The organism is Hymenobacter sp. CRA2 (assembly GCF_002007105.1).
Lineage (GTDB): Bacteria > Bacteroidota > Bacteroidia > Cytophagales > Hymenobacteraceae > Solirubrum.
This window is the reverse complement of the sequence record NZ_MVBC01000001.1, coordinates 575822-689343: the sequence shown is the minus strand read 5'-3', so window position 1 is coordinate 689343 and position 113522 is coordinate 575822. Positions and strand designations below refer to the sequence as shown.

At 63.1% G+C, this 113522-nt stretch carries 103 protein-coding genes and 5 tRNA genes (2 of these 108 running past the window's edge); 59 read left to right on the top strand and 49 right to left on the bottom strand.

Annotated features, from left to right (window positions below; genetic code table 11):
• The 6 genes from B0919_RS02785 to recJ all read left to right on the top strand — a co-directional run.
• Nucleotides 1-673, top strand: the 3' portion of a protein-coding gene (locus tag B0919_RS02785; RefSeq protein ID WP_139361858.1) for a hypothetical protein. Its footprint begins 644 nt before the window's first position; only the last 673 of its 1317 coding nucleotides appear in the window; the start codon falls outside the window, past its left edge; its stop codon occupies nt 671-673.
• Nucleotides 666-1244 (top strand): LPS export ABC transporter periplasmic protein LptC, encoded by a 579-nt coding sequence (gene lptC, locus B0919_RS02780; RefSeq protein WP_254846455.1) that lies wholly within the window; start codon nt 666-668, stop codon nt 1242-1244. Before B0919_RS02785 ends, lptC begins: the two co-directional genes overlap by 8 nt.
• Nucleotides 1245-1250: 6 nt before the next feature.
• Nucleotides 1251-1505 carry a hypothetical protein gene (locus tag B0919_RS02775; RefSeq protein WP_078010660.1) on the top strand — a complete coding sequence of 85 codons (255 nt, stop codon included), beginning with the start codon at nt 1251-1253 and terminating at the stop codon, nt 1503-1505.
• 82 nt (nt 1506-1587) lie between these two features.
• A complete protein-coding gene (locus B0919_RS02770; protein WP_078010659.1) occupies nt 1588-3696 on the top strand; it encodes a peptidylprolyl isomerase in 2109 nt (702 codons plus the stop codon).
• 124 nt (nt 3697-3820) lie between these two features.
• On the top strand, nt 3821-5719 hold the full coding sequence (locus tag B0919_RS02765) for a tetratricopeptide repeat protein (protein WP_254846454.1): 1899 nt from the start codon (nt 3821-3823) through the stop codon (nt 5717-5719).
• A 237-nt stretch (nt 5720-5956) separates the two neighbouring features.
• Nucleotides 5957-7684, top strand: coding sequence for a single-stranded-DNA-specific exonuclease RecJ (recJ, locus tag B0919_RS02760; RefSeq protein WP_078010658.1), 1728 nt, complete (start codon nt 5957-5959; stop codon nt 7682-7684).
• 145 nt (nt 7685-7829) lie between these two features.
• Here the strand turns inward: recJ and B0919_RS02755 are convergent, their stop codons facing one another.
• From B0919_RS02755 to B0919_RS24545, 4 genes are all read right to left on the bottom strand, one after another.
• Complete coding sequence (locus tag B0919_RS02755; protein ID WP_078010657.1) at nt 7830-8249, bottom strand: DoxX family protein; 420 nt, start codon at nt 8247-8249, stop codon at nt 7830-7832.
• A gap of 93 nt (nt 8250-8342) precedes the next feature.
• Nucleotides 8343-9923: an MFS transporter gene (locus B0919_RS02750; RefSeq protein WP_078010656.1), complete on the bottom strand. Its 1581-nt coding sequence runs from the start codon at nt 9921-9923 to the stop codon at nt 8343-8345.
• 10 nt (nt 9924-9933) lie between these two features.
• A complete protein-coding gene (locus B0919_RS02745; RefSeq protein WP_078010655.1) occupies nt 9934-10989 on the bottom strand; it encodes an HlyD family secretion protein in 1056 nt (351 codons plus the stop codon).
• A gap of 15 nt (nt 10990-11004) precedes the next feature.
• Entirely contained in the window at nt 11005-12318 is a 1314-nt protein-coding gene (locus B0919_RS24545) for a TolC family protein (RefSeq protein ID WP_176132821.1), read from the bottom strand.
• A 130-nt stretch (nt 12319-12448) separates the two neighbouring features.
• Between B0919_RS24545 and B0919_RS02735 the strand changes: the two genes are divergently transcribed.
• Together B0919_RS02735 and B0919_RS02730 are read left to right on the top strand one after the other, a co-directional pair.
• On the top strand, nt 12449-13285 hold the full coding sequence (locus tag B0919_RS02735; RefSeq protein ID WP_078010654.1) for an AraC family transcriptional regulator: 837 nt from the start codon (nt 12449-12451) through the stop codon (nt 13283-13285).
• 188 nt (nt 13286-13473) lie between these two features.
• Nucleotides 13474-15342 (top strand): PDZ domain-containing protein, encoded by a 1869-nt coding sequence (locus B0919_RS02730; RefSeq protein ID WP_078010653.1) that lies wholly within the window; start codon nt 13474-13476, stop codon nt 15340-15342.
• Nucleotides 15343-15416: 74 nt separating this feature from the next.
• Here B0919_RS02730 and B0919_RS02725 read toward each other — a convergent pair whose 3' ends face one another.
• Nucleotides 15417-15938 (bottom strand): hypothetical protein, encoded by a 522-nt coding sequence (locus B0919_RS02725; RefSeq protein WP_176132820.1) that lies wholly within the window; start codon nt 15936-15938, stop codon nt 15417-15419.
• 107 nt (nt 15939-16045) lie between these two features.
• On the opposite strand from B0919_RS02725, the gene lptB reads away from it, so the two are divergent.
• From lptB to B0919_RS25110, 4 genes are all read left to right on the top strand, one after another.
• Entirely contained in the window at nt 16046-16777 is a 732-nt protein-coding gene (gene lptB, locus B0919_RS02720; RefSeq protein ID WP_078010651.1) for an LPS export ABC transporter ATP-binding protein, read from the top strand.
• 228 nt (nt 16778-17005) lie between these two features.
• Nucleotides 17006-18493 carry a GH3 auxin-responsive promoter family protein gene (locus B0919_RS02715; protein WP_078010650.1) on the top strand — a complete coding sequence of 496 codons (1488 nt, stop codon included), beginning with the start codon at nt 17006-17008 and terminating at the stop codon, nt 18491-18493.
• 63 nt (nt 18494-18556) lie between these two features.
• Nucleotides 18557-19024: a toxin-antitoxin system YwqK family antitoxin gene (locus B0919_RS02710; RefSeq protein WP_139361855.1), complete on the top strand. Its 468-nt coding sequence runs from the start codon at nt 18557-18559 to the stop codon at nt 19022-19024.
• A gap of 180 nt (nt 19025-19204) precedes the next feature.
• Entirely contained in the window at nt 19205-19351 is a 147-nt protein-coding gene (locus tag B0919_RS25110) for a hypothetical protein (protein ID WP_176132819.1), read from the top strand.
• A gap of 75 nt (nt 19352-19426) precedes the next feature.
• Here B0919_RS25110 and B0919_RS02705 read toward each other — a convergent pair whose 3' ends face one another.
• The 6 genes from B0919_RS02705 to B0919_RS02680 all read right to left on the bottom strand — a co-directional run bounded on the left by B0919_RS02705 (nt 19427) and on the right by B0919_RS02680 (nt 25125).
• On the bottom strand, nt 19427-20209 hold the full coding sequence (locus B0919_RS02705; RefSeq protein ID WP_078010648.1) for a TIGR00266 family protein: 783 nt from the start codon (nt 20207-20209) through the stop codon (nt 19427-19429).
• A gap of 120 nt (nt 20210-20329) precedes the next feature.
• A complete protein-coding gene (locus B0919_RS25105; RefSeq protein ID WP_078010647.1) occupies nt 20330-20701 on the bottom strand; it encodes a hypothetical protein in 372 nt (123 codons plus the stop codon).
• 117 nt (nt 20702-20818) lie between these two features.
• The gene (locus tag B0919_RS02695) at nt 20819-22519 is read right to left on the bottom strand and encodes an SBBP repeat-containing protein (protein WP_139361854.1); all 1701 of its coding nucleotides are present in this window, start codon (nt 22517-22519) and stop codon (nt 20819-20821) included.
• A gap of 215 nt (nt 22520-22734) precedes the next feature.
• The gene (gltX, locus tag B0919_RS02690; protein WP_078010645.1) at nt 22735-24291 is read right to left on the bottom strand and encodes a glutamate--tRNA ligase; all 1557 of its coding nucleotides are present in this window, start codon (nt 24289-24291) and stop codon (nt 22735-22737) included.
• Between the two features lie 163 nt (nt 24292-24454).
• Nucleotides 24455-24640, bottom strand: coding sequence for a hypothetical protein (locus tag B0919_RS02685; RefSeq protein ID WP_078010644.1), 186 nt, complete (start codon nt 24638-24640; stop codon nt 24455-24457).
• A gap of 98 nt (nt 24641-24738) precedes the next feature.
• Entirely contained in the window at nt 24739-25125 is a 387-nt protein-coding gene (locus B0919_RS02680) for a RidA family protein (RefSeq protein ID WP_078010643.1), read from the bottom strand.
• Between the two features lie 58 nt (nt 25126-25183).
• Between B0919_RS02680 and B0919_RS02675 the strand changes: the two genes are divergently transcribed.
• Entirely contained in the window at nt 25184-25870 is a 687-nt protein-coding gene (locus B0919_RS02675) for a hypothetical protein (RefSeq protein WP_078010642.1), read from the top strand.
• An 84-nt stretch (nt 25871-25954) separates the two neighbouring features.
• Here the strand turns inward: B0919_RS02675 and glmS are convergent, their stop codons facing one another.
• From glmS to B0919_RS02660, 3 genes are all read right to left on the bottom strand, one after another.
• Nucleotides 25955-27790, bottom strand: a complete 1836-nt coding sequence (glmS, locus tag B0919_RS02670; protein WP_078010641.1) for a glutamine--fructose-6-phosphate transaminase (isomerizing) — start codon at nt 27788-27790, stop codon at nt 25955-25957.
• Between the two features lie 85 nt (nt 27791-27875).
• Entirely contained in the window at nt 27876-29321 is a 1446-nt protein-coding gene (locus B0919_RS02665) for a DUF4270 family protein (protein ID WP_176132818.1), read from the bottom strand.
• A gap of 34 nt (nt 29322-29355) precedes the next feature.
• Nucleotides 29356-30168: a glycogen/starch synthase gene (locus B0919_RS02660; RefSeq protein ID WP_078010639.1), complete on the bottom strand. Its 813-nt coding sequence runs from the start codon at nt 30166-30168 to the stop codon at nt 29356-29358.
• 117 nt (nt 30169-30285) lie between these two features.
• Here B0919_RS02660 and panC point away from each other — a divergent pair, with 117 nt between their 5' ends.
• From panC to B0919_RS02625, 7 genes are all read left to right on the top strand, one after another.
• Nucleotides 30286-31134, top strand: coding sequence for a pantoate--beta-alanine ligase (gene panC / locus B0919_RS02655; protein ID WP_078010638.1), 849 nt, complete (start codon nt 30286-30288; stop codon nt 31132-31134).
• Nucleotides 31135-31321: 187 nt separating this feature from the next.
• Nucleotides 31322-31669, top strand: a complete 348-nt coding sequence (gene panD / locus B0919_RS02650) for an aspartate 1-decarboxylase (protein WP_078010637.1) — start codon at nt 31322-31324, stop codon at nt 31667-31669.
• An 81-nt stretch (nt 31670-31750) separates the two neighbouring features.
• Nucleotides 31751-32821 carry a lysylphosphatidylglycerol synthase transmembrane domain-containing protein gene (locus tag B0919_RS02645; protein ID WP_078010636.1) on the top strand — a complete coding sequence of 357 codons (1071 nt, stop codon included), beginning with the start codon at nt 31751-31753 and terminating at the stop codon, nt 32819-32821.
• A complete protein-coding gene (rfaE2, locus tag B0919_RS02640; RefSeq protein WP_078010635.1) occupies nt 32805-33290 on the top strand; it encodes a D-glycero-beta-D-manno-heptose 1-phosphate adenylyltransferase in 486 nt (161 codons plus the stop codon). The genes B0919_RS02645 and rfaE2 overlap by 17 nt, the downstream gene beginning before the upstream one ends.
• Before the next feature lie 100 nt (nt 33291-33390).
• The gene (locus B0919_RS02635; protein ID WP_254846453.1) at nt 33391-34077 is read left to right on the top strand and encodes a zinc metallopeptidase; all 687 of its coding nucleotides are present in this window, start codon (nt 33391-33393) and stop codon (nt 34075-34077) included.
• A 245-nt stretch (nt 34078-34322) separates the two neighbouring features.
• A complete protein-coding gene (locus tag B0919_RS02630) occupies nt 34323-35462 on the top strand; it encodes an acyl-CoA dehydrogenase (RefSeq protein ID WP_078010634.1) in 1140 nt (379 codons plus the stop codon).
• Between the two features lie 159 nt (nt 35463-35621).
• On the top strand, nt 35622-36545 hold the full coding sequence (locus tag B0919_RS02625) for a helix-turn-helix domain-containing protein (RefSeq protein WP_078010633.1): 924 nt from the start codon (nt 35622-35624) through the stop codon (nt 36543-36545).
• Nucleotides 36546-36686: 141 nt separating this feature from the next.
• Here the strand turns inward: B0919_RS02625 and B0919_RS02620 are convergent, their stop codons facing one another.
• From B0919_RS02620 to B0919_RS02610, 3 genes are read right to left on the bottom strand one after another with little or no spacing between them, the layout of a single operon-like run.
• Nucleotides 36687-37460, bottom strand: a complete 774-nt coding sequence (locus tag B0919_RS02620) for a geranylgeranylglyceryl/heptaprenylglyceryl phosphate synthase (protein WP_078010632.1) — start codon at nt 37458-37460, stop codon at nt 36687-36689.
• Nucleotides 37435-38166, bottom strand: coding sequence for a hypothetical protein (locus B0919_RS02615; protein ID WP_078010631.1), 732 nt, complete (start codon nt 38164-38166; stop codon nt 37435-37437). The genes B0919_RS02620 and B0919_RS02615 overlap by 26 nt, the downstream gene beginning before the upstream one ends.
• 20 nt (nt 38167-38186) lie before the next feature.
• Nucleotides 38187-38552, bottom strand: coding sequence for a phage holin family protein (locus B0919_RS02610; RefSeq protein WP_078010630.1), 366 nt, complete (start codon nt 38550-38552; stop codon nt 38187-38189).
• Between the two features lie 164 nt (nt 38553-38716).
• On the opposite strand from B0919_RS02610, the gene B0919_RS02605 reads away from it, so the two are divergent.
• Complete coding sequence (locus B0919_RS02605) at nt 38717-39859, top strand: DnaJ domain-containing protein (RefSeq protein ID WP_176132817.1); 1143 nt, start codon at nt 38717-38719, stop codon at nt 39857-39859.
• Nucleotides 39860-39902: 43 nt separating this feature from the next.
• Here the strand turns inward: B0919_RS02605 and B0919_RS02600 are convergent, their stop codons facing one another.
• The 15 genes from B0919_RS02600 to B0919_RS02525 form a co-directional block, all read right to left on the bottom strand.
• Nucleotides 39903-41366 carry a phytoene desaturase family protein gene (locus tag B0919_RS02600; RefSeq protein ID WP_078010628.1) on the bottom strand — a complete coding sequence of 488 codons (1464 nt, stop codon included), beginning with the start codon at nt 41364-41366 and terminating at the stop codon, nt 39903-39905.
• Between the two features lie 130 nt (nt 41367-41496).
• Nucleotides 41497-43641 (bottom strand): PAS domain-containing protein, encoded by a 2145-nt coding sequence (locus B0919_RS02595; protein ID WP_078010627.1) that lies wholly within the window; start codon nt 43639-43641, stop codon nt 41497-41499.
• Between the two features lie 122 nt (nt 43642-43763).
• Nucleotides 43764-45590, bottom strand: coding sequence for an ATP-binding protein (locus B0919_RS02590; protein ID WP_078010626.1), 1827 nt, complete (start codon nt 45588-45590; stop codon nt 43764-43766).
• Between the two features lie 2 nt (nt 45591-45592).
• Nucleotides 45593-46756 (bottom strand): histidine kinase, encoded by a 1164-nt coding sequence (locus B0919_RS02585; RefSeq protein ID WP_078010625.1) that lies wholly within the window; start codon nt 46754-46756, stop codon nt 45593-45595.
• Nucleotides 46757-46817: 61 nt separating this feature from the next.
• Nucleotides 46818-47945, bottom strand: a complete 1128-nt coding sequence (locus tag B0919_RS02580; protein ID WP_217700986.1) for a porin — start codon at nt 47943-47945, stop codon at nt 46818-46820.
• A gap of 205 nt (nt 47946-48150) precedes the next feature.
• The gene (kdpC, locus tag B0919_RS02575; RefSeq protein ID WP_078010623.1) at nt 48151-48723 is read right to left on the bottom strand and encodes a potassium-transporting ATPase subunit KdpC; all 573 of its coding nucleotides are present in this window, start codon (nt 48721-48723) and stop codon (nt 48151-48153) included.
• Between the two features lie 74 nt (nt 48724-48797).
• A complete protein-coding gene (gene kdpB / locus B0919_RS02570) occupies nt 48798-50861 on the bottom strand; it encodes a potassium-transporting ATPase subunit KdpB (protein ID WP_078010622.1) in 2064 nt (687 codons plus the stop codon).
• Nucleotides 50862-51030: 169 nt separating this feature from the next.
• The gene (gene kdpA / locus B0919_RS02565; RefSeq protein ID WP_078010621.1) at nt 51031-52728 is read right to left on the bottom strand and encodes a potassium-transporting ATPase subunit KdpA; all 1698 of its coding nucleotides are present in this window, start codon (nt 52726-52728) and stop codon (nt 51031-51033) included.
• 18 nt (nt 52729-52746) lie between these two features.
• Nucleotides 52747-52824 carry a K(+)-transporting ATPase subunit F gene (kdpF, locus tag B0919_RS26020; RefSeq protein ID WP_139361891.1) on the bottom strand — a complete coding sequence of 26 codons (78 nt, stop codon included), beginning with the start codon at nt 52822-52824 and terminating at the stop codon, nt 52747-52749.
• A gap of 21 nt (nt 52825-52845) precedes the next feature.
• Complete coding sequence (locus tag B0919_RS02555) at nt 52846-53220, bottom strand: hypothetical protein (RefSeq protein ID WP_078010619.1); 375 nt, start codon at nt 53218-53220, stop codon at nt 52846-52848.
• Between the two features lie 296 nt (nt 53221-53516).
• Nucleotides 53517-54875 carry a sigma-54-dependent transcriptional regulator gene (locus B0919_RS02545; RefSeq protein WP_078010617.1) on the bottom strand — a complete coding sequence of 453 codons (1359 nt, stop codon included), beginning with the start codon at nt 54873-54875 and terminating at the stop codon, nt 53517-53519.
• A gap of 102 nt (nt 54876-54977) precedes the next feature.
• Nucleotides 54978-56027, bottom strand: a complete 1050-nt coding sequence (locus tag B0919_RS02540; protein ID WP_078010616.1) for an ArsO family NAD(P)H-dependent flavin-containing monooxygenase — start codon at nt 56025-56027, stop codon at nt 54978-54980.
• 57 nt (nt 56028-56084) lie between these two features.
• Nucleotides 56085-56603, bottom strand: coding sequence for a GNAT family N-acetyltransferase (locus tag B0919_RS25835; RefSeq protein WP_262490525.1), 519 nt, complete (start codon nt 56601-56603; stop codon nt 56085-56087).
• Nucleotides 56507-57475, bottom strand: a complete 969-nt coding sequence (gene arsM, locus B0919_RS02530; protein ID WP_078010615.1) for an arsenosugar biosynthesis arsenite methyltransferase ArsM — start codon at nt 57473-57475, stop codon at nt 56507-56509. Before arsM ends, B0919_RS25835 begins: the two co-directional genes overlap by 97 nt.
• 19 nt (nt 57476-57494) lie before the next feature.
• Nucleotides 57495-58277, bottom strand: a complete 783-nt coding sequence (locus tag B0919_RS02525) for a DUF547 domain-containing protein (RefSeq protein WP_078010614.1) — start codon at nt 58275-58277, stop codon at nt 57495-57497.
• 250 nt (nt 58278-58527) lie between these two features.
• On the opposite strand from B0919_RS02525, the gene arsS reads away from it, so the two are divergent.
• Both arsS and B0919_RS02515 read left to right on the top strand, forming a co-directional pair.
• Nucleotides 58528-59574: an arsenosugar biosynthesis radical SAM (seleno)protein ArsS gene (arsS, locus tag B0919_RS02520; RefSeq protein ID WP_078010613.1), complete on the top strand. Its 1047-nt coding sequence runs from the start codon at nt 58528-58530 to the stop codon at nt 59572-59574.
• Between the two features lie 153 nt (nt 59575-59727).
• Nucleotides 59728-60408 carry an MIP/aquaporin family protein gene (locus B0919_RS02515; RefSeq protein WP_217700985.1) on the top strand — a complete coding sequence of 227 codons (681 nt, stop codon included), beginning with the start codon at nt 59728-59730 and terminating at the stop codon, nt 60406-60408.
• 25 nt (nt 60409-60433) lie between these two features.
• On the opposite strand, the gene B0919_RS02510 is transcribed toward B0919_RS02515, so the two are convergent.
• Together B0919_RS02510 and B0919_RS02505 are read right to left on the bottom strand one after the other, a co-directional pair.
• On the bottom strand, nt 60434-61246 hold the full coding sequence (locus B0919_RS02510) for a hypothetical protein (RefSeq protein WP_139361853.1): 813 nt from the start codon (nt 61244-61246) through the stop codon (nt 60434-60436).
• Nucleotides 61247-61438: 192 nt separating this feature from the next.
• The gene (locus B0919_RS02505) at nt 61439-62047 is read right to left on the bottom strand and encodes a hypothetical protein (RefSeq protein ID WP_078010611.1); all 609 of its coding nucleotides are present in this window, start codon (nt 62045-62047) and stop codon (nt 61439-61441) included.
• Nucleotides 62048-62299: 252 nt separating this feature from the next.
• Between B0919_RS02505 and B0919_RS02500 the strand changes: the two genes are divergently transcribed.
• Together B0919_RS02500 and B0919_RS02495 are read left to right on the top strand one after the other, a co-directional pair.
• Nucleotides 62300-62890, top strand: a complete 591-nt coding sequence (locus B0919_RS02500; protein ID WP_078010610.1) for a hypothetical protein — start codon at nt 62300-62302, stop codon at nt 62888-62890.
• Nucleotides 62891-62942: 52 nt separating this feature from the next.
• Nucleotides 62943-63740 carry a hypothetical protein gene (locus tag B0919_RS02495; protein WP_078010609.1) on the top strand — a complete coding sequence of 266 codons (798 nt, stop codon included), beginning with the start codon at nt 62943-62945 and terminating at the stop codon, nt 63738-63740.
• Here the strand turns inward: B0919_RS02495 and B0919_RS02490 are convergent.
• The 3 genes from B0919_RS02490 to B0919_RS02480 form a co-directional block, all read right to left on the bottom strand.
• Nucleotides 63726-64229, bottom strand: a complete 504-nt coding sequence (locus tag B0919_RS02490; RefSeq protein ID WP_078010608.1) for a hypothetical protein — start codon at nt 64227-64229, stop codon at nt 63726-63728. The two genes, B0919_RS02495 and B0919_RS02490, sit on opposite strands and share 15 nt — an antisense overlap.
• Nucleotides 64226-65329: a hypothetical protein gene (locus tag B0919_RS02485; protein ID WP_078010607.1), complete on the bottom strand. Its 1104-nt coding sequence runs from the start codon at nt 65327-65329 to the stop codon at nt 64226-64228. The genes B0919_RS02490 and B0919_RS02485 overlap by 4 nt, the downstream gene beginning before the upstream one ends.
• A 131-nt stretch (nt 65330-65460) precedes the next feature.
• Nucleotides 65461-65910, bottom strand: coding sequence for a hypothetical protein (locus B0919_RS02480; protein WP_078010606.1), 450 nt, complete (start codon nt 65908-65910; stop codon nt 65461-65463).
• A gap of 258 nt (nt 65911-66168) precedes the next feature.
• Between B0919_RS02480 and B0919_RS02475 the strand changes: the two genes are divergently transcribed.
• The 3 genes from B0919_RS02475 (at nt 66169) to B0919_RS02465 (ending at nt 70682) form a co-directional block, all read left to right on the top strand.
• A complete protein-coding gene (locus B0919_RS02475; RefSeq protein ID WP_078010605.1) occupies nt 66169-66582 on the top strand; it encodes a BlaI/MecI/CopY family transcriptional regulator in 414 nt (137 codons plus the stop codon).
• Entirely contained in the window at nt 66569-67936 is a 1368-nt protein-coding gene (locus B0919_RS02470) for a M56 family metallopeptidase (protein ID WP_078010604.1), read from the top strand. The genes B0919_RS02475 and B0919_RS02470 overlap by 14 nt, the downstream gene beginning before the upstream one ends.
• Before the next feature lie 337 nt (nt 67937-68273).
• Complete coding sequence (locus B0919_RS02465) at nt 68274-70682, top strand: TonB-dependent receptor (RefSeq protein WP_078010603.1); 2409 nt, start codon at nt 68274-68276, stop codon at nt 70680-70682.
• Nucleotides 70683-70863: 181 nt separating this feature from the next.
• Here B0919_RS02465 and B0919_RS02460 read toward each other — a convergent pair.
• Nucleotides 70864-70936, bottom strand: a tRNA-Phe gene (locus tag B0919_RS02460).
• 124 nt (nt 70937-71060) lie between these two features.
• Between B0919_RS02460 and B0919_RS02455 the strand changes: the two genes are divergently transcribed.
• From B0919_RS02455 to B0919_RS02430, 6 genes are all read left to right on the top strand, one after another.
• Nucleotides 71061-72449 (top strand): 4Fe-4S dicluster domain-containing protein, encoded by a 1389-nt coding sequence (locus B0919_RS02455; RefSeq protein ID WP_078010602.1) that lies wholly within the window; start codon nt 71061-71063, stop codon nt 72447-72449.
• 148 nt (nt 72450-72597) lie between these two features.
• Nucleotides 72598-73455 (top strand): (Fe-S)-binding protein, encoded by an 858-nt coding sequence (locus tag B0919_RS02450; RefSeq protein ID WP_078010881.1) that lies wholly within the window; start codon nt 72598-72600, stop codon nt 73453-73455.
• A gap of 143 nt (nt 73456-73598) precedes the next feature.
• Nucleotides 73599-74093 (top strand): hypothetical protein, encoded by a 495-nt coding sequence (locus B0919_RS02445; protein ID WP_078010601.1) that lies wholly within the window; start codon nt 73599-73601, stop codon nt 74091-74093.
• Nucleotides 74094-74221: 128 nt separating this feature from the next.
• On the top strand, nt 74222-76258 hold the full coding sequence (locus B0919_RS02440; RefSeq protein WP_139361852.1) for an OmpA family protein: 2037 nt from the start codon (nt 74222-74224) through the stop codon (nt 76256-76258).
• A 157-nt stretch (nt 76259-76415) separates the two neighbouring features.
• Nucleotides 76416-77069 carry a hypothetical protein gene (locus B0919_RS02435; RefSeq protein WP_078010600.1) on the top strand — a complete coding sequence of 218 codons (654 nt, stop codon included), beginning with the start codon at nt 76416-76418 and terminating at the stop codon, nt 77067-77069.
• A gap of 9 nt (nt 77070-77078) precedes the next feature.
• A complete protein-coding gene (locus tag B0919_RS02430) occupies nt 77079-77345 on the top strand; it encodes a DUF4476 domain-containing protein (protein WP_078010599.1) in 267 nt (88 codons plus the stop codon).
• A gap of 80 nt (nt 77346-77425) precedes the next feature.
• Here B0919_RS02430 and B0919_RS02425 read toward each other — a convergent pair whose 3' ends face one another.
• Nucleotides 77426-77893, bottom strand: a complete 468-nt coding sequence (locus tag B0919_RS02425) for a DUF4293 domain-containing protein (protein ID WP_078010598.1) — start codon at nt 77891-77893, stop codon at nt 77426-77428.
• A gap of 79 nt (nt 77894-77972) precedes the next feature.
• Here B0919_RS02425 and B0919_RS02420 point away from each other — a divergent pair, with 79 nt between their 5' ends.
• The 3 genes from B0919_RS02420 (at nt 77973) to truA (ending at nt 80667) form a co-directional block, all read left to right on the top strand.
• The gene (locus B0919_RS02420; protein ID WP_078010597.1) at nt 77973-79172 is read left to right on the top strand and encodes a thiolase family protein; all 1200 of its coding nucleotides are present in this window, start codon (nt 77973-77975) and stop codon (nt 79170-79172) included.
• Nucleotides 79172-79729: a GNAT family N-acetyltransferase gene (locus B0919_RS02415; RefSeq protein ID WP_078010596.1), complete on the top strand. Its 558-nt coding sequence runs from the start codon at nt 79172-79174 to the stop codon at nt 79727-79729. The genes B0919_RS02420 and B0919_RS02415 overlap by 1 nt, the downstream gene beginning before the upstream one ends.
• Before the next feature lie 116 nt (nt 79730-79845).
• The gene (gene truA / locus B0919_RS02410) at nt 79846-80667 is read left to right on the top strand and encodes a tRNA pseudouridine(38-40) synthase TruA (RefSeq protein ID WP_078010595.1); all 822 of its coding nucleotides are present in this window, start codon (nt 79846-79848) and stop codon (nt 80665-80667) included.
• Between the two features lie 23 nt (nt 80668-80690).
• Here the strand turns inward: truA and B0919_RS02405 are convergent, their stop codons facing one another.
• The gene (locus B0919_RS02405) at nt 80691-81218 is read right to left on the bottom strand and encodes a hypothetical protein (RefSeq protein WP_078010594.1); all 528 of its coding nucleotides are present in this window, start codon (nt 81216-81218) and stop codon (nt 80691-80693) included.
• 216 nt (nt 81219-81434) lie between these two features.
• Here B0919_RS02405 and B0919_RS02400 point away from each other — a divergent pair, with 216 nt between their 5' ends.
• Together B0919_RS02400 and B0919_RS02395 are read left to right on the top strand one after the other, a co-directional pair.
• A complete protein-coding gene (locus B0919_RS02400) occupies nt 81435-83135 on the top strand; it encodes an ABC transporter ATP-binding protein (protein WP_078010879.1) in 1701 nt (566 codons plus the stop codon).
• 62 nt (nt 83136-83197) lie between these two features.
• Entirely contained in the window at nt 83198-83722 is a 525-nt protein-coding gene (locus B0919_RS02395; RefSeq protein WP_139361851.1) for a hypothetical protein, read from the top strand.
• A gap of 55 nt (nt 83723-83777) precedes the next feature.
• Here the strand turns inward: B0919_RS02395 and B0919_RS02390 are convergent, their stop codons facing one another.
• A complete protein-coding gene (locus tag B0919_RS02390) occupies nt 83778-84485 on the bottom strand; it encodes an outer membrane beta-barrel protein (protein ID WP_078010592.1) in 708 nt (235 codons plus the stop codon).
• 386 nt (nt 84486-84871) lie between these two features.
• Here B0919_RS02390 and thrA point away from each other — a divergent pair, with 386 nt between their 5' ends.
• The 3 genes from thrA (at nt 84872) to thrC (ending at nt 89672) form a co-directional block, all read left to right on the top strand.
• On the top strand, nt 84872-87325 hold the full coding sequence (thrA, locus tag B0919_RS02385; protein WP_078010591.1) for a bifunctional aspartate kinase/homoserine dehydrogenase I: 2454 nt from the start codon (nt 84872-84874) through the stop codon (nt 87323-87325).
• Between the two features lie 93 nt (nt 87326-87418).
• Nucleotides 87419-88366, top strand: a complete 948-nt coding sequence (locus B0919_RS02380) for a homoserine kinase (RefSeq protein WP_078010590.1) — start codon at nt 87419-87421, stop codon at nt 88364-88366.
• A complete protein-coding gene (thrC, locus tag B0919_RS02375) occupies nt 88353-89672 on the top strand; it encodes a threonine synthase (RefSeq protein ID WP_078010589.1) in 1320 nt (439 codons plus the stop codon). The genes B0919_RS02380 and thrC overlap by 14 nt, the downstream gene beginning before the upstream one ends.
• 62 nt (nt 89673-89734) lie before the next feature.
• Here the strand turns inward: thrC and B0919_RS02370 are convergent, their stop codons facing one another.
• From B0919_RS02370 to B0919_RS02360, 3 genes are all read right to left on the bottom strand, one after another.
• Complete coding sequence (locus tag B0919_RS02370) at nt 89735-90418, bottom strand: outer membrane beta-barrel protein (RefSeq protein ID WP_078010588.1); 684 nt, start codon at nt 90416-90418, stop codon at nt 89735-89737.
• Between the two features lie 150 nt (nt 90419-90568).
• Nucleotides 90569-90642: transfer RNA gene (locus B0919_RS02365), tRNA-Pro, on the bottom strand.
• A 79-nt stretch (nt 90643-90721) separates the two neighbouring features.
• Nucleotides 90722-90795: transfer RNA gene (locus B0919_RS02360), tRNA-Pro, on the bottom strand.
• 217 nt (nt 90796-91012) lie between these two features.
• On the opposite strand from B0919_RS02360, the gene B0919_RS02355 reads away from it, so the two are divergent.
• The gene (locus B0919_RS02355) at nt 91013-91381 is read left to right on the top strand and encodes a T9SS type A sorting domain-containing protein (RefSeq protein WP_139361850.1); all 369 of its coding nucleotides are present in this window, start codon (nt 91013-91015) and stop codon (nt 91379-91381) included.
• A 282-nt stretch (nt 91382-91663) separates the two neighbouring features.
• Here B0919_RS02355 and B0919_RS02350 read toward each other — a convergent pair whose 3' ends face one another.
• Nucleotides 91664-93448: an ABC transporter ATP-binding protein gene (locus B0919_RS02350; protein ID WP_078010586.1), complete on the bottom strand. Its 1785-nt coding sequence runs from the start codon at nt 93446-93448 to the stop codon at nt 91664-91666.
• Between the two features lie 237 nt (nt 93449-93685).
• Here B0919_RS02350 and B0919_RS02345 point away from each other — a divergent pair, with 237 nt between their 5' ends.
• From B0919_RS02345 to coaE, 9 genes are all read left to right on the top strand, one after another.
• Complete coding sequence (locus B0919_RS02345) at nt 93686-94777, top strand: Glu/Leu/Phe/Val dehydrogenase dimerization domain-containing protein (protein WP_078010585.1); 1092 nt, start codon at nt 93686-93688, stop codon at nt 94775-94777.
• Nucleotides 94778-94897: 120 nt separating this feature from the next.
• Nucleotides 94898-95254 carry a four helix bundle protein gene (locus B0919_RS02340; RefSeq protein WP_078010583.1) on the top strand — a complete coding sequence of 119 codons (357 nt, stop codon included), beginning with the start codon at nt 94898-94900 and terminating at the stop codon, nt 95252-95254.
• A 97-nt stretch (nt 95255-95351) separates the two neighbouring features.
• Complete coding sequence (gene nusB / locus B0919_RS02335) at nt 95352-96524, top strand: transcription antitermination factor NusB (RefSeq protein ID WP_254846450.1); 1173 nt, start codon at nt 95352-95354, stop codon at nt 96522-96524.
• 126 nt (nt 96525-96650) lie between these two features.
• Nucleotides 96651-96965 carry a YtxH domain-containing protein gene (locus tag B0919_RS02330; protein WP_078010581.1) on the top strand — a complete coding sequence of 105 codons (315 nt, stop codon included), beginning with the start codon at nt 96651-96653 and terminating at the stop codon, nt 96963-96965.
• A gap of 109 nt (nt 96966-97074) precedes the next feature.
• Nucleotides 97075-98076, top strand: a complete 1002-nt coding sequence (locus B0919_RS02325) for an isocitrate/isopropylmalate dehydrogenase family protein (RefSeq protein WP_078010580.1) — start codon at nt 97075-97077, stop codon at nt 98074-98076.
• A 238-nt stretch (nt 98077-98314) separates the two neighbouring features.
• Nucleotides 98315-98839, top strand: coding sequence for a DUF1573 domain-containing protein (locus B0919_RS02320; RefSeq protein WP_078010579.1), 525 nt, complete (start codon nt 98315-98317; stop codon nt 98837-98839).
• 93 nt (nt 98840-98932) lie between these two features.
• Entirely contained in the window at nt 98933-99253 is a 321-nt protein-coding gene (gene yajC, locus B0919_RS02315) for a preprotein translocase subunit YajC (protein ID WP_078010578.1), read from the top strand.
• A 31-nt stretch (nt 99254-99284) separates the two neighbouring features.
• Nucleotides 99285-100268: a hypothetical protein gene (locus B0919_RS02310; protein ID WP_078010576.1), complete on the top strand. Its 984-nt coding sequence runs from the start codon at nt 99285-99287 to the stop codon at nt 100266-100268.
• 3 nt (nt 100269-100271) lie between these two features.
• Nucleotides 100272-100907: a dephospho-CoA kinase gene (gene coaE, locus B0919_RS02305; protein WP_078010575.1), complete on the top strand. Its 636-nt coding sequence runs from the start codon at nt 100272-100274 to the stop codon at nt 100905-100907.
• Here coaE and B0919_RS02300 read toward each other — a convergent pair.
• Entirely contained in the window at nt 100867-102480 is a 1614-nt protein-coding gene (locus B0919_RS02300; RefSeq protein WP_139361849.1) for a glycosyltransferase family 39 protein, read from the bottom strand. The genes coaE and B0919_RS02300 overlap by 41 nt on opposite strands.
• Before the next feature lie 70 nt (nt 102481-102550).
• On the opposite strand from B0919_RS02300, the gene B0919_RS02295 reads away from it, so the two are divergent.
• The 4 genes from B0919_RS02295 to B0919_RS02280 all read left to right on the top strand — a co-directional run bounded on the left by B0919_RS02295 (nt 102551) and on the right by B0919_RS02280 (nt 107100).
• Nucleotides 102551-103837: a hypothetical protein gene (locus tag B0919_RS02295; protein WP_078010573.1), complete on the top strand. Its 1287-nt coding sequence runs from the start codon at nt 102551-102553 to the stop codon at nt 103835-103837.
• Between the two features lie 301 nt (nt 103838-104138).
• Nucleotides 104139-105770 carry a tyrosinase family protein gene (locus B0919_RS02290; protein ID WP_078010572.1) on the top strand — a complete coding sequence of 544 codons (1632 nt, stop codon included), beginning with the start codon at nt 104139-104141 and terminating at the stop codon, nt 105768-105770.
• An 83-nt stretch (nt 105771-105853) separates the two neighbouring features.
• Entirely contained in the window at nt 105854-106621 is a 768-nt protein-coding gene (locus B0919_RS02285; protein ID WP_176132815.1) for a DUF2182 domain-containing protein, read from the top strand.
• Nucleotides 106622-106686: 65 nt separating this feature from the next.
• Nucleotides 106687-107100 (top strand): hypothetical protein, encoded by a 414-nt coding sequence (locus tag B0919_RS02280; protein WP_139361848.1) that lies wholly within the window; start codon nt 106687-106689, stop codon nt 107098-107100.
• A gap of 83 nt (nt 107101-107183) precedes the next feature.
• Here B0919_RS02280 and B0919_RS02275 read toward each other — a convergent pair.
• Nucleotides 107184-107258: transfer RNA gene (locus B0919_RS02275), tRNA-Val, on the bottom strand.
• A gap of 86 nt (nt 107259-107344) precedes the next feature.
• Nucleotides 107345-107419, bottom strand: a tRNA-Val gene (locus B0919_RS02270).
• A 196-nt stretch (nt 107420-107615) separates the two neighbouring features.
• Between B0919_RS02270 and B0919_RS02265 the strand changes: the two genes are divergently transcribed.
• The 3 genes from B0919_RS02265 (at nt 107616) to B0919_RS02255 (ending at nt 112814) form a co-directional block, all read left to right on the top strand.
• Nucleotides 107616-110117 carry an AsmA-like C-terminal region-containing protein gene (locus tag B0919_RS02265; protein ID WP_176132814.1) on the top strand — a complete coding sequence of 834 codons (2502 nt, stop codon included), beginning with the start codon at nt 107616-107618 and terminating at the stop codon, nt 110115-110117.
• A 97-nt stretch (nt 110118-110214) separates the two neighbouring features.
• Nucleotides 110215-111111: a TerB family tellurite resistance protein gene (locus B0919_RS25830; protein WP_176132813.1), complete on the top strand. Its 897-nt coding sequence runs from the start codon at nt 110215-110217 to the stop codon at nt 111109-111111.
• Nucleotides 111112-111329: 218 nt separating this feature from the next.
• Entirely contained in the window at nt 111330-112814 is a 1485-nt protein-coding gene (locus B0919_RS02255; protein WP_254846470.1) for a mucoidy inhibitor MuiA family protein, read from the top strand.
• Between the two features lie 9 nt (nt 112815-112823).
• Here B0919_RS02255 and B0919_RS02250 read toward each other — a convergent pair whose 3' ends face one another.
• Nucleotides 112824-113522, bottom strand: partial view of a mechanosensitive ion channel family protein gene (locus B0919_RS02250; RefSeq protein ID WP_078010566.1) — the 3' portion only. It continues 459 nt past the right edge of the window; only the last 699 of its 1158 coding nucleotides appear in the window; its start codon lies off the right edge, out of view — the gene reads right to left on this strand; its stop codon occupies nt 112824-112826.

Genomic DNA, 113522 nt, shown 5'->3' with positions numbered 1-113522 from the left:
AGCCGGTCATTACCGCCACTCGCTGGGCAAGAAGCTGAACGCCAATGTGGCTGGGGTATATTCCTTCGAAACCAAGCTCGACGGTACCCGCAGCCAGCAGCAGGACGAGCAGGACGCCAACGGGGTATCGGTACTGGCTACGGGCCCGGTAGAACTGGCCACGGTATCGGGCACTACCACGCTGCCGAGCAGCTGGCAGGCTGGTTTCAGCCTCGACAACAACAAGAACTGGAGCCTGAACGCCGACGTGTCCGCGCAGCAGTGGTCGAAGTTTCGCGACTTCGGCACCACCGGTACCACCGCCGTGCCGCTGTACAACACGTGGCGCGTGGGCGTGGGCGGCGAAATAGCGCCCGATCCGAGCGCGGTGGATGGCTACTTCAAGCGCGTAGCCTACCGCGCCGGTGTGGGCTTGGCCACACTGCCCTACCGCCCCGGCGGGCAAACGCTCTATGACCGGTCGGTGAGCTGGGGCTTCAGCTTCCCGTTCCCGACAGCCAGTCCGCTGGATGCCACCACGCTGAACCTGGGCTTTACCTACGGGCAGCGCGGCAACACCGACAAGGTCACGTTCGGTGGTGTGGATCAAACCAACATCAAGGAATCGTATCTGAAGCTGAACATAGGCGTGTCGTTGAACAACCGTTGGTTCCTCAAGCGCCGCATTGAATAGCGTCACCGTGAAAGGCTCGATGGGTTTGCGTACCGCGGCAGGGGCCGCACTGCTGAGCGCCGCACTGCTGAGCGGTTGCAAGGACAAAGCCGAGGAAGCACCGACGAAAAAAGTCGAGTACAAGGGCCCCACGCTGGAAACGACCAACGTGATGACCCTGTACAGCGACTCGGCCCGCCTGCAGGTACGCCTGAAAGCCAAGCTGGAGCAGGACTTCGAAAACGGCGACCTGCTGTTTCCCAAGGGCATTGAAATGACGTTCTACTCCAAGGACGGCACGACGGTGGTCAACACCCTGCGCGGCAACTACGGCAAGTACACGCGCGCCGATAGCCGCTACCTGGTGCGCGGCGACGTGCGCGTGCGCAACGAGGAAAAACAACAGGGCATGCGCACGGAAGAGCTGTACTACGACCGGCCGCACGCCCGCATTTACACCGACAAGTTTGTGCGCGTGGAAACGCCCACGGAGGTGCTGACGGGCGAAGGGCTGGAAGCCAACGAGGACTTCTCGCGCTACAAAATCCTGAAGCCCCAGGGTGTCTTTACCGTCGAGCAACCCGCGCAATAATTTCCGATGAAGTTTCCGGCTTTCGACCGTGATTTGGCCCGCACGGTACTCTTCTCCGTAGCCGTGGTGCTGATGGTAATTGGAATTTACCAGAGCATCGTGTGGAACAGCGTTCTGCGCAACTACGAGCTGTTTATGCTGGCCTGCATCTGCCTGCTGCTGTACCGCCTGCTGAAGCTACCCGAGAAGGCCGCGCCCGCCGCGCCGGCCAAAACTCCGCCCGCCAACAAACCCCAGAACAAGTCCAAGAAGCGCCGCTAGCCGCGGCGCTTTTGTCAGTTGGGCCAAAATGGGTTATTTTGCGAGACTTACTGCGTTTTCTTTGCTGCTTACTTTCAACTAAATGGCTTTAATCAACACCATCCGCGAAAAATCAGGCTGGGCCGTTGGCACGGTAGCCGTCGGGATGTTGCTCTTCATCGTGGGCGGTGACCTGATCGGGGGGAATAACCGCCTGTTCAACCGCCAGGATAACTCCGTGGGCGAAGTCAACGGCGACGATATCAGCGTCGATGAATTCAACGATGCGGTGGAGCAGGCCAAGGAAGGCTTTGCAGCGCAGAACGGCCGCCAGCCCAGCGAGCAGGAGCTGCAGGGCATCCGCGACCAGGCCTGGAACCAAATCGTGTTCAAGCGCGCCTTCCAGCCGCAGTTCGACAAGCTGGGCCTGAAGGTGACCGACGAGGAGCTGACCGACATGGTGCAGGGCCGGAACATTCACCCCACCATCAAGCAGGCCTTCACCGACCCGCAGACCGGCCAGTTCGACCGCGCCAAGGTTATCGAATACCTGCGCAACCTCGACAAGATGCCCCCCCAGCAGCAGGCTGCCTGGTACAACTTCGAGCAGAACCTGCCCCAGGACCGCCTCGGCAACAAGTACTACGCCCTGCTCAAGAACTCCGAGTACGTGACCACCGCCGAGGCCCAGCGCTTTGACGTGGCGCAGCAGGCCAAGGCGAACCTGCGTTACCTGTTCGTGCCCTACTTCAGCATCTCCGATTCGGCCGTGAAAGTGTCGGACGCGCAGCTGCAGGAGTACATCCAGCGCAACCAAGCCCGCTATAAGGTGCAGGACGGCCGTGACCTGGAGTACGTGGTGGTGCCCGTAACTCCTTCGAAGGAGGACTCGGCCGCCGTGCGCCAGACCGTGGATCAGCTGGCCCAGCAGTTCCGCTCGGCTCCGAACGACTCGCTGTTCGTGCGCCTGAACTCGGACCAGCCCTACAACGGCCAGTACCTGACTCCCGCCGACCTGCCCGAAAAGCTGCGCCAGCAGGCGCCGTTGCAGGTAGGGCAGGTGTACGGCCCGTACGCCGAAAACGGCACCTTCTCGCTCTTCAAGGTGACGGGTGCCAAAGCTGGTACGGCCCAGGCGGCTCGCGCCAGTCACATTCTGATCAAGCCCGAAGGCGCCACGCCGGAGGCCGATGCCGCCGCCAAAGCCAAGGCTCAGGACATCCTGAACAAAATCAAAGGCGGGGCTGACTTCGCTGCCATGGCCAAGCAGTACGGCACCGACGGCACCGCCCCGCAGGGCGGCGACCTGGGCTGGTTCACCAGCGGCCGTATGGTACCCGAGTTCGAGAAGGCCGTGTTCGGTGCCTCGGCGGCCGGCCTGCTGCCCACGCTGACCAAGACTTCCTTCGGCTACCACATCATCAAGGTGACGGCGCCGAAGACCAGCCAGACCTACCAGGTAGCGGCCGTGACGAAGAACATCACGCCTTCGGACGCCACCAACGAAGCTGCGTACCAGCGCGCTCAGGAGCTGAAAGGCAAAGCCACCGACCTGGAATCGTTCCGCAAGGCCGTGGCCGCCGACAAGTCGCTGCAGAAGCAGGAAGCCAAGGGCGTGGGTACTTCCGACGCGAGCCTGGGCAACGTGCCCAACGCCCGCGAAGCCGTGCGCTGGGCTTTCAACAAGGAAACCAACGTGGGCGACGTGTCGGAGGTGTTCAACATCAACGACCAGTACGTGGTGGCCGTGGTGACCGGCACGCGTAAGGAAGGCGTGGCCGACGTAGCCGCTGTAAAGCCGGAAGTATCGGCCGTGGTGCGCAACGAGGAAAAGGCCAAGCAGATCATGGCCAAGCTGAAAGGTTCGACGCTGGAGCAGATGGCCGCCGCCTACGGCGCCAATGCCCAGGTGCGCACCGCCAACGACGTGGTGCTCAGTCAGGGTGCTATTCCGGGCCTCGGCAACGAGCCGGTGGCCGTGGGTACGGCTTTCGGCCTGAAGAACGGCCAGCGCTCCGCCCCGATTCAGGGCGAACAGGGCGTACTAGTGGTGGAGCTGGTAAGCAAGACCGAGCCGACCGCTCCCTCGCAGGACCTGAAGAACGTGCGCGCCCAGCTGCAGAACATGCGCGGGTCCCGTTCGTCGGGCGCCATTTACGAGGCCGTGCGCAAGCAGGCTGACGTGAAGGACGAGCGTGTGAAGTTCTTCTAAGCTGCCGCATTACCGCAAGAGCCAAAGGGCCGTATCTTTCACCGGATACGGCCCTTTGCTTTTGGCGCAACGCCGGCAGCGGGTTACAGTCCTTGGCTGAGCACCACCGTTGCTGCCGGCGTGAATGAAACGCCGCCCGGCGGTGTTCTGCCCCTACACTTGCCTACGTCTGCCCGACGCTTACCCCGATAGCCGCATGAACCTGTTGCCTGAGTTGTGGAAGAAGAGCCGAATTAGCCTCCTGGGGCTGCTGCTAGCGGCGGGCCCGGCACTGGGGCAGGAGGGTGGCCCGGTGAGCGTAGCGCGCGAGTACGCCCGCAAGGGCGAGTGGCTGAAAGCCGAGGCCATTTACGACGATTTGCCCTCCGACGTGCAGTTGGCCGCTAATGTGCTGCCCGACTACCTGCGCACGCTGGTGCAGCTGAAGAAGTACAAGGACGCCGAAAAGCTGGCCCGCAAGGCTGTGAAGCGCAACCCCACCGAGCCCACGTTCGGCGTGGCCCTAGGTGGCGTGTATACATCGGCTGGCGACACCACGGCGGCGCGCAAGCAGTACGAGAAGGTGGTAACGGCCCTGACGGCGGAGCAGGTGCAGCCCGCGGCTCAGGAATTTCAGCAGCGCGAACTGCCGCGCTGGGCCGAGCGCGCCTACCTGCGCGGCCGTACGCTGGCCAAGAACGACTCGGAGTACAGCCCCCAGCTGATCCAGCTCTATACCCGCACCGGGCAGAAGGAAGCTCTGCTGGGCGAAACGCTGCGCCTGGCTGGCCAAGACGCGCAGCAATTGCCCTTCGTGCGCAACATGCTGCAGAACAGCCTGCAGACCGATGCCGACTTCGATACGCTCGAGAAGCTACTGCTGACGCGCGCCCAGCAGCAGCCCGAGCAGGCCGCCTGGAGCGAACTGCTGCTGTGGCTGTACCTGCAGCGCCGGGACTTTGCCGGGGCCTTGGTGCAGGCCCGCGCCCTCGACCGGCGCCAGCGCACCGAGGGCAGCCGCGTCATGGACCTGGCCGCCATTGCGCAGCGCAATCAGGACTACGAAACGGCCATCGAAGGCTACGAGTACATTGCCCGTGAGTACCGCGGCGGGCAGTACTACCAGCAAGCCCGGCAACGGCTGATTGCGGCCCGTGAGGAGCAGGTGCGCAATACTTTCCCCGTGGACCAGACTAAGCTGCGTGCCCTGCTGGGCGAGTACCAGCAGCTGCTGACGGAAATGGGCCGCACGGCCCAGACGGCCGACGTGCTGCGTAATATGGCTTTGCTCTATGCCTTTCAGCTCGACGAGAAGGACAAGGGCATGAAGTTGCTGCAGGAAGTCATCGAGTTGCCTCGCGCCGAGCCCCAGCTCGTCAACGAGGCCAAGATTGCGCTGGGCGACATTTACTTGCTGCGCGCCGAGCCCTGGGAGGCTACCTTGCTGTATTCGCAGGTGGAAAAGGCTAGCAAGGATACGCCGCTGGGCTACGAGGCCAAGCTGCGCAACGCCCGCCTGAGCTACTTCGCCGGCGACTTCAAGCTGGCCCAGTCGCACCTGGATATTCTCAAGCTGGCCACCAGCCGCGAAATTGCCAACGACGCCATGCAGCTCAGCCTGCTCATCGGCGACAACACGGCCATGGACACGGCCGGCGTGGCCCTGAAGGACTACGCCGCGGCCGAGCTACTGGTGTTTCAGAACAAGCTGCCGCAGGCCATGCAGGCGCTAGACCAGCTGCTCACCAAGTACCCTGGCCACGCCCTCACCGACGAAACTTGGTTCCTGAAGGGCCAGTTGCAGCGCCGCACCGGCGACTACGCCGGCGCCGTGCAGACGCTGGCGCGCATCACCGAAAACCCGAAGTACGATATCCTCTCCGATGACGCGCTGTTCCTGACGGCCGAAATCGAGGAGCAGAACCGCAAAGACAAGGTGAAGGCCCAGGAGCTCTACACCCGCCTGCTCACCAAGTACTCGGGCAGCATTTACGCGGCGGAGGCCCGCAAGCGGGTGCGCCGGCTGCGCGGCGAAGCCATCTAAGCCGGGCCGTTAGCTGAAGAAGATGAACATCAGCGCCAGCGCCACGATAAACACCAGGTACATCAGCCCGTCGGAGAGGATGTACTGCCGGTAGCGGCGGTAAAAGTCGCGGAGGCGCTGCATGGGCGAAGGGCGTGGTGCGCCGGTAAAGTTACGGCCTTTGGCCTGCGGGCAGGCCGGCAAGGGGTGGAATCACGCGGTTTTCTTCTTACTTTTGAAGATACTGCCCGCCCCACCATGCTGAAACGTTGGATTCGCAAGCCCGCGCCTGACCCCGCCCAGGTCCGGCACCTCTCGGAAGCCCTGCGCGTCAACGAAGCCATTATCAGCCTGCTGTGCCAGCGCGGTATCTGCACCTTCGACGCGGCCAAATCCTACTTCCGTCCCGACCTGACGGAGCTGCCCGACCCCATGCTCATGCGCGACATGGACAAGGCCGTGCAGCGCCTCACCAACGCCCTTTTTCACGAGGAAAAAGTGCTGGTGTACGGCGACTACGACGTGGACGGCACCACCTCCGTGGCGCTGGTGTACTCCTACCTGCGCACGCTCTTCGGCCCGGCCCGCATCGATTATTACATCCCGGACCGCTACGTGGAAGGTTACGGCATTTCCACGCAGGGCATCGACTGGGCGGCCAAAAACGGCTTCAAGCTCATCGTGGCGCTGGACTGCGGCGTGAAGTCCGTGGACAAAATCACCTACGCCGTGGAGCAGGGCGTGGACTTCATCGTGTGTGACCACCACTTGCCCGGTGACGAGCTGCCGCCGGCCGTGGCTGTGCTCGACCCCAAGCGCCCCGACTGCCCGTACCCCTACAAGGAGCTGTCGGGCTGCGGCGTGGGCTTCAAGCTGATGCAGGCACTGTGCCAGAGCCAGGGCTTTGATGAGGAGCCGCTGCTGGAGCTGATGGACCTGCTGGCCGTCAGCATCGCAGCGGATATCGTGCCCATCACCGGCGAAAACCGCCTGCTGATGTACCACGGCCTGAAGCGCCTGAACGACCCAGCCATTGAGACGCGGCCGGGCCTGTACGCGCTGCGGCAGCTGGCTGGCCTGCGCGAGGGGCCGCTGACGGTGAGCAGCCTGGTGTTCGGCTTCGCGCCGCGCATTAACGCCGCCGGCCGCCTCGGCGACGCCAAACGCTCGGTGGCCATGCTGCTGAGCGAAACCGCCGAGCAGGCTTTGGCCACCGCCTCGGTGGTGGATCAGACCAACACCGAGCGCCGCGGCTTCGATACGCGCATCACGGAAGAGGCGCTGCAGATGATCGAGACGGATGAGCTGCTGCGTAACTCCCGCTCCACGGTGCTCTTCAAGCAGGACTGGCACAAGGGCGTCATCGGCATCGTGGCCTCGCGCTGCCTCGATAAGTACTACCGGCCCACTGTCATTCTGACCGAATCCAACGGCAAGGCCACCGGCTCGGCCCGCTCGGTGGTGGGCTTCGACGTGCACCAGGCCATTCTGGAGTGCTCCGATCTGCTGGATCAGTTCGGCGGGCACATGTACGCTGCGGGCCTGACGCTGCCGCTGGAAAACGTGCCCGAGTTCCGCCGCCGCTTCGAAGCCGTGGTGTCCTCCCGCCTCACCGACGAGCAGATGATTCCGCCCGTCGACATTGACCTGCCACTGCGCCTGCGCGAGGTGACGTGGAGCTTCTTCAACCTGCTGCGGCAGATGGAGCCCTTCGGCCCGGGCAACAGCAGCCCCGTGTTCGTGTCGGAGCAGGTGTACGCGGTGCCGGGCTCGGCCAAAATCGTGGGCAACTCCCACCTCAAGCTCACCCTCATGCAGGAGGATTCCAGCCCCATCGAGGCCATCGGCTTCGGGCTGGCCGAGCATTTTGCGCGCATTGCCAAGGGCCAGCCCTTCAGCGTGTGCTATAATGTGGACGTGAACGAGTGGCGCGGGCAAAAGTCCCTGCAATTGCGGCTGAAAGACATCGGCTGGGAAAACCAGTAATACTTTTCGGGTTGCCTTGATCCGTAGATATGGGTTGTTAACCAGCAGGTTGGCTTAAAATACAACGGGCCTACGACGTCAAAGTCGTAGGCCCGTTGTCGTAGGCCGCAGGGCAAACAGATGGCGAAGGCTGCGCTAAGTCAGGCTACCTGCGGATGGCCCGTTGCCGCCAGGCGTCGAGGCTCCAGGGGCCGGGGCCGGCTACCGACAGGTAAAGGAAGATAAAGCAGAAGAGCACGGTATGGTCGCCGCCGTTCTGCACGGGCAGCGGACCCTTGGGAAAGTGGGCCATGAAGTAGGCCACGGCCATTTCGCCGGCCAGCAGGAAGGCCACGGGGCGCGTAACCAGACCGAAGAGAATCAGCAGGCCGCCGGCAAACTCTAGGATGCCCGCAAAGCCCATCAGGGACAGCAGCTCCACGGTGCCGCCGTTGTCGCCGGGCGGAAAGTTGAACAGCTTCTGCGCGCCGTGCAGCATGAACAGAAAACCGGCGACGATGCGCAGCACGCTGAGCATCCGCGGCGCCCAGCCGGCCAGGGGAGAAGAGGTATCGGGGTAAGCCATAGCAGGAGCGAGGTTGGTTGGTGCTCCTGCTACGCGTAGTCGGTGGCAATGTTGGTCCGGCTGGCAGCAGCCACCATGCTGGCGAGGCCGCCGTTACAGGGGCCGCTGCCGGAACGACAACATGCCCTGGCGCAGGTGAGGCATGAGCAATAGCAGTACCAGCAGGCCCATCAGTGCCACGCTGACCATGCCGTAATAGCTCATGGCGTAGCGCAGCTGCGCCTGTACCTCCGTGGCGCCGGCCAGCAGCTTGACGGCCGCGTGCTGAGCCGTTTCCAGCGCCAGCCCTTTGCCTTGCAAGGTCTGCTGGTAGCCCTGCAGGCGTGTGGTGAGCAGGCCGTTGGTGGCAGTGGCTTCCTGGGCGAAGCGGTTCTGGTTGTCGGCGCGCCACAGCAGCTGGAAGAAGCTGACCAGCGCCATGGACGTGCTAAAGGCCAGAAAACGGGTGATGACGGCCATAAATGAGCCCGACACGCTGATGTTGGCCGGCAGCGACGAGAGGGTAAAGACGGTAATCGGGACCATGAGCGCGCCGGTGCCCAGGCCCTGCACAAACATCGGGACGAAGAACGCCTCCACGCTCTGGCCGGGACCGAAAAGGAAGTACATCCAGCCGTGGTAGAGCAGCAGCAGACCGAAGCCCGTGAGCCAGATGCGGCGCATGGGCGTGCCCACCAGCACGAAGCGCACCGCCAGGCTCATGGCCAGCACCAGGCCCAGCAGCGTAGCCAGCTGCAGCAGGGCCAAGTGGGCCGCATCCAGGCGCAGCACCGTCACGAAGTAGCTGGTGGCAATGCTGCTGGTGCCGCGGCAGAGGTAGAACACGAAGAACACCCCCAGGCCCAGGCGGAAGTTGCGGTAGCGGAATACGCTGAGGTTGATGTAGGGCCGCTTCTGGTGCCGCTGCCGCAGCACAAACAGCCCGCCGAACACCCCGGCCCCGAGCACGGCCAGCCCGATGCCGGTATCCTGCAGCCAGTACAGCTGCTGCCCGTAGGCGGCGCAGTAGGCGAGGAGTTCCAGGGCCAGAGCCAGCAGCACGAAGCTGGGCCAGTCGAGTTGGTAGAGCGGCACGCGCTTTTTCAGCCGCACGTTGTTGAGCAGCAGCACCAGCAGCAGGCCGCCCGGCAGCTCCAGCAGCATGTACAGGCTGTAGAGCATCTGGAAGTTGAAGTGCTCCAGCGCCAGCCCCGACAACGCCGTGGTCAGCGGCCCGGCCGCGAGGAAGATGCCGTAGAACACCGTGTAGCCCATGGCCCGTGCCCGCGCCGAATCGAGGCGGGCGAAGATGAGCGTGAGGCAGGGGCTGCCGATGGCCCCGGCCACCAGGCCCTGACAGAAGCGGATGAATAGGAACAGGGGCAGCTGGTGCACGAAGGTGCAGAGCCACACGCTGCCGATGAGCAGCAGCAGGCAGACGAGGAAATACTGCCGCGGGGCGAAGTAGCTGGAGAAGCGCGGGTCGAGGGGGAAGAAAGCCGCCAGCCCGGCGTAGTACACCAGCACCGAGAACTGCACGTCGGCCGGCTCGATGCCGTAGTAGCCGGCCGCGTCGGCGGGGCTGCCCATGTAGAGGCCCAGCAGCGCCACCGAGGGCAGCAGGGCCGCAAACAACGCCGTGCGCACCAGCCACTCCGGCGCCCAGGACTTAAAGACGGATTGCGAAGCGTCCATGCCAGCGGGCTTACTTGGCGACGGTAACCAGCGCGTTCATGCCCGCCGCCAGCCGGGCCGTCAGCGGGGCTGCGTCGGTGAGCTGAATGCGGACTGGAATGCGCTGCGTGACCTTGATGAAGTTGCCGGTGGCGTTGTCGGGCGGGAGCAGGGCAAAGCGCGCCCCGGTGGCCGGCGCCAGGGACTCGATGCGGCCGTGAAACTGCTGGCCGGGGTAGGCGTCGGTTTCGATGCTCACCGGCTGGCCCACGTGCATGTGGCGCAGCTGGGTTTCCTTGAAGTTGGCCGTCACCCACTTGCCGGCTTCCTCATTCACGATGTACGCCAGGGGCGCGCCAGGCTGCACCAGCTGGCCTTCCTGAATGCTCAGGCGGCCCATTTTGCCGCTGTAGGGCGCCGTCACCACCGTGTAGGAGAGGTCGAGGCGGGCTTTCTGCAGCATGGCCTGGCGGCGCTTCACTTCGGCCAGCAGCACCGGCCGCTGGCTTTGCACTTCGCTCACCTTCGACAAGGATGAGGCGTAGCCGTTCTGCAGCGCTTCGTACTCGGAGCGGGCCACGGCCAGGGCCGTTTGCACGCGCTCAAACTGCTGGGCCGTCACGGCCTCGTCGGCGAGCAGCTGGTGGTACCGCTCGTACTCCTGCTGCTGCTGGGCCAGGCGGGCCCGGGCGGCCCCGATCTGGGCCTGGCAGACCTGGGAGCTGCGCTCCGAGGTCTGCACGTTCGAGCCCAGCACTTGCAGCTGCGCCTGGGCATTGGCCAGGGCGGCTTCGGCCTCGGCCACCGGCACCAGGTAGTCGCGGTTGTCGAGCACGACCAGCGTGTCGCCGGCGTGCACGGCCTGGTTTTCGCGGTAGCGCACCTGCCGGATAAAGCCGCCGACCTTGGCGTTGATGGGGTTGATGTACTCTTCCACCTGCGCGTCGTTGGTTTCTTCGTACTGCAGCAGGCGCCAGCCCAGAGTGCTGCCCCAGCCAATGAGGCCCAGCAGCAGCAGGCCGGCAATCCAGGTGGTAAAACGGGTGATGATGCGGTCGGCCCGCACCTCGGTATTCTTCGGTTTCATGTCGGGATAAGGCGGTTACAGCTGGCCCAGGGCCTTTTGTAGCTGATAGTAGTGGGCGGCGGCCTGCGTTTGGGCCGTCACCAGGTCGATGCGTGCCTGCAGCAGCTGGTTGTCGGCGTCGAGCAGGTCGGTGAGCAGGGCCAGCTGGTTGAAGTAGGTGCTATTGACGATGCGGTAGTTTTCCGCGGCCTGCCGGATGCTCTGCTCGGCCACGCGAATGCGTTCCTGCGTTTCCTGGTAGCGCACGTAAGCCGTGTTGACTTCCTCCTTCTTGCGGTCCAGGGCGGCCTGCTCGGCTACTTGCTGCCGCTGCACGGTGAGGGCGGCGGCTTTCTCGGCGTGGCGGTCGATGTAGTGCGCCGAGAGGTCGTAACCCACGCGCACGCCCACCTGTCCGATGCTGTATATCTGGGCCACGTTGGGGAAGACCAGCCGGTTGGGGTAGGTGTAGCCGTACTCGGCGAATGCCCCGACGTGCGGTTTCTTGGCCGCCTCGGTCTGCTCCAGCTTGTTTTCGCTGATTTTGGTTTGCAGCCCGGCAATCTTCAGCTCGGGGGCCTGCTGGGCCTGGGCGGCGGAGGCTGCGTAATCGGTGGGCACGGCGGGGCCGCCCGTGGGCAAAATTTCCGGCGCGGGCTGGTTCAGCTGCTCCTCGGGCGCGCCCAGCAGCAGGTTCAGGCGCTGGTTGGCCAAGGTGATGTTGTTCTTGATTTCGGTGAGCAAAAGCTGCTGCCGGGAGTGCTGCAGCTCGGCGCGCAGCACGTCGCTGCGCAGCACCACGCCGCGCCGAAACAGCGCCTGGATCTGCCGCAGCCGCTTCTCCGACTCCCGGATGGAGTTGTCGGCCAGCTGCTGGTTGGCCAGGTTGCGCTGCAGGTCGAGGTAGGCCAGGGCCACGCGCAGGCGCACGTCGTTCTGCGTGAGGTGCAGCCGCTCGGTCTCGACTTCGGCCGAGAGGTGCTGCTCCTCGATCTGCTTTTTCACCCGGCCGCCGCTGTACAGGTTCAGCGAGGCGTCGAGGTGCACGTTGTAGGCGTGCGGGCCCGGCGGCACCGGCACGGCCTCGCCGTGGTGCAGGCCGGCGTTGGGCTCGAAGGCGTAAAGGCCGGCCAGGTAAGCGTATTCGCCGCCAGCTTCCACCTTGGGCAGGCGCTGGGCAGCGCGGTCCTGCACCAGCTCCTCGCTGATGCCCACCTGCCGGCGTTGCAGCTCGATGTCGTGGTTGTGGACTTCGGCCTGTTGCCAGGCCTGCTGCAGCGTGAGTGGCTGAGCGGTAGGCGGCGTCTGGGCGGATAGGGGGTAAGTGGCAAACAGTAAGAGGCTTACCAAACCGCGGCAAGCCCAACTACGGTAGTTCATCGTTGGTGTTTTTTGACGACGCAAAGGTACCCTACCCCCAAAGCATAGGCTTTTTATAATCTGCCATAGATTTGCTCGATTCAGCCAACGTATACGGCCCATGCCCGCCTCCCCCGAAGCCTTCCTGCAGCAGAACGCCGACATCGACAGCCGGCCCGAAACCATGTTCGTGCAGCACGAGCGCACCGAGCACAACTACCCCCTGCACCACCACCAAAAGGGGCAGCTGCTGTACGTAGAGGAGGGGCTGGCCTTCCTGAACACCACCGACAAGACCTACTTCCTGCCGGCCCGGCACTACGTCTGGATTCCACCCCGGCTCGACCACTTCATCCAGGTGCGCACGCCGCGCGGGCTGCTGCACAACCTCTGCTTCGCCGATACCCACGACGACCTGAGCCACCCGTTTTTCAGCCGGTTGGGCATCTACCCCGTCACCACGCTGCTCTACGAAATGCTCATTTACACCGAGCGGTGGGACGGCCACATCGGCCCCAATGATGAGGACAAGTTTCTCTTTCTGAAGTCCTTGAAGCTGGTGCTGCCCGAAATCAGCCGCCACCCGCTGCCCATCGTGCTACCCACCACCGACGACCCGCGCCTGCGCCCGGTGCTCACCTACCTGTTTCAGCACCTGGCCGAGCCGCTGAGCCTGCCCGGGGTGGCGCGGCAGTTCGGCTTCAGCACCCGCAACCTCTCGCGGCTGTTTCAGCAGACCATGAGCCTGACCTTCGTGCAGTACCTGAAGCTGCGGCGCGTGGTAGCGGCCATGGAAATGCTGCTCCAAACCAAGATGAGCATCAGCGAAATAGCCTACGCCGTGGGCTACAACAGCCTCTCGGCCTTCAGCAACACTTTCTACCAGCTCACCAGCCGCCGCCCCACCGACTTCATCCCGCAGGAGCGCAAGCAGAGCCGCCACATGCAGCGGCGCTGAGCCCCTGCGCCGGTTTATACCCGGACAACAGGATGTCCGCGCCCGGACAACGGTATGTCCGCGCCCGGACATACCGTTGTCCGGTATCAGGCCCAGGAGTCCCGCTGGCAGTTCGCGCGGCTTTTCCGCGTGGGTAGCACGCTGAAGGCTACCTTCGCCGTTAGCATATTTTTTCATTGCTGTTTTCGATGAGACACCCGCTATTCGGCGCCGCAGTCGGCGCGCTATTCACCCTCACCGCCCAGGCCCAGACGGCTGCTCCGGCCGGCGCTTACCGCATCAACGTGGCTACCCAGCCCGCCGCCAGTTCCGATCAGCTGCGCATCGTCGTCAATACCCCACCGGTGCGCGAAGACCAGGTGACGTACGTGATGCCGAGCGTGGTGCCGGGCTCCTACTCGAAAAAGGATTACGGCCGCTTCGTGCAGGACTTCGTGGCCTACGACGACAAGGGCAAGAAGCTGAAAGTGAAGCGCGAAGGCGACAATCTGTTCGTCATCGACAAGGCTAAAAAGCTGGCCCGGCTGGAGTACAGCGTGGACGACACCTGGGACGCCAAGCAGGATGATAGCTACATATTTCAGCCCGGCGGGACCAACTTCGATGGGGGCACGGCCCACCCGAATTTTGTGCTGAACCACTACGGCCTCTACGGCTACCTCGAAGGCTACAAAATGCTGCCCTACGAGGTGAAAGTGCAGCACGCCCCCGAGTTGTACGCCGCTACCGGGTTGCCCGCCCGCCGTACGAGCACGGAGGACACCTTCACCGCCGATAGCTACGTGAGCCTGGCCGATGGCCCTATTCTCTACAGCAAGCCCGATACCACCAGCTTCGTGGCCGGCGGCGCCCGCATCGGCGTGGCCGTAGTATCGGAAATGGGTAAGGTAAAGGCCCGGCAGGTCGCCGAAACCATGCGGCCGATGGCCGAGGCGCTGGGCCAGTTTTTCGGCAAGATGCCGGTGCCGCGCTACGAGTTCCTGATGTACTTCCCCGACTTCCAGACTTCGACCGTCATCAACCGCAAAACCGGCGGCTTTGGGGCCATGGAACACTCGTATTCCTCGGTGTACTTCTTGCCCGAGCGCGACGACACGGCGGCCCTCAACGACATGGTGCGCGAGGTGGCCTCGCATGAGTTTCTGCACATGCTGGCCCCGCTCAACATCCACTCTCGCGAAATCGGCGAGTTTGACTTCCGCGACCCGAAAATGTCGCAGCACCTGTGGCTGTACGAAGGTGTGACGGAGTACTTCGCCCACCTGGTGCAGGTGCGCGCTGGCCTCACCACCGAGGAGCAGTTCCGCGAAACGATGCAGGAGAAAATCCGCGACGCCGACAAGTACCCGGCCGGCGTGTCGTTCACCGAAATGAGCCGCCGCATCCTGGAGTCGCCCTACGACAAGATGTACGAGAACGTGTACAAGAAGGGCGCCCTCATCGGCCTGCTGCTCGACATCCGCATTCAGGAGCTGACCAGCGGCAAAAAGACCCTGCGCGACGTGATGCTGGCGCTGCGTGATAAGTACGGCCCCTCGCGCTCCTTCGAGGACGCGCAGCTCATCCCGGAGGTGGTAGCCCTCACGCACCCCGACGTGCAGCAGTTTTTCGACCGCTACGTGGTGGGCACCGAGCCGCTGCCGCTGGCCGAGTACCTGAGCAAAATCGGCTGGAACTACGCCGACCGCGCCCCGGCCAAGGTGCTGGCTTTCGGCCAGCTGGGCTTCCGCTACGATGAGAAAAAGCAGGAATTCCAGGCCGCCGAAGTGACACCGCAAACCAACGCCTTCGGGCTGCAGAACGGCGACGTCATCGTGGCCGTGGATGGCCAGCCGGTGACGCTGCAAAACGCCGAGCGGCAGCTGCGCCCTCTGGTGGAAGAGCCCGATGCCAAAACGCCCGTGCGCCTGACGGTGCGCCGCGGCACCACCACCACCGAGGCCAAGGCCGTGCCGCGCGAGTACGAAGTGGAAATCCGCTACTACCTCAAGCCCAGTGCTGCGGCCACGCCGGCCCAGCAGGCCCTGCGTCAGCAATTGCTGAACACGAAGGGCTAAAGCAAAAAAGCAGCACCCCGCCGAGGCCTCTGCACGAGGAAACACCGGCGGGGTGCTGCTTTTTACCAGCGTCGTTAAATGCTGGGGGCGGGGAGGATAAATTGCTCCCGGTTCCAGTGCACGTAGCTGCCATTCAGCACCCCGTACCCTCCCTTATTAGAAGTCGGGGTGTTGCCTTTGAGCTGGAGTAGCCGCTGGTATGTTACACGCCCGTTGTGCCGGGTTTCCCACAGCACCGGCTGCCTGTTGCTGAAGCCGCGAAACGTTTCGACGGTGCTGCCCCCGCGGCGGTGTACGACCGTCTGCTTCCACAGCAGCACCCGCTTGCTGAGGCGGCCTTCGCCCATAGACGTGTTGGAGGCTTGGCTGAGGGCTGCGTAGCCCCGGGTGATGGTGCGGCGGGTACCCAGCCGCCGGGCTTGCATCCGAAAGGATGAGGTGTGGCTTTCCAGGTTCTGGCGGATAGCAGTAGCCTGGTGCAGCACTGAATCGCGGGCGGCAGCGGCGCGGGTAGCATCGGTAATAACCTGGGCCGGGGCCAGCAGCGGGAGCAGACACGTGGCAAGTACCAAGCCGTAACGAGTAATCAAGTGCATAAATAATGCGTTAGGGTGAAGCCGCCCGCAGCGCAAATACGTTGCCAAGTCCCCAGGGCCCCCGCGCCCGGCCTCATCCCCGCCGAGGTCTTACCTTTGTTACCAGCATGATTCTGCGCGCCGAACACCTCGTCAAGAAATACAAGCAACGCACCGTCGTCAACGACATGTCCCTGCACGTGGAGCAGGGCGAAATCGTGGGCCTGCTCGGGCCCAATGGTGCGGGCAAAACCACCTCGTTCTACATGACGGTGGGCATGGTCAAGCCCAACGAGGGCCGCATCTTCCTCGACGACGAGGACATCACCACGCTGCCCATTTACCAGCGCGCCCGCCGCGGCATCGGCTACCTGGCCCAGGAAGCCTCCGTGTTCCGCGACCTGACGGTGGAGGAGAACATCCTCTCGGTGCTGGAGATGACCACGCTGCCCAAGAAAGCCCAGCACGACAAAGTGGAGGAGCTGCTCAACGAGTTCAGCCTCACGCACGTGCGCAAAAACCTCGGGCGGGTATTGTCGGGCGGGGAGCGGCGGCGCACCGAAATTGCGCGCGCTCTGGCCGTCGACCCCAAGTTTGTGCTTCTCGACGAGCCCTTCGCCGGCGTCGACCCCATTGCCGTGGAGGAAATCCAGGGCATCGTGGCCAAGCTCAAGCACAAAAACATCGGCATCCTCATCACCGACCACAACGTGAACGAGACGCTCAGCATCGTCGACCGCGCCTACCTGCTCTTCGAGGGCAAGCTTCTCAAGGCTGGCACCGCCGAAGAGCTGGCCGCCGACGAAATGGTGCGCCGCGTGTATCTGGGCAAGCACTTCGAGCTGAAGCGCAAAATTTAGCCGGCCGGGCGCCGCAGTAGCCTTATTGGCTGGTTTTTCGGAGCCGGTATCGGGTGCCTGCCGGGCCTGGTGATGGTCCGGGCCCGGCAATGTAGCCTTGGGCCCGCGGTAGCCGTATGGGGATGCGGCGCGCCGTGGCCTATCTTTCCGTTCTGGCCGCCCTCCTGATCCGAATCACCTCCAACACCCGCCCGAATATCCGTGATTGTTGACACGTTGCTCACCTGGATGGTCAAGCCGCGCCTGGCCCGGCTGGAGCGCATCCGCACCGAGCCCCACGCCGTGCAGGCCGAGCTGCTGGAGCACCTGGTGCACAGCGCCCGCCACACCGACTGGGGCCGCCAACACGGGTACGCCGACGGCCTTTCGGCCCGGGAACTCACGCAGCGCGTGCCGGTGAGCAGCTACGAGCAGCTGTACCCGTGGATCGAGCGGGTGCTGCGCGGGGAGGATGACGTGCTCTGGCCCGGCCGCGTGCAGTGGTTTGCCAAGAGCAGCGGCACCACCAACGCCCGCAGCAAGTACATTCCCGTCACGGCACAATCGTTGGAAGACTGCCATTACCGCGCCGGCCGCGACATGGTGGCCGTGGCCCAGACGCTGTACCCCGATGCCGGGGTGCTGCGCGGCAAAACGCTGGCCCTGGGCGGCACGCTCGGCCCGAATACCTTCCGCCCCGATGACCCGGCCTCCCACATCGGCGACGTCTCGGCCGTGATTATGCAGAACCTGCCGGCCTGGGCCGAGTCGCGGCGTACGCCCTCGTTGGACGTGGCCCTGCTGGGCGAGTGGGAGGAAAAACTGGAGCGTATGGCCCGGCAGGTGCTCACCGAAAATGTGTCCTGCCTCGCCGGTGTACCCACCTGGATGATCGTGCTGCTGCGGCGCGTGTCGGAGCTGGCCGGGGGGGCACCCATCACGGAAGTGTGGCCGAACCTGCGCCTGTTTATGCACGGGGCGGTGGCCTTCGGGCCCTACCGCGAGCTGTTCCGGCAGCTCATCCCCGATGAGCGGATGCGCTACCTCGAAATCTACAACGCCTCGGAAGGCTACCTGGCGTTTCAGGACCAGCCAGACTCGCAGGACCTGCTGCTGCTGCTCGACCACGGCATCTACTACGAATTCCTGCCTGCCGAAGAAGTGGGCAAGGAATACCCGCGCACCCTCACGCTGGAAGAAGTAGAAATCGGCCCGAGCTACGCCTTAGTTATCAGCACCAACGCCGGCCTGTGGCGCTACCAGATCGGCGACACGGTGCGCTTTACTTCGCTGGCGCCCTACCGCATCCGCATTGCCGGCCGCACCAAGCATTTCCTGAACGCCTTCGGGGAAGAAGTGGTGGTGGAAAACGCCGAAGCCGCCGTAGCTGCTGCCGCCACCGCTACCGGGGCCCTGGTACGCGACTACACCGCCGCGCCGATTTACTTCGGCAGCGGCCGTGAGTCACGCGGCGGGCACCAGTGGCTGATCGAGTTTGCGCAGGCTCCCGACGACCAAAACCGCTTCGTGCAGGTGCTCGACGAAACCCTGCGCGCGCTTAACTCCGACTACGACGCCAAGCGCTACCGCGACATTGCCCTGCAGCCGCCCGTGCTGACGGTAGCCACAGCGGGCACGTTTGAGCAGTGGCTGGCCCGCAAAGGCAAGCTCGGTGGCCAGCATAAGGTGCCTCGACTCAGCAATTCGCGCGAACTGCTTGACGAGCTGCTGAGCTGAAAATAGCTGCCCAAAAGTTAAACTAAATATTTAGTTTAACGCCTCAATCTAGTCTATTGAGGTATGCGTTGGCTATTTCTGGCAGTGTTGTTACTGATAACCGGCTGCTCCGTGCAGCGCGGCCCGGTAGGATTTTGGTCTCGCAACCGCTTGGTACACAACGAGCGACGGGGGCCATGGCGTACGTACCTGGATGCGGCCGATACCCACGTGGGCACGCGCGGGCATTACCGGCACGACCGTCCCGTGGGCTACTGGCGCTACTACCGCTATGATGGTTCCCTGGAGCACACGGAGCGTTACCACCGCCACGGGGAGATGCGCCTGCGCTACTTCCACCCCAACGGGAAGCTGGCCAGCCAAGGACAGGCGCGCATTGAGGTGCTGCCCGACACTATGCATTTCTACTGGTACGGCACCTGGCGCCTGTACGACACCACGGGCCGGGAAAATGGCTGGGAGTTATACCAAAACGGTTGGCGCGCGGCCCGCGGAACTACCGCACCCAAGCCACTACGCAGTAATAAGTGAGCGGCAGACTACGGAAATATACCAGCAAGGTTATTGGATTAATTATCTTAATAATTATATATTAGCCTATTGTTGTCCCTCCTTACCTACCGCCCATTGCCCACTTTTACTGTTTCTGAAGCTGCTGCCAAGCCGTACGTTTCGCGGCGTAAAAAGCGGCCACGTCGTTCCCGCTCCAGGTTGGAGCAACTGCTGAGCACCCGTTCGGTACTGGGTGTGCTGGGTTTTCTGGTCTTGGTGCTGCTCGTCAGCATCGGCGTCATTGCCTCCCAGCTGGGCGGCGAAGACCCGGTAAGCACCGCCGCCGACACGGCCTACCTCAATTAATTACCCCCACATACGCACGACGCGGCCCCGCTTCACTATCGAAGTAGGGCCGCGTCGTGCGTGTGAGCAAAAGTGCTACTCGTCGAGGATGCCGCCGACGAGGTTGCCGAGTACCCCGCCGCTTTCCTTGCGGGCATTGGCCCCGTTCGGCATCAGCGCCTGAATGAGCTTTTTCACTGGCATGGATTGCAGCCACACCCGGCCCGTGCCGCGCAGCGTGGCCAGCAGCAGCCCCTCGCCGCCGAAAATCATCGATTTGAGGTTACCGGCTCGCGCCACGCTGAAGTCAATGCCCGGTTCGAAGGCCACCACGCAGCCGGTATCGACGCGCAGCACCTCGTTGTTGAGCTGCCGCTCGATGACGGTACCGCCGGCGTGGATAAAGGCCTTGCCGTCGCCGGTCAGCTTCTGCAGGATGAAGCCTTCGCCCCCAAAAAAGCCCGAGCCCAGCCGCTGGTTGAAGTGAATGGCGAGCTTGGTGCCGCGCGCCGCCGCCAGAAAGCCGTCCTTCTGCACGATGAGGCCCTGGGGCAGCGTGCGCAGATCCAGCGGCATGATGGTGCCGGGGTAGGGGGCGGAGAAACCCACGCGGGCCTTGCCGTGGCGGCCGCCGTGGGTGAAGTGCGTCATAAAGAGCGATTCGCCGGTAATCAGCCGGGAACCGGCCTGCATCAGCTTGCCGAAGAAGCCTTGGTCGGGCGCCGAGCCGTCGCCCATTCGCGTGTCCCAGGCAATGGCTTCTTCCATGTACACCATCGTGCCGGCCTCGGCAATAACGGTTTCGCCGGGGTCCAGCTCTATTTCCAGGACCTGAATATCGTGGCCGTAAATGCGGTAATCGACGTCGTGTGACTGCATGGGAGGAAGCGGGTTAATACCGCTGGCAAGTATAGCGAAGCTGGTAGTAAAACACCGCCGGCCGAGCTTTCCTGCGTGCAGAAAAACCCGGCCGGCGGCTCAGATAAATCGTTCGGGAAGTTACTCCTCGGCGTCGGGCGCAGGCAGCGACTCGTCGTCGGCTTTCTTGGGGCGCTTGGCCTCGCGCGAGCTGCGCCGCATGAAGTCTTCGTCGGATTCCTCCGGCTCCTCGGCGGCACCTTCCTCCAGCGGGAAGTCCTCGTCGGTTTCCAGGGGCTCCTCGGCTGTTTTCTCCCCGAACTGTCCGTCGCGGTTCACCAGCTTTTTGTCGCGCACGTGCCGGTTCAGGAATTCGTTGATCTGCTCGATGCTGTAGGTGGAGGTGATTTCGCCCAAGGGGTTCACCTTGATTTCAAAGCCTTCCAGCTCTTTGTGCACCCGGGGCTTCTTTTCCGGGTCCTGCTGCTTCTTTTTAACGGGTTTCTTAGCCATGGTGCGTCGCGCCTGAGGGGTCTGGCAACGGGGAGCCCGGCGGTAAAGGCATTGGGCCGTCGCGTAGCTGCTAGATACGCGGCATTCGGGGTTACGGATGCCCGGATTTGCGCCCGCCTATTCGACCACCAGCGAGCGAGTAGCCGCGCCGACACGCAGCAGGTAAAGTCCGGCGGGCAGGCCAGCCGGCAGGGCCAGCTTCCCGGTAGCCGGTACTGCTAAGTTGCCTACCAGACGCCCCCGGGCGTCGTGCAGGGTAAGCGGGTGCTGACTGGGCAGCCCGGTGACGGTGACGGAGGTATGGGCAGGGTTCGGATAAATCCCAAATTCAGGGTGCGGCTGCGCGGGTTGGGCTGCCAGCGCGACATCGGCCAAGCGCGCCCAAAAGCCTCCAACGGTTGTAGAGCCGGGCAGAGTGGTACTGCCGAAATCGGCGGCGGAAGAGGAGGCACCGCCAGTTACGTAAAGGATGCCTTGGTTGTCGGCGGCAAGGCCCATGCCGGCATCGTCGCCATTGCCACCGGCCCGAACAGCCCACTGGAAAGTGCCGCTGTTGTTCAGCTTGGCCACGAAGGCATCGTCGGCGGGGCTGATAGCGCCCGTGGGGGTGCTGGTAAGCGTGGTGGTGCCAAAGGAGGTCTGATTCAGGAATCCGCCCGTTACGTAGACGTTGCCGGCCGCATCCATAGCCACGTCGTTGCCATAGTCGCGGTTGCTGTTGGGCGTGTGTGCCGCCCAGAGCCACGTACCCGCGGCGTTAATTTTGGCCACAAACAGGTGGGACAGGGCGTTGAACGCAGGGGTAAGCGGAAGCGTGGTGGTGCCGAATGTGGCTTCGGAGCCCGACATTTCGCCTGTAATGCAGGCATTACCGCTGGCGTCGATGGCAATGCTGGTGGGCATTGTCCGGTTGGGAAAAGCGGTGGAGCCAGCCGTAGAAGCCCAGAGCCAGGTACCAGCGGGGCTGAGCTTGGCTACGTAGCCGGTGTTGTAGCTCGGGGCGCTGGTCAGGGTAGTAGCACCGAAGCCGACTTGCCCCTGAAACGTGCCGGTGAGGTAACAATTGCCCGCCGCATCCACGGCCATGTCGCGGTGCTCGGCAAAGTTGGAGCCGTTGCCGCCCGCCTGCACAGCCCACAGCCAGGCGCCGGTAGGGCTGAGCTTGGCTACGTACCCGTCGCGCGAGTTGGTGTAGTAAGGCGGGTTGCTGACCGGCGGATTATCGAGCACTGTAGCGCCAAATTTGACCGTAGGAGCCTCAAAATAACCGCCCAGGTATACGTTGCCGCTGGCATCCACGCCGATGCCGTTGGGAGCTGCGGCAGGCGCTCCACCGGCTTGCACGGCCCACTGCCAGTCACCCGTGCTGGCGTCGAGGCGGGCCACAAACACGTCGATGCCCGGGGCGGAGCCGTTGGGCGGGGCCGTAATGTTGGTGTCGCCAAAACGCGCCGTACCCCGGAAGATACCACCTAGGTACACGTGCCCGCTCTGGTCGAGAGCCAGCGTTGTGGCTTCGTCGTCGCTGTTGCCGCCAGCGCGCACAGCCCAGAGGTAGTTGCCCTGCCGGTCCAGCTTGGCCACGAACACATCCTGGCCGACGCCGCTATTGGTGCTGGAAGCGGGGATAAGGGTAATATTTCCAAACTGGGTGGGACGCAGGATGCGCCCGGCCACGTAGCTGTTGCCGGCGGCGTCTACCGCAATGCTGCGGGTGCTGGGCTGAAGCCGTGCGGCCGTAAAGGTTTGCCCGGTAGCGCTGCCGGTCATGAGCAGCGCGCCGAGCAGGCCACCCCAAGAGCGTAACAAGTGTTTCATTGAAAGCTGGGAATAAGGTAGAACGACTGAAGAATCCGGGGAGACAAGCGGCTGGCCAGTAGGGCAATAGGGCCAGCACCCACGCGTTGGCTTTGTACGGCAAGCTCCGCAGGCGGGTGGTAATTAATCCGGACCAAGATATAAAAAAACAAAGTGCCGCTCCGCAGTTACGCGAAGCGGCACTTGCTACTAATCAGGCGGTAAGTACCGCAGTTCTAGCTTGCTTGCCGCGTCAGGGCCGACACGGCCGCCTGAATACGCTCCGCCGTTTCCTGCGGCCCGAGAATGTGCATGATGTGCATCAGATCGGGGCCGGCGCCGGCACCCGTCACGGCTACGCGCAGGGCCTGCAGCACCTGCCCGATTTTGATGCCCTTGCTCTCCAGCACCTGCGTCAGCAGCGCCTTGATGCCGTCGGGCGTGGTATCAGCCGCAGTCGGCAGCTCCTGGGCGAAGGTCGCCAGGGCGTCGGCTACCTGCGCGTTCCACTTCTTGCTGATGATCTGCTCGTCGTAGCTGGTGGGCCGCTCGAAAAACAGGCGGGCTTCGCGGGCCAGATCGGCCGGGAAGGTGGCGCGCTCCTTCACCAGGCCGGCAATCTGCTCGGCCTTCTCGGCCGGCAGCTCGGCGCTGATGCCTTGCTGCTGCAGCGCGTCGGTGAGGTACTGGGCCAGCTCGCTGTCGGGCTTGGCGCGCAGGTATTGCTCGTTGTACCAGCGCACTTTGTTTTGGTCGAACCGCGCCGGCGACTTGCTCACGCGCTCAATCGAGAAGGCCTCAATCAGCTCGGGCATGGAGAAGATTTCCTGCGTGGTGCCGGGGTTCCAGCCCAGGAAAGCCAGAAAGTTGATAAAGGCCTCGGGCAGGTAGCCCGATTCGCGGTAGCCGCTGCTCACCGTCGGCTCGCCGGTTTCGCTGTCTTTGCCATGAAACTCCAGCGGGAAGACCGGGAAGCCCAGCTTATCGCCGTCGCGCTTCGAGAGCTTGCCGGTGCCGTCGGGCTTGAGCAGCAGGGGCAGGTGGGCAAACTGCGGCATGGTGTCTTCCCAGCCCAGGTAGCGGTACAGCAGCACGTGCAGCGGGGCCGAGGGCAGCCACTCTTCACCGCGAATCACGTGGGTGATTTCCATCAGGTGGTCGTCCACGATGTTGGCCAGGTGGTAGGTCGGCATGCCGTCCGACTTCATCAGCACCTTGTCGTCGATGGAGGAGGAGTGCACCACCACCCAGCCGCGGATCAGGTCGTTGAAGCGCACTTCTTCCTTGCGCGGCACCTTCAGGCGGATGACGTAGGGCGCGCCGCTTTCCAGCAGCTGCTTTACTTCCTCCTCGGGCAGCGTCAGCGAGTTGCGCATCTGCGTGCGCGTGATGCTGTTGTACTGCGGGTTGGGCACTTTGGCGGCCGTCAGGCGGGCGCGCATGGCATCCAGCTCCTCAGGCGTATCGAAGGCGTAGTAGGCCGCGCCGCTGTCGATGAGCTGCTGGGCATACTGCATGTACATGGGCTTCCGCTCGCTCTGCCGGTAGGGCGCGTGCGGGCCGCCCTGCTCGGGGCCTTCGTCGATGACGATGCCGCACCAGCGCAGCGAGTCCATGATGTACTGCTCGGCGCCGGGTACGAAGCGGTTCTGGTCGGTGTCCTCGATGCGCAGCAGCATCTTGCCGCCCAGTTTGCGGGCCAGCAGGTAGTTATACAGCGCGGTGCGCACGCCGCCGATGTGCAGCGGCCCGGTGGGGCTGGGCGCAAAACGCACCCGAACTTCTCTTTCCATACGAAACGACAATTTCCGGCCCCGCCTAATTGCCGGGGCCAAAACGCGGCGCAAAGGTAGGGAAAGGGTTAAGGAGTTTAAGCGTTAAGAAGTTTGAGAGTTTAGGGGGACGCCCAACTCCGCAACTCCTTAACGCTTAAACTCCCCAACGCTTAAACTGGATTCAGTCGCGGTTGCGGAAGACCAGCCAGAGCACCAGCCCCAGCAGCGTAATGCCACCCCGGATACCCCAGGCCGCCGTGGGGCCCCAGTTATTGATCCAGCCCAGGAACATGAAGTTCATGTTGACCAAGGGCAGAATCATGGATACCAGTCCGATGAGCAGCAGGCCGAGTCCGAGTTCTTTCATAAAGTCAAATGGTGAAAGGTGAAGTTGAGAGGTTGTGAATGCATCAACGGCTGTTTGACCGCACTCAGTACTTCACAACTTCACCTTTCACAAATTCACTACTTGACGGCAATGCAGGAAATTTCGACCAGTACGTCCTTGGGCAGACGGGCTACTTCCACGGTTTCACGGGCGGGGTAGGGTCCGGCACCGAAGTAGGAGCCGTAGATTTCGTTGATGGTGCCAAAGTGGCCGAGGTCCTTCACGAAGATGCTGCACTTCACCACGTCCTGCAGCGAGTAGCCGCCGGCTGCCAGCACGGCCTGCACGTTGCGCATCACTTGGTGGGTTTGGGCCTGCACGTCGCCTTCACCGATGAGCTGCCCGCCCGAGGCGTCCAGCGCAATCTGGCCCGAGACGTAAATGGTGTTGCCGGCCTGCACGGCTTGGCTGTACGGACCGATGGGAGCCGGTGCGTCCGGCGAGTTGATGATGGTGTTTGCCATGGGGAAAAGGTAGAGCGGGCCGAAGCCCTAATTTCGGGGCCTGAACTTACCCAAAACCATGCATCTGCTCATCCTCGACGGCCAGCACCTCGAAGCCGAATTCCGCCAGAAGTTCGGCGCCGCGCACCAGTACACCTTCGTGCCAGCCGGTCCGGGCCGCCTCGTCGATGAGATTGAGGCCGCCATGCCCCTGCTCGACGACGCCCTGCCTACGGCGGATGTCGTGTTCGATTTCGGCAACTACGGCCCCCTCTACGAAGAAAAGGAGGGCATCATTGCCTTCGTGGAGGCGGCCACCGAGTCCCTGGCCGGCCGCTTCGGGACCGATAAACCAGCCTACTCGGTATTTGGGTTCAGTGGGCTGCCCACCCTGCTAAACAGGCCGCTGCTCGAAGTCAGCGTCTACGACGAAGCAGATGCGGAGCAGCTGGCCGATGTATGTGCCCGTCTTGGCACTGCGCATTGCTTGGTGGCCGACCGCGTGGGCCTGTTCACGCCGCGGCTACTGGCGCTTGCCGTCAATGAAGCCTGCTTCGCGCTGCAGGAGGGTATTATCACTCCATCAGGCGCCGGAGCAGTGCTGGAGCCCGTATTGGGCAACGTGCTGGCTCGGGCCAACGCGGTGGGTGTGGGGCGCATTCACGACGTGCTCAGCATGCTTTGGGAAGACACCCACGACCCGCGCTACCATATCTGCCCACTTCTCAAGCGCATGGCCCTGCGCGGGGGATCCTTCAACGTGTAGCCTGTACTGCCCGCCCGCGCAAGCGCAAAAAGGCCGCCCCGGAATTCCGGAGCGGCCTTTTCTTATGGCAGGTAGCCGAAGCGCTTATTCCACCGTTACCGACTTGGCCAGGTTACGCGGCTGGTCTACGTTGCAGCCCCGCAGCACGGCAATGTGGTAGGAGAGCAGCTGCAGCGGAATCACCGATACCAGCGGCATCAGCTCGTCCGAGGTGTGGGGTACCTCCACCACGAACTCGGCCATCTGCGGAATCACCTTGTCGCCTTCGCTCACCACGGCGATGATGCGGCCTTTGCGAGCCTTCACCTCCTGAATGTTCGACACGATTTTCTCGTACGAGCTGTCGCGGGTAGCAATAACGACCACCGGCATGTTCTCGTCGATCAGCGCGATAGGACCGTGCTTCATCTCGGCCGCGGGGTAACCTTCGGCGTGGATGTAGCTGATCTCCTTGAGCTTCAGCGCGCCTTCCAGGGCTACCGGGAAGTTGTAGCCGCGGCCCAGGTACAGGAAGTTGGTGGCGTCCTTGAAGATTTCCGAAATCTGGCGGATTTCGGTGTCCAGCTCCAGCGCCTTCTCCACTTTCTGCGGAATGGTGTGCAGCTCCATCGTCAGCTCGCGCAGGCGCTGGTCGGCCAGCGTGCCGCGGCGGTAGCCCACAATCATGGCCAGCAGCGTCAGCACCGTCACCTGAGCTGTGAAGGCCTTGGTCGAGGCTACGCCGATTTCCGGGCCGGCGTGGGTATACGCCCCTGCGTCGGTGGCGCGAGCGATGCTCGAGCCCACCACGTTGCAGATACCGAAGATGGTGGCGCCTTTGCTCTTAGCCAGCTCGATGGCGGCCAGCGTATCGGCCGTCTCGCCCGACTGCGAAATGGCAATAACGATGTCGCGCTCCGAGAGCACCGGGTTGCGGTAACGGAACTCCGAGGCGTATTCCACTTCCACCGGGATGCGGGCCAGGTCCTCAATGAGGTACTCCGCTACCAGTCCGGCGTGCCAGGAGGTACCGCAAGCCACGATGATGATGCGGTGCGCGTTCAGGAACTTCTGCTCGAAAGCCCGCACACCGCCCATGTTCAGGTGGCCGGCTTCCAGCTCCAGGCGGCCGCGCATCGAATCCAGGATCGACTTCGGCTGCTCGAAGATTTCCTTCAGCATGAAGTGCTCGTAGCCACCCTTTTCGATGCTGTCGAGCTCCAGCTCCAGCTTCTGAATGTAGGGCGTCTGCTGCACGTCTTCCTTGGTGCGGATGTCGAGTTTCCCGTCGCGGATAACGGCAATTTCGTAGTCGTTGACATACACGACTTCGTTGGTGTACTCGATGATGGGCGTTGCGTCCGAAGCCAGGAAGAACTCCTCCTGACCCACGCCGATAACCAGCGGCGAGCCTTTGCGGGCGGCGATGAGCTGGTTCGGGTTGTCTTTGCTCAGCACCACGATGGCGTAAGCGCCCACCACTTCGTGCAGGGCCAGGCGCACGGCTTCTTCCAGCGAGCAGTTGTTTTGCTTCTGAATCTCCTCGATCAGGTTCACGAATACTTCCGTGTCCGTGTCGGAGTGAAACTCGTGGCCTTGGTGCTGCAGGTGCTGCTTCAGGGCGGCGTAGTTCTCGATGATGCCGTTGTGAATGATGGCAATGCGCTCCGAAGTAGAGTAGTGCGGGTGCGCGTTGACGTCGTTCGGCTCACCGTGGGTAGCCCAACGGGTGTGGCCCATGCCCACGTGGGCGTGCACGTTCTTATCGGCAATGAACGATTCGAGTTCGGCAACCTTGCCTTTCTTTTTGAAAACGTTCAGCTCCCCGTTGAGCAGCGCGATACCTGCCGAATCGTAGCCGCGGTATTCCAGGCGGTGCAGACCTTTCAGGATGATGGGGCAGGCCTCACGGTGCCCGATGTAAGCAACAATTCCGCACATAGCGTGTCAGGAAGAAAGTAAAATGTCAGGGAATGGAAAGCGCCGCCCTATGGCAAAGGGCGTGCCGTATTCGCAAAGGTAAAGCTTAGCGCGCCGCCGGCTTGGAGTAGTACACCCGCAGGCGGATGTTGGAGGCATCGAGGGCCGCCCGGTTCAGCGACAGCGTGCCACCACGGCGCAGCGTGGGCGAAAGCAGGAACGCTGCCGGCAGCGGCCCGGCCAATTGGTTTTTGGCGTAGGCCTGCACGTAAGACGTCATCAGCCCGGTGTAGTACTTGCTGGTGGCGCTGGTATCGCGCAGCACAAAGGGCTCCTCTTTGCCCGCCGTCGTAACGCTGTATCCGTCCTGCTGCACCGCCCGTTCCGTAGGCGTAACGCCGTTGAGGTAGGTCAGCACGCTGTTGTCGGAGCCAAGTTCGTACAGGTACAGCTGGGCCGGCGCGCTGAACTGCCCTGTGCTATACGGCCGAGCCGGAATAATCAACTCAGCGCGGTTAATGATCAGGTTTTCGGTTTGCTGACGGATGCGCAGTGTCTCCAGGCCCGGAATAACCAGCTTGGTGGCCAGACCGGTCCCTTCCTGAGCGTAGGTCGTACCCCCGGAGTTGATGAAAGGCACCTCCGCCGTGCTATTGCCCTGCAGTACGCCAAACGGCGAGCCAGCGCCCGTCAGGTCGTAGTTGATGTTGGTGAAGTAACGCGGAGAAGCGTTTCCCAACGTGCCGGGGTCGTTGAAGTACAAATTGTACGTTCTGCGCGTCATGGTATCCGTCGCAGTAGGGGTCACCCGGTAGTAGAAGACAATTTTGGAAGCCGGCGACCGGTTAAACCCAATGGCGGTGCCGCTGGAAGCCGGCAGCAGTGCGATTCCAGGCCACTTGCTTTCCAGCTGCTGATCCGTAATGCGCTCCGACGTTGTCGTCTTCAGGAAATTGTTGAAGAAATCGTCTACGAACGGCGACGATTCCGTCCCCGTTTTTTTCAGCGGCAGGCGCAGCGGCAGCAGAATGCTGTCCTGATTGCCAGCCTTGTTGCGGATGACTCGGTTGATCAGCGCCGGAATGGCTGTGCGAACAGGCTGACCCAGCGGAACCGTGCTGGCAGAGTTGTACGAGGCACGTTCGTCCAGTGGCTGCGCCAGGTTGTACACGCTGATGCTTATGTTGTCTCGGGCACTGCCGTACACCTGATCGAAGCCCGCAAACAGCACCACCGAGTCCAGACGTGGGTTCTGAGCTGCGTACTTGGAAGGCAGCAGGTCGCCAAGCGAGGTAGGCGAAGCCAGTTGGGTAAGCTGCAAAAAGGCTTTGGCTTCCAGTTGGCCGCGCGTGTTGCCATCCTGCAGGCGCCCCACGATGTAGTGGTCCTTAAGCGCGGTTGGTAGCCCGGTTTGCAGCACCGTAGAGGCCTGAATGGGCGTCGCCGCAAAGTCCTCGTAAGTCGTGCTGATGGGCGTAGTGCCGGGCAGGTTTACGCCGAGGTCCGTGACGTCTTCTTCACACGAACCGAGCGAAAACAAAGCGGACGTCAACAGCAGGGCCGTAGACGTCCGAAGGGAAAACAGCCTAGTTGGCCAGTTCATTATACAGGGCGTAGTAAGAGCTGAGCAGGTTCTCATCATCAGCCACTTGGCCGAGACGGTGACGGGTCGCGTATTCCTGGAACATAGCGTTCAGGTCGTCGCTGAAATCTTCGTCGGAGCGCACCACCGAGTCGGCGTACTCCATGCCAATCTTCACGAAGCCGGCAAAGTCAGCCGAGCTTAGAGCGGTCAGCATCGAGTCGTCGATGTCGAGCATCTTGGCCTTCTCGATGATGTTGCCTTCGAATTTGTGGTCAAATTCGTTGTTGTAGACCGTGAAAATCGACTTGGCGTCCTTGAAAATCGGGTCCTTCTTGTAGGTCGTTTTCAGGTACAGGGGCATCAGGCCCGTCATCCAGTCGTTGCAGTGCACGATGTCCGGCGACCAGCCGAGCTTCTTCACTGTTTCGAGCACGCCCTTGCAGAAGAAGATGGCGCGCTCGTCGTTGTCGGCGTGGAACTGGTCGTTCTTGTCGCGCAGCACCGACTTGCGGTGGAAGTAGTCTTCGTTGTCGATGAAGTATACTTGCAGCTTGGCGTTCGGAATCGAAGCAACTTTGATGATGAGCGGCTTCTCATCCTCGCCCACGGCGATGTTGATGCCCGAGAGGCGCACTACTTCGTGCAAGCGGTTTTTCCGTTCGTTGATGATGCCGAAGCGGGGCACGAAAATGCGGATTTCCATCCCCATTTCCTGCATTCCTTGAGGCAGGCGCCGCAGGAACTCTGCTACCCGGGTCGTTTGCAGAAACGGGTTGATTTCCGTGGCAGCGTAGAGGATTCTCAGCTTCGACATACGGGGGTAATGGAGAGGTTAGAAAAAGGAAACACCATTGGGCTGCACAAAATTAAACAATTTTGCCCGATAAATCCATTATACTCCCCCCGGACCTTCCGGGGGCGTCTCGCTGACATGGAGATACTTGAATCCGCCGCCGGGTTGCAAACCCTCACCGAAACCTGGCGCCGCGAAGGCCGCCGCATCGGGCTGGTGCCCACCATGGGGGCCTTACACGAGGGGCATTTGCAGCTGGTACGGCGTGCCGTAGCCGAAAACGACGTGGTGGTGGTAAGCATCTTCGTCAATCCCACGCAGTTCAATAACACCGAAGACTTCAAATTATATCCCCGCACCCTCGAATCGGATGCGCAGCTGCTGCGCGACACGGGCGCGGCGGTAATTTTTGCCCCGACGGTGGAGCAGATGTACCCCCAGCCGACCGCGTTGCGCTTCGATTTCGGGGCGCTGGAGCGGGTGATGGAAGGCGCCAAGCGCCCTGGGCACTTCAACGGCGTGGGCATCGTGGTAAGCAAGCTGTTTCATTTGGCGCGCCCGCACCGGGCCTACTTCGGGCAGAAAGACTGGCAGCAGGTGGCCGTGGTGCGCCAGCTGCTGGCCGACCTGAGCTTCGATCTAGAACTTGTTACCTGCCCTACCATCCGGGAAGAAGACGGCTTGGCCATGTCCTCGCGCAACCGCCGCCTCTCGCCCGAAGCCCGCGCCCTGGCGCCGCGTCTGCACGAAGCGCTGCAGCTGACGGCCGCCGCGCTGCAAGACGGCGCCAGCCCCGGCGACGCCCAGCAGCAGGCAGCGGAGTGGCTGCGGCAGTTTCCCGAAATCGAGCTGGAGTACCTGGAAGTGGCCGACGCCCGCACCCTGGAACCGGCCTGGGCCGGCCCCTCGCCCGAGCGGCAGCTGGTGCTTTGCCTAGCGGCTTGGCTGGGGGGCGTGCGCCTGATTGACAACGTGCTGGCTCCGTGAGGGTAAGAGGGCAGGAGTTTAGAAAGAAATTGCGGCTGGCTTATAGCTTTTGGGGACTTTTTGACTTCCCAGCGGCTGCTATGCGGGTGCATTTCCACAGCATTCTGCCATCCCAAACTCAAACCCTCTTACCCTCACACCCTAGTGTTGTATCTTTGCGCCCCAAAATCACCGGCTCGTTTTTTCCATGCACATCGAGGTTCTCAAATCGAAAATTCACCGCGCCAAAGTCACCCAGGCGGAGCTGCACTACGTGGGCAGCATCACCATCGACGAGGACCTGCTCGACGCCGCCGGCATGGTGGAGAACGAGAAGGTGACGGTGGTAAATGTGAACAACGGGGAGCGGCTTGAAACCTACACCATCAAGGGGGAGCGGGGCTCGGGCATGATCTGCCTGAACGGCCCGGCCGCCCGCCGCGTGGCCGTGGGCGACATCGTCATCATCTTCTCCTACGCGCTCATCGACTTTGCCGTGGCGCGCGAGCATAAGCCCACGGTGGTATTCCCCGACCAGCACAACCGCTTAGTCTAATTCCGATACCCGACAGCAAAGCCAGCGGCCCAGGGCGCTGGCTTTCTTGTTGTTATTTCCTCGAACCACCCGCCGCACCCGATGGGCAAGAAGCTGCTGAATATCCTGAAATACGCCCTGCTGCTGGCGTTTTCCGGGGCGTTGATGGTGTACGCCGTCAAGGACCAGGACCTGAGCCGCATCGGGCACTACCTGCGCGAGGCCAACTACGGCTGGATGGGCCTGACCATGCTGCTCTCGGTGCTGGGCTACTTCAGCCGCACTTACCGCTGGAAGATGCAGCTCGATGCGGCCGGCCAGCGCACCACGTTCTGGCAGGTATACCACGCCATGATGGTGGGCTACCTGGCCAACCTGGTGCTGCCGCGCATGGGCGAGGTCATTCGTTGCTCGGTGCTGCGGCGCTCCAGCGGCGTGCCGGTGCAGGTGGCCGTGGGCACGGTCATCACCGAGCGCGTTATCGACGTGCTGGTGCTGCTGGCGCTGCTGGGCTCCACCTTGCTGCTCGACTTTCACAAGTTCTGGGCCTTCGCGGTGGATAAGCTGCTGGGCGGCACCGCCCGCGTCGACGCTCTGGCCCGCAACCGTACCCCGTTGCTCTGGGCGGCCGTCATTGCCGTGGTGTTGCTGCTCATCGTGGGCTACACGCTGTTTCGCAATCTGGAGCGGCTGCGGCAGAACAAACTCTTCAACCGCCTGATGGTCTTCCTGAAAGGGCTGCTGGCGGGCATCTTCAGCATCCGGCAGCTGGAGAACAAGTGGTCCTTTCTCTTTCACTCGTTCTTTACCTGGCTGGTGTATTTCCTGATGGATTATCTGGCCTTCTTCGCTTTCCACGAAACCTATACCCTCGGCATGCGGGCGGGCCTGGCCGTGCTCACGTTTGGCGCTTTCGGAATGGCCGCCCCGGTATCGGGTGGCATCGGCACCTTTCACCTGCTGGTACAGAGTATCCTGCTGGTATTTGGCGTCTCGCCCGAAGCCGGCATTGCCTACGCGCTGGTGGTGCACGGCTCCCAAACCATTCTGGTAGTAATCATGGGCGGCATCAGCTTCTTGATTAGTATGCTGCAGACCGGCCGCCGCGCCAAAGCAGGCCTGCTTACCACCGACCCTGACGAACTGTCCGTAGCATATGCCGACGAAAGATAAAATCCTGACGCGCGAGCAGTTGCCCGCTGTGCTCGACGGCTGGCGCCAGCAGAGCCGCCGCGTGGTCTTCACCAACGGCTGCTTCGATTTGCTGCACCTGGGCCACGTAGACTACCTGGAAAAGGCCCGCGAGCTAGGCGACGCCTTGGTGGTTGGTCTGAACACCGACAGCTCGGTGAGCCGCCTCAAACCCGGCCGTCCGCTGCAAGACGAAGTGTCACGCGCCCGGGTGCTGGCCTCGCTTTTGTTTGTGGATGCCGTGGTGTTGTTCGACGAGCCTACCCCGCTAGAACTCATCCAGCTTGTGCGCCCCGAGGTGCTGGTCAAAGGCGACGACTACGCCATCAGCGGAATCGTTGGCCACGAGTTTGTGTTGAATAACGGCGGGCAGGTGCTCACCGTACCCCTGGTACAGGGCTACAGCACCACGCGCATTGTGGAGCGCGTGCGCCAAACCATGACCGAGTAGGGCAGAGCCGCCGAGCAGCAACCGGCAAGCTTCGCCCACTGCCCCGGCTGGCGCGAAGTTTCCACGGTTTTTCCACTGCTCTTGCTTTTCTCTCTGCTCCATGAACCCGTTCTATTTGCTGATGATTGCGCTGATGCTCGTCAGCTTCTTCATCCAGTGGCGTCTGCGCAGTAAGTTTTCCCAGTACTCGCACATTGCGCTGCAATCCAACCTCTCGGGTCGTCAAGTGGCCGAGATGATGCTTTCCGACAACGGTATCCACGACGTGCGCGTGATTTCCACCGACGGCATGCTGTCCGACCACTACAACCCCGCTGATAAAACGGTGAACCTCAGCGCTGAGGTTTACCAAGGTCGCTCGGCCATGTCAGCGGCGGTGGCTGCCCACGAGTGCGGCCACGCCGTGCAGCACGCCACGGCCTACGGCATGCTAAAGTTCCGCTCGGCTATGGTGCCGGCGCTGAGTGCGGTATCCCGCTTTATGCCCCTGCTGCTGATAGCAGGTATCTTCCTCATCAACGTTTCCATCATTCCGCTGGGCCTGGGCGTTGCTCTGTTCGCCCTGACGACGCTGTTCAGCTTTATCACGCTGCCAGTGGAGTTCGACGCCTCCAAGCGGGCTCTGGCCTGGATCGAGCGTCGCGGCATCGTTACGTCGCAGGAATACGCCATTGCCAAGGACGGCCTGCGCTGGGCGGCCATGACCTACGTGGTGGCGGCTATCAGCTCGCTGGCCACGCTGCTTTACTACGCCAGCTTCCTGCTGGGCGGCCGCCGCAGCAGTTAACCAACGGCTTGTTATTGCCAAAAACGCCCGGCCTAGCCGGGCGTTTTACATTTCAGCAGGCCCTAACTGCGGAGAAAGAAAACTTTAGCTGCCAGAATTTGTTAGGCATGCAGCGTACAGCTAGAGTCTGCCCGCAAGGAATTCTCAGCTTCAGGTTGATAACCTTCGGGCAACTACCTACTTTCGCGGTACGTTTACCACCAGGCTAACGAACGTTCACCAGCCTTACAACTCCCCATTCCCACATGAATTTCCAGTTCACCGAAGAACAACTCGCCGTTCAGGCTGCTGCTCGTGACTTTGCCCAGAACGAGTTGTGGGCCGGCGTAATCGAGCGCGACGAGCACCAGAAGTTTCCCGCCGAGCAGGTCAAGAAGATGGGCGAGCTGGGCTTTCTGGGCATGATGGTGAGCCCCGAGTACGGCGGCGGCGGCATGGACACCGTGTCGTACGTGTTGGCTATGGAGGAAATCAGCAAGGTGGACGCCTCCTGCTCGGTTATCATGTCGGTGAACAACTCGCTGGTGTGCTGGGGCCTGGAGAAATACGGTACCGAGGAGCAGAAGCAGAAATACCTGACTAAGCTGACCACGGGCGAAATGATTGGCGCCTTCGCCTTGTCGGAGCCTGAGGCTGGCTCGGATGCTACCTCGCAGAGCACCACGGCCGAGGATATGGGCGACTATTACCTGCTCAACGGCACCAAGAACTGGATTACCAACGGCTCGTCGGCTTCGGTGTACCTGGTTATTGCCCAGACGGACCCCGCCAAGAAGCACCGCGGCATCAACGCCCTGATCGTAGAGCGCGACACGCCCGGCTTCGTGGTAGGTCCGAAAGAGAACAAGCTCGGCATCCGCGGCTCCGACACGCACTCGCTCATGTTCACGGACGTGAAAGTGCCCAAGGAAAACCGTATCGGCGAGGACGGCTTCGGCTTCAAGTTCGCCATGCAGGTGCTGGCCGGCGGCCGTATCGGTATTGCGGCGCAGGCTCTGGGCATTGCTTCGGGCGCCTATGAACTAGCCGTGAAGTACTCCAAGGAGCGTAAGGCCTTCGGGGTGCCGATTTCGCAGCACCAAGCCATCCAGTTTAAGCTGGCCGATATGGCCACGAATATCGACGCGGCTCGTCTGCTGTGCCTACAGGCCGCCCACGACAAGGACGCGCACCTCGATTACGCCAAGTCGGGTGCTATGGCTAAGCTCTTCGCCTCGAAGGTGGCCATGGAAACTACGGTGGAAGCCGTACAGGTGCACGGGGGCTACGGCTTCGTAAAAGAATTCCACGTGGAGCGCATGATGCGCGACGCCAAAATCACCCAGATTTACGAGGGAACTTCTGAGATTCAGAAAATTGTAATCTCGCGGGAAATTCTGAAGTAAGTTCGGAATTGCCTTAAAGTCAGAAAGCTTGCACAAAACCCAGTCGATTTTTCGGCTGGGTTTTCGTTTTTGTGAATTTTTATATCTTAATTTGCATTGTCAAGAAGGCGGACGTGGGATAGTCCGCTGATACTGAGCCACCCACCTGCGTACCCGAATATGGAAGATTACAATAAAGTGATAGAATCCCTTGGGGTTCGTTACATCAAAGCCAAAAATCTAGTGTTGCAGCAGCCTTTTACGGTGCGCAACTACTACGACGTTGGAAACAACATTATTCTGCTACACAAGGGCCGTGTTTCGTTTGGCGAAGACGACCAGGTGGTGGAAGAAGGCGACATGTTGTTCATCCCCGGCGGCCGCGCGACCCGCGTGACCTACGGCGAGACGGGTGGCAAGACCATCACCAACGACGACCTGATCAGCAACAAGGACAAGTTCTTCCACTCCAACGCCGACCTCGATTTGATTTCGGACGCGGAGGAAAGCCACTCGTTCGTGTCGTTTGAGGCCAAGGTGTTCGACTCGGTGAACTTCTTCGCTTCGCTGGACGTGCCGGCCTTCCTGATCAGCGGCAACTCCAAGCTGGCCAACCTGGTCATCAAGGTGGTGGAGGAGAGCCTGCAGGAGCTGCCGGGCCGCGAGCGTCTGATTTCGATTTACACGGAGAATATCGTGGTCGAGATTATTCGCTACATCCTGAAGAACAAGATGTTTGTGGAGCAACTGGCCACGAACAGCACTTACTTCAAGGACCCGCGCCTCATCGACCTGTTCAACTACATCAAGGAGAACCTTGGCGGCGACCTGTCGAACAAGGTGCTGTCGGGTGTGGCGAACGTGTCGGAAGACTACGTGGGCCAGTACTTCAAGATGCTGACGGGCATCAACCCGCAGGACTACATCGAGTACCAGCGCATGGAGCGCGCCGTGTTCCTGCTGCGTACCACCAAGAAGAGCATCCGCGACATCGGCAAAGAAGTGGGCTACAAGGACACCGCGTACTTCTGCCGTCGCTTCAAAATGATGTTCGGCATTCCGGCCGGTAAGATGCGTCGCCGCGAGTCGGCCATGAACATCTAATCACGGATTTAGACGGATTTTTTAGATTACACGGATTTCGTGGACGATCTAAACGCAACAGCCCCGGCCAATCAGGTCGGGGCTGTTGCGTTTGAGCGTTTTGATGGCGCGGGGCCAAGCTTCCGGAAAGCTGCGGTGCGCTTAGTTCAGAGCGGCGCTGCGGACGGTATTGAAGGCGCGTACCACACGCGAAACCTCGGATAAGAACTCTGGGTCCTTCTCGATCTTGTTGCCGACCACGATAACGTCGGCACCGGCAGCCAGGGCAGTGTGGGCTTTTTCGGCGGTGTTGATGCCACCGCCGACGATGATGGGCGTCTCTACGGCCTGGCGTACGGCTTTGATCATGGCCGCTGATACGGGCTGCTGGGCGCCGCTGCCGCCGTCGAGGTAGATGAGGCGTAGGCCGAGCTGCTCCCCGGCCAGGGCCGTGCAGGCCGCAATGGTGGGCTTGTCGTGGGGCAGGGGCGTGGTGCCGCTCATGTAGCTGGCGGTAGTCTGCCGGCCTGAGTCGACGAGCATGTAGCCGGTGGGCAAAACTTCGAGCTGGCTGGCGCGCAGCAGCGGGGCGGCTACCACGTGCTGGCCGATCAGGAAATCAGGGTTGCGGCCTGAAATGAGGCTCAGCAGCAGGATAGCATCAGCCTGCGGGTCGATGTGCAGGCTGTTGCTGGGGAAGAGCACCACCGGTACCTGCGAGTGGGCCTTGAGCAAACGCAGAAGGGCAGCTTGGTGCTGCGACGTCACCAGGCTGCCCCCTACGAAAAAGAAATCCACGGCGTGTGCCTCGCTCAGCGCCAGAATGCGGCGCGCGCCGGCCTCGTCGAGGTCGTCGGGGTCGAGCAGCACGGCCAGCGCCTTTAGGGCGTGGCGGCGGCGGTGGCACAGGTCATCGAGCAGGGGCGTCGGGCGCATGCGCGTCGTCGTGGTGGATGACAAAGTCGATATCCTTGGTTTCCGGCTCAGTGGCCGAAGCTGCAAGGTCCGAATTTTTGTGCACATCCATCACCTCATTGAGCTTGCGCGTGACGAGGGCAATCAATACTCCCGAAACCTGCCCGATAATCATCTTGCCAGTATCGGAAGCGGCGAAGGCCTGCACGGTGTCCCAGAGCAGGGAGCTTTGCGGCTCGGGCTGCGGGGCCGCGCGGTAGCCGCGCGACTGATAGCCGGTGGGAGCAGCGGCGGGCACCAGGCTACGCGCCGGTGCTGACTCATCGGCCGCGTCAAAGGCTGGGAACGGATCGGAGTCGGCAGCAGCGGTGGCGTGGTACACGGGCGGTGCCAAGTGGGCGCGCGGGTGCACATCGGTGCGCCCGGAGCCGAACTCGTAATCCTCGGAATGGGCCACCAGGTGCGCTTTGCGCTTGCCTTTCTTACCCTTCACCTTGCGACGCGGGCGGTAGCCCTCCTCATCGTCCTCGTCGCCGCGGCCGATAACCTTGCTGACCAGCCAGAACCCGCCGAGCAAAGCCGCGCCAATGGCTACGTACTTGCCCACGCGGGAAGTTTGCTCCTTGATATGGTCCACGTCGCCCAGCAGGGCGCGCTCGTATTCCAGTTTCTGGCGTTCCAGAAACTCTCGTTCGTCGTCGAACAGCGGGTTGTGTAGTTCGCTCATCGCGCTAAAAGGTGTGGGGACTATTGGCGCTTGTCCGATTTGTAGATGGTGTCGGTCAGGATCTTATCAGCCAGACCTTGGTAAAGCTTCTTGCCAACGCCCACCACAAAGATGATAAGCAGCAGCAAATAGAAGCCGGCCACGATGCCAAAACCCCAATAAGGGCTATCGAGAGCATCGTTGAGGGCCAGCCCGGCGAAGATGCTCAGGAAAACTACGAATAGCAGGCCGAGAATGGCCAGGGTAGCGCCTTGGGCCACGCCGACGAAGATGGTCTTGACTTTTTCCTGCACCTCCAAGCGCACCAGGTCGATGCGCGTGTCGATGTAGCCCATCAGATTCTTCATCAACGAGTCGTTGCGGGGCGTTGGATCTTCGGTAGCCATGCAGCGGCGGGGATTGAGTTTGGAAAAGAAGACAAAAGCGGTAGCAGACGCCTGACCGAACCTGATACGGTGAACTGATGTTCAGCAGGACGTGGGTTTCTACGGAAAAGGACAGCCGGCGTCTGAACTTCGTCGTATTTTTACCGTCACCCCCGTCCGCCATCGTGAGCCAAACTCTTTACCAGGTGCTGGGCGTTGCGCCCACGGCCCCGCTGGCCGACATCAAGCAGGCCTACAAACAGCTGGCGCTGCGCTACCACCCCGACCGCCACGGCGGCAGCCGCCTCTACGAAGACCAGTTCAAGGCCGTGGCCGCCGCCTACGAGGTGCTGTCGGATGCGGGCCGGCGGGCGCACTACGACCACCAGCTGCACCTGGCCCGGCTGCGGGGCGAAGAAGCCAAGCGGGCCCAGACCTACCGTCCCCAAAACCAGCACGTGTACGGCGTGCCCATGCCTCCGCCCGAGCCGCTGCGCACGCGCCGGCCGGCCTCGTCGGCTGAGCGGCACTACGTGCGCCACCAAGCCAACGTGCGCTTTACCCGCCGCGACTGGATTCTGGCCATCAGCATCCTGGTGGGGCTGGTGCTGTTGGGCTTTGGCATCAAGCTGGTGATGGACCAGGTGGCGGCCAGCAGCAACTACCGCGACGGACTGAAAGCCTACACACAGCGGCAGTGGGGCTCGGCGCACGGCTTTTTCAGCGAGACGCTGCACTTCAAGCCCGAGCACGTGGGCGCCTGGCGCCGCCGGGCCGAAATCGAGCAGCTGGTGTACCACAACTATGCCCAGGCCTCAATCGACTACACGGCCGCGCTACACCTGACCCGCAAGCGCCGCGACGCAGCGCAACTGCTCTACCGCATCGGGCAGTGCCAGGCCGGGCTGAAGCAGCACCGGCCGGCGCTCAACAGCTTCTCCCGGGCGCTGCTACTCGATTCGACCCTGAGCGCGGCCTGGCTGGCCCGGGGCGAAATTCGCTTGTTTGAGCAGCGGCTGTATCTATCGGCGGCCAGTGACCTGAGTGCGGGGCTGCGCCAACGAACGGCGCACTACGCGCCGTCGGCTAAGTGGCTGACGTACCGCGGGCTGGCTTACTTCAAGGCCGGGCAGTATCCGTCGGCACAGGCCGATTACCAGCAGGTATTGCTGCTGAACCCACGCAGCGGGCAGATCTATTTCCTGCTGGGGCGCCTGGCTCAGCAGCAAGGACGCAAGACAGACGCCTGCGAGTTTTTTCGACGCGGTGCGCGGCTAGGCTACCTGCCGGCCGAAGATGCCCGGCGGCGCAGCACCTGCGGCAGCTGAAGGCACTTGCTGGGTCAGCTGCTAAGGGCGGATAGGTAAAGCATCAGGAGGCCGCCTCTTCGTGGTGGAGAGGGGGCGCAGATAGCCCGAATACGTCGCGCAGGGCGCGGCGGGCGGCATGGTAGCCGCACATGCCGTGCACGCCGCCGCCGGGGGGAGTGGCCGAGGAACACAGGTACAGGCCGGGCTTGGAGGTGCGGTAAGGCGAGGCCCGCAGGGCTGGGCGCGTGAACAGCTGCGAGAGGTCGAGCAGGCCGCCGTTGATGTCGCCGCCGACGTAGTTGGGGTTGTAGGCTTCCAGCTGGGCCGTATCGAAGGTGTGGCGGCCGATGACTCGCTCCCGAAAGCTAGGCGCGAACCGCTCTATCTGCTGCTCGATGGCTGCGGTCATATCCGTTTTCGAGCCGTTGGGCACGTGGCAATACGCCCAGGCCGTGTGCTGGCCCGCCGGGGCCCGCGTGGCGTCGAACAGGCTTTGCTGGGCCAGCAGCACGAAGGGTCGCTCGGGGTGCTGGCCGCGGGCTGCGTCCCGTTCGCTCGCCGCAATTTCCTCCAGCGTGCCGCCCAGGTGTACCGTGCCGGCTTGGTGGCAGGCGTCGGCGGTCCAGGGAATGGGGCCGTCCAGCGCCCAATCGACCTTGAACACGCCCATGCCGTAGCGGTAGCGGCGCAGCTGCCACTGGTACACCGTGGAGAGGCTGTGGCCGGCAATCTGCAGCAGCTGCGCCGGCGTCACGTCGAAGAGCACGGCCCGGGCGGCGGGCAGCTGCTGCAAGGAGCGGACGTACGTGCCGGTTTCGATGCGGCCGCCCAGCGCCACAAAGTGCGCTGCCAGCGCGTCGGCAATGCTTTGGGAGCCGCCTTGGGGCAGCGGCCAGCCCCGGCGGTGCGCCGCCACCAGCAGCACCAACCCAATGGCCGAGGTGGCTACATTTTCCAGCGGCTGAATGGCGTGCGCCGCCATGCCGGCAAACAGCGCCTTGGCCGCTGCGGTCCGGAAGCGTTTGGTCAGCAGCGTGGCCGGCTGCAGGGCCGAGAGGCCAAACTGCGCCATGTCCAGCGGGTGCTTCGGCACCTGCAGCGGGCCTAGTACATCGGTTACGATGCCGGGCCAGCTGGCCACCAGCGGCGCCAACAGCTGGCGGTAGCTCTGCTCGTCGGCTCCGAGGCTGCGGGCGGTGTCGGCCAGTGAGTTAACGACTGCGGCGGCCGTGCCGTCATCGAAGGGGTGGGCGGCGGCTATGGGCGGCGTGAGGTACTGCAGGCCGTAGCGCTCCAGCGGGAGCGTCTGGAAAAAGGGCGAGCCGGCAGCCAGCGGGTGAATGGCTGAGCATACGTCGTGGCGGAAACCGGGTAGGGTTAGCTCGGCCGTGCGCAGGCCGCCCCCCAGTTGGTCTTTTCCCTCCAGCAGCAGTACCGACAAGCCGCTCTGCTGCAGCGCAATAGCGGCGGCCAGGCCGTTGGGACCGGAGCCCACCACCACGGCGTCGTAATCAGGATTGCTCATCGAAAGGGTTGTGTACCGGTGCTGTAACGGCAACAACCGCGGCTAAGATGACGATTAGGCGCCAAGCAGGCCAAAATCGTCATTGCCCTGCCGGAGAAGAAGAGCAATCAAAGCAGGAGCCTGCTAGCCGCTAGTCAGGTTCGGCGGCGGCAACGGCCGCGGCCGGGCCCTGCGGCAATACCACCTGGAACGTGGAACCCTCGCCCTGGCGGCTGACGACGGTGATGCGGCCGCCGGCGTTTTCCACGATTTTCTTGACCAAAAACAGACCAATGCCGGAGCCCTCCACGTGGTCGTGCAGGCGCTGAAACATGCCGAATACCTTTTCTCGCTGCTCATTGGTGAGCCCCAGGCCGTTGTCCTGCACTTCGAGCACGGCGGCGCCGGTGGCATCGGTGTGGCAGCGCACCTGCACCCGCGGCGGGCGCTCGGGCGAGCGGTACTTCAGCGCGTTGCTGACGAGGTTGTACACAATGCTGCGTAGGTTTTTCTCGGCGAAGGTGATGGTGGGGCAGCTGTCTGGGGCCAGCGTAATCTGGCCGCCGCTGACGGCCAGCAGCGGCGATACATCCAGGCAGACGCCGTCCAGCAGCTCGGTCAGCACCACGGGCGTAGCCTGCTCGGGCTGCGCGTTTTGCAGACGCGACACATCCGTGAGGTACTTGATGGTGCGGCGGAAGCGCCCGATGGAATCCTGCATCAGGTGCAGCAAGGGCTCCAGGTGCGCGTCGGTGGAGGTCAGCGCCAGGTCCTGGCGCAACGCCTGCAGCAGCCCCTCAATGTTGATAATGGGCGCCTTCAGGTCGTGCGAGGCCGTGTAGACAAAGCTGTCCAGGTCGTTGTTGGCCCGCGTCAGCCGCTCGTTGGTCTGCGCCAGCTCGTCGGCCAGCGTCTGGGTCTGGCGCTGGGTGGCTTCGACGGCCTGCCGGGCCCGCACCTGCTCGGTGACTTCGTAGGCAAACACCATTATCCCGTCCACGTCACCCGCCGCGTCGTGGCGCGGATGGTAGGTGAACGTCCAGAAGGTGTCTTCCAGCGGACTGTCGGTGAAGCGGGCCAGCCGCACCGGCAACTCCAGCGCCTGGTAGGGCATGCCGGTGGTGTACACCTGGGCCATGATGCTGGGAATGGAGGAGTCGCGCAGCTCGGGCAGGGCTTCCAGCAAAGGCTTGCCAAGCAGTGCCCGCCCGGGAAACGCGCGCTGGTACACGGGGTTGACGAGTCGGTACACCCAGTCGGGGCCATCGAGCACGCAGATAGCGGCCGGCGCTTGCATAAACAGCTGATCGAGCTGGGCCCGCTGCTGCTCGGCGGTGAGCTTGGCCAGCTCCACGGCGCGGGTGCGCTCGGTCACGCGGGCTTCCAGCACGTCGTTGGCGGCTTGTAGTTGCTCGTTGGCCACGGCCAACTGCTGATTGAGCTCCTGCACCTGCTGCCGCGCCAGTACCTGCGCCGTTACCTCGTAGGCGAAGACAAAAATGCCATCCACGGCCCCCACGGCGTTGCGACGGGCCTGGTAGATGAAGTTGTAGTACCGTTTTTCCAGCTCCGCAGGGCCCTCGTTGGCGTGGTCCAGCTGCACCAGCATCTCGTGGGCGTAATACGTCTCGCCGGTGGTGTAGACGCGGTCGAGCAGCCCGAAGATGGGCTGGCCGGCCAACTCGGGCATGGCTTCGGCGATGGTCAGGCCCAGCAGCGGCCGCTGCCCCACCAGTGCCTGGTAGGAGGAATTGACGAACTGGAAGATGTGCTGCGGGCCATTGAACACGCAAATCATGGCCGGGGCCTGCTCCAGGATGCGGTACAGGTGTTCCCGCTGGCGCAGGGCCTCGTCGTAGGCGGCTTGTTCCCGAACTTCGGCTTCCCGCTCGAAGGTGGCGCGCAGCAGCTGCTCGTCGGGCAGGGCAGCGAAGCTGACCAGCAGGTAATCCTGCTGGCGCCGGGCCGCTACGCGCAGCGCCACGGCCTGGCCGGCTACCTGATACTGCTCCACCTGTTCGGCCGCGGCGCCGCTGGTGAAAGCGTCGCGCAGGAAGGCAAACCCGCCGCTGCGCATGGCCTGGGGAAATTGCTGACCAAACGTGCCCGCAGGCTGCGCCGGCAAGCCCAGCAGGTGCTGTGCGGCGGGATTGAGATAGAGAAAGGTAAAGTCTATTACCTGCCCCACGGCATCGGTAACGGGCGCATAGCACCCAATGCCCGCCAGCGAAAAATCAAGTAGCGCGGGCAGGAGGTCGTTTGGAACAGCGGCAGGCGTCGGAGTAGCGGCGGGCATAGGGTAATATGCAAGACCGGTTATACAACCGAAGTCTAGCCAAAAGTTCCGCCTACACTAGGTCGACTTAGAACGGGTATGCTGCGGCGGGCATTGCGGTCAGGGGCGTCAAAGTTGGCTGGTTAGGCCGGAGAAACCAGCGCCGGATCAGCAATCGGCAAGGTAAAGGCAAAGCGGCTGCCGCTGCCCAGCTCGCTCTCGACCCACAGCCGGCCGCCCTGCCCGGCAATGAACTCGCGGGCGATGCTCAGGCCCAGGCCCGAGCCGCCGCGGTACTCGGTTTTGTTGGGCACCTGAGCGAAGCGCTGAAAGATCCGCTCGTGGTATTCCGGGGCTATGCCCGGGCCGCGGTCCTGCACGCTCAGCTCCAGCGCATTGGCAACTGTGCCCGCCCGCACCGTGAGGGTTTCGCCCACGGGCGAGTAGCGGATGGCGTTGGCCAGCAGGTTGATAAGTACCCAGGTGGTTTTTTCCACGTCGGCAGCAGCCGGAGGCAGGTCGGCGGGGAGTTGCACGTCGAGGTGAAGCTGCTTGTCGAGCAGCTGGGCCTGCACCGTATCGGTGGCGTAGCGCACCACGTCGCGCAGGTCGGTGGGGCGCACATCGAGCTGAATGCCGGCCCCGGCTTCCAGGCGCGATACATCGAGCAGCTCGCCCACCATGCGCTGCAGGCGCTGCGTCTGCTGGCGCATGCTCTGCATTACGCTCTGGCGCTTGTCGGCGGAAGTGCGCTCATCCTGCAGCAGCTTCAGGCTGAGGTTGAGGCTGGCCAGCGGCGTCTTGAGCTCGTGCGAAACGGTGGCCAGAAAGCCCGACTTCACCTGATCCAGCCGCTTGAACTCCGACACGTTGCGCAGAGCCAGGATGTGGCCCACGAACTGCATTTCGTCCACCGCTTCGTTGAAGGAAACGATGTCGTGCACGGCGAGGCGGTAATAGGCCTCTTCGCCGCCCTGGGCAATGGTAAACAGCGGCACCTCGGCCACGGCCTGTTGCCGGCGCGGCGCCTCGAGGGGGGCCAGCATGGCGCGCAGCAGGTCGTTTTGGGCCGCCAGCTCGTCGGCGGGCTGGCCGAGCAGCTGCGCCACGGGCTGCCCCAGCAGCTCGGCGGCGGTGGGGTTGGCCAGCAGGATGCGCCGGTGCTGGTCGATAAGCAGTAGGCCCTCGTCGAGGCTATTGACGAGGCTGGCCATGCGGTTGCGCTCGGTAATCAGCTCGGCGGTGGTGGAGGAGCGGAAGTCCTGCAACTGCACCAGCAGCTGGTTGAAGGCCCGCGCCACGGTGCCGAATTCGTCGTGACTTTCTACCGGGATGCTGGAGCGAAATTGGCTTTGACTGGCGTGCCCAATGGCGGCCGTGAGCTTGCGCAGGGGCATCACCGCCGCTTCGGGCACGCTCAGCACCAGGCCCAGGCCCAGCAGCACGGCCAGCGCCCCGGCGGCCAGTAGGTAATTGCGGGCGCGCTCGGCGCCGCGGTTGGAAGCGGAGTTCTTAGCTGTCAGCGCCCGCACGTTGAGGTCAATCATGCGGTGCGTAAGGTTGCGCAACTCGTTGGTTAGTTCGGGGTTTGCTTCAGGAGGCCCGCCCTCGGCGTCGGACGGAGCGTCGCCGCGTACGCGGGCCCGTTGGTAGTGCTTAAACTGCCCGAACACCTCTCCGAGCCTTTCCACCACGTGCTGCTCGCCGGGCTCGGTGACGTTGGCCGTTTCATCGACCAGGGCCCGCCCGAACTGCTGCGTGGCCGCGGTGTCGGTCCACGGGTTGCGCTCCATCACGTCGAGGGCACGCAGCATCCGCTGGCCGTACTCCACCGACTGAAAGTTGGCCCGCAGCGCGGCGCGCGACGAGCGGTCGAACTGCCCCACGGTGTAGTACGCGTAGCCGCCGATGGCCACCAGCAACAGCAGCATGGCCACAAAGCCCAGCGTGATTTTCGTTTTTAAGGTCATGGTCAATAACTGACGAGAAACAGGTCCAGGTCGCGGCCGGCGCGGGCCACGGTGCGCACCAGCTCAAAGGTCACGCCCCGGCGTACTACAGGCGCCCAAAAGCCTTTGTCGCGGGTGACGCCGCAAATGAGCAGGGAAGCGTTTTTTTCGGCGGCCACGCGCAGCACTGTCCCGACCACGTCCGGGCTTTTCACGCGCAATATCTGGGCGCCCAGCTCAGTGGCCAGCTGCAGGTTGTTGATCAGGTGCCGCTGCTGGGCCAGCCCGATGCGGTCGGCGGCTTCGGCGGGCGTCTGCACGTAGAGCACGTACCAGGCAGCGGCCCCGAGGCGGTCGGCCAGGCGTAAGGTTTTGCGGATGATTTCGCGGGCCGCCGGCGCGTTGGTGTTGATGCAGGCCAGCAGTCGGTCCTGGTTGCGGCGGTCCGGGGCTACCACGGCCTGCTGCCCGCGGTCGATCTGCTGGCCGAGCTGGTTGGCCACTTCGCGCAAAGCCAGCTCGCGCAGCTGCGCCAGGTTCTCGGTCCGGAAGAAGTGCCGCAGAGCCGTAGGCGCCTTCTGTAGGTCATAGATTTTGCCTTCTTCCAGCCGGCGGCGCAGCTCGGCTACGGTCAGGTCCACATTGACCACTTCGTCGGCCTGGCGCAATACCTGGTCGGGCACGCGCTCCTGCACATCCTGACCGGTGATTTTGAGCACCTGGTCGTGCAGGCTTTCCAGGTGCTGCACGTTCAGGGCGGTGATGACGGAAATGCCCGCCTGCACCAGCTGCTCCACGTCCTGCCACCGTTTTTCGTTGCTGGAGCCCGGCACGTTGGTGTGGGCCAGCTCATCGACGATGACTACCTGCGGGCGGCGCTGCAGCACGGCTTGCAGGTCCAGCTCTTCCAGCGCCCGGCCGCGGTAGAACACGCTCTTGCGCGGCAGCAGCGGCAGCCCCTGCAGCTGGGCTACGGTGTCGGTGCGGCCGTGCGTTTCCACGTAGCCGATGACTACGTCGACGCCGTGCTGCAGCAGGTCGCGGGCTTCCTGCAGCAGGCGGTAGGTTTTGCCCACGCCGGCGGCCAGGCCCAGGTACACCTTGAGCGTGCCGCGGCGCTTCTGCTGCACCAGGCGCAAAAACCGTTCGGCCGATTGGTCGCGCAACTGTTCTTCCGGCTCGCTCATGGTAGCGCCTCACTTGTGGTCCGCTTCCGAAGAAACAGGCTGGCTTCTATTGGTTAAGCAGTTAAAAGCTCAGCGCGATGCTGCTGGTCAGGTTGCCGTAGGTCTTGGTCGGCTGGCCCGCTTCGTCGGTGAACTGGGCGTCGCGGCTGCGCAGTACCCGGCCTTCCACACGTACCAGCACGTTGGCGGTCGGGGCGTAGTCAAAGTTGAGGGAGCCGCCATGCACGTGAAAGTTAGCGTCGGAGGCCGCGGGCATGATGCTGCGGATGATGACGCCGCGGTCGGCGTAGTAGTATTCATAGCGGGCGGTGGCGGCCCATTTTTCGGTGAGCTTGTAGCGCACGAAGGCCGCGCCGGTGTGCCAGGTATCGGCCTTGCTGCCGCGGGCGGCCCGTTCCTGCTTGCCCACATCGAACACCAGGGCCAGGTTGAGCCGGTTGGTGGCGGTGTAGGTCACGTAGAAATTGTGGAAGTAGCGGCGGCGCCGTACTGAGTCGGTGGGCTGCTCGTTGCCGTAGAACGTGCTGCTATTTACCAGCAGCTTGTCGGTGGGCTTCCACTGAATCTGCGTGCCCAGGGCCTTCGCGCGGTTGTTGTCGCGCAGGTTCTGCCAGCCGTTCAGGGCCAGCGCCGTCAGCGTCAGCTTGGGGTCGGCTTCGTAGGTGAAGCGTGCCCCGGCCTCGTAGTAGGGCGAGTTTTCGGCCATAAAGGAGCGCGTGAGCGTCCAGTTGTCCTTGCTGATGGCCGACTCAAACCCGATGTGCGAGGAGAAAATACCCAGGTCGAGCCAGGTTTTGGGCAGGGGCCGGAAGCCAGCATAAGCCTCGTACACGTGCCGGAGCACCGGCGGCTCGGCGGCGTAGTTGGCTTCCACGTAGGTCCCCGCGTGCAGCCCCAGGGCCCCGCGCACCTGCTCGTCCTGGTAGCGCAGGCCGATGATGGCGTTGTTCAGCGCAAACTCGTTGGCGCGGCTGTGCGAGTACAGAAAGCCCGGCCGCGTCTGGCTTTTGCCGGTGAAGTCGTAGCCATAGTAGCCATCCACGAAGCCGTACACCGTCAGGCGGTTGGCGACGGGCGCAGCGGCCGGAGTAGCAGCGGCGGTGGAGTCTGTGGTACCAGGCGTGGTATTCTGGCCCAGGGCGGCAGTAGTCGCCAGCAGGCTCAGGGAAAGGGCAAAAAGAGCTTTCATCGAAGCAAGTGAGTGCATGGCGGGACGGTAGCATGATCAGCTACGCAGCGCCACTGAAAAATCAGGAAAAAAGAGCCGTCACAGGCAGAGAGCGAGCAGCAAAGCGGCGGCTACAATAGCCCACATCAGCCAGCCGTAGCTGGTAGGTTCATCGGCCGGTGGCGGGGTAGCGGGCGGTTTCGGGCTGGTCGGCAGCATTGGCGGCTTAGTGAGGCCGTGGGGCCAGCTCGTCCAGGGCCAGATTCAGCTGTAGCACGTTCACGCGTGCGGGGCCCAGGCAGCCCAGCAAGGGGCCTTCGGTTTGCTGCCGCACCAGCTCGCGCAGGCGGCTGGCATCCACGCCGCGCCGCCGGGCAATACGCGCTACCTGCACCAGCGCGCCCTGCGGCGAAAGGTCCGGGTCGAGGCCCGAGCCGGAGGCCGTCAGTAGCTCGGCCGGCACTTCGCTGGCTTTTACCTCTGGGTTGTGGAGCAGGAAGGTATCGAGCCGGGCTTTTACCAACGCCTGGTATTCAGGGTTCGACGGCGCTTTGTTGGAGCCGCCCGAGCCGGCCGCGTTGTAGTCGACGGCCGAAGGACGGGAGTTGAAGTACTCGGGCCGCTGAAAGCGCTGCCCGATGCGGGCGTAGCCGACCACACGCCCGTTGCGGGTCAGGGTCTGGCCCTCGCCGGCACCCGGCGCCAGGCGGCCGATGCCGAGGATGATCAGTGGATAAATGACGCTGCACAGCACAATCAGCAGCAGGGTAAGCATCAGGGATTGACGCAGGAGTTTCATACGACGAGACAAGAAAGGGTAGAGCCGGCGCCCCGTACGGCGCTGCGCGACCAAACCGGCGCCGGCTCAGGGGTTTACACGAAGGCGCTGACCAGCAGGTCGATCAGCTTGATGCCGACGAAGGGTACCACCACGCCGCCCAGGCCGTAGAGGAGCAGGTTGCGGCGCAAAAGCTGCGAGGCGCCCACCGGCGTGTACTGTACCCCGCGCAAGGCCAGCGGAATCAGCGCCGGAATGATGATGGCGTTGAAAATCACTGCGCTCAGAATGGCCGACTCCGGCGAGTGCAGCCGCATGATGTTCAGCCCCTGCAAGGCCGGGATGGAGGCCACGAACAGCGCCGGCACGATGGCGAAGTACTTGGCCACGTCGTTGGCGATGCTGAAGGTGGTGAGCGTGCCGCGCGTGATGAGCAGCTGCTTGCCGATTTCGACCACCTCGATGAGCTTGGTGGGGTCGTTGTCGAGGTCGACCATGTTGCCGGCTTCCTTGGCGGCCTGCGTGCCCGAGTTCATGGCCACGCCCACGTCGGCCTGGGCCAGGGCGGGGGCGTCGTTGGTGCCGTCGCCCATCATGGCCACCAGCTTACCGGCCTGCTGTTCCTGCCGGATGTAGTGCATCTTGTCCTCGGGCCTGGCTTCGGCAATGAAGTCGTCGACGCCGGCTTTTTCGGCGATGTACTTCGCCGTGAGCGGGTTGTCGCCGGTCACCATCACCGTCTTTACGCCCATGCGGCGCAGGCGCTCAAAGCGTTCCTGAATGCCGGGCTTGATGATGTCCTGCAGCTCCACCACACCCAGCACCTGCTCGTTCTGGCTCACTACCAGCGGGGTGCCGCCGTTGCTGGCCACGGTTTCCACGCGCTGTAGCACCTGTGGCGGAAACGGGTTGCCGGCTTTTTCCACCAGGCGACGGATGGCATCGGTGGCGCCTTTGCGCAGCCGCAGCCCGCCGTGCGCCTGGGGCAGGTCTACCCCCGAGGAGCGGGTTTCGGCCGTGAACTGAATCAGCTGAGCGCCCTCGATGCGCTGGCGCAGCCGGGCATCGTCGCTGTGGCGGGTGGCGGCGGCCAGCTCCACGATGCTCTTGCCTTCGGGCGTTTCGTCGGTGAGCGAGGCCAGCGTGGCGGCTTCCACGAAGGTGCGCTCCGCCACGCCCGGCGCGGGCCAGAAGTGCGTGGCCTTGCGGTTACCGATGGTGATGGTGCCCGTCTTGTCGAGCAGCAGCACATCTATGTCACCGGCGGTTTCCACGGCCTTGCCCGACTTGGTGATGACGTTGGCGCGCAGGGCGCGGTCCATGCCCGCAATGCCGATGGCCGAGAGCAGCCCGCCGATGGTGGTCGGAATCAGGCACACGAACAAACTCACCAGCGCGGCCACCGTCAGCGTGGCTTTGGCGTAGTTGGCGAAGGGCACCAGCGTTACGCACACGATGAGAAACACCAGCGTGAAGCCCGCCAGCAAAATGGTCAGGGCAATTTCGTTGGGCGTTTTCTGCCGCGAAGCGCCTTCCACCAGCGCAATCATCTTGTCCAGAAACGACTCGCCCGGCGCGGTGGTCACCAGCACCACGATGCGGTCCGACAGCACCTTGGTGCCGCCTGTTACGGACGATTTGTCGCCGCCCGCCTCGCGGATAACCGGCGCCGACTCGCCCGTAATGGCCGACTCGTCGATGGTGGCCAGGCCTTCGATGATTTCGCCGTCGGTGGGAATGATTTCGCCGGCTTCCACCACGAACACGTCGCCCTTTTGGAGCTGCGCCGAGCTGATGACGTCGAAGTGGCCGTCCTTGCGGCGCACTTTGGCGGGTGTGTCCTGGCGGGTTTTGCGCAGCGAATCAGCCTGGGCCTTGCCGCGGGCCTCGGCAATGGCCTCGGCAAAGTTGGCGAAGAGCAGCGTGGCCAGCAGCAGCAGGAAGATGGCCACGTTGTAGCCCGCCGAGCCCTGGGTACGCTCGGCGCCGGGCGTCACGAGCACCAAAACGGACACGACGAGCATGACTACGGTGCCCAGCTCCACGGTGAACATCACCGGGTTTTTGATCATCAGCCGCGGGTCGAGCTTCACGAAGCTCTGCTTCAGCGCCTCGCGCACCAGCTCGGGCTGGAAAAGGGAAGGAGATTGAGTAGGCATGAGAATGGGGCGCCTTACCCCCTGGCCCCTCTCCGAAAAGGAGAGCGGGAACTAGCTCTAATTCTAGATGCTAGTTCAGGGGAGTACGGGCGTAAAAAGGCCAGGACAAAATGCTAGGCTAGGTCCCCTCTCCTTTTTTGGAGAGGGGCTAGGGGTGAGGCGCACGAGGCTACAGCGAGAAATGCTCGGCCAGCGGGCCCAGCGTGAGGGCCGGGAAGAAGGCCAGGGCGGCTATAATCCAGATGACGGCCAGGATCATCACGGCGAAGGTGCCGGTGTCGGTGCGCAGCGTGCCGGCCGATTCGGGCACCAGCTTCTTGCGGGCCAGCAGGCCGGCAATAGCCACCGGGCCGATAATGGGCAGGAAGCGGGCGAGGATGAGGACGAAGCCAATGCTCACGTTCCACCAGGGCGTGTTGTCGCCCAGGCCCTCGAAGCCGGAGCCGTTGTTGGCCGAGGCGGAGGTGTACTCGTAGAGCATTTCCGAGAAGCCGTGCGCGCCGGGGTTGGCCAGCCAGCCGCTCAGGCCTTCCGGGTCGTGGTTGTAGCCGTAGGTGGCCAGGGCCGTGCCCGCCAGAATGAGCAGCGGGTGCAGCAGGGCAATGATGATGGCAATTTTAACTTCCGAGGCCTCCACCTTTTTGCCCAGAAACTCAGGCGTGCGGCCCACCATCAGCCCGGCAATGAACACGGCGATGATGAGGTATACCAGGAAGTTGAGCACGCCCACGCCGCAGCCGCCGTAGAAGGCGTTGATCATCATGCCCAGCTGCGCCATGGCCCCCGAAATGGGCATCCAGGAGTCGTGCATGCTGTTCACCGAGCCCACCGAAATAATGGTGCTCGTGATGCCCCAGAAGGCCGAACCGACGGCACCGATGCGCATTTCCTTGCCTTCCAGCGCGCCCAGGGCCTGATCGACGCCGAGGCTGCTGAGCGTGGGCGAGCCGTGCGTTTCAAAGTACAGCGTGGGCGCGAGCAGCATCAGGAAGCCCGCCGTCATCGTGCCGAAAATCATCCAGGCCAGGCGCCGGCGCTGCAGGTAGTAGCCCAGGGCGAAAACCACCGCGAACGGGATGATCAGGTGGGCCCAGGTTTCGACGAGGTTGGTGAAGTACGTGGGGTTTTCGAGTGGGTGCGCGCCGTTGGCGCCCATGAAGCCGCCGCCGTTGGTGCCCAGCTCCTTGATGGCCACGAAAGCCGCCACCGGCCCGCGCGACACCTGCACGGTGTCGCCCTCCAGGCTCACGAACTCGGCCTTGCCCTGCAGGGTGTTGGGCGTGCCGCTGAACACCAGAACGCTGGCTACCAGCAGGCACAGCGGCAGCAGCAGGCGCGTGATGCTGCGCACGAAGAAAAACCAGAAGTTGCCGAGCTGCTCGGTGGTGCGCTGGCGCAGGGCCTCGAATACCACCGCCAGGGCCGCAATGCCGGTGGCGGCCGTCACGAACTGCAGGAACATCAGCACCGCCATCTGCGTCAGGTACGTTGCACCCGATTCGCCCGAGTAGTGCTGAATGTTGCAGTTGACGAGAAAAGAAATGGCTGTGTTCCAGGCCAGATCAGCCGATTGCGAGGCGTTGCCGTCGGGGTTGAGCGGCAGAGCGCCCTGGGTGAAAAGCAGCACGAAGGCGTAGACGAACCACACCAGGTTGATGGTCAGCAGCGCTTGCAGGTGCTGCTTCCAGTTCATTTGCCGCGTCGGGTCGATGCCGCTGAGGCGGTAAAGCAGGCGTTCGAGTGGGGCCAGAAAATCGGTCCAGGTGCGCTGGTTGCCGAAGACGCGGGCAATGTAGTGGCCCAGCGGAATGGCCGTCAGCACCGAAAACAGAAACAGCACCGCGACGCCGAGGTATTGCGTGAGCATAACGGAAAGCGCAGAGAGTTAGAACTTCTCGGGGCGCAGCAGCGCGTAGCCGAGGTAGCCGAAAGCGGCGAGGGAGAGGATGAACAGGGCGGTCATCATGAGGGCCGGAGCGAGGGGTTAGGGCAGCATGGAGCACTGCATGCGCCGCTGGCAGGCCAGCAGCGAGGGTGGCAACAGTTGGCGGGCGCGCTGCATCAGCTCCGAGTTGCGGTCCAGGTGCAGGTCGTAGAGGTAGGTGACTTCGATGGCGCAGCGCAGGCTGGCACTGCCGAGCGTGTACAGCCGGTTAGCCAGGGCGAAGCAGTCGAGCAGTCGCAGGCTGCTGGCGCGGTCGGGGCCGAGGAAACGGCAGGTGTAGCCGGCGAAGAACTCGAAGAAGTGGTGCAGGCGGCAGCGGTTTTCGGCCGCAGCCGCGTCCAGCTCGGTGGCTAGTTCGGGCAGGCTCTGGCGCACTTCGCGCAGCACGTCGTCGCAGGTATGAAGGGCGAACATGGCGCGGTGGGCTAGAGGCGTTCAAACCAATCGAGGGAGCGGTAGAACAGGCCGAAGCACGCCAGACCCGCCAGCAGCAACAGGGCGAAGTCGACAAGAGGATGAATCATGGGGCAGACCGTGAAATGGTACGCCCAGCCACTGCCAACTCCCGCGCCGGGTAGCGGCTTAAATGGCTCATTGTTGGCGTAATTATCTGTCAATCAGAAATAAAAAAACGCGTCGCGCCGATGAGCCGGCGCGACGCGGAAGCGGGCCTATCAATTTGATAGGCTGAATTATTGAATTGAGCGGCTTTATAGGCCGTACTCCTGCAGCTTACGGTAGAGCGTAGCCACGCCGATGTCAAGGCGGCGGGCGGCTTCGGCCTTGTTGCCGCCCGCCTGCTGCAGCACCTGCAGGATGTGGCGGGCTTCCACCGCGCTTAGCCGCTGGTCGGTGGCGTCGGTGCCGGGGGCATCGGGCGCGGGCAGCAGGCGTAGCTCGGCGGGCAGCTGCGCGGGCCCGACGGGCAGCCCGTCGGGGGTGAGGATGGCGGCGCGCTCGAGCACATTCTTCAGTTCACGCACGTTGCCGGGCCAGTCGTGGCGCTGTAGTAGCGGCAAAGCTTCTGGGCCGATACCGGGCAGGCGCTTGCGCAGCTTGGCGGCGAAATAGCGCAGGAAATGCACCGCCAGCGGCTCGATGTCGGCCGTGCGCTCTTTGAGTGGTGGCACGGCAATGGCAAACACGGCGAGGCGGTAGTAAAGGTCGGCGCGGAAGTGGCCGGCGTCGGCCTCCTGCCGCAGGTTGCGGTTAGTCGCCGCCACGATGCGCACGTTTACCTGCGTCGGTTTAGTGTCGCCCAGGCGAATAAATACCTGGCTTTCAAGCACCCGCAGCAGCTTGGCCTGCACGTTCAGCTCCAGCTCCCCGATTTCGTCCAGGAACAAGGTGCCACCGTGGGCTTCGGCCAGCAAACCTTTCTTATCCGTCAGGGCCCCGGTGAAAGCGCCCTTCTTGTAGCCGAACAGCTCCGATTCGAGCAAATCCTTCGGAAATGCCGAACAGTTCAGCGCCACAAAGGGCTTACCGCGGCGCGCGGAGGCCTGGTGAATGGCCTGGGCAAACAGCTCCTTACCGGCGCCGGTCGGTCCCTCCAGCAGCACCGTCGAATCGGTGGGCGCTACCTGCCGGGCCAACTCCTGCGCTTCCCGCAGCGCCTTCGAGGTACCGATCATCGATTCGAAGGAATACTGGGCGCCCACCTTGCTTTCCAGTTCGGCCACCCGCCGCTGTAGCCGCGCCTTTTCGGCCGCGCGTTCTACCACCACCGCAATCTGCTCGTCGGCCTCGCCTTTAGCCAGGTAATCGAAGGCGCCCAGCTTCATGGCCTGCACGCTGTCGGGGATGCGGGCGTAGGCGGTTAGCAGGATGATTTCGGCCAGCGGGGCAGCGGCCTGGTAGCGTGGCAGCAACTCCACGCCGTGCCCGTCGGGCAGCTTCACGTCGGACAGCACCACCAGCACCTCGTCGGCGTGCTGCTGGAGCAAAGCCAGGCCGCGGCGGGCGTCGGGGGCCTGCAGCACGTGGTAGTCTTCCAGCTCCAGTACCTGGGCCAGCAGCTGCCGCAGGTCGGCTTCGTCGTCGATAATCAGGACTGTGCCCGCAGACATTCGGCAGGGATGGTAACGGCACGGTAGGGAACCGCGCCCCGCAAAACTACGGTTCTTCCGCCTTGCTTACCGGAGTTGGTGCAAGGTGCTGTGCTATTTGACTTACTGGAAATACGCCTGAATTTCGGCCACCGTGCTCTTCGCCGAGCGGCCCACGCCAATCAGGGTAGCCGACGCAAAGCCCGTCCAGCTGCCGTAGCCGACCAGCCACAAGCCCGGCACGGCAGTGGCCCGGGTGCCTTCGGTGGTCACGCGGCCATCGGGCTGCACCACACCGAGTGGCCGCAGGTGACTGAGCGCGGGCCGGAAGCCGGTGCACCAGATGACCGTATCCACGGCCTGCTCCTGCCCAGCGGGCCAGCGCACCCCGGCAGGCGTAAAGCGTTCAAACGGCCGCACGCTGCTTAGGACGCCGCGGCTGCGGGCCTCTTTCACGCTGTCGACCATCACGATGTCGCCCAGCGAAGCGGCCGGCGCGGTGTAGCCGGCCTGGTAGCGCTGCGTGGCCTGGGCAAAGAGCACCCGGCCATCTACGTCGTCGGGCAGAAAGCGCGGCTCCTGCTCCGTCACCCACGTCGTGCGGGCCACCCGCGATACATCGGCCAGAATCTGCGCGCCGGAGTTGCTGCCGCCCACAATGAGCACCTGCTGCCCGGCCAACGCCTCCGCGCTGCGGTACTCCGCCGAGTGCAGCTGCCGGCCGGTGAAATCGGCTTGGCCTGGATACGCCGGCAGGAACGGCTGGCTCCAGGTGCCCGTGGCGCTGACCACGGCCTGGGCCTGCCACTCTCCGCGGTCGGTGCTGACAATAAAGGTGTTATCGGCTGAAGTATGCACCTCAGCCACCCGCACCGGCCGCTCGATGGGCAGGGCGTAGCGTTGCTCGTACTGCCGCAGGTAGTCCACTACCGCGTCGCGCTTGGGGTAGGTATCGTCGGCAGGCCGGGGCATCAGCCACCCGGGCAGCGAGCTGGCATCGGCGGGCGAGAACAGCCGGAGCGAATCCCAGGCGTGCTGCCAGGCGCCGCCGGGCGCGGGTTGGGCATCGAGCAGTACGAAGGACAAGCCGCTACGGCGCAGGAAGTAGCCGACGGCCAGGCCGCTCTGCCCGGCCCCAATAACTAGGACGTCAACGAAACGAGGACTTTGCATGCGAATGGTAGATGCGGCAACCGAACGAAGCTAGCCCGCCAGCTGAGAAATAGTATGCTAGTCGATGCCGACTGCGCTGCTGCGGCGCTCCAGCAGCAGGGTGTCGCGCCACTGGTTACCCATCTTCCCGATTCGCTCCCGCCGCCCAACTTGCCGAAAGCCCGCGCCTTCGTGCAGGCGCACACTGGTCGTGTTTTCGGGAAAGATGCCTGCCTGCAGTGTCCACATGCCGTGTTGTTCCGACTCGCTGATCAGTGCGGCCAGCAGTTGCCGGCCCACGCCCCGGCCCTGGGCATCAGGGGACACATACACGCTTACCTCGGCCACGCCGCCGTACACGCAGCGGCTCGACACGGGCGACAAAGCCGCCCAGCCCAGCACTTGGCCGGCCCCGTCAAGGGCTACGAAGCGGCAGTGGGGCAGGTGACTCCGGTTCCATTCCCCCCAGCTGGGCGCCCAAAAGCAGGAGCAAGCCGCAACTAGCAACAGCCGCCGCCGTCGTAGTGGTAAGTCGAAGGTGACACGAAGATGTCGTCGCGGCCGAGGGAGAGGAGGGCGCCGGCAGTTTTGTCGCACACGGCCAGGGGCTGATTCTGCAGAAGCACGTGGCCTTTCTGGTCGTCGAAGTACTCCTCGCCGCCGTAATAGATAGCCGTGCGGCCGGTGAAAATGCAGGGGCCATCGGCGTGCATGGGGTCCTTGATGGCGCACACCTCCACGCTCTCGATGTAAATCAGCTCGTCGGTGGCGTAGTGCCGGGGCGAAAGCACGCGGTAGGCGCGCTTGGCCCGTACTTCCACCGTGCCGAAGCCCACAGAGGTAATCAGGTCGAGGTATTGCTGCAGGGGCAGGGAGCCGGTGAGGCACAGGGCGCGCAGCCGCTCGTCGGCGCGCAGCTCCTCGCTCATGGGCTGCTCGCAGGTCGGGTCCGACATCACGAGGCGGCCGTGGGGCTTGAGCACGCGGTAGGTTTCCTGCAGAGCGCGGCGCAGGTCGTCGAGCTTAAAGATGTTGAACAGGCAGTTCTGGGCGGCCACGTCCACACTGGCATCCGCCACGGGTAGGTGCAGGGCGTCGCCGGCGCGCAGGTCGATGAACTCGCTGCGGAACCACTCGTTCTGCGCTTCGGCCGTGCGCATGTTCTGGCGCGAGGCCTCCAGCATTTCGGGCACCACATCCACCCCGATAACGGCCCCGGGCCGGCGGCTGAAGTAGGCAAACTGCAGCAGCTCCATGCCGCCGCCCACGCCCACGTAGAGCACGGTGGGGCTGCCCGTCAGGTCGCGCGGATTCACGGTGCTGCCGCAGCCGTAGTTCATCGAGAGCATGCGCTGCGGGATGCTCAGGCCGGGCAGCTGCCACACCGGATTGGTGGTGCAGCACAGGCCCACCTGGGGCTCTTGCGCCGCCTGGCGGTACACGTCGGCGGTGGTATCTAGGTAGCTCATGCGGTGGGAGGAAGGCGGCTTATTGCGCGTTGAGGTTCCAGTTGTAGTCGAGGTAGCTGACCTTGGCGTCGGCGCTCATCTTGGTGGCGGAGTAGCGGTTTACCCACTTCGCCACCGATTGCCCGTTACCGGTCCAGTCGCCTTTGTACCAGTCGAAGTACTTGGAGAGCTGGGCTTCCGACTTGCCAACCTTGTTTTTGGCCGGGTTGTTCAAAAAGTCCCGGCCCTGCTCGTCGAGCTGCCGGTCGAGCTGGGCGGGGGTGTAGGCCTCGCGGCGCAGGCGCGGGCAGGAAATGGAGGCGCACACCAGCGCAAAGTGCACGCGCGGGTCGTCGTACTGCTTGCGCAGCCGGTTGTGCTCGATGTCGTCGAGGCTCATCTTCTGCCCGCCGATGCTGAAGAACTCCGCCGCCCAGGGCGTGGTCACGAGCGGAATCTGAATCTTGGAGCCGATATCCTTGATGCTCCCGACGGGGTAGTGGTCGAGGATGAGCCGGATGGTGTAGGCGTTGTAGGCGTTGATCCAGTAGGCCATCTGCTCGGCCTTGCTCCAGCTGGCTGCCGGCGGGTTCTTGCTCAGCTGCTCCAGGTACTGGTTCAGCTCTTTCTGGTCATTTTTCCACGCTTTGTAGTTGACCAGGCCCTTGTCGTTCACGTATTTCTTCAGCAGCCGCTCGTAGGCCGAGTGGTCGACGGGGGATGCGACTACCGTCCGCGCGGGACCGGGCGCAGGGGCCACAAAAGAGGTAAGGGATGCGCCTACGGCGCCGGTCAGCAGCACGGTCAGCAGGATTTTGCGCATAAGCGGTACGATTGAGCCCGCATATACGGGCGTGTGGAGCGGACAAGATTGCCCGCCGGGCATTCTGCCTGATTGGTGACGATTTATACCAGCCCGAATAACAATCTGCTTGACGGACCTTTTCGTAGCTACTTTTTCGCCTCTAATTTGTTTCTGCACTGGGCACCGGTGCCGGTGATAAGTCAGACTCAGGAGCTCAGCAAATAATTCGACGGCAGGCGCAACCCGCGCGGCTGTCACCAGCAACGCTATGAAATCACTCAAGGCGACGGGCCACCAACTAGCCGAACCCGCGTTCCAGCTCACCGTGCTCGGCCAAGGCGCGGCCGAAACCCTGCATCTGGTGCCCTTCCACGAGAAGCTGCGCGAGGCCGCGCTGTTTCCGCTGCGGCCGGTGGCCCCCGCGGTGCTGCAGGTGAACGTGGGCAAGATGTGCAACCAGGTGTGCCGCCACTGCCACGTCGACGCCGGGCCCGACCGCAAGGAAATCATGCCCCGCGAGACCATGCAGCTCTGCCTCGATGCGCTGGCCCAGACCGACATCCCGACGGTGGACCTGACCGGCGGCGCGCCCGAGATGAACCCGGATTTTCGCTGGTTGGTGGAGCAGATTCACGCCCTGGGCCGCCACATCATCGTGCGTTGCAACCTCACCATCATCGTGGCCAACAAGAAGTACCACGACCTGCCGGAGTTCTTCAAGGCACATGGGGTGGAGGTGGTCAGCTCCCTGCCCTTTTACACGGCCGGCAAAACCGACCGGCAGCGCGGCGACGGGGTGTTCGAGGATTCCATTCGGGCGCTCAAGATGCTCAACGCCGTGGGCTACGGGCAGGAGAGCAGCGGTCTGGTGCTCAATCTGGTGTATAACCCGGCCGGCGCTTTCATGCCCGCCTCCCAGGCCGGGCTGGAGCGGGAGTTCAAGCGCGCCCTGCTCAAGGACCACGGCATCGTGTTCAACAGCCTCTACGCCATTACCAACATCCCCGTCAGCCGCTACCTCGATTACCTCATTGAGTCGGGCAACTACGCGGGCTACATGGAGAAGCTGGTGGGCGCCTTCAACCCCGCAGCGGCCGCGGGCGTGATGTGCCGCAACACCATTTCGGTGAGCTGGGACGGCTACCTCTACGACTGCGACTTCAACCAGATGCTCGACCTGAAAGTCGCCAGCCCGGTGCGCCACATCCGCGACTTCGATGCCGCCGCCCTCGCCGAGCGGGCCGTGGTGGTCAATCAGCACTGCTACGGCTGCACCGCCGGCAGCGGCTCCAGCTGCGGCGGCACCACCGCCTAGCCAGAGCGGGTCACTGACTCGTCGCTTTCCGTTTCATATTGCAGCTGATTGGCGCCGCTCGTCGCGGGGCTTCTACTTATTGCCTATGTCCATCTGCTTGCCCCGTGTCAGCGTGACCGTTTTGGTATTGGCCGATAGCCCCGCGTCGGCTGCATGAGAACGGCGCTGCGTCATTGCCTGCTGGCCGAGGTGCTGGGCACGGCGGTGCTGATGATTTTTGGAACAGGAGCCGTAGTAGTCGACGAGCAAACCCACGCCATCGGGCACGGTGGCATAGCGGCCGCGTTCGGGCTGGTGGTACTGGTGCTGATTCAGGGGCTGGGCCACGTCAGCGGGGCGCACATCAACCCCGCCGTGACGCTAGGCTTCTGGGCGGCCGGGCGCTTTCCGGGCCGGCGCGTGCTGCCCTACGTGGCAGCGCAGCTGGCCGGAGCTTTTATCGGCAGCGCCCTGGTAAAGCTGGTGGCCATGCCCGGCTCCGCGCTTGGGGCCACCCTGCCGGCGCACGGGGCCGCGCAAGCCTTTGCCATCGAGTTGTTTCTCACCTTCTGGCTGATGCTGGTGATTCTGCGCGTTACGTCGAGCTACTACGAGCAGGGCCTGCTGGTGGGCCTCACCATCAGCGCCACGGTGGCGCTGGAGGCACTGGTGGCCGGCCCCCTGAGCGGGGCCTCCATGAACCCTGCCCGCTCCCTGGCTCCGGCCGTGCTGAGCGGCCAGCTGACCTCGGCCTGGGTGTACGTGGCGGCCCCAGTGGCCGGAGTGCTTTTGGCCGTCGTCACCGATCGGCTGCTGGAGCTGCGCGCGGCGCCGCAAACGCCTCCTGCAGAGTAGCATGGCACCGATGCGCCCCCGAAGATCAGGGCGCGGCCGGCAAGGCCAGCTCGACATACGCGGGCGCAGGTGGCTCGGGCAGCTGACCGGCCGAGTCGACGCGGCTGATCCGGAGCAGCGCCCGGCCGGAGCCGGCCCAGCGGGCCCGTTCGGGAGCCCAGGCTTCGGGTTCCCGCTGCCAGAGCAGGCGCGGGCCGGCTGCTTCGATCTGCACCAGGCTGAGGCTGTTCACCTGGTCGCCGCCGCCCAGGCCGGGGCTGGTACTGAGCACGTAGCGGCCATCGGGCGAGGCGGCGGGGCGGCCGGCTACTTCCAGCTGACGCCCGGTGCGCTGGTCTACCAGCATCACCGCCGACGATTCCCAGAACCAGGCCTGCACCACCCACTGGTGGGCCTGCGGCAGGCTGCCCCAGTACACGTAGCGCACAGCGTCGCCGTTCTCGAGCGTAAACTCGGCCGGAGGCGTCGAATGCAGCCGTACGACCGGTCCTTGGGCGGGCTGAAGCAGCAGGTCGAGGCCGTCGCGGCGCACCCGGCCCTGGGTAGCGGTCAGGTTTTGGTCGCGGGATTCGGCGTCGAGGTCCGGCGGTAAGGTTTCGGCAGCGGCTAAGCGTTCGAAGACCGCTGCCGAACTGGGCCGTAGCGCAATGACTTGGCCGTCGGGTAGTTGGAACGTATCCGTGGCAGCCGCGGCGGGCTGGTTTTCCGTAGCCGAGGCAGCTGGCGTGGGCGTATGAGCCGCGGCCGGGGTATCAGTGGTAGGGGAGTCGGGCCGGCAGCCGGTGGCGGCCAGCAGTGCTGCCAGCACCGGTCGAACCCAATGGTGACGCGTCATCATGCTGTAACTAAACGAAAAAGCTCGACTACAAACGGTGCTCGGCTGGCAGTGTGGTAACTGGTTGTGTTACAAGGTGCCTGAAAGTACGGTACGAGTCGCAGACCGGCACGGCTCATGGGTCAGCCCTCACTCCGACGACCGTACTTAAGTCACTGCGGGGTTGGTAGGACGGTTGCTGGCTGGGCGGGTTGCCTATTTCTCCTGGTAGATATCGAAGCGGGCAAACGGCACTCGGCCGAAGTTCTTAGCGGTGCGCATGCTGGTTTTGCCGTGCTCCGGGTCCAGGGCGTGAAACTGCTCGCTCCCGTCGCGGTGCAGCATCCAGGTACGGCTAGCTGCATCGTAGCGAAAGGTCACGAAGCGCGTCCAGCGCTGAGCGCTGCCACCGTAGTGCTCCACGGTGAAGTAGCCGTTTTTCAGCGTAAGTCCCTGATACGGGTCGCCCATCATGCCGCCGCAGTCCACGCAGTACACGGCATTGTCGGAGCGCGCGGCCAGGGTATTGATGCCACCGGGGCCGCCCACAAACAGCAGCAGGGGCCGCTTGGTGGGGTGGTTGACTACGTCGGACGTCTTCTCTTCATCGGCGCGATGCAGCACCACCGCCCAATCCGGCAATGCGTCGCGGTTCAGGTCGCCTTGCTCGGCATCGAGTACCTGGTACCCAGCAGGCAGCGCGCGCTGAATGGCGGCAGGCAGCTTGAGGGGGCTGGAGGTCTGAGCAGAGGCGTCGGGGCAGGGCAGCAGGCCGCTGAATGCTATAAAGCAATAAGCCAGATGGAGTTTAGGTAGCAAATTCATCTTCAATTAGTAAGCCGCGCACAAAGGTTCTTTCACCAGGTAAAGGTAGGGTCACGGCTTATCCGTACGTAGGGTAGGGGAGCCAGCACTGTGCAGAGCCGAAGGAAAGGCGGTAGGCTGCTAATTGGCCGCTAAAAGGATACAGTTTGGGCAGTTGACCCGTGGCCGGCAGCTCGGTAGCCAACACGGGGCTGGCTCGGCCGTTAAATGCATGACGCTGAGGCGGTGCTAATTCTCCTTCGGCGCTCCACCATGCACAAGCTCCTGTCTTTGCTCTCGCCGCTGCTGGCCGCCACTGCCGGTTGCGGCGACTGTATCCCCGTCGACCTGACGGCCGCCGAACGGGCCTGGGTCGCTGCCTACCAGCCCGGCCAGCAGGTTACGTTTCGCAGCAACCGCGGCGCCACCAATACCCTGACGGTACAGCCGCTGAAAGAGTGGCATACCAACCAAGACTGCAACCAGCTGGAATCCGGTAAGTATCAGCCCATCCGCGTGACGCTGGCGCTGCTGTCGGCTACCAACTACGGCGGCCCCGAGCACCCGAGCTTCTCGTTGGTGGTTGACAAAACGGACCCCGAGCGTGCGGCCACGCTGTCATTTAACCTGGCCGGCCTGCTAGGCGACAAAAGCGACGTGCCCGGCGGCCCTGTCTTCAAGCTGCTGCCGGCTCCCGTGACGCTGAGCAGCGGCCGCCGCTTCCCGCAGGCCTACGCCATCCGCAACGGGCAAAACGCCATTTACCTGCGCGGTAGCCAGCTGCGCGCCGCCTACTGGGACCAGCAGGCCGGCCTAGTGCGCTACGAGCTAACCAGCGGCGAGGTGTTCGATTTGGCCAACTAAGCCCATGGCCTTTCCTTCACCTCCCGACAACTCTATCTTGGTTGTGCCCCGCATGAAACGTTACCTCGCCGCCGCGCTGCTGCTGGCGGGCGGTCAGCCTGAGCAGCCCGCTACTACTTCCCCGGACAAGCCCGCTGGCGCTGCCCCCGCCACACCGCGCCCAGCTTCTACCACCGATACCCTGCACGTAGCCGATTCGCTGGGCCGCCCGGCCGGGGTGTTGCGGCTGCAGCCCAGCACGCAAGCCGCCTTTCAGCAGCTGCGCGATGCGCTGCCCCTGCGCCCCTCCGATGCAGTAAACGCCACCGACACATCCGACGCCGCGCTGCCCGCTGATGGCCGGGTGCAGCGCCAGGGCGGGCTGCTGGTGCTGCGTCCTGCCCAGGGGCCGCCCGTTACACTGCGTCCCGTGCCCTCGCCCGACGGCCCCGAAGGCAACGACAACACCTACCTGTACTGGGGAAGCCTGCCTGCCGCGCGGCAGTGGGTTATCGATGTAGTAACCGACGAAGGTCCGGCGGTGCTGCTCATTGACCAGCGCACCGGCCGCCGCACCCAACTGCTGGGCGCCCCCAGCGTCTCGCCCGATGGGCAATACCTGCTCAGTGCCTGCGAAGATGTGGCTAGCGGGAGTAACCCCACCAATCTTAGCCTGTACCGCTGCACCGCCGCCGGGCCCCAGCTCGTCTGGTCGCGCGACCTGGCCAACTGGGGCCCCCGCGCCGCCCGCTGGCGCGACGCCCGCCACGTGGTGCTGGCCCAGGCCCACGCCGATGCCGGTGGCGACGTGCAGGCGGCCACCCAATTACCGCTCACCTACGCCGAACTGGAAATCCTACCCAACCCCTAAGCCGCTAGGGCGCGGGCGGATGGTTTGCTGCCACCAGTCGAGCAGGGCCAGGTCGCGGGGGCGGCCGGTCTGGGCTTTCTGGTGCAGAATGGCCTCAGCGCGCAGCACGGGCAAGCCTTCGTGCCAATGACTATCGGCCAGGAAGGCGGGCCAGCTCAGGAAGTCATTTTCGTAGGCGCAGTCGAGCACGGCTCCGGCGCGGCGGGCGCGCAGGTAGTATTTGCCGACTAGTTCAGCGGTTTGCAGCGGCAGCGGCACGGGTTGCTCCCACAGGGTCACGTGCCAGCCGGCCGTTTGCAGCAGCTCCGTTAGTTGCGTGAGCACGGCCGCGTCGGGTGGTAGCTGCAGGTCGCAGTCGGCCACCAGGCGGCGGGGCAGCCGCGGGCACTGCCGACGTAGCGCGAAGGTGCCCAGCCCCACAAACGGCACACCGGCCGCTACCAACAGGTGGAGCGTGCGCAGGTATCGTTGTTCCTGGGCCGCCGTCATAGCGGAGGGGCTGCCGCTGGGGCCGAGGCGCGGCTGATTACCCGGCTGTCGGGGTCCCAGTCGCCAGCCAAAGTGCCGTCCGAATGCAGGATGAGCTTCTGCAGCACGCCGGTGGCATTGGCCGTCTGCAGAGCGGGGTAGCTGCTGGTTTCGAAGATGACCTCGGTGTCCTGCCAGCGGTAATGCTCGTTGTAGTAATAGTAGCCGAAGGTGCTGCCCGCGTACTGCCAGCCGGCGCGCGGGCGTTCCAGCGTGGGTACCGCGGCTGTCAGCAGCGGCTCGATGGGCACGCGCTGGGCCTCAATCCAATCGGTAAACACGTTGGGCAGGTAGCTGCCTTCCAGCCGGCTCAGCTCTCGAAACACGACCCGACGCACGCCCAGCCCGGCGGCCCAGGCCAGATATCGTTCCACATCAGCCAGGGTAGCAACGCCCGCCTGCGTGAGGATGCACGAGTTCTTGACGAACAAGTGCTGGTGCAGCGTGCGCACCGTGGCCGCGTACACGGCGTTGTGGCGCACGGGCTGGTTGCGGTTGAAGCGCATGATCTGCTGATTCACGGCTTCGTCGTCGTGGCAGCGCGAGAGTTCCAGGCGGCTTAGGCCGAATTCCTGAAGCGCCGGGCCTAGGTCGGGGCTGAGCACGAAGCCGCTGCCGTTGGTATACAGCACTTTCTCGTCGAACACCACGCCCTCGGCTTCCAGTCCGCTCAGGCAAGCCAGCAGCTCGCGCAGCCACTGCGGCTCGGCCGTGGCTTCCAACCCCGAGAGACTCAACCCCAGCGGCAGCCCCCGGAACGGCTGCAATGACTCCCGCAGCCGGGCAAAGTAGGCCGGGTAGTCGTCAATGAGGCGCTTGGCCGTGAGCTGGTGTCCGTCGTAGCGCTGCAGCTCCTCGGAGCAAAAGGCGCAGTGGGCCGTGCAGCGTACCGCGTTGGCAAAGGGCGTGAAGGTGAGGCCCGGCCGCAACTGCCAGGTTTGCCCAAACGCCTCCACGGCTACCGGCGCGGCGGGCTGGTACAGGCGCCAGGCCTGCTGCCGAAATTGCGCCAGCTCGGCGGAAGTCGTAGCCACGCGAAACTGATTGCGCGGCGCAGTCATCGGTAAAGCCATAACCTCGTGCATGCTCCTGGACCGCGCGTGCTGTGGGCTGCGGCGCCGGTACTCGTATCTATTCGATGTAAAAAAAAGCGGTGGGCTTCCACTTACGTAGCCCACCGCTTTCATCAAGGTTATTCGAGCGTAAGCAGCATCGTCTTTTCCCGGTCGCCGTAGCGGTCGGCAGTTGTATTCCGGTCAACGGTAATCGTCTGCTTCACGGCCCCATCCACCACGATATCCGCCTTCACGCTCGCGGAAGCGGGCAGGGCAGTGCCCGAGGTAACTTCGGATATGCCAATCATGGCCTCGATGGTGTGCCCGGTTCGCTTAGCCCGGCTGGCCTGGTGCGTATGCGCTTCCGTACCGCTCGGGTTGTCCATGTATGTAGTCGTGGCGCCGCTGCCGTTGTCTTCCTCCACATAGAATTGGGCCATGTAGTTACTGGGAATAGCCGTTGCCTGAAAGCGCACTTCCACCGTGTGCTCCTTGGGCTTTGCGTCATCTTTCTTGTCGCCACAACTGGAAACTACGCCGCATAGCAATAAGGCGTTCAGCAGTTGATGGGGAAGCAGTCTTCTCATGGGTAAAGTTTGGGATAGTAGGTCAGACCAAAGGTTGGTCGCTCAAATGTATCCCAAAAACGTGCAAATGAAGTTGTGCCTCTAATTGATGTTCGAGGTTCATTCAGCTAGGGCTAGGCACGACCAGGATCACACAATATGAGACCTTATGTTATTGGTTGGTTGTAGCTTACGAATTTATTCGTAAGTGAATATAGGATTATGGAATTGTTCGTTTACATTTGACTTACGAATAGATTCGTAACCTTCTGCTGGCTTATGAGCGACGCCCCCATTCCCAAACCTACCGACGCCGAATTAGAGATTCTGCAGGTGCTGTGGCAGCACGGACCTGTGACGGTGCGCGTAGTTAATGAGCAGCTCAACCAGAAGCGGGAGGTGGGCTACACGACCACGTTGAAGTGGATGCAGTTGATGCTGGAGAAAGGGCTTGTGGTGCGCGACGACGAGCAATGGCCGCACGTGTACCGCGCCGCGGTGCGGGAAGAAGAAACGCAGGGGCACCTGCTGACCCGCCTGGCTGAATCGGCCTTTGGCGGCTCTGCGCTCAAGCTGGTGCTGCGCGCCCTGGGCATGGGGCAGAATACCCGCGAAGAGCTGGATCAGATTAAGGCTCTGCTAAATGATATAGAGCCGTCCAACCCTTCCCCGGCCGACGATGAACGCGCTTAACGACCTGCTTACCCCCGCGCTGTTGCGGGCCACGGGCTTCACCCTGCTGCACTCGCTCTGGCAAGGCGCCGCTGTAGCGTTGGCCGCCGCTATCCTGTTGCTGCTGATGCCCCGACACCGCGCCGCAGTCCGCTACCGCGTGTTGCTAGGGGCCTTGCTGCTAGCAGTGGCGTTGGCAGCCGCCACATTTGTCCGCTACTACCACACCACGCCGCTGGCCTCGGCCGACACAACCAGCAGCATGCCGGCCGCTCGTAATATGGCACCGGCCGTTCACGCCGATTTTGCAGACCACGCACAGGCCGTGTTGGCCGTGGGCACTACCTACGTGGAGAAGCACTTGCCGCTGCTGGTGGGCGCCTGGCTGCTTGGTATACTAGCCATGATGCTGCGGCTCTTGGCGGGCCTGGCCTACGTGCGCCGGCTGCGGCGCTACCGGGTGGCGGCGCTGCCCGAGGCGTGGCAGCAGCGGCTGGATGCGTTGTGCGCGCAAGCCGGCCTGACCCGGCCGGTGCGGGTGCTGGCTTCAGCCCTGGTGTCTTCGCCGGTGGTGGTAGGCTACGTCAAGCCCGTTGTTCTGCTGCCGCTCAGCGCCCTCACCGGACTGACCCCGCGCGAGTTGGAGGTGATTCTGGCCCACGAAGTTGCCCATGTGCTGCGCCAGGACTACCTGGTCAACCTGCTGCAGGCGCTGGTCGAGGTAGTGTTCTTCTACCACCCAGCCGTTTGGTTTCTCTCCGCCGCCCTGCGCACCGAGCGCGAACATTGCTGCGACGACGTGGCCGCCCGCCTCTGCGGTGACGCCCGCACGCTCGCGCAGGCCCTGTCCTCGCTCGCCGAACTAGCCTACGCCGAGGCCCGCTCCCCACGTCTGGTGCTGGCTGCCACCGGCCCCGCGGGCGAAAGTGAACTGCTGAGCCGCGTGCGGCGCCTCGTGACGCGCCCGACCGCGGCCCCTACCTTTTGGGAAAGCTGCTGGGCAGCCGCTGTGGTGCTGCTCAGTGCGGCGCTGCTGGCGTGCTGCACGCTAACAGCGCTGGATGCATCGGCGCACGCCTCACCCCCAACTCCTATGAACCAAGAGGCCCGGCACACCAAGCCAGTCGATCTGCTCGAGGACGCCATGAAGCGGGGCGGCTTGCTACCCAACCCCCGGAACTACGAATACACCCTGCGGGCGAATAGCTTGGTGGTGAACGGCCAAGCACAGCCCGCCGCCGTGGCCGCCCACTACCGCCAGCTGTACGAAGCCGTATCGGGCGAAACGATGTGGCCCGTAGTGTCGTCGCTGTACCGCCACGTCCACGACGATGAAGCGCCGGCCACCCGCCCGGCTAGCGTTATGGTTCCGTAACCGCGTGCGGCAGCTACCCCCTAGCCCGGCTACCTCAACTATCAATAACCAATTTGGCCTGTCTCCTCTGAGGCAGGACGGCTGGCTCGTGCCCTGCGCGACGCCCTGTCGCAGGCCAGTTGCTCCGCGACGTCCCGCCTGGTAGGCCACCCCTCTGCTTGAGCTACCGCCGCCAGGCAGGCCTGCTTCCCAGCCCCTGGCTGGGGAAAAGCTGGGTTATGTGTGCCCTGTGCCCAATGGCAACCGACGAATACCTCTCAACACCTTCTTAATCCCTTCTCTGATGAACCCAGTATCGGGCCTGCTCAGCAGGCACCCTTGGCCGACCCTTGCCGTTATGTTCCTGCTGGTAGCGGGCGGTACCCCACTGGCTGCCCAGGCGCAGCAGGCCATTGCCCTCACCGGCCGCGTGCAAAGCCCGACCGGCGCGCCGGTAGAGTTTGCTACCCTAACACTGCACCGGGCAGTGGATTCAACGGTGGTGAAAAGCGAGTTCAGCGACGCGCAAGGCGCTTTCCGCTTTGAGGTCGGGGCCGCGGGGCGCTACCTGGTGTCGGCGGCGCAAGTGGGTTACGAGCGTTACTGGTCGGCTCCGGTTGCCTTGCCGGCTGATGGGCTCGAACTGCCGCCGATTGCGTTGCGCCCCAGCGCCGCCACGTCCCTGCAAGAGGTGCGGGTAGTGGGCCGGAAGCCGCAGTTTGAGCGCCTGGCCGACCGCACGGTGGTGAACGTTGACGGTTCGCCGCTGGCCGCCGGCAACACCACGCTCGACGTGCTCAGCCGCGCCCCGGGCGTCACGGTGGCGGGCGACAATCTAGCCCTGCGCGGCAAGCAAGGGCTACTAGTCATCATCGACGGCAAACGCCAGCCCCTAACCGGGGCGGAGCTGGCCGACTACCTGCGGGCGCTGCCGGCCGAGCAGGTGCGCAGCATCGAGCTTATCACTAATCCACCCGCCAGCTACGACGCCCAAGGCGGCGCCGGCATCATCGCCATCAACCTCAAAAAAGACCAGCGCCAGGGCACCAACGGCTCGGCCAACGTGGCCTACGGGCGCGGTTACCACGGGCGCTTCACCACCGGCCTGTCGGTGAATTACCAGCGCAACAAGGTCAACCTCTTCGGCAGCTACGCCTATTCCGACCGCACCCGGCAGCTGCCCCTGACCGCGCACCGTGACTTTGCCCAAGGGGGGCAGCCCCTCGGCACCAGCGACCTAGACAGCCACAACCGACTGCGGGCCCAGGCGCATACCTGGCGGGCCGGGTTGGACTACACGCTCTCCAAGCGCACGGTGATAGGAGTTACGGCGAGCGGCCTGGCGCGCGAGGCCCACAACGCGGGGGCCAACGACACCCGCTTCTACGGGCCGGATGGGGGGCTGACGGGCGTAACCCGGGTTCAGTCGTTCCGCGACGTGACCACGCCCAACGCGGCTGCCAACCTCAACCTGCGGCACGTGCTGGCCAATTCCAGCGCCAGCGGCGAGGTATCGGGCGACGTAAGCTACGCCGATTACCGCACCACCCGCCACCAGGGCCTTACCACCGTACCGGAGGGCACGGCGCCGGCCCCCAGCACGTTACTCGGTCATCAAACTGGCCGGCTCATCATCCAGTCTGCCCAAGTAGACTACCGCCAGCCGCTGGCGCACGGGCGGCAGTTGGAGCTGGGCGTCAAAGCCAGCGCGGTGCGCGCCGACAACGACGCCGTGTTCACCCGCACGGCGGGCGGCCAGACCGCCGTGGACCCCACCTTGACCAACCGGTTCCTCTACGACGAAACCATTGGTGCGGCCTACGCCAGCGTGGCGCAGACCTGGCCCAAAACCAAACTGCAAGTTGGCCTGCGCGGCGAGCAAACCTGGGCCAGCGGCCGCCAGGACGTGGGCCACGAGGGCTTCGATCGCCGTTACTTCCAGCTGTTTCCCAGCGGCAGCCTCACCCGCACGCTGTCCGATAAGCACGAGCTGGCCGTGGCCCTAAGCCGGCGCATCGACCGGCCCGGCTACGGCGCGCTCAATCCCTTCCGCGTCTACGTCGACGCCACCACTTACAGCGCCGGCAACCCCGACCTGCGGCCTCAGACTAGCTACAATCTGGAACTCACCCACACCTTCCAGCAGCAATTCAGCACCAGCCTGAGCTACAGCACTACCCGCCACCCCCTCGTCGATGCGGTGCAGCCGGAGTCGGCCACCAGCCGCCTGATCGTGCAGCGCCCGGTGAACCTGACCACCCAGCAGTACTACGCCCTTACCCTGACGGCGCCCTGGGAGCCGCGTAAGGGCTGTAACCTCTACAACACCCTGGTGGCCTACTACAGCCGCTACGTGGGCGAGCTGGCCGGCACGACGCTCCACCAAGGGCGGCCCGCGTTCAGCCTGAGCACTGAGGGCACCGTGGCCCTGCCCAAGGACTGGCTGCTGGAGGCCAACGCCAGCTACAATTCCCGCGAGCAGTTGGGGTTCATCGACCACTGGGCCTACGGCCAGCTCAGCTTGGGCGCCCAGAAAAGCGTGTGGGCTGGCAAGGGCACCCTGAAGATAAGCGTCTCCGACGTGCTGTTCACCGACGTAACGCGCGGCCGGTCCACGTATGCCAATTACCAGGAGCGGTTTCGGGAGCGTTCTGATTCGCGGGCAGCCACTCTGTCGTTTGCTTACCGCTTCGGCAACGAGCAAGTAGCCCCGGCGCGCCGCCGCACGGATGGTGCCGCCGACGAAAAACGCCGAGCTGGGCAATAATATGGTGACTAGTTGCCCTGCTTAGAACCTATCCGACAAGTGCAGGCCGTCATGACCGCCTGTTTCAGCCTGTGCAACTTTCCCGAGAAGCTCTTGAGCAGTCATCAAAACTGCGTTTGTTTCAGAAAGCGCCGAGCAAAAAGCAAAAACCCACTCTGTGCAATACAGAGTGGGTTTTCTGTGGTGATGGACGGAATCGAACCGCCGACACAAGGATTTTCAGTCCTTTGCTCTACCAGCTGAGCTACATCACCAGTTGCCTTGGTGGCTGAATGGAGCGCAAAACTAGTAAGCGGAATTCATAATGCAAGAGTTTGAACAAAAAAAATCTTGCTGCGAAAACGCAATACTTTTGTGTGCGTAGCAAAAGTATTCGGCATGCCTACTATCTTGCCGTCCCACCATTCCCCTCCGACCGTGGTACAACAAATTCTCTTTCTGCTCGTCGCAGTCCTGGGCATAGGACTCTTCGTGTGGCAGGTGCGGAAAATTCGCGCCAACATTCTTCGGGGCAAGGACCGCGAAATGGGCGGCCCCATCAGTGAGCGAATCAACAAGACGCTGCTCGTCGCCTTCGGCCAGCAGAAGATGTTCAAGCGCATCACGCCGGCCTTGCTGCACCTCGTGGTGTACGTAGGCTTTATCGTTATCAACATCGAGGTGCTCGAAATCATGATTGACGGCATCTTCGGCACGCACCGGGTACTGAGCTTCCTCGGGCCGCTCTACAGCGCCCTGACGGGCACCAACGAAGTACTCGGGGCCTTGGTGGTGCTGGCCGTCATTGCCCTGTGGTGGCGCCGCAACGTGAAGAAGGTGCGTCGCTTCACGGGGGTGGAAATGCGCGCCTGGCCGCTCATGGACGCCAACACCATCCTCTACGTCGAGCTGATCCTGATGGCCGCGCTGTTCACCATGAACACCGCCGACCTCAAGCTGCACGGCGCTGAGCTGCCCGGCGCTTTCCCCATCAGTTCACTGCTCACCGGTATCTTCCCCGACAACCCCGCGACCCTGCACGTGCTGGAGCGCGTGGGCTGGTGGCTGCACATCCTGGGCATTCTGGCCTTCCTGAACTACTTGCCTTCGTCGAAGCACTTCCACATCATCATGGCCTTCCCGAACGTGTACTACTCGCGTTTGGTCCCCCAAGGCCAGTTTTCCAACGTCGACAGCATTACCCACGAGGTGAAGGCGATGATGGACCCGAGCTACCAGGTGCCCGCCCCGCCCGTGGACGCCGAGGGCAACCCGGTGGTGCAGCGCTTTGGCGCCAAGGACGCCGACGACCTCTCGTGGCTGAACCTGCTCAACGCCTATTCCTGCACCGAGTGCGGCCGCTGCACGTCGGTGTGCCCGGCCAACATCACCGGCAAGCTCCTGTCGCCGCGCAAAATCATCATGGACACGCGGGACCGGATCGAGGAGAAGTACGAGTCGCCGCTGATTTTCCAGCCCAACAAGTACGACCCTGAAACCGAGCGCGTGAAGGTGGACGAAGAAGGCACGCTGGTGCGCGGCAAGGTGACGCCCGAAGAGCTGTGGGCCTGCACCACTTGCAACGCCTGCGTGGAAGCCTGCCCGGTCAATATTAACCCGCTGGACAGCATCATCGAGATGCGCCGGTTCCTGGTGCTGGAAGAGTCGGCCGCGCCGAACTCGCTGAACGTGATGTTCAGCAACATCGAAAACAACGGCGCCCCCTGGGCCTTCTCGCCCTCCGACCGCTTCAACTGGGCCGACGAGCTGTACGTGGCTGAGAAGTAGTATAGAGACACGAGTATTGAGTAGTTAGAATTTGTTCTGCTGCCAGGCTCGTTCTCCTTCTCGCCCTAGTCTCAATACTCAATACTGACTACTCCCTACTAATCATATGGCTGAGCAAGTAGCCAAACGCCAAGTTAACGTCCCGCTGATGGCCGATTTCGCGGCCCGCGGGGAAACGCCCGAGGTGCTGTTCTGGGTCGGCTGCGCCGGCGCCTTCGACGACCGGTACAAGCGCGTGACCCGCGCCTTCGTGCGCATCCTGGAGCACGTGGGCGTGAAGTACGCCGTGCTGGGCATGGAAGAAACCTGTACCGGCGACCCGGCCAAGCGCGCCGGCAACGAGTTCCTGTTTCAGATGCAGGCCATGCAGAACATCACCACCTTCGACGGCTACGGCATCAAGAAGATCGTGACGGCCTGCCCGCACTGCTTCAACACCATCAAGAACGAGTACCCCGCGCTGGGCGGCAACTACGAGGTGATTCACCACAGCACCTTCCTGCAGCAGCTCATCAACGAGGGCCGCGTGAAGGTGCAGGGCGGCGAGTCGTTCAAGGGCCGCCGCATCACCTTCCACGACTCCTGCTACCTGGGCCGGGCCAACAACATCTACGAGGCCCCGCGCGAGGTGCTGGCTGCCCTCGACGCCGATCTGGTGGAAATGAAGCGCAGCAAAGCCAACGGGCTGTGCTGCGGCGCCGGCGGCGCGCAGATGTGGAAGGAGCCCGAGCCGGGCAAGAAGGACGTCAACATCGAGCGCACCGAGGAAGCCCTAGCTACGCTCGACGGCAACGCAGCGGCCATGGAAGGCATGCTGGGTGTGGAAAGCGGCAACGCCGGTGCCACCCCTTCGCCCAAGAACAACGCCAACGGCATTATCGCCGTGGGCTGCCCGTTCTGCATGACCATGATGAGCGACGGGGTGAAAAACAAGGAGCGCGAAAGCAGCGTGCAGGTGTTCGACCTGGCCGAGCTGATTGCCTCCGCTGAGGGCATCAACGCCTAGCTATTTCGCCAAGCTCAGGCTGCTTAACTTGAGGCCCGCGCCACCGGAACTTTTGTCCGGGGCGCGGGCCTTCTCATTGTAGGACGCGGCCGAGCTTACCGAGGCATATCGGCGCTGCTGCGGCCGCCTTTTCCGTTATTACCATGTTCGTCGCTTTTCACGAACTCCCCACTACCGCCCGGGTCTGGATTTACCAGGCCAGCCGCCCCCTCACCGACGCCGAGCTGATTGCCGTGCAGCCCGCTCTGCAGCAGTTCAGCGAAGCCTGGACCAGCCATGGCCGCACCCTGCGCGCCTCGGCCGAATTCCGCTACCGGCAGTTTCTCATTATCGGGCTCGACGAGGCTGTGGCCGACGCAAGCGGCTGCTCCATCGACGCTTCCGTGCGCTTCGTGCGCGAGCTGGAGGCCGCCCTCGGAATTGAACTTCTGGCCAAGGAGCAGCTGGCATTTCTCGACGCCGATGGGCAGGTACAATTGCTGCCGCGGCGTGCCTTGAAGCAGGCCGTGGCCACTGGCCAATTACGTCCCGATTCGCCCTATTTCGATAACACAGTGGCTCAGCGCGGGTTACTGGAGGCCGGCTGGCCGGCGCCGGCTGCAACGACGTGGCTGGCGCGTTATTTTACCGGCAGCTAGGAAAAAATCGGGGGTATCAGCGGAATACTATGTAAACTTAGTATTATTGCTAGCCTCAATTTGGCCCCTACAGGACCGTTTGGGCACCTCCACCCCCACCACCCCACCTTCTCTCTTTCTACCACCTTATGAAGAACCTCATCGTTGCTTGCGCAGCGGCTGGCTCGGTGGCCGTGCTTAGCGGTTGTGCCGCCTCGGGCGGCCTGACCAAGGCAGACAAGCGCTTCCAGCGTGGCGAGTACGAATCCGCCATTGAACTCTACAAGGCCGACGTGGCAAAAGGCAAGAACATTGCCATGTCCAACTACAAGATTGCGGAGGCCTACCGCGTGACGAACCGCCTGGAGCAGGCGGAGTCGTACTACAAAGCGGCACTGGACGGCGGGGTGAAGAACACGGATGCGCCTTTCTACTATGGCCTGGCCTTGAAGGCCAACGGGAAGTACGACGAGGCAGCGACCCAACTGGAGCAGTACGCCCAGAGCGGCACCAACCGCGCCCTGGTAGCCCGCGCCGAGCGTGAGGCCCAGAACGCGAAGGCGGTACCCGGCCTGCTTGCCATGCAAGCCAACAACGAGGTAACCCCACTGGACCAGATCAACACGGCTTCGTCTGACTTTGGCGCCACCATCAAGCCCGACACCAAGGAGCTCATCTTCGCTTCGGGCCGTGACGGGAAGAAATACCCGGGCAACGGGGAAGGCTTCAACCACCTCTACGCCATCAAGTTCGATGACGCGGATAAGATGGTGGGCGGTACCGTAATGCCGTACGAAACGGTAGCCATGAGCGGTGCTGCCGCCGCGGCACCGGCTGCCGGCGCCACGGGCACGGCTGCACCGGCCCCTGCTGCGGCTCCGGCCAAGGACTCGGGCAAGCCGCTGTTCAGCAAGCCGAACATGCACCAAGCCTCGGCGACGTTCTCGCCCGACGGCAAAATGATGGTATTTGCCCAGTCGAACGATGGTTCGAAGAAAGGCTACCTGAGTGTGGACCTGTTCGTGTCGTACTTCCGGGGCGGCACCTGGACCGAGCCTGAGCTCATCCGCGGCATCAACAACAGCAAAGCCGACGACTTTTCGCCGGTACTCTCGCCCGACGGCCAGACGCTGTACTTCGCCTCGTCGCGCCCCGGCGGACAGGGCGGCAACGACCTGTACAAGTCGACGCTGGGCGCTAACAACCGCTTCTCGACGCCGGAAAACCTGGGCGACCAGATTAACACCCCCGGCAACGAAAACTTCCCGGCCGTAGCGCCGGATGGCACGCTGTACTTCTCGTCGGACGGGCACCCGGGCTTTGGTAAGCTGGACCTGTTTCGCGTGGAGAAGACCGGCAAAGTGGCCAACCTCGGCGCGCCGATCAACAGCACCGGCGACGACTTTGCCCCGTACCTGACGGGCAAGGACGTGGGCGTGTTCTCCTCGAACCGCGCCGGTGGCAAAGGTTCGGACGACCTGTACATGTTCCGCAAGAAGCCGCTTAAGCTCGTGACCTTCTACGCCGAAGGCAAGGTGCTGGGCAAGGATGCCAAGACGGGCACCACTGAGCCGCTGGCTAACGAGACGGTAACCATCACCAGCGCCAACGGGCAGAAGCAGGACGTGCAAACCGGCGCCGATGGCTCGTTCAAAGTGAAGCTGGATACCGCTGCTACCTACTCCTTCGTGGCGGACCGCGGCGGCTACTTCACGGCACGCCAGAACGTGAGCACCGTAGGTAAGGTGCCGGCGCAGGATCAGCTGGCCAACGAGATGAACGACATCACCGTGCCGGTGACACTGACTCTCGACAAGATTGTGAAGAACAAGGCCATCGTGGTGGAAAACATCTTCTACGATTACAACAAGTGGGACATTCGCCCGGACGCAGCTACCGAGTTGGATAAGCTGGTGCAGACGCTGGTCGACAACCCGGACATCAGCATCGAGCTTAGCTCGCACACCGACTCGCGCGGTAAGGATGCCTTCAACCAGACCCTCTCGCAGAAGCGTGCGCAGTCGGCCGTAGACTACATCATTTCGAAGGGCATTCCGAAGGCGCGTATCACGGCTAAAGGCTACGGTGAAACCGCCCCGGTAATCAAGAGTGCGAAGACCGAAGAAGAACACCAGCGCAACCGTCGCACGGAGTTCAAAGTGACTAAAATCAACGCCGGCCAGTAAGCGACATACTGGCTTCAAGCCGAAAGCCCCTGCATCGTAATGATGCGGGGGCTTTTTGCGTGTCCAGGCTCAGTGGCTACCCGCAGCTTTGGCACAAAAGTTGGCTTTGCGGCTTGAGCTGCGGGCATTGGGCCGCGGCGCATTGCTCTTAACCGCCATGAACAAACTACTACTCCTGGGGCTGAGCCTGCTGCTGCTGGCGCAGGTAGCCTGGGCCATTCCTGCGGGCATGGCCGTACGCTCGGAGCGCGGCCTGCCCTTCCGCCTCCGGCTCGATGGGTACCGCATCGGTGGGCGCATGGGTATGACGCAGGTGCGCTTTCAGCGGCTGGCGCCCGGCCAGCACTGGGCCGAGTTTCAGGTGCCGGCCAATGGGGGCATGCTCAACTACCGCACCCGCGTGCAGCTGCTGGAAGGCCGCGAAAGCCGCTTTGTACTGGTGACGCGCCGCGGCTTTCCGCCGGTGCTGCAGCGCATAGACGAAGTACCGCTGCCGGGCTGGGCCGCTGGCCCCGGCGGCTGGCGCGGCCCCGGCCGAGCCGATGACTATGGCTATCAGCACCAGCCGACGCCGTTTGGCGGGGCCAGCACCTGGCCCGCGCCCGGCGCCCGCGACGACTGGTACGGCCGCGGCGACGATGACTACACCCAGACGCCCGGCAATGCGCCCGGTCAGTACAGTCAACCTGCACCTGCATCGAATGGCGGCTATGGCAACGGCCCCGCTACCAACGGCGGCTACCCCAACGGCAATTACCCAAATGCGGGTAGCTACGGCAACAACTACCGCCACCTGATGACGCCCCAGTAAACCGACCAGCTGATCCAGGCTGTGCGCGCCCGCTCCTTCGACGATCAGAAGGTGGTGCTGGCTAAGCAGGCCCTGGCCGAAACGGACATCAACAGCGAGGACCTGCGGCGGCTGCTCAGCGGCATTGACTTCGACCGGGGACGCTTGGAGTTGGCCAAGTTTGCGTACGCCCACGTTGCCGACCGCCACAACTTCTACCGCGTCTACGACGTGTTCACGTTTGATGCGAGCGTGCGGGAAATGCAGCAATACATCGAGCAGAACCGCGGCGCCTAGCGCGCAAGAGACCCAACCGGAAAAACAAAAGCCCCGACGCAGCTTACGTCGGGGCTTTTGCTTGTGGGGAGCGGAGTAGCCTAGCGCAGGCGGTCCATGGAGCGCACCAGCTTCTCGTCGCGGCGGATGAAGCGGTTGGCCAGCAGGTTCAGCAGCAGCGCCAGCGTGGGCAGGTAGAACCCCGCTTCAAAGTTGCCGGGCATCTTCACGTTGAGCATCTGCTCGCCCTGCGAGGAGTAGTAGAAGCACGCGCCGATGGTGGCCGAGATGAGCAGCAGGTTCAGCGAGCCGAGCATGAGTTGCGTCATGCGCTTACGGTACTGGAAGATTTCGGCCAGGGCTACCAGGGCCGCAATGGCGGCCAGCGCGGCAATGGCGTAGGTGCCGATGGGCGCCTGACCGGGAGCCGAGGAAGTCAGCTGCGTGGCCGTCAGCGTCAGGGTTTGGTTTGACTGCGGGTCGGTTTTCGTCCAAATCGGCAGAAACAGCACGCAAACCATGCAAATGGCCAGCAACAGGAGAAAAACGCTTTGAATTCTTTGTATCATCTTTGTTGTTGTGAGCGAATGACCAGCCCGTGGGGCTGGCAAAAGTAGCCAAAAGACTCCGCTAACCCGCATTTATCCAATGCCTGAAGCATACATCGTCGACGCGGTGCGTACACCCGTCGGCAAATTTGGCGGCGCCCTCAGCGCCGTGCGCCCCGACGACCTGACGGCCGTCGTGCTGCGCGAATTGCTCCGCCGCAACTCCGGCATCGACCCTAAAACCGTAGAAGACGTCATCATCGGGGCCGCCAACCAGGCCGGCGAAGACAACCGCAACGTGGCCCGCATGGCCGCCCTGCTCGCGGGCCTGCCCACCACGGTGGCGGGCGTGACGGTGAACCGCCTCTGCGCCTCCGGGCTGCAGAGCATCGTGGATGCCACCCGCGCCGTGCGCGCCGGGGAGGGCGACGTGTACCTGGCCGGCGGCGCCGAGAGCATGACCCGCGCCCCGTTCGTCATGGCCAAGTCGGATACGGCCTTCGGGCGCGACTTCACGGCCCACGACACCACGCTGGGCTGGCGCTTCGTCAACCCCAAGTTGAGCAAGCTGCACCACCCGTACAGCATGGGCGAAACGGCGGAGAACATAGCCAAGAAGTACGGCATCACCCGCGAAGAGCAGGACCAATGGGCCTTCGACTCGCAGCGCAAGTACCAGCGCGCCTTCGAGCGGGGCCGCTTCCGCCGCGAAATCGTGCCGGTGTTCGTGGCCCAGCCCAAGACCGAGGCCGTGATGTTCGACACCGACGAGCACCCGCGCGCCACCAGCTTGGAAAAGCTCGGGACGCTGAAGCCGGCTTTCATCCCGAATGGGAGCGTGACGGCCGGTAACTCGGCGGGCATCAACGACGGGGCTGCCGCTACCATCGTGGTGAGCGAAGACATGGTGAAGCGCCTGAACCTGAAGCCGCTGGCCCGCGTCGTGTCGTCGGCCGTGGCGGGTGTCGACCCGGCCCTGATGGGCATCGGTCCGGTGCCGGCTACCCACAAGGCGCTGCAGCGTGCAGGCCTGACTCTGAACGACATCGACCTGATTGAGCTGAACGAAGCCTTTGCTGCGCAGGTCATTGCCTGCTGCCGCGACCTGGACCTCGACCCGAGCAAAATCAACGTCAACGGTGGCTCCATTGCCATCGGTCACCCGCTGGGGGCTTCCGGGGCGCGCATCACGGCCACGCTGCTGCACGAGATGCAGCGCCGCGAGGGCGTGCGCTACGGCCTGGCCACGATGTGCGTCGGGGTAGGGCAGGGGGCTGCGGTCATCTTCGAGAAGCTGTAATGGCCGCGGCGCCGACCTCCGACCCGCGGCGGCCCACGCTGCCGCTTCCGGTGGCCGGCGCCCGCCTGCGCCCTTTTCAGCCGACCGATGCGCCGGCCCTGGCGCGGCCCGCCGACGACCGGGACATCTGGCGGAACCTGCGCGACCGGTTTCCGCACCCCTATACCCTGGCCGACGCCGAGTGGTACGTGGGTTTCGTGCACGCGGAAGGCGCCGCCGACCTGCATCTGTGCATCGAAGTCGACGGCGAGGCAGTCGGCAGCATCAGCGTGCTGTTCAAGGACGATATCAGCCGCCGCGAAGCCGAAATCGGCTACTGGCTGGGCCGCGCCTACTGGGGCCGCGGCATCGTCTCGGCGGCGGTGCAGGCGCTATCAGCCTACGCCCTGGCGCACTTTGACGTATGCCGGCTCTACGCCTCGGTGTTCGAGTACAACCCGACTTCGGCGCGGGTGCTGGAAAAGGCTGGCTACGCGCTGGAAGGGCGCTTGCGCAAGAGCATCACCAAGGACGGGCAAACCGTGGATGGGCTGCTGTACGCGTTGGTAGCAGAGTGAAGAAGAATGAGTGTAAGGAAGGGCTGCTTAACGTTGCCCCGCAAAGGCCGAAAATATGCCTGCCTTAAATTCAGCTTCTTTCCTTCTTCCTTTATCATTCTTCCCTAAGCAGAGCGTTGCGTTATTTCCTCGAACTCGCCTACGACGGCACCGCTTACCGGGGCTGGCAGATTCAGCCCAACATGCCAACCGTGCAGCAGGAGCTGGACCGCCGCCTCACGCAGATTCTGCGGCAGCCGGTGTACGTGCTCGGCAGCGGCCGCACCGATTCGGGCGTGCACGCCAGCCACCAGGTAGCGCATTTCGATGCCGAGCTGCCCGCCGGGCTCGATACCACGCAGCTGCTGTACCGCCTGAACCGCGCCCTACCCGCCGATATCGGCGCCTATGCCCTTACGCCGGTGCAGCCCGACGCCCACGCCCGCTTTGGGGCCGTAGCGCGCAGCTATGAGTACCACGTGACGCTGCGCCGCGACCCGTTTCGCCGCGACCAGGCCCTGTGGCTCGATAAGGCTCCGGATGTAGCCGCCATGAACGAAGCCGCGCAGTACCTCGTGGGACAGCGCGACTTTACCAGCTTTTCCAAGGTGAAAGGGGCCGAGACGCACTACGTGTGCTGGGTGCACGAAGCCGGCTGGCACCCCACGCCGCACGGGCTGATGTTCCGCATCCGGGCCAACCGATTCGTGCGCGGCATGGTGCGCCTCATCGTGGGCACCCTGCTCGATGTGGGCCGCGGCCGCCTCACGCCCGCGCAGTTTGCCGAAGTGCTGCACCGCCAGCAGCGCATTGCGGCCAGCGGCGCGGCGGCGGCGCACGGGCTGTTTCTGAGTCGGGTGGAGTATCCGCCAGAAACCTTGCTGCCGGGCCACGAGCCGGTAGAGAAGCCGTTTTTCGTGACGGATGCCGAACTGCAGCCGTTCTACTGGAAGCAGTGAGTTCGTTGCTGATCAACGATACTTCAAGCTGTAGTCTTGGTGAGAAAGAATAACTCCCGCTCAATATTGTGCTTCATTTTTGATACGCTTCTGCGCATCGAGATGTAAGGCATAACACCGATGATGGCAATGTGTAGCAGTAAAGCCGCCAGCAGCATGGGTTGCGAGGTAACGGCGTAGATGAGCATGAACAGGTAGAGGAGAGCGAGCAGACTATAGGCCATGCGGTACAGGAGGTGGAATCCGTCCAGCTCAAGTTCGACCGCGCAGCCTGTATCGGCTGGCAGTAGTGTACCTCTGATAGTTACTGCGCTCAAGCCGGGATTGGAAAAGCTGGCTTTGCGACGGATGGTGAAATAATCTGGGCCAACGTCGCCGGTAAATTCTTTACCAGAGGACCGAAGGGCATGCACCGCTGAGAATAATGGACTGGAGTAGCCTTGCTCTGTAACTGCTGCCAGCCGAGCAACGAATAGCTCTTTTTCAATTGGCAGGTGCAAGGTCGTATCCTGCACAATCTTCAGTCTGCGCAATAGAATATCGAACTCCATGATATAAGGGAGGCATGAGCGAGTAGAACAACAAAGTTAAGTAGCCAGTCCTTTGCGCGCCGCGGATTCTTGCCCCGCCGTAACTTGCGCGCCGTTTGGTCGGTTAAGCCCATACGCATTCCTCACTGACCTAATCCGCTGCCCGTGGAGCCCGCTGCTACTGCTACATCCGCCAAAGCTGGCAATATTTTCGACTGGCAGGTGCTACGGCGCCTGATGGTTTACATCAACCCTTACCGTGGCGTGTTTGCGCTGCTTATCGTGCTGACGGTGGCTACGGCTGCCCTCGGCACGGTGCGCCCCTTCCTGATTCAGCAGATGGTGGACGTGCAAATCACCAACGGCGACTGGCCGGGGCTGAACCGCATGTTTGCCCTGCTGCTGGGCCTGCTGGTGGCCCACACCGGCGTGAGCTATCTGCAGACGTACTACGGCGGCTGGCTGGGCCAGTACATTGTGCGCGACATCCGCGTGGACCTCTACCGCCACATCCTGAACCTGCGGCTGCAGTTCTTCGACCGCACGCCCATCGGGGTGCTGGTGACGCGCAACATCTCCGACGTGGAAACCCTCTCGGACGTGTTCAGCGAAGGGCTGGCGGCCATGATTGGCGACATTCTGCAGCTGGTGTTCATCATGGCCTTCATGTTCTACATCGACTGGCGGCTGACGCTGGTGAGCCTCTCGGTGATTCCGCCGCTGCTCTTCAGCACCTACGTGTTCAAGGAGAAGGTCAAGAAGTCGTTTCAGGAAGTGCGCACGGCCGTGGCCAACCTCAACGCCTTCGTGCAGGAACACCTGACGGGCATGGGCATCGTGCAGATCTTCAACAACGAGCAGCGGGAGTTTCGCAAGTTTGAGAAGCTCAACCAGGAGCACACCCGCGCCAACATCCGCTCGGTGCTCTACTACAGCATCTACTTCCCGGTAGCCGAGGTACTGGGCGCCGTGGGCGTGGGCCTGTTGGTGTGGTACGCCTCGCACGGGCAGATCGAAGGCACGATTTCCAAGGGCGCGCTCATCGCCTTTATCATGTACAACTCGCTGTTCTTCCGGCCCATCCGGCAGATTGCGGACCGCTTCAACACCCTGCAGCTGGGCCTGGTGAGCACCGAGCGCCTGCTCAAGCTGCTCGACAGCAAGGACTTTATCCCCGACGAGGGCACCCGGCAGCCGACCACGCTGCGCGGCGCGGTAGATTTCCGCCACGTGTGGTTTGCTTACAATGAGCCGGAGTGGGTGCTCAAGGACATCAACTTCGAAGTGAAGCCGGGCCAGACGGTGGCTTTCGTGGGGGCTACCGGCGCGGGCAAAACGAGCATCATCAACCTGCTGAGCCGCTTCTACGACATTCAGCAGGGCGAAATCTGCGTCGACGGGCACAACCTGCGCGAGTACGACCTGAAGGCGTTGCGCCGCCACATCGGCGTGGTGCTGCAGGACGTGTTCCTCTTCAACGGCACCATCCAGGACAACATCACCCTGGGCAACACGGACATCACCGAAGCCCAGATCTGGCACGCGGCGCAGCTCGTGGGAGCCGATAAGTTCATTGAGCGGCTACCCGGCGGGCTGCAGTACAAGGTGATGGAACGCGGGTCCACGCTGTCGGTGGGGCAGCGCCAGCTCATCAGCTTCGTGCGCGCCCTCGTCTACGATCCGCGCATCATCATTCTGGACGAAGCTACCTCGTCGGTGGATTCCGAAACCGAGGAAATGATTCAGCAGGCCATCGAGAAGCTCATGCAGGGGCGCACCTCGCTCGTCATTGCCCACCGCTTGAGCACCATCCAGAAAGCCGACCGCATCATCGTGCTCGACCGCGGCGAAATCAAGGAAAGCGGCCAGCACGAGGAGCTGCTGCGCCTCGGCGGCTACTACGCCCAATTGTACCAAATGCAATACGTGACGGAATAAGCAGCGGCGCCTCGCAGCCGGCTCACCCTCAACCTCATTCCCTCACCACTCTCAAACTCAGAATGTCTCGTTGGTTCTTAACCATTGGCGGCACCTTGCTGCTGATTTTCGCGGGGGCGTACGCCTGGATGGGCGGCTTCCGCACGCCGCAACTTGAGCTGGTTACCACCCAGCAACCCATTTTCGTCGCGGGCCGCTACTACAAGGGTATCCCCGACAAGGAGTTCGGTAAGCTGTTTGCCGAAGCCAACGAGCTGTACCGCAAGGGCACCATCAAGGGCGTGCTCGGCAACATCTACTACAACGACGCTGACACGGAAGGCGAAGAAATTGAGGCCTTTATCGGCGTGGTGGTGCCCGATACCACGCGCCAGCAGCTGCCAATCGGCTACCGCTACCGCGCCTTTGCCGCCGGGCAGCGCGTGCTGCGGGCCCGCGTGAAGGCCAACTTCATGCTGGCTCCGGGCCTGCTGCACCCGGCCCTGAAAAAGGAAGCCGAGGCCCGCAAACTGAAGCTGCGCAACGTATTCGTGGAGCAGTTTCCGGAAGACGCCCCGGCCGAAATGCTCGTCACCGTAGCCCCCTAACGCAAGAGCGCCGCCCCCGGTCAGGGGGCGGCGCTCTTGCGTTAGGCAATGTGCCTTACTTACGGCCGACGTACCACGACAGGCCCAGACGCAAATCCTGCAGCTTCACGCCGGCCTCGAACGAGCTGAGGGTGCTTTTGTACGGCGTGTCCTTAGCCTCAATTTTGAGGTGCTGGTAGTTCAGGCCCTGCAGGCTCAGCTCCAGGCCCAGGCTCGGGACCGGAAAGAAGGTGAAGCCCGGCGCCAGGTAACCATACATGCCATTGGCTTCGGTGCGAATAGGGTCCGACGGACCGGGAGGATAAGGGTTGCTGATGGGGTCTTCGCTGCTGCGCTTCGCGTAGCCGGCGCTTAGCTCGCCGTAAAAGGCGGCCTGTGTGCCCAGGAAATAATAGTATCGCGCCGCTGGCCCAATGGTCAAGGCGTTGATCTTGCTCACGGCCTCGCCGACTTTGCGGTACGTGTAGTTGCCGTTAATAACAGAAACGGCGTATTGCGGCGACGTCTGACGCTGGCCTTCGTAGCCGCCGCGCACCCCGATGAGCAGGTTGTCGGTCACGAAATAACCGGCCAGGGGCATAATCACTGCCTGGCTGACCTTGTTGACTTCCGCCTGCTGGCTGTTGCCCGGCACGATGGTGCTTTCCTGCTTGGTCTGGGAATAGCTGGCTTGCCCGCTGAGCAGCCAAGTACCCGCCCCAACCTGTGCCTGGGCTGCCGTAGCCGCCCCAAGCAGGGCCGCCGAAAGAAGAACGTGTTTCATAAATACGCTCGGATGATTTGGAAGAGGATAAAGACGGTCAAACTTACAGCAGTCCGGCCCTAAGGACCTAGCACCAGCTTGCCCAAGGCGCTTTTTAGTGCCGGATGGCAAAGGATGCCGCCCGGTAACCAGCTGACCATCATAGAGGAGAAGCGCGCTGCCAAGTCGGAAAAAGTTGCGTATCAATTCTTTGCTGCCTTTCTTTAGCCCGCTGCCCCCTGGCAGTTCCCGCTATGCGCCTGTTCGCCACCACAACCGCCACAACTACAACGACTACCCGCAACGGGTGGGACGGCGGCGCGCGCACGGAGGTCTGACAACCTTGCCTTGCATCTTTCAGCCAACGCCTTCCCCAGCCCGGGAAGGCGTTTTTGTTTTCGAGCCCTATGAAAGTCCTCAAATTCGGCGGCACCTCCGTCGGCTCCGCGGCGAGTATCCGTACCCTGCTGGATATCGTGGCCGACGAACTAGCCCGCGGCGAGCGGCCCGTGACGGTTCTCTCGGCCATGAGCGGCGTGACCAACCTGCTGCTGGCCGCGGCTCAGGCCGCCGCGCAGGGCCAGCCCAACGACCGGCACCTCGCCGAGCTGGAAGTACGTCACTTCGAGGTGGTGAAAGCTCTGCTGGAAGTGCCGCGCCAAAACCCGGTCCTCACCCGGTTGAAGCTGTTTTTCAACGAGCTGGAGGACCTGCTGCATGGCATCCGCAGCCTGCGCGAGCTGACGGCCCAGACGCTGGACCTGGTGCTGAGCTACGGCGAGCGGTGCTCCACCTTCATGGTCAGCAGCATTGCCGCCTCGCGCTTTCCGCAGGCCTGTTTTGTGGATGCCTCGGAGCTGATTCGCACCGACGCGCACTTCGGGCAGGCGCGGGTGGAAACGCCGCTGACCGAGCAGCTCATCCGCGGCTTCTGCCAGGAGCACCCGGACCGCCTGCTGTTCGTCACCGGCTTCATCGCCCGCAACGAGCAGGGCCGCGTGACCACCCTGGGCCGCGGCGGCTCCGATTACACGGCCGCCATCTTCGGGGCCGCGCTGAATGCCACCGAAATTCAGATCTGGACCGACGTCAACGGCATGATGACGGCCGATCCGCGTATGGTCAGCAAGGCGTTTTCGTTGCCCGAGCTGAGCTACACCGAGGCCATGGAGCTGTCCTACTTCGGGGCCAAGGTGATTTACCCGCCGACCATGATTCCGGCGTTTCTCAAGCGCATTCCTATCGTTATCCTGAACACCTTTGACCGCAGCTTTGCCGGTACCACCATCCGCCACGACTGCCAGGCTTCGCCGCTGGCCATCAAGGGCATATCCTCCATCAACGATATCAGCGTCATCAACGTGGAAGGCTCCGGCATGGTGGGCAAAGCAGGCTTCAGCGGCCGGCTGTTTTCGCTGTTGGCCCGGGAGCAAATCAACGTTATCCTCATCACGCAGGCTTCGTCGGAGCACAGCATCACCTTTGCCGTGGCCCCACACGATGCCCGGCGGGCGCAGGAGCTGATCGGGCAGGAGTTTGAGCTGGAACTGCAGGCGCGCAAGCTGGAGTTGCCACGCATCGAGCCCGGGTTGGCGGTGCTGGCCATCGTGGGCGAAAATATGAAGCAGACGCCGGGTATTGCCGGCAAGTTATTTCAGGCGCTGGGGCGCAACGGCGTGAACGTGCGGGCCATTGCGCAGGGCTCCTCGGAGTACAATATTTCCGTCATCATCGGGCAGGCCGACCTGGCCAAAGCGCTGAACGCGGTGCACGACGCCTTCTTCGTGGAGCTGACCAAGACGCTGCACGTATTCTGCCTCGGCACCGGCAACATCGGTAGCACGCTGTTGCGGCAGCTGCACGCGCACCGCGAGTTTCTGCGTGAGCAGAACGGCGTGCAGATCAATGTGGTGGGCATCAGTAACCGCCGCCGCATGCTCATCGACCCGAGCGGCATCGGCCTCGACGCGTGGGAGCATGCCTTGCAGAACGGCGCGTCGGAGCCCGCCGACCTGGCCGGCTTCATCGGGCGCATGAAGGCCTTGAACCTGCCCAACTGCGTGCTGGTGGACAATACCGCTAGTCCCGAGCCGGCCGAGTTCTACGCCGAGGCGCTGGCGGCCAGCATCTCGGTGGTGACGTGCAATAAAATAGCCAACTCCGCCTCCTACGCGCAGTACCGTGACCTGCACGACGCGGCCCGGCAGCACGGCGTGGATTTCTACTACGAAACCAACGTGGGCGCCGGCCTGCCCATCATCCGCACGCTCAAGGACCTGCGCACCTCGGGCGACCGGGTCGAGCGGATTGAAGCCATCCTGTCCGGCACGATTTCGTTTATCTTCAATCACTTTCGCGGTGCGGCGGCCTTCCACGATATCGTGCGCGAAGCCCAGCAAAAGGGGTACACCGAGCCCGACCCGCGCGACGACCTGAACGGGCGGGACTTCATGCGCAAGATGCTCATTCTGGCCCGCGACGCCGGCCACGCCCTGGAGCCCGACGACGTTATCATCGAGCCCATGCTGCCAGCCAGCTGCCTATCCGCGCCTACGGTGGAGGCGTTCTACCAGGCGCTAGAAGCCCAGGCCGACTACTTTAACCGCCTGAAAGCACAGGCCGAGCAAGCCGGCAAAGTGCTGCGCTACATCGGCCGGCTCAAAGACGGGCAGGTGCGGATCGGGCTGGACATGGTCGATGCCAGCCACCCGTTCTACCAACTTTCCGGCGCCGACAACATCATTTCCTTCACCACCGAACGCTACAAGGAGCGCCCCCTGGTGGTGAAAGGCCCCGGCGCCGGCGCCGAAGTCACGGCCGCCGGCGTCTTTGCCGACCTGATCAACGTTGGTACCCGCTAGCCTAGCCCGCGTGGCTCAACGATGTAAAGACGTAGGAACCTTAGCCGTATCCCCCACCTCATAGCCGCATTCCCAGCTGAATTCACCGTATTTATGTTCGATTCCATCCGCGTATTTGCCCCCGCTACCGTCGCCAACGTGGTCTGCGGCTTCGATATCCTGGGTTTTGCCGTCGATGCCCCCGGCGACGAAGTGCTGATGACCCGCACCGATACGCCGGGTGTACGCATCCGCCGCATCACCGGCGACAACGGCCGCCTGCCCCTCGACGCGGCCCACAACACCGTCAGTGCCAGCGTGCAACAGCTCCTGCGGCACCTCGGCCGCGAAGACGTTGGTCTTGACATCGAATTGCACAAGCAGATGCCCATTGGCAGCGGGCTGGGCTCCAGCGCGGCCAGCACCGTAGCGGGCCTCGTGGCAGCCAATGCGCTGCTCGGCCAGCCGCTCACGCCGCTGCAGCTGCTGCCCTTCGCCATGCTGGGGGAGGAGTTGGCCTGCGGCACCGGCCATGCCGACAACGTAGCGCCGGCGCTGCTGGGCGGCTTCGTGCTCATCCGCAGCTACGAGCCGCTCGACGTGGTGCGGCTCCCGTTTCCGCCGGAGCTGTACTGCGCCATCGTCTTTCCCGATGTGGAAGTGCCTACCCGCGACGCCCGCCAGCTGATTCGCCGCACCGTGCTGCTGAAAGACGCCGTGACGCAGTGGGGCAACGTGGCGGGTTTGGTCAGCGGCCTGTTCCTGAACGATACCGCCCTGATCGGCCGCAGCATGCAGGACGTGCTGGTGGAGCCCGCCCGCGCCATTCTGATTCCGGATTTCTACCGCCTACGCGAGCTGGCCATGGCTGCCGGGGCTATTGGCTTCGGCATTTCGGGGTCGGGGCCGTCGGTTTTCGCCTTCGCCCACGATGCCGCCACTGCCCATGCCATTACCGAGCGGCTGCAGCAGCACCTCACCTCCTTGCAGGTCGGCAGCCAGGCCTACGTGTCGCCTATCAACGCCCAAGGGCCCAAAGTGCTCCGCCATGAACTTGTATAGCACCAACAACCGGGCGCTGCGCGTGCCGTTCCGGAAGGCCTTGTTTCAGAGCCTGCCCGCCGACCAGGGCCTGTACATGCCCGTCGATGTTCCACGCTTGCCGGCTGAGTTCTGGGCCCGGCTGCCCACTTTAACCTTACCGCAGATTGCCTTCGAAGTAGCCCACGCGCTGCTGCAGGATGCGCTACCCGCCGAGCAGCTCCGGCGCATCGTCGACGATGCCGTAAGCTTCCCGGCGCCCGTAGTCCCGCTCAGCACCAATACCTACGTGCTGGAGCTGTTTCACGGCCCCTCCCTGGCGTTCAAGGACTTCGGCGCCCGGTTTATGAGCCGGCTGATGGGTTACTACCTCGCGCAGGAAGGCGGCCGTCCGCTCGACGTGCTGGTGGCTACTTCCGGCGACACCGGCGGCGCCGTAGCCTTAGGCTTTCTGGGCGTGCCGAACGTGCGCGTGACCATCCTGTACCCTAAAGGCAAGGTCAGCCCCATCCAGCAGCAGCAGCTGACTACCAACGGCCAGAACATTCGCGCCCTCGAAATCGACGGGACCTTCGACGACTGCCAGGCCCTGGTAAAGCAGGCCTTTGCCGACGAGGAGCTGAACCAGCGTTTCCGGCTGACCTCGGCCAATTCCATCAACATTGCCCGGCTGATTCCGCAGGCGTTTTACTACGTGGGGGCCTACGCCCAGCTGCAACGCCTGGGCCACAGGGAAGTAGTTTTTTCCGTGCCCAGCGGCAACTTCGGCAACCTGAGCGCGGGCTTGCTGGCCTGGAAGATGGGCCTGCCGGTGTGCCAGTTTCTGGCCGCTACCAACGCCAACGACACCGTGCCCACCTTTTTGCGCACCGGCCAGTACCAGCCCAGGCCGTCCGTAGCCACCATTGCCAACGCCATGGACGTGGGCAACCCCAGCAACTGGGCCCGCATTGCCGACCTGTTCCGCGACGATGCCGCCAGACTCAGCGCCCTGGTCACCGGCTATAGCTACTCCGATGACGAAACCCGCGCGGCTATGCAGGCAGCATTCGATGCCCACGGTTACGTGCTGTGCCCGCACACGGCCATTGCCTGGCGGGCTTGGCAGCAGTGGCGGCAGGCGCACCCCCACGAGTCAGCCCCGGGCGTATTCCTGGCCACGGCGCACCCGTGCAAGTTCCCGGAAGTGTTGGCGCCCGGTGTGGCCGCGCAGGTGGAGGTACCACGGCAAGTACAGATGCTTAGCCACCGGGACCAATACCTGGTTGATTTATCAAATGACTATCCGGGCTTTAAGTCCTGGCTGCTAGTCAGTGCCACCGCATAGCCTATTCTGCCCAAAGAAGGCGGCCCGGTGCTTTGGTAGCAAACCGGGCCGATCCTCAAGGATTAGTGACCAAGGTACAGTGAGGCGCCCAGCTGCAATTGGCTAAGGCCAAAAGCGGCTGAGGTGAACTGACTTTTGGTTTTCGTAGTAATTGAGCCCGGAGAATCCGATGAGGATTTGCCGTTCGAAAAACCGGTTACCAACGTGCCTGCGGTAAGTTCAATTCCTACCCGGCTGCTGGGAAAAAATACAAACCCGGGTGTGAGCTGGGCCATGCCGCCGCGGCCCGTGGAAGTAATGTGGTAAGTATTAGAGCTTGACGTTACGGCTGACGCATCACCCCAGGAATAACTTACGGTAGCTTGGCCAAACAAGCCCATCTTATCGGTGAGCATGAAGTAGTAGCGAGCAAACGGACCAACCGCTCTGTTATGGCTGCGGGTTTCCCAGCTATGAATAATGCTTGAGTCAAAGCTATCCGGCTGCTCATTGGTTTGCCGCAGGAAATGATAGCTCCCTGACAGGCCCAGCACCAAGTGTTCCGCAACGAAATAGCCCGCCCCAACGCCAAACTGAAACTGCCTGTCAAGTGCTTCGGATTGCGTCGTGCCCGGCGTTTGGACGGTGCGGCCGTTGCTGTTGTAGCCGATATTGCCCGTAAGTAGGGTTTTGCCAGCGAGGCTTTGCGCTTGCGTCGTCACCGGGGCGACGGAAGTCAAGAATAAAGAGAACAGTAGTTTTTTCATGTGAAATGGAGGATAGAAAGCGAGTCAACGCAGAATAGGCTTTGGCTAATACACAGCGACGAGAGTGTGTTTAGCGGGTAGGTAGAATTATTTGATAATGAATGGGTAAAACGAAAAAAGCCCGCCGAACTGCTGTTCGGCGGGCTTTCGTCGGAGTGGCAGGATTCGAACCTGCGACCTCCAGCACCCCATGCTGGCGCGATACCAGGCTACGCTACACCCCGAGCGTGGCGCCTTTCGGGAAAGGCGCCGGTACATTGTCCTCGCAACAGCCTCCTGGTATTGGCTATTGCTTCTTGGTAGTCGGGGTGGCAGGATTCGAACCTACGGCCTCTACGTCCCGAACGTAGCGCGCTACCGGGCTGCGCTACACCCCGTTTTCAGACAATGTGGGTGCAAATGTACATGCTAGCTATACACATGTGCAACCCCTAAGGCAGGATTTTTTTCTGCGCTCTGGCTTTTTCATGATGGGCACGAAATTTGAAACGGTTGTGTTTAGCCAGCGGCTAAACACGTTGACAGCTGATAGCCACCTGTCAACGCCAGAAAAAGCCCTATCTTTGGGGCTGAAACGCCGTCGTCTCTCCGCCTATGAAAGCGTTTGTTTACTCAATTTTATTTGCTGCTCTGCCCACCGTGGGCATGGCCCAAAACTCCCCTGCGACCAAGCCCGCACTGATTACTTCGGATTCAGTGCAGCGCAAAGTCGATGGGCCTAGCATCACCTTCAACGTGGAGGCCAACCCCGTAAATCACACGCTGCGGGTGCGAACCAACGCCAAAGGCCCGATGCAGCTGGAGGTGAACGACTCCGATGGCCGGGCTGTGCTTACGAAATCCATGCTGGCCAACGGCGCAGCGATGTCGGTGCCGCTGGGCAACCTGCCGGGTGGCAGCTACGTGGTGCGCTGCGTGGTGGCCGACAAAACCTTCATGCGCCGTCTGACGCTGAATCAATAGCCGCGCTACGTCCTTGCTTCAAAGCCTTTCGGCCCCATCGGGCTGAAGGGCTTTTTTGTTGTGCTTCCGGCTTCTGACGTCAGCTAGCTGCCCAGCGCATGGAAGATGCGTTTCTGCATCATCGACGAGGGTAAGGAAATAGCTAATAGGCTTTGTAGCGGCAGTTCCTCGCTACGCCCAGCAGACAATGGACGGCGGAATCAGCAGAAAAACAGAAGGAGGAAGGACGAACGGGCCACTCACCTGCTCATCCTTCCTCTTGGCTTAATTAAGCTTAATGTATTAAGCCTCTTCGCTTTGCAGCTGTCGTTCGTAAAGCGCCCGATACAAGCCCTCTGGCTCGGCCATCAGTTCCTCGTGGGTGCCGTGCTGCACGATGCGGCCATCGTCGAGCACCAGGATATGGTCGGCTAGCTTTACCGACGACACGCGGTGCGAAATGATCAGGCTGGTGCGGTTCTCCATGATGCGCTGCAGGCTGGCCAGGATGGCGTTTTCCGTCTTGGTATCGACAGCCGACAGCGAGTCGTCCAGGATGAGGATACTGGGCTCCTTCACCAAGGCCCGCGCGATGCTCACGCGCTGCTTCTGCCCGCCCGAGAGGGTGATGCCCCGTTCGCCGACCTTGGTTTCGAAGCCCTCCGGAAAGCGGATGATGTTTTCGTACACGTCGGCGTCCTTGGCGGCCTGCTCAATCTGCGCATCCGTGAAGTGGTCGAGGCCGAAGGCGATGTTGTGCCGGATGGTATCGGAGAAGAGGAACACATCTTGGGGCACGTAGCCGACCTGGCTGCGCAAGGAGGTCAGGGTGTAGTCGCGCACGTCCACGCCATCCACCAGGATGCGGCCCTCCGTCACGTCGTAGAGGCGGCAGAGCAGGTTGGCCACGGTGGTTTTGCCCGAGCCGGTATTGCCGATGACGGCCAGCGTGTGCCCCGGCTGAATGCGGAACGACACGTCCTGCAGGGCCCGAATGCCGGTGTCGGGGTACACGAACGACACGCTTTCGAACACGATGTCACCCTGAATCGGTCGTTCCACGTGCTGGCGCGAAACGATGTCGGTCTGCTGGTTCAGGAACTCATTGATGCGGGCCTGCGAGGCCTCTGCGCGCTGCACCAAAGACGACGTCCAGCCCAGCGCCGTCACCGGCCAGGTGAGCAGATTCACGTAAATCAGAAATTCGGCAATGGTGCCCGTGGTGATAGTGCCGCGGATAACTTCCTGCCCGCCAACCCAAACGGTAACGACCGTGCTGATGCCCGATAGAAACAGGATGAGTGGGAAGAACAGCGAGTTGACGAAGTTCAGGCTCAATGACTTGCCGCGGTACTCGTCGGAGGCGACGGTGAAGTTGCGGTGGGAATCCTCCTCGCGCACAAACGACTTAATCACCCGCACACCTGAAAAGGCTTCCTGCACGAAGGTGGTCATGCCGGCCAGGGCCTTCTGAATCTCGTCGGACTTCTTCTCAATCAGCCCGTTGACGTAGAAGATGCTCACGCTCAGAATGGGCAGCGGTAGCAGGGTGAGCAGAGTCAGCTTCACGTTCACCACCAGCATCAGGGGCACGATGAGCAGGAACAGGATGACCAGCTGCAGGAAGTACATGATGGCCGGCCCGATATACATGCGTACCCGGCCCACGTCCTCGGAGATGCGCGACATCAGGTCGCCGGTGCTGTGGCGGCGGTAGAAGCTCAGCGGCAGGGACTGGTAGTGCTGGTAAATCTCGTTCTTCTGGTCGTTCTCGATGTGGCGGCTCATCACAATGAGCGTCTGGCGCATGAAGAACAGGAACACGCCGCGCAGCAAAGCCAGCAGGATGATAAGCGAGCCGTACAGAATGATGTTGCGCCCGAACAAGCCGTAAATCTGCTGCTGGGCGTTGGTGCCGGCGAAGAGGTGGTACAGGTCGATGCCTTCCTGCACCAGATCGAAGGCGTAGCGCACCACCTGGGCCGGAAAAATGGCCAACAGCGTGCTCAGGGCCACGAAGAGCACCCCGCCAAGGAAGTGCCATTTGTAGCGAATCAGGTATTTATCGGTAGCGCGGAGGGCTTTCACGGGCGGGGGAGAAGGGGCCTGAACGGAGCCGTTTTGGGAGCGTTGCCGGTGGGCGTAGTCCGAAAAACGGGTTACCTTTGCGCCCGGTTTCGGGGCAGTGGCCAAAGGTACTGCGTAGTGGGTAGTCCGGCGCGAAAACCGGCCATGGCACTCATTGGGCGGCAAACAAGCGGCGGCTGGTTCGATAACCACTACGCGCCCTTTTTCTCCCAACCCATTCCCACAAAAAAAATCCCCATGGTTGAGATTCAAGCCCTGCCGGAAACCAGCATTTTCGGCCAGATTGCTGATCATCAGCACGAACAGGTGGTATTCTGCCACGACCACGAAACCGGTCTGCGCGCCATCATCGGCATTCATAATACCGTGCTCGGACCCGCGCTCGGCGGCACGCGCATGTGGCACTACGCTACCGAGGCCGAAGCCCTGAACGACGTGCTGCGCCTCTCGCGCGGCATGACTTACAAGGCGGCCATTTCGGGGCTCAACCTGGGCGGCGGCAAGGCCGTCATCATCGGCGACGCCAAAACCATCAAGACCGAGGCGCTGCTGCGCAAGTTCGGCCGCTTCGTACAGAACCTCAACGGCAAGTACATCACGGCCGAGGACGTGAACATGACCACCAAGGACATGGAGTACATCCGCATGGAAACCAAGCACGTAGCCGGCCTGCCCGAATCGATGGGCGGCTCGGGCGACCCGTCGCCGGTAACCGCCTACGGTACCTACATGGGCATGAAAGCCGCGGCCAAGAAGGCATTCGGCTCGGATAGCCTCGCGGGCAAGCGCATTGCCGTGCAGGGCGTGGGCCACGTGGGTACTTACCTGCTGGAGCACCTCACCAAGGAAGGCGCCCAGATCGTGCTGACCGATTACTACAAGGAGCGCGCCGAGGAAGCCGGTGCCCGCTTCGGTGCCCAGGTGGTAGGCCTCGACGACATCTACGACCAAGAGGTAGACATCTACTCGCCGTGTGCCCTCGGGGCCACTATCAACGACGACACCATCGACCGCCTGCGCTGCGCCGTGGTGGCGGGCTGCGCCAACAACCAGCTCAAGGAAGAGAACGTGCATGGCCCGGCCCTGGTGGAGCGCGGCATCGTGTACGCCCCCGACTTCCTCATCAATGCTGGCGGCCTGATCAACGTCTACTCCGAAGTGACGGGCAGCACCCGCCAGGGCGCCCTCACCCAGACCGAAAAAATTTACGACTACACCCTCCAGGTACTGGAGAAAGCCGCCGCCGAGGGCTTGCACCCGCAGCAAGCGGCCATTCGCCAGGCCGAGCAGCGCATTGCTGCCATCGGTAAGGTGAAGTCGACGTACTAGCGTTAGACAGGAGTATAGAGAGGTGAGAAGGGAGACTTGATGTGCTGGATGCTGGAGTCTTTCTTCAAAAGCTGAACGTCGTCTCGCTTCTCACTTCTCTATACTCACTTCTAAACCAAAATGAAGCATCGATTCAAGGAATTGAAAGTATGGCAGAAAGCCATGGAGGCCGCCCAGCTCACCTACGAGCAGTGCGCCGGCTTTCCAGGCGACGAGCGGTTTGGGTTGACTTCCCAGATGCGCCGCGCTGCCGTCTCGATTCCTTCGAACATTGCTGAAGGCGCCGGCCGCAATTCCAGACTGGAGTTTCGGCAGTTTCTGGCTATAGCCACCGGCTCGGCCTATGAATTGGAAACCCAGTTTCTGCTGGCCCAAACCATTGGCTACGTATCAGCCGACAGCGCGCAGGCCATGAGCCAGCGCCTCGACGAGCTGCAACGGATGCTTTATGGCCTTCATCAATCTTTGGGCGACTAGTCCCGCACTTCTTTAGAGAAAAAGAGGTTCTCACTTCTCACTTCTCTGTACTCAATACTCGAAAATGCTTAACCGCCGTACGCTTCGTATCAAAGTCATGCAGGCTCTTTATGCCTATGACCAAGCCGTGTCCTCCGATTTCTTACTGGGCCTGGACCGCATCGGCGAAGCTTTTCAGCCCGACCTGAACTCCATGGTGCCCCAGGACCGCCGCTTGCTGCAGGGGCAGCAGAAGCTGGCCGAAGCGGGCTTCCGCGAGTGGCACAAGGCCGGCGGTACCCAGGAGCCGGAGCAGCTGGACAACAAGGAAGTAAACGATGCCGTGCAGGACGCCATCCGCTACTACCAAAAGCAGGTGCAGAAGGAAAATACCTTCTATCTGAACCAGATGCTGCACGCCACCGAGAGCATCCACGATCAGTACCTGCACCTGCTCAACCTGCCCGCTGCCCTACGGCTGGTGCTGGAAGAGGAGCGCCAGCGCGAAGCGCGTCGCTTCACCACCAACAAGGAGAACCTGGCCGATACCACCAAGCTGGAGCAAAGCCCCGTGCTGCAGAAGCTGGCCGACAACAAGCAGTTGCAGGAGCAAACCATCCGCCGTACCCTGCAGTGGGCCGGCGAAGACGAGATGGAGGCCCTGCGCACGGCGTGGCGCAACGAGATGCGCAACGATACCGAAGTGCGTAGCTACCTCGAAGCAGCCTCCGCCGAGGACGGGACCCGGGATTACGCGGCCGACCAGGAAATCCTCAAGTACATCTATAAGACCTTCGTGTTCAAGGGCGAGGCCATTCCGGCGTTGCTGGAGGAGCAGGACCTGAACTGGGAGGAAAACCGCAGCATCGTCAAGAACCTGGTGGTGAAGACCTTGAAGATGCTGGAGGAAAGCACCGACGAGAACATGGAGCTGCTGTCGCTGTCGGCCAACTGGAAGGAAGACAAGGAGTTTGCCGAAACGCTTTACAAGCAGACCCTGACCGACGACGCCCGTTACGAGCAGCTCATCAGCGGCGCCGTGCAGAACTGGGACGTGGAGCGCGTGGCCCTGCTCGACAAGATCATCCTGAAGATGGCCCTGTGCGAAATGCACCTGTTCCGCTCGATTCCGGTGAAGGTGACTATCAACGAGTACATCGAAATCAGCAAGCTCTACAGCACGCCCAAGAGCAAGCAGTTCGTCAACGGCATCCTCGATAAGCTGGCCCAAGACCTGATGGCCAGCGGCGCCATCCGCAAGTCGGGCCGCGGGCTGCTGGACAACCAGTAAGCCCGGCAGTGGCGCCGGGTAGGTACGAAGCAAAATCATTCGAAAACCCCCGGCCCGCCGCTACCGTTGAGCGCATAGGTTTAGTACCTTGCCCGCGCATTCCATCCCCTTTTTCCGCTCCGCCCCATGGCTAGCAAAACCACTACCGGCATCCTGTGCTTCACGACCGGCGCCCTCGCCGGAGCCACCGTCGCCCTTCTGTTCGCCCCCGAAAAAGGCCGCGAGACCCGCAGCTGGCTGAGCTATCAGCTGGAGCGTACCCGCGAAATCCTGGCTGACCTGACGGAAAGCCTGGTGACCAGCCGCACGGAAGAAGGCCCCTCGTCGGCCCGCGCCGAAGGCCAGCGCGTCATCCGCGACGCGAAGGACAAGGCCGAGCAGCTGCTCGGGGACGTGGACCAGCTCATCAACCAGATCAACTCGCGCCGGACGGCGCTGTAATTGAATGTGCAGAATGTGAGAAATGTGGTTGGTGTGCTCATTCCCCTGACGGCACATTGACCACATTTCTCACATTCTGCACATTCGCTTTTTGCCCATTCTCCTCGTCATGCATACCATCACCCTCATCCCCGGCGACGGCATCGGTCCTGAAATCACCCGCGCCGTGCAGGACATTTTCGCCGCGGCCCAAGTCCCCGTTCAGTGGGAAGAACAGAACGCCGGCCAGACTACCTTCGACCAGTCGGGGGAGCTGCTGCCCCAGGCGCTGTTCGACTCGCTGGAAAAGAACCGCGTAGCGCTGAAAGGCCCCATCACCACACCGGTGGGTAAGGGCTTCCGCTCCATCAACGTGAGCCTGCGCCAGAAGTACGACCTGTACCAGAACCTGCGCCCGGCCAAGACCACGGAGGGCATCGCCTCGCGCTACTCGGGCATCGACATCGTGCTGTTCCGCGAAAACACCGAGGGCCTGTACGCCGGCCTGGAGCTGTGGGATGAGCACCACGGCATCGGCGACTCCATCGCCCGCGTGTCGGTGGCTGGGGCCCGCAAGATCTGCCGCGCGGCTTTCGCTTACGCCGCCAAGCACGGCCGCAAGAAGGTGACGCTGGCTCACAAGGCCAACATCCTGAAAGTGCCGGGCAAGATCATGCTCGACGCCGCTGCCGAGGCCGCCCGCGAGTTTCCGCACATTCAGTACGAGGACAAGATCATCGACAACATGTGCATGCAGCTCGTGACCAAGCCCGAGCAGTTCGACGTGATTGTGACGACCAACCTGTTCGGCGACATTCTCTCCGACCTGTGCGCCGGCCTCGTCGGCGGGCTCGGGGTGGTGTCGGGCGCCAACATCGGCGACGACATGGCCATCTTCGAAGCCGTGCACGGCTCGGCTCCGGACATTGCCGGCCGCGGCATTGCCAACCCCACGGCCCTGCTGCGCTCGGCCCTGCTGATGCTGGAGCACTTGGGCGAAAAGGAAGCGGCTACCCGCATCGAAAACGCCCTGAACGAGACGCTGCGCAACAAGGAGCAGTGCACCGGCGACCTGGGCGGTTCGGCCAGCACCCAGCAGTTCGCCCAGAACGTGATTAATAACCTGAAGTAATTCGGGCGGATAATCCCGGAACGTCATTCCGAGCTTGTCGAGGAACCTCGCGTGCTGACGGTGGATAGCAGTTTGCTCACAAGGGCGTACTGCCCGCCATCAACACGCAAGACTCTCTGTCTGGGCTCGGGATGACGTTCTTTTTCATCGGGAACAAGTACTGCCCATTGCCTTATCTTTGGGCTACCGGTGCGCCGCCGGTAACGCAAGCGGCGCCTTTCCATCTCCTTTAGATTCCATGAAACGCACTCTGTTCTCCGCCCTGCTGGCTGCCGGCCTGCTCTCGATGGGCGCCTGCAACCAGCAGAAAACCGAAGTGGGTGAGTCGGGCATGAACGCCGCCGCCACCCAGGCCGCCGACGCCGCCAACCCCACCGTCGACAACCCGAACGTAACCGCTGAAACGGCTGCTCCGAACCCGAACGCGCCGGTGATGACCTTCGCCGAGGCCGAGTACAACTTCGGCGACATCAAGCCGGGCGACGTGGTGAAGCACACCTTCGCCTTCACCAACACGGGCAAGAGCCCGCTGCTCATCGACAACGCGCAGGCCTCTTGCGGCTGCACCGTGCCGGTATGGCCGAAAGACCCGATTGCGCCGGGCCAGAAAGGCAACATCGAGGTGCAGTTCGACTCGCACGGCAAGTCGGGCATGCAGAACAAAACGGTGACCATCATGGCCAACACCCAGCCCAGCACCACGGTGGTGACCATCAAAGGCAACATCCTGCCCGACGGCTCGCAGGGGCCTCTGGCGCAGTAAGCTTCAAGTTGTGAGTTAATGAGTTAAGGCGGTTATGAGCGATTCTCATGACTGCTCCTTAACTCATTAACTTTTAAATGCATACCCCTCCCCATGTTCCTTTCTCTGTTTCTGCAGGCATCGGCCGCCAACAACCCCATGCAGCTCATCATGCTACTGGGCTTTGTGCTGGTTTTCTATTTTTTCTTCATCCGGCCGCAGCAAAAGCGCAGCGCCGATGCGCGTAAGCTGCGCGAAAACCTGAGTAAGGGCGCACGGGTAGTAACCATCGGTGGGCTGCACGGCCGCGTGGCCGAGCTGAGCGAGGACAAAGTAGTGCTGGAAGTGGACAAGGGCCTGCGCCTGACCTTCGACCGCACGGCCATTGCCCGTCAGCTCGACGCGGCCAAAACGACTGGCGAAACGGCCGCCTAAGGCGCTATATTGCTTTTTTAACCGAAGCGCCATGCCCCTGCAAACTGCCCGTTCCCTGGCCCGCTGGTTTGTGCGGCCGCTCTCGGAGCCGGAGCGCAGTTTCTGGCGGGTGGTGACGACGTGCTTTCTGGCCGCCGTCACGCTGTGGTTGCTCAACGCGCTGAACAAGACTTATACTACGCGCATCAGCTACCCGCTGCAGTGGCGCTACGACGAAGCCCGCTTCATCCCGGTGCGGCCCCTGGCCGGGCGCGTGGAGGTGCAGGCTACGGGCCGCGGCTGGAAGCTGCTGCGCAATACGCTGGGGCTGGACATCAAGCCGGCCGAGGTGATGGTGCGCCACCCCGGCGGTAGCGGCGCTGTGCCGGGCACCGCGCTACGGCCCGGGCTGGTGGGCGCTATGGAAGGCCTGCAACTGAACGCGGTGCTCACCGATACGGTGTACTTCGAGTTCGATCAGCTGGTGACGCGCCGCCTGCCGCTGCGCCTGAGCCCGGCCGCCAACGGCACGGCGCTGCCCTTTGCGGCCCGCTTCGTGCCGGCCGAAGTGACGTTCCGGGGGCCGGCCGCTACGCTAGGCTCCTGGCCCGGCTACTACCAGGTACACCTGCCCACGGCCCCCGCCGGTAGCTCCGACGGCAGCATTATCGTGCCCATCGGTGGCCCGGCCCTGGTGGAAACCGACGTGCAGCAGGTACAGGTGAAGCTGCAGCCCCGGCAAGTGCGCACGCGCAAGGTGCTGCTCACCCCCACGCTGCAAAACTACCCGGCCGGCGCACCGGAACTGCACTTGCAGCCGGCGCAGGTACCGGTAGAGGTGCAGTATTTCCCCGAAGATTCCGCCCGGCTTGACGTAAGCCAAGTGCAGGTGTTTGCCGACTACCGCCAGCTGCGGCCCGATGACTCCACGGTGCAGCTGCAGTTTCGGCCGCTGCCGTATACGGTGCGCGGGGCCCGCCTGCAAACGCCCGTGGTGCGCGTGCGCCGCAGTCCTACGCCCCCAACACAAGAGTAGCCTATGTTGAAAATCGGCATTACGGGCGGAATCGGCTCAGGCAAGACGGTGGTGTGTCGGCTGTTTGCCCTGCTGGGCGTGCCGGTGTACGACGCCGACACCCGCGCCAAATGGGTCATGAACCACGACCCGGTGCTGCACGCCAGCCTCACCGCCGCCTTCGGCCCCGAAACCTACCTGCCCGAAGGCCTCAACCGCACGTACCTGGCGCAGGTGGCGTTCAACAACCCCGAGCAGCTGGCGCGGCTCAACGGCCTGGTACACCCGCGCGTAGGCCACGACTTCGCGGCCTGGGCCAAGGCGCAGGAGCACGCTGGCCATGCCTATGTGCTCAAGGAAGCGGCCTTGCTGTACGAGTCGGGCTCGTGGCAGCAGCTCGACCGCATCATCACGGTGTATGCCCCGCAGGCCATCCGGCAGCAGCGCGTGCTGCACCGCGACCCGCACCGCACGCCGCAGGACATCCTGGCCATCATCGGCAAGCAGCTGAGCGAAGAGGAAAAGCTGCGCCGGGCCGACTACGTCATCCGCAACGACGACCAGCAGCTGGTGCTGCCGCAGGTACTGCAGCTGCACGAGCAGCTACGGGCGCTGGCCGCTATGGCCGCCGAAATACCGACAGCACCTTCAGCCCGTTGACGCGCAGCACGTACACCTCGCGGCCCATTGAGTCGGCGTAGGTTTCGGGGTGCCAGCGGTAGTTGCTGATAAAGTACTTCGCCTCCGGCCCGTAGGCGCGCACGATGCGCTGCCGCTGCGCCGGCGCCAGAATCTGCAGGTTGTTGTACACCGGCTCGGGCCGGTAAGAAGCAACGGTAACCTGAGCGGCCGAATCGTGCTGCAGCACCCACTCCAGGCCCGCGCGGTAGCTCAGGGCCCAGTAGTCCCGCTCGTAGCCGCGCTCAATGGTAGCGGGCGACAACAGGCTGAAGTACACTTGCTGGTGCGGATGGTCGCGCACGAGGCGCCACAGCGGCTCCAGCGCCCCCAGCAGCAGCAGGGCGGCTACTCCGGCGGCCACCCGCCGTAACGCGGGGCGCTGCCACTGGCGCCGCCACCGCAGCAGGGCCTGAACGCCGTGCAGCCCCGCCAGCACGAAGGCCGGAAAGATGAAATACAAGTGCCGCCAGCCGTCGTAGAGCACGGAATTGAAAACGATGACGGCCACGGGCGGACCGAGCAGCCAGGCGCCCGTCAGTACATCCAGTGTGCCGGCGTACGTGCCTAGCACCCGCGGCAGGCGCGTCGCGTAGCGCCCCAGCCAGCACACGGCACCCAGTATGAAGCCCACTGTGTAGGCCAAAGGTGTGGTAATGAGCATCCACCACGGCACGTAGTGCCACGGCAGATTAAGGGCCGATACCCAGCCGCCACCGTACAGCACGCTGGTAGCGCCGCGGGGAAAGCGGCTGAAGTTCTGGAAAGCCTGCAGAAAATGCGTTACCGGCTGCTCCCACAAGTACGGCCAGAACAGCATCGTCACGGCTGCGGCTGTGAGCAGCCAGGCCACCGCGCTGTTGCCCGTTGCGCGCGGGTTGCGCCGGCGATACAGCGCCAGTCCCAGGCCCAGCAGCGTGAGCGGCACCAGCAGCACGCCGTTGACGCGCAAGGCAATGGTAACCCCGGTGGCTATTCCGTGCCCTATTACACGGCCCCACGACGGCCGGCGCAGCAAATAGGCCAGCGTGAACATGGCCGTAGTGAAAAAGGCCAGAAACAGCCCGTCCTTGGCGTTGTAGAAAGCATCGGCGAACAGGCGCGGGGTGCAAAGCAGCACCGCCGTACCCAACAAGGCCAGCCGCCAGTCGCGGAAGCGTAGCTGCGCCAGGCCGTAAAAGGCCAGCAGCCCCAACCAATAGAGCAGGAAAATCATCAGGTGACGGGCGTGGTACGCCTGCTGCGAATCCTGAATACCTAGCGCCTTCAGAACCAGTGCTGAGGGTAGCTCAAATACAACACCGTGGTCCTGGTCGGGGTAGGTAGCCAGCTCGGGAATGAGGTGGTAGTTTTCCTGGCGACGGGCCAGCTCGGGGGCAATGCGCTCGGCAATGTACTTGGCGTTGACGTTGCCGTTCAGCCGGTCCACCGGCTCGTCCCAGGACACGCCGTAGTCGCGGTGCAGCGCCAGGCCCAGCAGCAGCAAGCCCAGAAAGAAGGCCGGCACCAGCAGACGGCCCAAACGGGAAGCGGGAAGCAACGAGCGAAACAACATAGTGCGGTGGGGGAGAGGAGCGCAAAGGTAGCGGCCGGCTTTTGCCCGGTTGGCTACTACCTTCGCCCGTATGCTGCGTCGTCTTCCCCGTTGGTTCTGGCTGCTGGCTGCGCTGCTTGTCGGGCTGCGCTTGGGCCTGCTCTGGCACAACAACCCGGGGCTGGAATGGAACTGGGACGAGGTGCGCAACGGTCGCATCGCCGAAAACCTGCTGCAGGGGCGCGGCTACGTGAGCTACGACGCCGTACACCAGCAGCTCCGCCCCGATGCCTTCCACGCTACTTTTCCGGTGTGGGTATACGCCGCCTGGTTTCGGCTGGGCCTGCCGCGGCACTATTTCACCGCCACGGCCTACCTCCTGATGGCCATTGGCGGCGTCGTGACCTGGCTCTATGCCCAACGGACCCTGCGCTGGTACCGCGTGCCCGAGCGGCCGGCCTGGGCCGGTGGGCTGCTGCTGGCGCTATACCCCTCGGTGCTCTGGTACATCGGGGCGTGGTTCTGGTACGAAAACCTCTGCCTGCCCGCCTTGGTGTGGGGCACGTACCAATTGCTGCGGTTGCTGGAAGGACGGCCCATGCCCACGGCCAAGGCCTGGGCCCTGGCCGCCGTGGTGGTGGTGTCATGCCTGTTGCGGGGCTACCTGCTGGCCGTCTACGGGCTGATGTTCGCTTACCTGCTTTGGCGCAGCAGGCGCCAGGGTTGGGCGGCCCGCGCCGTGGTATGGCGCCCGGCCGTTCTGACGCTGTTGCTCACGCTGACCCTGCACCTGCCGGTGCTGCTCAAGAATCACCGGTTGTTCGGGGTGTACATCCTGAGTACGCAGCCCGGCTTCGAGTTGCTGCAGGGCCACAACAGCGTCAGCACGGGCCGCTTCATGTTCGATTGGGATGAAGTCGACAAGCCCTTTGGCCGCTGGGTGCAGCAGCAGATTCCGCAGCTATCCAGCCTGGACCAATACCAGGAAAGCCAGGCCCGCGCCCGCCTGGCCCGCACTTGGATAACGACGCACCCCGCCGCCGAGGTAGGGCTGCTGGGCCGGAAGCTGGGGGCCTTCTTTAGTCCCGAAAACTTTGTGGCCAACGATTACCGCACCCGCTACCACCCGCTCACAGCGGCCGTGCACCTGACTTTTCTGCTCAGCCTCGTGGTGACAGCGCTGCGGTGGCGCGGCCTGCGTTTTCAGCCCGCCGACACCCTGTTGCTGCTGCCAACAGTGACTGTACTGCTGCTAAGCCTCGTCTTTTTCGTGGGGTACCGCTGGCGTCTGTTTGCCGAGCCAGCCTTCGTGCTCTTCCCGCTCATCACCTGGCAGCGTCTGCGCCTGGCCACGACTAGCAGGACAGTTAGCAGCTAGGCTCTTGGTAGAAACAAGGCAGCTACGGCCGTTGGGGCTGCTGCATTGTGGAGCTTGATATGTAAGGGTCTAAGCAGTGAAGACCAACCTGCGAGGGTAGCGGCGTATAATCTCTATTGGATAGTACGCTCAGAAAGAGCGAGGTATAAGTGCTGGTTGGCTAATCATGCCTCAAACATGCCCCGGCAGCCCCGTACCGGACCTATTTATCTGAGGATGGGCCAGATTCAGTGCTGGTACTGATTCGCCGGCGGAGCTGCGCGTCGACTTTTGGCGCTTTCCACCACTATCCTCAATCACAATGCCTAACTACGTACGGAATAACGCTTGGAACAACGGCGGTACTTTCGATAATCCCGATCTGCTCTGGTATGCAAAGGGCGTCAGTCAGATGATGAGCCGCCCGCTCAACGACCCCACCAGCTGGTGGTTTTACGCCGCTATTCACGGCGAGTATGTGAACCCAAACACGTCGTGGTACCCCAATCCGGCAGCCTTCCCAGCTTGGGGTTACATCACGTCGCCGCCCAGCGTACCCACCAAGCCGCTGCCCTCGCCGGACGCGCAGGAGCTGTACTGGAACCAGTGCCAGCACGGCAGCTGGTATTTCCTGCCCTGGCACCGCGGTTACCTGATGGCACTGGAAACGCAGCTGCGGCAGGATATCGTCCATCAGGGCGGCCCTGATACGTGGGCGCTGCCTTATTGGAATTACTTTGGGGGCGAAGGGGGCAGCCAGTTCCAGATGCCACCCGCCTTCACGCAGCCGAAACTGCCCGATGGCAGCGCCAACCCGCTGTACCTGACCATGCGCTACGGCCCCGACGGCGACGCGAATATCTACGTGCCTACCGCCGCTGGGGAAGCCGCCCACCCCAACGACCCGAACCTGCCCCCGGCTGCCAACGAAGTGACGGAGCAGCCGGCGCTAAGCGAAACCCAGTTCACCAAAGCCGACCCGCTGTACGGTTTCGGCGGGCCGGATACGGGCTTCTCGCACGACGGCGGGCAGTTTGGCCGCCTCGAAAGCAATCCGCACAACAAGGTGCACGTATACGTCGGGGGCGCGCCCAGTGATAATTCTCCGCTCTACGGGCTGATGGCAGACCCCGGCACGGCTGCGCTGGACCCCATTTTCTATCTGCACCACTGTAATATCGACCGGCTGTGGGCGGTCTGGAATGCCAGCGGCAATGCCAACCCGACCGCCCCGAGCTGGTTGGACGGACCAGCCAAACGTTTTGCCATGCCCGACCTCAATGGCCAGCCTTGGTACTACACGCCGGGGCAAGTGACAAACCTGGGGGCTCTGGATTACGGCTACGAAGAACTGGTAACTCCGCCTGTAGCCGAGCCTGAGCTGGCCTCGCGGCTGGCGCTGCTAGGTGCCCCCGCTCCAGCCGCCGCTGCAAAAGCATCAAACGGACCGGCCGCTGCGGCTGCGCCACGCCAGCCAGAGCTATTGGGAGCCAACAACGGCCCGCTCCGCATCCAGGCAAACGGGGCGCAGACGGTGGTAAAGATTGACCCGAGCGTGCGTAGTAAAACCGTGGCTAGCTTGGCCCGTGCAGCTCAAGCCGCTCCGCCGGATAAAGCCTTCCTCAAGCTGGAAAACGTGCGCGGCACCTTCGACGCCACGGTGCTGCGCGTGTTCGTGCAGCCACCGGCCGGCGCTGCCGCTGGCGACGGCAATGCTTTGCTGGCTGACACAGTCGCCCTGTTCGGGTTGCGCCGTGCCAGTGCCGCCGACGGACAGCATGGCGGAGAGGGGCTAACCCTGGTACTGGATGTGACCCACATCCTCGACCAGCTGCACCTGGCCGGCAACCTGGAAGCCGACGCGCTGCAAGTCTCCATCGTGCCCAACCGCCCGCTGCCCGCTGGCGCTGACGTTGAAGTCGGCCGGGTTAGTGTGTATCGGCAGGCGTTCTAAGTTTACCCTTCCCTGTCGGGCGTATGGTGTACACCCCCCGGGAGTATGCGCGGCTCCGCAATACCGTGCTAACAGTTAGCCTTATGGGCTGGCTTATTCTGCTCAAACCTGCCTTCGCACCCCTTGCTTACGGGGCGGCCGCACCCCGCGTCATGTCGTACTGCGCGGCCAGCCCGGGTGCGCTGGCTTGGTCAGTGCCTGGCGCGGCCGCCACACCCTGGCTGGCACCACTCTCCGTGGCTCAGGCCCAGTCCCTGTTAGGGGGCTGGGCCCTGATGCTCGTGGCGATGATGGCGCCCCTGCTGATTCAACCCATCTATCACGTACGCGCCACCAGCTTTGCCCGGCGACGCACGCGTGCCACCGCGCTATTCGTGGCCGGTTACGGCGCGGGGTGGATGGTTGCCGGCGTCGGCTTACTTGCGCTGGAGTTGCTGGTAAGCGTGTGGGATGCCCAATCCTACCTGCCGGCCGCACTCGTGGGGCTGGTGGCTCTCGTCTGGCAGGCCTCGCCGGCCAAGCAGCGCTACCTGAACCGCTGCCACCGCCACCGCGCCTTGGCCGCATTTGGGGCCGCTGCTGATCGGGACGCGTTGCTGATGGGGCTGGAGCACAGCCGCTGGTGCATCGGTTCCTGCTGGGCCGCGATGCTGCTGCCTATGTTGCTGCCGCACGGCCACGTAGTGGCTATGATGGGGGTGAGCATGCTGATGGTGTGCGAACGGCTCGACCCACCCCGCACGCCCGCCTGGCAGTTGCGGGGTTTCGGCACGGCCTTTCGTTATGCTCGCTTGCGGTTGCGTGGTCCCCAACCCAGCGCGTTGCCCGCCACGCTGGCGGCGCGGGTCTGATCAGTCGTGCAATGGATTTACCTCAGAATGCTGAATTGTTGGGTGCTAGTGCTGAGCATCTCCCGGTGACCGGAACGGGTGTGCGCACCAGCGTGGTGCTCACCCCCGCCGGCCAGTACCACCTCGGCGCCAGAGAAGCGCCGTCAGGTCCTGTGTACCTGGCCTTGGAGAACGTGCGCGGCACCCGCGACGCCACCATCCTGAACGTGTACCTGCTCCTGCCCGATGAAGGCGGGACTGGTGCTCCTCGCCAACTGTTGGTGGGGGGCGAGGCGCTGTACGGCTTGCGCCGGGCCAGCAACCTGCAAGGAAGCAACCGCGCCGGTCTCACGTTGGTATTCGATATCACGCCCAAACTAGGCGAGCTGCAAGGCCCTCAGTTGCTGCAGAGTAAGAAAATAGGCGTTAGCATCGTGCCCGAACGGCCGCTGCCCAATGCGCCTGATATCACCGTCGGACGTGTAAGCATCTTCCGCTAGTCAAGCAGACAAAGCAGAGTGCCCTTGACCCAACCCCAGGGAAAAAACAAAGCCCGTTTCCGGTGCGGAAACGGGCTTTGTTGTGGGAAGTAAAGGATTCGAACCTTCGACCTCTTGCGTGTGAAGCAAGCGCTCTAAACCAACTGAGCTAACCTCCCAAGAAGCACGAGCCACTAAGCGGCTTTATGCGAATCAGGAATAGAAAAGCCACCTAGCTGATGCCGCTAAGTGGCTTCTATTGGTGTGGGGGATGACGGGTTCGAACCGCCGACCCTCTGCTTGTAAGGCAGATGCTCTGAACCAGCTGAGCTAATCCCCCTTGTCAATTCGGAGTTGCTACCCCGTTTGTGGATGCAAATATGGTGGGTGTTTTCGGAAAGCGCAACACTTTGCCGACATTCGGCGCGTTATTTTTCCCAAAAACAAGAGGGGTTTGCCGCAATGGTTTCAGGATCAGGAAAAAAAACTTTGCGGTGCGGGCGATAAAATTCTTGGCTTACGGCTTGCTAACGGTCGTGCTGCTACTCGGCGGACTCGGTGTGGGGCTGTGGCTGGGGCAGGAGCGTATCATCGGTTTGTTCGTGGCGGCCATCAATCGGCAGCTGCGCACTACCGTGCGGGTTGGGCACTTCGATTTGTCGTGGTGGCAGGAGTTTCCGCGCGTCAGCGTGTCGCTCTACGCGGTGCGGCTGCAGGGCTCGTTGCCGCAAGACACCACGGCCCTGGCCCGCTTGCAGGCCATACACTGCGCCTTCAATGCCTGGGACGTACTCGGCGGCCGCTACAGCATCCGCACAGTCACGCTGCAGCGCGGGGCCGTGAATATTCGGCGCAACCAAGCCGGGGAGTTCAACTACTTGATTCTGCGGCCGGACTCGGCCAGCACCGAGCCTATGCGGTTTGCCGTGGAGCAGATGCGTTTGCAGGACGTGACGCTGCGCTACGCCGATTCTACCCTGCGGCAGGCTTATACCGTGCAGGCTTACGACGTAAAGGCGTCTGTGGAAGGCAACGACCAGCAGCTACAGCTTCGCGCCGCCGGGCCGATGCAGGTTGCGGGCCTGCGCCTGGGGCCGGATACCTATTTTCGTAATCAAGACTTATTGCTAAGTACGGTCTTACGCGTTGATCGGGCGCGGCAGATGCTGACCATTGAGCCGTCGTCCTTACGGATTGGGGAAGCCACTTATGCCGTGCAGGGCACCGTAGGCTGGGCCGGCCCATTACAGTTGGATGTGCGCGCCGAGGGACAGAACACCGATTTGCCGGGGTTACTGGCGCTGCTGCCCCGACGGCTCCAACGCCCGCTGGCCGCGTACCGCAGCGGCGGGCAGGTGTATTTTCGCAGTGCTGTGAAAGGCGAATTGTCGGCCCGGCACAACCCGCGGGTGGATGTGCAGTTTGGCTGCCGCGACGCGTCGTTTTACCACCCGGATACCGAGCAACGCATTGAGCACGTGTTCCTGACGGGCAGTTTTCACAACGGCCGGCTGGCCACAGCCCGTACCGCCGAGTTGCGCCTGCAGGACGTGCGGGGCCGCCTCGGCAACCGGCCCTTCAGCGGCTCGTTGCGCTACACCAACCTGCGCGACCCGGATATAGCGCTGCGCGTGGCGGCCGAGCTGAACGTGGCCGATGTGCTGCGTTTTCACCCGGTGGCGGCCGTGCAGGCCGCAGGTGGCAGCGTACGCCTGAAAGGCGAGCTAAAAGGCAAGCTGCGGGCGTTTCGCCAAAACCCGGCGCGGGCAGCTCTCAGCGCCACCGGCGACATGCAGCTGCGCGGCGTGAGCCTGCGCCTGCGGCGTTACCTGGCCGTGCCGCTCACCCGCCTCAGCGGTGAGCTGCTGCTGCGGCGCAACGACGTGGCCGTAACCAACCTAAGCGGCCGCCTGGGCCGGTCTGACTTTCAGCTGAACGGGCTGTTTCACAACGCCTTGGCCTGGGCCTTGTTGCCACGGCAGCCCCTGCACGTGGAAGCCGATGCCACGGCCCGCTACGTGGATGCCGACGAACTGCTGCGGGCCATGAAAGCACCTGCCGGCAAGGCCGGCGCAGTGACCAGGGCTGGCGGCCTGCCACTGCCCGCTGGCGTTGACCTGGCGGTGAATGCGCACATCGAGCGGCTGCGCTTCCGTCGGCTGCGGGCCCGTGCCATTCGCGGCACGGTGAATCTGCGCAACCAACTGCTGACCTGCCCCCAGCTGACGGTGCGCGCCGCCGGCGGCGAGGCAACCTTGCGCGGCACGGTGGATGCGCGGCGCCCCGAGCTGCTGAAAGTCAGCGCGGTAACCAGCTGCCGGCAGCTGCGCCTCGACAGTCTATTCTACGTATTCGAGGACTTCGGGCAGGACTTCATCCGTTACCGGCAGCTGCGCGGCCAGCTGACGGGCACGGCCGAGGCCGATGTGTACCTGAACGCGCAGCTGGAGCCGCTGCCCGACCGGCTGGAAGCCGAAGTGCGCGGCAGCATCCGCCACGGCGAGCTGCTGGATTTTGCCCCGGCCCAGCGGCTGAGCATGCTCGCCAGCCGGGAACAGCTGCGGCACCTGCGCTTCGACGAGCTGACGAATACGCTGTACGTGCAGAGCCGTACGGTGTACATCCCGGAAATGGAAATCCGCTCCAACGTGCGCCGGGCTGCGGTCATTCGCCTGACCGGCACGCATACCTTCGATCAGCAAATGGATTACCACCTGACCATCCCGCTGCTGCCGGGCCTGCGCCGCCCGGCCTTCGATGTGGCGGCCGGGGGCGTGGTCACGCGTAGCGGGCCCGAAGTGCGACTGCGCGTGTGGGGCAGCGAGGATAATTTTCGCGTAGGGCCTGAGCGCGCCCGCCCGGATGCCTCACAGGGACGAACGGCTACTGCCGCCACCACGGCGGCCGCTACCACGGCCGCGCCGAGCCCAACGACTGCGCCCGCGCCAGTGCCCGCTCGCCCGCGGTCCTGGCAGGCACCGGCACCAAAACCGAAAAAGCCGGCGCAGCCGCAGCCAGGGGAGTACTTCGAGTTTTAAGGCGCGAGGGGCGTCAACAATTGCGGGAAGAGCTGCGTTAAGGTCATCTGTCTTATTTGTTGCTGCATCTTTTCCCACCTCCCAAACACCTCGCGTTATGCAACCCGAAGAAGTCTTCAATCAGTATTCCGAACCGGAAAAAACCGCTTACCTGAGCGTAGTGGCCAGCCTGGCCACCGCCGACCGCCAAGCCTCGCAGGAAGAAGGCCAGTTTCTGGAGCAAATGGCCCAGGTGATGGGCCTGTCGCCCCAAAGCACCCAGCAGGTGGTGCAAGCGGCACAGGATTCCTCCAACGAAAGCATCAAAGCCAACCTCGACCAGCTGCGCAACAGCAACCTGCGCTACTCGCTGGTGACGGACCTCGTCAGCTTTGCTCGCGCCGATGGCTCGTACTCCAACGACGAGGAGGCCATGGTCAACAAAATTTCGGCCTACCTCGGCGTGAACCAGCAGCAGGTGCAAACCATTGAGAACGTGGTGCACCAGACGCAGCAGGCCCAGGCTCAGCAGCCGGAGCAGGCCCCGCAGGGCCTGATGGACTCGCTCGGCGATAAGCTCCGCTCGGTGGGCATACCGCCGCAGGCCGCGTTGGGTGGCCTGCTGGCCGTAGCGGCGCCCATGGTGCTGTCGCGCGTGATGGGCGGCAACCGGGGCGGCGGCTTAGGCAGCATGATGGGCGGTGGTGGCCTCGGCGGCGGTCTGGGCAGCGTGCTGGGCGGCGGCTCGTCGATGGGAGGTGGCCTGGGCGGGCTGCTGGGCGGCGTGCTCGGCAGCGGCGTACTGGGCAGCATGATGGGCGGCGGAGGCGGCTACGGAGCCAGCCCGGCCGGCTACGGCGTGCCCGGTGGCGGCCTCGGCGGCCTGATGAACGTGCTCGGCGGCCTCGGCGGCAACTCGCAGATGGGCCCGCGCAACACCGGTGGCGGTGGCCTCGGCGGCCTGATGAGCGGGGGCTTGGGCGGCATGCTCGGTGGGCTGCTGGGCGGCCGCTAAGCAGCCATAGCTCTAACCAAAGCGAAGTGAATTACCGGAAACCGGCTGGCGCCTGTGCGTCAGCCGGTTTCTTGTTACTACCGAGTTGTGCATCTTGCCGCGTTAACTTAATCGGCATTTGCATGAAGCTACGTGTACTATTGAGTCTGCTGTTATTTGCGGCGGCTGCGCAGGCGCAAACGAGGCGGGTAATTGAGGTGCGTCCGCCCTTGAAAGCCGTGACCCTGTACCTGAGCAGCATGGAAATGGAGCACCAGGCCAGCCTGGCTTTGCCCGCCGGAACCAGCCAAGTGCTGATTCAGAATGCCTCGAAGTACTTGAACACCGCCAGCGAGGTGGAGGTACGGTTGGGCGACGGAGTGGAAGTGCTTTCCATCGGCAACGACAACGAGGACGAAGAAGAACCTACGGTACCCCTCGCCCTGACCGCGGCTAACCGCGCCGCCGCCGATAGCCTGACGCGTGCCAACGACGAGCTGGCGCGCCTGGAGGCGGAGCTGAAAGCCTTGGAGGAGGAAAAAGCCATGCTGCTGGCCAACCGGTTGATGCCCAGCGGCACGCAGGCTGGCTGGAGCGCTGAGCTGCAAAAAGGCGCCACCCTGCTGCGCACCCGGCTGGTGGCTATTCAACTGGCCACGCGCCAGCTTACCCGGCAGCAGGAAACGCAGAAAAACCTGGCGCGCCGGTTGGAGGCGCGCAGCAAGCCCGACGAGCAGGTAAAACCGTACTACATCACCGTGCGGGCCGCTCGGGCCGGCACCTTTCCGCTGCTGCTGCGCTACGGCGTCAACCGCCGCATGACCTGGCGCCCCCGGCTGGAAATACGGGCTGATGAAGCCGGCAAGACGGTGCAGTTCATCTCCAGCGGGCAGGTGTTCAACCGAAGCGGCCTCGACTGGGACAAAGTGCGCGTGGTACTCGTCAACGAGGTCCGCACGGTCGATGTCAGCAAACCGGCTATGGAGCCGTGGACGCTCGATTCCGACGGTGAGAACGACCATATCGGCGAGGGACGGGTGGATGCCTTCGTCGTTAAAGGCACCGCCGCCGGGCGTCCGGTCGAGGCCTCGCAGGGCACGCGTTATGAAGTGCCCGAGCTTATTACGATGGCGGCGGGCGACGTTCAGCGCATCAGCCTGCCGGCCCTCACGCTGCCTTCGCGCACCGAGTACCTGGCCCTGCCCAAATTATCCGACAAGGTATTCCTGCAGACCAAGGTAAGCGGCTGGGAAGGTCTGCACTTACCCGAGGAAGCCGAAGTGTATTACCGCGGCGCCTACGTGGGCGACACCGAGCTGCAAGGCCAGGCCTACAACGATTCGCTGGAACTGTCCTTGGGCTTCGATGACCGCATCGTCGTGGGCCGCACCAAACTAGAAGACTTCAGCCGCAACGCGGGTAACCAGAAGCGCCGCGTGCGCCTGACCTACGAGCTGAACGTGCGCAACCTGCACGCGGAGCCGGTACGCATCAAAATCCAGGATCAGGTGCCGGTGTCCAGCGAGAAGGAAATTCAGGTGAAGGTGCTGGAAACTACCGGGGCGCAGGTAGAGGAGCGGATCGGCCGCCTAACCTGGTATCTGAATCTGGCACCCAACGCCAGTCAGCGCCTGCGGTTCAGCTTCGAAGTGGAGTTTCCGAAGGACAAGGAAGTCAATATCATCAAGCACGACATCCGTATCCGCTCGCCCAAGTTTCGCTAATTCGTTGGGCTACAGTACCGAGCTGCTGCTGGACTGCCCGGAGTTGATGCCCGGGTCGGCCAGCATGCGCACCACGGTAGTATTGGTGGCAAAGGAGCCGCCGTGCGCCTCCACGATTTCAAGAATGCGGTAGTTGACTTCTTCTTTGATATCGAGGTACTCGTCGTAGGTAGCCACCTGCACGAAGTACTGTACCGTCAGGTCGCGGCCGGTTTGGGTGAGGGCCGAGAGCTTGGTTTGCACCTCCTCCGGAATGACTCGCTCGTGCCGGCGCAGAAAGTCACGCAGCTCGGTAGCAATGGCCAGCAGCTGCTCGCGAGTGGTGTCGTGGCTGAAGTTCAGGGTGAAGCCCACGCGCCGGGCCGTGCGCAACGACAAGTTGTCCAAGGGCTTGTCAATCATGGACTTGTTGGGCACCGTCACGTAGCTTTTCTCAGCTGTGCGCAGGCGCGTGCTGCGGAAGCCTACTTTCTCCACCGTGCCCGTGATGCCGCCCACCGTCACCAGGTCGCCCACCTGAAAGGGCCGGTCGAGGAAGATGGTGAACGAGGCAATGAGGTTTTCCAGGCTTTCCTTGGCCGCAAAGGCCACGGCCAGACCGCCGATGCCCAAGCCGCCGATCAGCGCTGTCACGTTGACGCCGAACACCTGCCCGAGCATCACCAGGAAGGCGAAAATCAGGATGATGACCTTGGTGAAGTCCTTGGC

Excerpts from the sequence above, each read along its gene's own strand:
- B0919_RS02775 (WP_078010660.1), top strand. The coding sequence starts at position 1,251 with ATGAAGTTTCCGGCTTTCGACCGTGATTTGGCCCGCACGGTACTCTTC.
- B0919_RS02770 (WP_078010659.1), top strand. The coding sequence starts at position 1,588 with ATGGCTTTAATCAACACCATCCGCGAAAAATCAGGCTGGGCCGTTGGC.
- B0919_RS02765 (WP_254846454.1), top strand. The coding sequence starts at position 3,821 with ATGAAACGCCGCCCGGCGGTGTTCTGCCCCTACACTTGCCTACGTCTG.
- recJ (WP_078010658.1), top strand. The coding sequence starts at position 5,957 with ATGCTGAAACGTTGGATTCGCAAGCCCGCGCCTGACCCCGCCCAGGTC.
- B0919_RS02755 (WP_078010657.1), bottom strand. The coding sequence starts at position 8,249 with ATGGCTTACCCCGATACCTCTTCTCCCCTGGCCGGCTGGGCGCCGCGG.
- B0919_RS02750 (WP_078010656.1), bottom strand. The coding sequence starts at position 9,923 with ATGGACGCTTCGCAATCCGTCTTTAAGTCCTGGGCGCCGGAGTGGCTG.
- B0919_RS02745 (WP_078010655.1), bottom strand. The coding sequence starts at position 10,989 with ATGAAACCGAAGAATACCGAGGTGCGGGCCGACCGCATCATCACCCGT.
- B0919_RS02735 (WP_078010654.1), top strand. The coding sequence starts at position 12,449 with ATGCCCGCCTCCCCCGAAGCCTTCCTGCAGCAGAACGCCGACATCGAC.
- B0919_RS02730 (WP_078010653.1), top strand. The coding sequence starts at position 13,474 with ATGAGACACCCGCTATTCGGCGCCGCAGTCGGCGCGCTATTCACCCTC.
- B0919_RS02725 (WP_176132820.1), bottom strand. The coding sequence starts at position 15,938 with ATGCACTTGATTACTCGTTACGGCTTGGTACTTGCCACGTGTCTGCTC.
- lptB (WP_078010651.1), top strand. The coding sequence starts at position 16,046 with ATGATTCTGCGCGCCGAACACCTCGTCAAGAAATACAAGCAACGCACC.
- B0919_RS02715 (WP_078010650.1), top strand. The coding sequence starts at position 17,006 with ATGGTCAAGCCGCGCCTGGCCCGGCTGGAGCGCATCCGCACCGAGCCC.
- B0919_RS02710 (WP_139361855.1), top strand. The coding sequence starts at position 18,557 with ATGCGTTGGCTATTTCTGGCAGTGTTGTTACTGATAACCGGCTGCTCC.
- B0919_RS02705 (WP_078010648.1), bottom strand. The coding sequence starts at position 20,209 with ATGCAGTCACACGACGTCGATTACCGCATTTACGGCCACGATATTCAG.
- B0919_RS25105 (WP_078010647.1), bottom strand. The coding sequence starts at position 20,701 with ATGGCTAAGAAACCCGTTAAAAAGAAGCAGCAGGACCCGGAAAAGAAG.
- B0919_RS02695 (WP_139361854.1), bottom strand. The coding sequence starts at position 22,519 with ATGAAACACTTGTTACGCTCTTGGGGTGGCCTGCTCGGCGCGCTGCTC.
- gltX (WP_078010645.1), bottom strand. The coding sequence starts at position 24,291 with ATGGAAAGAGAAGTTCGGGTGCGTTTTGCGCCCAGCCCCACCGGGCCG.
- B0919_RS02685 (WP_078010644.1), bottom strand. The coding sequence starts at position 24,640 with ATGAAAGAACTCGGACTCGGCCTGCTGCTCATCGGACTGGTATCCATG.
- B0919_RS02680 (WP_078010643.1), bottom strand. The coding sequence starts at position 25,125 with ATGGCAAACACCATCATCAACTCGCCGGACGCACCGGCTCCCATCGGT.
- B0919_RS02675 (WP_078010642.1), top strand. The coding sequence starts at position 25,184 with ATGCATCTGCTCATCCTCGACGGCCAGCACCTCGAAGCCGAATTCCGC.
- glmS (WP_078010641.1), bottom strand. The coding sequence starts at position 27,790 with ATGTGCGGAATTGTTGCTTACATCGGGCACCGTGAGGCCTGCCCCATC.
- B0919_RS02660 (WP_078010639.1), bottom strand. The coding sequence starts at position 30,168 with ATGTCGAAGCTGAGAATCCTCTACGCTGCCACGGAAATCAACCCGTTT.
- panC (WP_078010638.1), top strand. The coding sequence starts at position 30,286 with ATGGAGATACTTGAATCCGCCGCCGGGTTGCAAACCCTCACCGAAACC.
- panD (WP_078010637.1), top strand. The coding sequence starts at position 31,322 with ATGCACATCGAGGTTCTCAAATCGAAAATTCACCGCGCCAAAGTCACC.
- B0919_RS02645 (WP_078010636.1), top strand. The coding sequence starts at position 31,751 with ATGGGCAAGAAGCTGCTGAATATCCTGAAATACGCCCTGCTGCTGGCG.
- rfaE2 (WP_078010635.1), top strand. The coding sequence starts at position 32,805 with ATGCCGACGAAAGATAAAATCCTGACGCGCGAGCAGTTGCCCGCTGTG.
- B0919_RS02635 (WP_254846453.1), top strand. The coding sequence starts at position 33,391 with ATGAACCCGTTCTATTTGCTGATGATTGCGCTGATGCTCGTCAGCTTC.
- B0919_RS02630 (WP_078010634.1), top strand. The coding sequence starts at position 34,323 with ATGAATTTCCAGTTCACCGAAGAACAACTCGCCGTTCAGGCTGCTGCT.
- B0919_RS02625 (WP_078010633.1), top strand. The coding sequence starts at position 35,622 with ATGGAAGATTACAATAAAGTGATAGAATCCCTTGGGGTTCGTTACATC.
- B0919_RS02620 (WP_078010632.1), bottom strand. The coding sequence starts at position 37,460 with ATGCGCCCGACGCCCCTGCTCGATGACCTGTGCCACCGCCGCCGCCAC.
- B0919_RS02615 (WP_078010631.1), bottom strand. The coding sequence starts at position 38,166 with ATGAGCGAACTACACAACCCGCTGTTCGACGACGAACGAGAGTTTCTG.
- B0919_RS02610 (WP_078010630.1), bottom strand. The coding sequence starts at position 38,552 with ATGGCTACCGAAGATCCAACGCCCCGCAACGACTCGTTGATGAAGAAT.
- B0919_RS02600 (WP_078010628.1), bottom strand. The coding sequence starts at position 41,366 with ATGAGCAATCCTGATTACGACGCCGTGGTGGTGGGCTCCGGTCCCAAC.
- B0919_RS02595 (WP_078010627.1), bottom strand. The coding sequence starts at position 43,641 with ATGCCCGCCGCTACTCCGACGCCTGCCGCTGTTCCAAACGACCTCCTG.
- B0919_RS02590 (WP_078010626.1), bottom strand. The coding sequence starts at position 45,590 with ATGACCTTAAAAACGAAAATCACGCTGGGCTTTGTGGCCATGCTGCTG.
- B0919_RS02585 (WP_078010625.1), bottom strand. The coding sequence starts at position 46,756 with ATGAGCGAGCCGGAAGAACAGTTGCGCGACCAATCGGCCGAACGGTTT.
- B0919_RS02580 (WP_217700986.1), bottom strand. The coding sequence starts at position 47,945 with ATGAAAGCTCTTTTTGCCCTTTCCCTGAGCCTGCTGGCGACTACTGCC.
- kdpC (WP_078010623.1), bottom strand. The coding sequence starts at position 48,723 with ATGAAACTCCTGCGTCAATCCCTGATGCTTACCCTGCTGCTGATTGTG.
- kdpB (WP_078010622.1), bottom strand. The coding sequence starts at position 50,861 with ATGCCTACTCAATCTCCTTCCCTTTTCCAGCCCGAGCTGGTGCGCGAG.
- kdpA (WP_078010621.1), bottom strand. The coding sequence starts at position 52,728 with ATGCTCACGCAATACCTCGGCGTCGCGGTGCTGTTTCTGTTTTCGGTG.
- kdpF (WP_139361891.1), bottom strand. The coding sequence starts at position 52,824 with ATGACCGCCCTGTTCATCCTCTCCCTCGCCGCTTTCGGCTACCTCGGC.
- B0919_RS02555 (WP_078010619.1), bottom strand. The coding sequence starts at position 53,220 with ATGTTCGCCCTTCATACCTGCGACGACGTGCTGCGCGAAGTGCGCCAG.
- B0919_RS02545 (WP_078010617.1), bottom strand. The coding sequence starts at position 54,875 with ATGTCTGCGGGCACAGTCCTGATTATCGACGACGAAGCCGACCTGCGG.
- B0919_RS02540 (WP_078010616.1), bottom strand. The coding sequence starts at position 56,027 with ATGCAAAGTCCTCGTTTCGTTGACGTCCTAGTTATTGGGGCCGGGCAG.
- arsM (WP_078010615.1), bottom strand. The coding sequence starts at position 57,475 with ATGAGCTACCTAGATACCACCGCCGACGTGTACCGCCAGGCGGCGCAA.
- B0919_RS02525 (WP_078010614.1), bottom strand. The coding sequence starts at position 58,277 with ATGCGCAAAATCCTGCTGACCGTGCTGCTGACCGGCGCCGTAGGCGCA.
- arsS (WP_078010613.1), top strand. The coding sequence starts at position 58,528 with ATGAAATCACTCAAGGCGACGGGCCACCAACTAGCCGAACCCGCGTTC.
- B0919_RS02515 (WP_217700985.1), top strand. The coding sequence starts at position 59,728 with ATGAGAACGGCGCTGCGTCATTGCCTGCTGGCCGAGGTGCTGGGCACG.
- B0919_RS02510 (WP_139361853.1), bottom strand. The coding sequence starts at position 61,246 with ATGATGACGCGTCACCATTGGGTTCGACCGGTGCTGGCAGCACTGCTG.
- B0919_RS02505 (WP_078010611.1), bottom strand. The coding sequence starts at position 62,047 with ATGAATTTGCTACCTAAACTCCATCTGGCTTATTGCTTTATAGCATTC.
- B0919_RS02500 (WP_078010610.1), top strand. The coding sequence starts at position 62,300 with ATGCACAAGCTCCTGTCTTTGCTCTCGCCGCTGCTGGCCGCCACTGCC.
- B0919_RS02495 (WP_078010609.1), top strand. The coding sequence starts at position 62,943 with ATGAAACGTTACCTCGCCGCCGCGCTGCTGCTGGCGGGCGGTCAGCCT.
- B0919_RS02490 (WP_078010608.1), bottom strand. The coding sequence starts at position 64,229 with ATGACGGCGGCCCAGGAACAACGATACCTGCGCACGCTCCACCTGTTG.
- B0919_RS02485 (WP_078010607.1), bottom strand. The coding sequence starts at position 65,329 with ATGACTGCGCCGCGCAATCAGTTTCGCGTGGCTACGACTTCCGCCGAG.
- B0919_RS02480 (WP_078010606.1), bottom strand. The coding sequence starts at position 65,910 with ATGAGAAGACTGCTTCCCCATCAACTGCTGAACGCCTTATTGCTATGC.
- B0919_RS02475 (WP_078010605.1), top strand. The coding sequence starts at position 66,169 with ATGAGCGACGCCCCCATTCCCAAACCTACCGACGCCGAATTAGAGATT.
- B0919_RS02470 (WP_078010604.1), top strand. The coding sequence starts at position 66,569 with ATGAACGCGCTTAACGACCTGCTTACCCCCGCGCTGTTGCGGGCCACG.
- B0919_RS02465 (WP_078010603.1), top strand. The coding sequence starts at position 68,274 with ATGTTCCTGCTGGTAGCGGGCGGTACCCCACTGGCTGCCCAGGCGCAG.
- B0919_RS02455 (WP_078010602.1), top strand. The coding sequence starts at position 71,061 with ATGCCTACTATCTTGCCGTCCCACCATTCCCCTCCGACCGTGGTACAA.
- B0919_RS02450 (WP_078010881.1), top strand. The coding sequence starts at position 72,598 with ATGGCCGATTTCGCGGCCCGCGGGGAAACGCCCGAGGTGCTGTTCTGG.
- B0919_RS02445 (WP_078010601.1), top strand. The coding sequence starts at position 73,599 with ATGTTCGTCGCTTTTCACGAACTCCCCACTACCGCCCGGGTCTGGATT.
- B0919_RS02440 (WP_139361852.1), top strand. The coding sequence starts at position 74,222 with ATGAAGAACCTCATCGTTGCTTGCGCAGCGGCTGGCTCGGTGGCCGTG.
- B0919_RS02435 (WP_078010600.1), top strand. The coding sequence starts at position 76,416 with ATGAACAAACTACTACTCCTGGGGCTGAGCCTGCTGCTGCTGGCGCAG.
- B0919_RS02425 (WP_078010598.1), bottom strand. The coding sequence starts at position 77,893 with ATGATACAAAGAATTCAAAGCGTTTTTCTCCTGTTGCTGGCCATTTGC.
- B0919_RS02420 (WP_078010597.1), top strand. The coding sequence starts at position 77,973 with ATGCCTGAAGCATACATCGTCGACGCGGTGCGTACACCCGTCGGCAAA.
- B0919_RS02415 (WP_078010596.1), top strand. The coding sequence starts at position 79,172 with ATGGCCGCGGCGCCGACCTCCGACCCGCGGCGGCCCACGCTGCCGCTT.
- B0919_RS02405 (WP_078010594.1), bottom strand. The coding sequence starts at position 81,218 with ATGGAGTTCGATATTCTATTGCGCAGACTGAAGATTGTGCAGGATACG.
- B0919_RS02400 (WP_078010879.1), top strand. The coding sequence starts at position 81,435 with ATGGTTTACATCAACCCTTACCGTGGCGTGTTTGCGCTGCTTATCGTG.
- B0919_RS02395 (WP_139361851.1), top strand. The coding sequence starts at position 83,198 with ATGTCTCGTTGGTTCTTAACCATTGGCGGCACCTTGCTGCTGATTTTC.
- B0919_RS02390 (WP_078010592.1), bottom strand. The coding sequence starts at position 84,485 with ATGAAACACGTTCTTCTTTCGGCGGCCCTGCTTGGGGCGGCTACGGCA.
- thrA (WP_078010591.1), top strand. The coding sequence starts at position 84,872 with ATGAAAGTCCTCAAATTCGGCGGCACCTCCGTCGGCTCCGCGGCGAGT.
- B0919_RS02380 (WP_078010590.1), top strand. The coding sequence starts at position 87,419 with ATGTTCGATTCCATCCGCGTATTTGCCCCCGCTACCGTCGCCAACGTG.
- thrC (WP_078010589.1), top strand. The coding sequence starts at position 88,353 with ATGAACTTGTATAGCACCAACAACCGGGCGCTGCGCGTGCCGTTCCGG.
- B0919_RS02370 (WP_078010588.1), bottom strand. The coding sequence starts at position 90,418 with ATGAAAAAACTACTGTTCTCTTTATTCTTGACTTCCGTCGCCCCGGTG.
- B0919_RS02355 (WP_139361850.1), top strand. The coding sequence starts at position 91,013 with ATGAAAGCGTTTGTTTACTCAATTTTATTTGCTGCTCTGCCCACCGTG.
- B0919_RS02345 (WP_078010585.1), top strand. The coding sequence starts at position 93,686 with ATGGTTGAGATTCAAGCCCTGCCGGAAACCAGCATTTTCGGCCAGATT.
- B0919_RS02340 (WP_078010583.1), top strand. The coding sequence starts at position 94,898 with ATGAAGCATCGATTCAAGGAATTGAAAGTATGGCAGAAAGCCATGGAG.
- nusB (WP_254846450.1), top strand. The coding sequence starts at position 95,352 with ATGCAGGCTCTTTATGCCTATGACCAAGCCGTGTCCTCCGATTTCTTA.
- B0919_RS02330 (WP_078010581.1), top strand. The coding sequence starts at position 96,651 with ATGGCTAGCAAAACCACTACCGGCATCCTGTGCTTCACGACCGGCGCC.
- B0919_RS02325 (WP_078010580.1), top strand. The coding sequence starts at position 97,075 with ATGCATACCATCACCCTCATCCCCGGCGACGGCATCGGTCCTGAAATC.
- B0919_RS02320 (WP_078010579.1), top strand. The coding sequence starts at position 98,315 with ATGAAACGCACTCTGTTCTCCGCCCTGCTGGCTGCCGGCCTGCTCTCG.
- yajC (WP_078010578.1), top strand. The coding sequence starts at position 98,933 with ATGTTCCTTTCTCTGTTTCTGCAGGCATCGGCCGCCAACAACCCCATG.
- B0919_RS02310 (WP_078010576.1), top strand. The coding sequence starts at position 99,285 with ATGCCCCTGCAAACTGCCCGTTCCCTGGCCCGCTGGTTTGTGCGGCCG.
- coaE (WP_078010575.1), top strand. The coding sequence starts at position 100,272 with ATGTTGAAAATCGGCATTACGGGCGGAATCGGCTCAGGCAAGACGGTG.
- B0919_RS02300 (WP_139361849.1), bottom strand. The coding sequence starts at position 102,480 with ATGTTGTTTCGCTCGTTGCTTCCCGCTTCCCGTTTGGGCCGTCTGCTG.
- B0919_RS02295 (WP_078010573.1), top strand. The coding sequence starts at position 102,551 with ATGCTGCGTCGTCTTCCCCGTTGGTTCTGGCTGCTGGCTGCGCTGCTT.
- B0919_RS02290 (WP_078010572.1), top strand. The coding sequence starts at position 104,139 with ATGCCTAACTACGTACGGAATAACGCTTGGAACAACGGCGGTACTTTC.
- B0919_RS02285 (WP_176132815.1), top strand. The coding sequence starts at position 105,854 with ATGGGCTGGCTTATTCTGCTCAAACCTGCCTTCGCACCCCTTGCTTAC.
- B0919_RS25830 (WP_176132813.1), top strand. The coding sequence starts at position 110,215 with ATGCAACCCGAAGAAGTCTTCAATCAGTATTCCGAACCGGAAAAAACC.